A 108900-nucleotide genomic window follows, 5' to 3' on the forward strand; every position below is an offset into this window, starting at 1 on the left:
CCTCCCGGGATCGACGGACCGCGTCCTCCTCCTCCATGTCGTACTCGAGGAACTCGTTGTAATCCACCTTCGTGGTGACGCCGGGCGTGTCGACGATGTCGATCGAGACGCTCCGCCCGTTGCGCTTGATCTCGACGTTCTCCTTCCGGCGGGCACGGCGGGTCTCGTGTGGTACGTGACTCTCCGGGCCGATCGCGTCACCGGTCCAGTCACGGGCGATCCTGTTGGCGAGCGTCGTCTTGCCGGCGTTCGGAGGGCCGTAGATACCGATCCGCTTCTGGGTATCGGTGGCGAAGAGCCGATCTGCCGCGCGTGAGATACTATCTTTGATATCTGTGAACAGTCCCATCCTGTCCTCCCGCGCCAGACGGCGCGTCCATGCGCGTAGACCAATGGTCAGGGGTACTTAAGCCTGCGTCAGACATCCGTACGATATCTTATGCTAGATGGATTTCGACGCCGCCCGCCGGCGACGAGATAACACCACGAGAACGAGGTGAATCGAAATCGACGGGGATAGGAGGCGCGGGATACGGCGAGTCGCCTCGGGAGGCCCCGGTTCCGATCCGGATTGGGTCGCTCGGGACCGTCGCCGTGACCCCCACCCCTTCGTTTCGACTGGAGACCGTCGAACCGCCGGGAGGGTTCCGCCGCCAGAGCGGACTCCATCAAGATTCCACTATAGAAAGGTCTCTAGACAATAACAAAGCCCCTCTCAATAATTGCTGCTACTGCAGTGCGGGTATGGTTGTCTCTACTATGACTTAGTCGTTCCCCTTCTAGAGTCGTCCTTCGGGGGGGTGTCCCGGCGAGCCGTTCCACCTGAAACGAAGGGGTGGGGGGGTTGGAGAAAACATCGTAATAACTATGTATTCTTTCCCGGCGGGGAGGGGACGCGGAAAGACAGTTTTAAGACCCTCCCTTACCTTGGGTTCGCCTGCATCGACGGACGGCCGACGAGTAGCCGTATTTCGAGAGAACCGACGTTTCGGACCCTCTCTGTAACGATTCCACGATACGCGTCCCGGGTTCCACCTGAAACGAAGGGGTTCGCCGATCGTGCTCGCCCATCCATGACAGGGAACGACTCCCCACCCCAGGACCGCTCTCCGGCCGAGACCGGGGACCGTTCGTTCGCGGTCGACGTCGAGGAGGTCCTCGACGACGCCGACGGGGAGGGCTCACAGGGACTGTTCGACGACCTCCTCTCGGGGGAACCGATCTTCGAGAACAAGGAGGTGCTCCGTCCCTCCTACACGCCGGACGAACTCCCCCACCGATCGGACCAGATCAACAAGATGGCGACGATCCTCGTCGCCGCGCTGCGGGGCGAGACGCCCTCGAACATCCTCATCTACGGGAAGACGGGAACCGGAAAGACCGCGAGCGCGAAGTTCGTCAGCCAGGAGCTAGAACAGACCTCCAAGAAGTACGACGTCCCCTGCGAGGTCGAGTACATCAACTGCGAGGTGACCGACACCCAGTACCGGGTGCTCGCCCAGCTCGCGAACAAGTTCATCGAGCAGAACGAGACGTACGTCGAGTGCCGCCTCTCGGATCTGGCGGACCTCCGCGAGGCGATCGAGGAGGGGGCGACCGCACTCGAAGCGACCCCCTTCGAGAGCATCGACGGGATCGCCTCGCGGATCGACGAACTCGAGGACGAACTCGACGGGATGGAGCCGGTGCCGATGACGGGGTGGCCGACCGACCGGGTGTACAAGGAGTTCTTCAACGCGGTCGACTACCGCGAGCGCGTGGTCGTGATCATGCTCGACGAGATCGACAAGCTTGTCGAGAAGAGCGGCGACGACACCCTCTACAACCTCTCGCGGATGAACTCCGAGCTCGACAACTCGCGGGTGTCGATCATGGGCATCTCGAACGACCTGAAGTTCACCGACTTCCTCGACCCACGAGTGAAGTCGAGCCTCGGCGAGGAGGAGATCGTCTTCCCGCCCTACGACGCGAACCAGTTGCGCGACATCCTCCAGCACCGCGCGGACATCGCCTTCGAGGAGCGCGCGTTGACCGACGACGTGATTCCCCTCTGCGCTGCGTTCGCCGCCCAGGAACACGGCGACGCCCGCCGGGCGCTCGACCTCCTCAGGACGGCGGGCGAACTCGCCGAACGCAGCCAGGCCGAGCGCGTCGACGAGAGCCACGTCCGAAAGGCCCAGGACAAGATCGAACTCGACCGGGTGGTCGAGGTCGTCCGCACGCTCCCCACGCAGTCGAAGCTCGTCCTGTTCTCGATCATCCTGCTCGAGAAGAACGGCGTCCACAACATCAACACCGGCGAGGTCTACAACATCTACAAGCGCCTCTGCGAGGAGATCGACGCCGACGTGCTGACCCAGCGGCGGGTGACCGACCTGATCAGCGAACTCGACATGCTGGGCATCGTCAACGCGATCGTCGTCTCGAAGGGGCGCTACGGCAGGACGAAGGAGATCAGCCTCTCCGTCCCGACGGAGGAGACCGAGGCCGTTCTCCTGGCCGATTCGCGCCTCTCGGAGATCGAGGAGATCCAGCCGTTCGTGCAGGCGCGCTTCGACAACTGACGAGCGCGATCACGCGAGCGGGCGTCCGTACCGTCGTCGTCAGGGCCGAGAGCCGTTCGACCCACCAGGCTTCGACGACCGCGTCGGCAGCGAACGCGCTTTCTGTACTGCCCTTGCGGAACAGTAACGTGGTTGGGCGGCGTACGTTCACGGTCGAGGAACCATGGAGCCGATCGTATCGACGGCCGAAACGACCGCGCCCGATCGCCGGGGACGCGTGCCACCGCTCGAGCCCGTTCGGGATGGGACGGCAGACCGCACTCGGGGCGACCCGGGACACCTCTCGTCCGAGGGGACGACGGCGCTCACCCGCGAAGGGGGGCGGGGGTGACGAGATGTCCGACCTGCTGGTGTACGTCGATCGGTCGACGGTGCGCGAGGGGAAGCTGGACGAACTCGAGGCGGGAATGAGCGACCTGGTTGAGTTCGTCGAGGCCAACGAGCCGGAGATCCTGGCGTACGACGTCTACTTCAGCGAGGACGGCGGTCGGATGACCGTCGTCCACATGCACTCCGACCCGGCGACCCTGGCGCACCACATGGAGGTCGCGGGGCCCGAGTTCCCCACGGTCGGGCCGTTCATCGATCTCGAGTCGATCGACGTCTACGGGACTCCGAGCGAGGACGTCGTCGAACGGCTGCGAGAGAAGGCCTCGACTCTCGGACGCGGACGCGTGACCGTCCACGATCTCCACGACGGCTTCGATCGAATCTCGGGCGGCTGAATCCGAATCGACCGAACCGCGCCGGTCGGTGAGCGTGGCGGGGTATCGCAGACATCCCGATCGGGCCGTCCGGGCGCGGCCGCCGTCAGACTGCCATCGGCGCGTCGACGGTCGTCGTCCCGTCGTCCCACGGGATCGGACCACCCGCGGGAGCGAGCGTCACCTGCGGCGTCCCCCCGGCGGCGAGTTCCGCGAGTTGAAGCCGGACCCACCCCAGCCACGGCACGCGGATCTCTGCGGTGCCGATCACCCACTCCTCCTGGACGGGGCCGCTCAGCCCGCGGGCCTGATCGTAGCGCTGGTTCGTCACCTGGTTGTCGCCCTTGGTGATGAAGCCGTCGTTGGGGGCCGGGCAGTTCCGCAGTTCCGCACAGCTGTCGGCGTTGCCGACGTGGTCGGGGTCCGCCCGGTCGTACCAGTTCTCCCCCTCCTCGACCCAGAAGTGCGCCCGGTGGATGATCGGGACCTGCCGGTCGTTGCCGTTGGGTTCGAAGACGATCACGTCGCCGTAGTCGCCGAACTTCTGGTAGCCCGTCTCCCGACCCGCCTCGTAGGTCACGACGCCGGTGTCGCCGTGGGCGGCGTCCTCCACGAACCGGTCGTTGTCGGTGATGAACACGAGGTCGTTCGGCTGCATGTTCGGCTCCATGCTGCCGCTCTCGATGGCGACCATCGGCGGCCAGACGCCCGAAAGCGAGAACAGGAGCAGCCCCACCAGGAGGACCGCGCCGACGCTGACGAGGAACTCGCGGACGACCATCGCGCCGCCGCGGTCGACCGTCCAGAACCAGCGGAGCCATCCCTGGACCGTCCGGGGACGTTCGTCGGCTCCGCCCGCTCGCACCGACTCGTCGTCCGCGGGCGACCGGCCGTCGCCGGGTGAACTCATTACCCTTCCTACCGGGGGTCCGGGTTTCAACCTTCTGGGTTTTCGGCACGCTTTTGACGTCGCTCCGAGTAGGCAGGGGTCGTGCCGGGAGAGACGGACAGACGGATCATCACCGACCTCGCCGCCCGCGGCTACAACGCCGACCGCGAGGCCGTGACCCTGCTCGCGGGTGCGTCCGACCCCGCCGCCGCGATCGAACGGGCGGTCGAGGCCGCGCCCGACGACGCCTTCAAGATCACCGGCGAACACGTCCGCGAGTTGCTCTCCGGCGAGGACCGCGACCCCCCGCGCGGCCCGGATCGATCCCCCCCGTCCGAGAACCCGGACCCCTCCGTTTCTCCTGCAGAACCCGGGGCGGATACGGCGGATACCGGGGATATCGCTCCAGTCGAAACGGGGGATCATCCTCCCGAGACGGGGGGACGGGTCCCGGCCGACCCCGAGAGACGGATCGTCGAGATCGTCGGCGACATCACCGGGCGGAGCACCGGGACCGGCGAGTACGCCGACTTCGTGACCGTCTTTCGGGACCGCTACGAGCGCCTCGCCGGCAAACTCCGAGGGAGGGTCAACCACCGCCCCGCCGAGGCGATCCAGCGGATGCCCGGCGGTGGCGACGCCGAGATGATCGGGATGGTCAACGACATCCGCTCGACCGCGGGCGGCCACTGGCTGATCGAACTCGAGGACACCACCGGCGTGTTCCCGTGTCTGGTGATGAAGGACCGCGAGATCGCGGATCTGGTGGGGGAGATCGTCTACGACGAGGTCATCGCCGTCAGGGGAACGCTCGCCGACGACGCGGGGATCCTCTTCACCGACGAGATATTCTTCCCCGACGTCCCCCACACCCACGAACCGAGGACCGCCGATCGCCACGTCCAGGCCGCGCTGATCTCCGACATCCACGTCGGCAGCCAGGAGTTCGCCGCCGACGCGTGGAGCCGCTTCGCCGACTGGCTCCACACGGCGGAGGCCCAGTCCGTCGAGTACCTGCTGATCGCGGGCGACATGGTCGAGGGCGTCGGCGTCTACCCGAACCAGGACGAGGAGCTCTCGATCGTCGACATCTACGAGCAGTACGAGGCGTTCGCGGAGTACCTAAAGGAGGTCCCCGGCGACCTCGAGATCGTCATGATCCCGGGCAACCACGACGCCGTCAGGCTCGCCGAACCCCAGCCCGCCTTCGACGAGGAACTGCGGGGGATCATGAGCGCCCACGACGCCCGGATCACCGGCAACCCCTCGACGGTGACGATCGAGGGCGTCTCGGTGCTGATGTACCACGGGATGAGCCTCGACGAGGTGATCGCGGACCTCCCCGAGGGGAAGGCGAGCTACGACAACCCCGAAAGAGCGATGTACCACCTCCTGAAGAAGCGCCACGTCGCGCCCAAGTACGGGGGCAAGATGCGCATCGCCCCCGAGGAGCGCGACTACCTTGTGATCGACGACGTACCCGAGATCTTCCACACCGGCCACGTCCACAAGCTCGGCTTCGGGACGTATCACAACGTGACCGCGATCAACAGCGGCTGCTGGCAGGCCCAAACCGCGTTCCAGAAGAGCGTCAACATCGACCCCGACGTGGGCTACGCGCCGATCGTCGACCTCGATACGCTGGACGTCACGGCCCGGAAGTTCACCTGAGTGCCGTTTATACCCGTCTCCGTCGTAACGAGCGCATGGAGTACGTGCGGTTCGGGGAAGCGAACGAGGAGCGACCGGCGGACGGGTGGCGACGGGCCGGATTGGTGAGCAAAGAGGCGGTCTCCGTCGACTGGTTCGAAAAGCCGCCGGGCCACGTCTCCGACCGCCACAGCCACGAGAACGAACAGGTGTTCGTCGTGCTCGATGGGGAGTTCGTCCTGTACACGGACGGGGAGTCGGTGACGCTCGGACGGTACGATACGGCGTGGGTCGACGCCGGAGAGCCCCACTGGAGCGAGAACCCGGGGACCGAGCCGACGGTCGGACTGAACGTCTTCGCACCGGGCCGGCGGTTTCCGTACTGGTCGCGCTGACACCGGACGGCCCTGCCCGAGATGAGTAGGGTTATCTGCCCGCTGGGGCTATCACGGGTATGACCATGGCACACACGGTGGGAGGCGCATGCGAGTCGTAGCGAAGTTCGGCGGCACCAGTCTGGGTAGCGGCGACCGGATCAACCGCGCGGCCGACTCGATCGCGAGCGCGGTCGAAGGGGGCCACGAGATCGCGGTCGTCGCGAGCGCGATGGGATCGACCACCGACGACCTCCTCGACGACATCACCTTCGAGACCGATGAGGCCGATCGCGCGGAGATCGTCAGCATGGGCGAGCGCACCTCCGTACGGATGCTGAAGGCGGCGCTGGCCTCGCGCGGCGTGAACGCGGTCTTCGTCGAACCCGGCAAGGACGAGTGGCCGATCATCACCGACGAGTACGGCGAGGTCGACGTTGAGGAGACCCGCCGGCGCGCGCGCGACCTCGCCGCCGACCTCGACGGGGTCGTCCCCGTCGTCACGGGCTTTCTCGCCGAGACCCACGACGGCAGCGTCACCACCCTCGGGCGCGGGGGCAGCGACACCACCGCCGTCATGCTGGGCAAGTACATGGACGCCGACGAGGTCGTGATCGTCACCGACGTCGAGGGCGTCATGACCGGCGATCCCTCCGTGGTCGAGGGCGCGCGCAACGTCGGCGAGATAAGCGTCGACGAACTCCGAAACCTCTCGTTCCGGGGCGCGGAGGTCGTCGCGCCCTCGGCGCTCTCGTACAAGGACGACCGGATGGGCGTGCGCGTCGTCCACTACCAGCACGGCGATCTCTTAACTGGTGGAACGAGCATCGAGGGCGAGTTCGAGAACCTCGTCGACATGCGCGAGGAACCCCTCGCCTGCGTGACCATCGCCGGGCGCGCGATCCGGAATCGCCCGGGGATCCTCTCGGATCTCTCGACACCGCTGGCCGAGCAGGGGATCAACCTCGACGCCGTCGCCAGCGGGATGGACTCGGTGACGTTCTACGTCGACGTCGGGGCCGCCGAGGAGACCGAGGCGATCCTCCACGAGGCCGTCATCGAGGACGACTCCCTGTCGAGCGTCACGCTCGAGGGCGACTTCGCGGTCATTCGTGTGACGGGCGGCGAACTCCCCAACCAGTCGGGGATCATCCAGGAGGTGATCGCGCCGGTCGCCGAGCAGAACATCGCGATCCACGACGTGATCACCAGCGCGACGAGCGTCGCGGTCTTCGTCCCGTGGGCCGACCGCGAGCGCACCCTCGAGACGATCCAGGAGACCTTCTAGCGGCCCTCCCGGAGGCGACTGCCGATCCGCTCGGGGAGCCCCGCCTCCGAGACCGCCTCGATCACCCGCTCGACGTCGTACTCCACGCGGCGCTCCTCGACCGTTCGCTCGTCGAGATCCACGATCGCGTAGGCCGCACGCGGATCTCCGTCGCGGGGCTGGCCGACGCTGCCGGGGTTGCAGACGATCCCCTCGTCGTAGACCGCGTGGCCCTGGACGTGGGTGTGGCCCATCACGAGTAGCTCCTCGTCTCCCAAGAGCGCGGGCGAGAACTCCTCGGGATAGGTGTAGTGATCCGGGTTCTCGGGGTGGCCGTGGACGAGTTTCACCCGTCCCTCCAACTCCGTGCGCTCCTCGGGGAGCGCCGCAAGCCACTGCAACCCCTCCTCCGAGAGCTCCCGGCGGGCGTGCTCCACTCCGGCTTTCGCCATCGCGTTGAACCGGAATGCGGTGTCGCTGGCGACCGCGCGGTCGTGGTTGCCCATCACCGTCGGAACCGACCGCTCGCGGACGACGTCGAGACACTCGGCGGGCCAGGGGTTGTAGCCGACGACGTCGCCCGCACAGAGCAGGCGATCGACCGCGGGCATGTCCTCGAGGACTGTCGAGAGGGCGACCCGATTCGCGTGGATATCGGAGATAAGACCGACGCGCATACCCCCTGTATGGGAGTGGAGGCCTTCAGTCCTGCCCGTTCTCGATCGCCCACGCGAAGCCGTCGCCCTCGCGGACGACCCCGGCGGCACAGACCGCGTGCTCGAACTCGTGGTCGTAGGCGGTTCGAGCGGCCTCCGCGGCGCTTTCGGGGGCGAACTCGACGGGTTCGGGCGCGTCCTTCTCGTAGGTCGCCACCAGCGTCGGTTCGGTGACGCGCTCGACCAGCAGGGCGTCCCTCCGGACGATCCCTATCAGTGCGTCCTCCCCGTCTAGCACGCCCGCGATTCTGGGAGTGTCGTAGTCGTCCTTCTCGTAGTCGAGCGCGAGCAGCCCCGTCGCGAGCGCGTCGCGCGCCGGGTAGCCCAGTCCGACCTTCTCGGCGATCGGGTCGACGTGCGAGCCGTTGCCGAGTACTACTCCTTCGCCCATCGAACGCACGCAGTTGTACGAGACGTAGGGGTTCTCGGTCTCCTCGGCGTCGGCGGTCGGGCCGACGGTGAGGCGGTCCCCCCGCTCTACGATCCGGCGGTTCGGGAACGAGCGCGAGGAGACGCGGTAGGCCCCGCGGTCGGGGCCGACGATCAGGAAGCGGCCGACGTACATACACGACCGTGCTCACCTCGCGGCCAAGTAGGTGTCGATGTATGCACCGACGGGGTGTGTGATCCGGTGGCGTGGATGGCCGGAACGCGCAACGCTTACATTGTAGCGACGGGTACGGACGGGTGCGAGCGCAGTCCCATGGGGTAGTGGCCAATCCTGAAGCCTTCTGGGGGCTTCGACACAGGTTCGAATCCTGTTGGGACTACTCGAACTCCTCCGTCCTTCTTCCGGACCACAGCTATCGCTCCGAGAGTTCCCCCGTCCTCGTGGTCGAAGTGCTCGGGCGGACGCGGTCAGCGGCGGTCGTCCCGTCGAGGGTGAAGCCCGTAGGTTTAATACGACTTATTGTATTTTAAGTTATAATCTATTCATGGTTTCCCTGGACACCGTTTTCGATCTCTTCAGCAAGGAACGGCGGCGCTACGCGCTGTACTATCTCGACCAGCAGGAGGGGAGAGTGTCGATCGAGGAGGTCGCCGAACGGGTAGCGAAGTGGGAGGCCGACTGCGAGGACGACCTCACGCCCGAGGAGTACGACCGGATCGTACTGTCGTTACATCACACCCACCTTCCGAAGACGGCGAGCGCGGAGTTCATCGAGTACGACGCCGAGAAGGGCGAGGTCAACGTCCACGGGACGCCCGCCGAGTTCGAGGCGGTCCTGACGGTCGCGAAAGTGCTCGAGAACGAGGACGAAGCGATCGACGCGTGACGCCGGTGCTCGGTCGTTCTCCTCACTCGTCCCTCCCCGGCCGTGTGAGTGGCAGACACGACGGATCGGATCACGGAAGCCTTATCCGTGGAGGGGGCCTCGGTTCGAGTGCAATGGCGAAAGGCGAAGTTGACTTCTTCAACGACACTGGCGGCTACGGTTTCATCTCGACGGACGACGCGGACGACGACGTGTTCTTCCACATGGAAGACGTTGGCGGCCCGGACCTCGAAGAGGGACAGGAGATCGAGTTCGATATCGAACAGGCCCCCAAGGGCCCCCGAGCGACCAACGTCACCCGCCTGTAAGGCGGACCACGACGTCTCAGCGGCTGTTACCTACCGTTTTTCACGACCCTCTAGATCCCCGTATCGCGTCCCGAACACGCACCGACGAGGACTCCTCATCGATCGAACCGCCCGGTTTCGCCGGTTTCGGGGATACGGGTGGGCTTCCTCCTGCCGGCATCGGCCTTATTCTCCTCACGATCCAACCGACACCCATGGAAACGCCCCGAGAACTCCGATCCGTCGACCAGCGCGACGTCCTCGTCAGCCGGATCGAATACGACGACGGCACCGTCATCGCGGCCGACTTCGGGGGCGACGAGGTCACGCTCGACGTCGTCGGCGAGACGGCGATCGTCGTCGCCGGCGACCGGCAGGTGGAGTTCGACCTCCCCGAGGGAGCGAGCGACGTCGCCGTGAACAACGGCACGCTCACGATCGAGGAGTGATACTGTCGGTCATAACTCAGTCCATCGCCGGTGGCAAAGACGGGTAGTAGCTGCGCTGTTAGTGATGGATCGTGCCACAGACGTTCATATTCCCATGACCGACAGTATGAGCCCCGTCGCAGCACCAACCGTTTAGCGTCCAGGGGCCCTACCCGCTCCCGATGGCAGACGACTGGACCACCGACGACGTACAGGACCTCTCGGGGAGCACGATCGTCGTCACCGGCGCGAACAGCGGGCTCGGCTACGAGGCCACCAGGGCGTTCGCACGCAAGGGCGGCCACGTGGTCATGGCCTGCCGGAGCGTCGAGCGAGGTCGGGAGGCCGCCGGGGAGATTCGCGATGAGCTCCCCGCCGCCTCGCTGTCGGTCCACGAGTGCGACCTCGCGGACCTCGACTCGGTGCGCGCGTTCGCCGAGGAGTTCGAGGCGACCTACCCGTCGCTTCACGTCCTGTGTAACAACGCGGGCGTGATGGCGATCCCCCGGGCCGAGACCGAGCAGGGCTTCGAGCGGCAGTTCGGCGTCAACCACCTCGGGCACTTCGCGCTGACGGGGCTGCTGTTGGATCGGCTGATCGGGACCGGCGGCGAGACGCGGGTCGTGACCCACAGCAGCAACGTCCACGAACGCGGCGAGATCGACTTCGATGATCTCAACTCCGTCGAACGGTACGACCCGTGGGACGCCTACGCCCAGTCGAAGCTCGCGAACCTGCTGTTCGCCTACGAACTCGACCGCCGCCTCCGGGACGCGGGTCTCGACGTGAAGAGCGTCGCCTGCCACCCGGGCTACGCCGACACCGACCTCCAGCGGCGCGGCCCAGAGATGCGCGGATCGAAGCCCCGGCTGTTCGCGATGAAGGCGTCGAATGCGCTGTTCGCCCAGAGCGCCGCGGTCGGCGCGCTCCCCCTCCTCTACGCCGCGACCCACCCCGGAATCGAGGGTGGGCAGTACGTCGGCCCCGGCGGGTTCAGGAACCTGCGCGGCACCCCCGAGGTCCAGCGTTCGAGCGAGCGATCCTACGACCGCGAGGACGCCCGGCGGCTCTGGGCGGTCTCCGAGGAACTCACCGGCGTACGCTACGGGTTCGATCGCTCGCTTCCCGGACGGGTCGGACGTCTCGCGGGCAGAGTGACCGACGGCCGGCCGGGGTAGGTGCCCTCGTCGCTCGCTCTCGCGGGCGTCTCGGAACCGATCAGAGCCCCTCTCGGGTCACGCGCCGGTGGGTGCCGACGACGAGTTCCCGGACCACGGGCATCCCGTCGTAGACCCACAACAGGAACGCACAGCCGATCAGACCCAACTGGAAGGTCAACTCCGGCGACGGGTCGAGCGTGATCAGTTGAGAGGCGAAGGGGACGAACAGGTCGAAAAACCCGCTGATCAGCCCCTGTCCGTGCTCCCCTTCGGCCTGTTCGAGCGGCCAGAGGACCCGCTCGACGGGATATCGCCCGTAGCGGGGGTAATCGGGGATCACGTCGCTCGGCAGGTGCAGCAGGTAGCCCGTACCGAACGCGAGGCCGACCCGCGTTCGCCCGTAGCGGTGGGCGAGCGCGCCGACGAGGATCGAGACCGGCACCGCGACGAACACCGAGTGGGCGAGCGCGTACCCGCCGGGGAAGACGCCGAACTGCCAGGAGAGCGTCTTGTCGACGAGATCCGGCAGCAGCGACGCGAACACGACGGCCACCGTCGCCGCCCCGTTCGGGCCCTCGCGGTAGACGAGGTGGCTGAACAGCGAGTAGGCGACGTAGCCGACGATGACGTGTTCCCAGGGCCACATGTTCCGTTCCAGTGATAGTTACACGCGCCCCGTTAATACCTTTCTGACTCTCTTTGTTAACTCACCGCACGAGATTCGGTCGTCCCGCCGTTCGGCACGATTACCGTTCCCACGCGCCGGGCGCGACCCCGAGTCGCCGAACGACGAAGGGGTAGACCGCCGCGATCGCGATCGCGACCGCGAACGACGCCCAGAAGCCGAGATCGCCGTAGAGCTCCTGGATCACGAGCAGGACGCCGAAGATCAGCGCGATCATCAGCAGGTAGTGTGGGAGGAGTTCGATCAGCCGCGAACGGAGCGAGGCCATTTGCGTTCCCGTACGCGAGCGGGACGCCTATAGCTACGGGTTCGCGACACCCCCTTGTCGCTGGGGGCGCTACGGGTCGGCATGGACTCACGCTGGCTCACCGCCCTCGGCGGCCTGCTGGCGAGCCTCGCGATCAGCGTCCTCGCCTGGGTTTACTTCGATACCCTTCTGGTGTTCCTGTTGATTCCGTTCGTCCCGTTCCTGTTCCGGCGGTCGCCGCCGACGAAGCGGTGTCCACGCTGTGGGTTCGAGACGACGAGCGAGGGGTTCGAGTACTGCCCGCGCGACGGCACCCGCCTCCCGTGATCACCACACGACCAGCAGGAAACCGACCAACAGGACGCCCGTGAGGACGACCTGCATCGCCGTCGAGGCGAGCATCCCGAGCGTGGTGTAGATCGCGGTCCGGACGCTCCCCTCGAGGTCGCCCGAGCGCTCGAACTCGAGGGCGAAGGTGGCGATCACCACGCCCGCGATCGTGCCGACCGGCCCCGCGAGAAACAGGAGGACGAAGCCGACGGCCCCGGCGACCGCCGCCGTCTTCAGCGAGGCGCCGCCGGCCGCGGAGGAGATCACGCTCGAGAGGAGGTCGAACGCGAGCGTCACGATCGCGAGCAGGGTCGCCCCCGCGACGAAGAGGGTGCCGGGGTCGGAAAAGCCGCTCTGCCACCAGTAGTAGTAGATCCCCGCGATCGAGAGAAGCGCGCCCGGAACGAGCGGGACGAAACTCGCGAGGACGCCACAGACGAGCAACGCCACGGCGACCGCCAGCGCGATCTCGACCATCAGCGCTCGTAGGCCCCCCGTCGAGCCAGTCTCCCGCGCTCCGCGAGCACGCTCGGGGTCCGACAGACCCCCCGCGCGCCCGCGGCCTGCGGGACGGTACAGTTGTTGCAGTTCTCGCAGACGACCCGCGCGCCCCCGTCCGAGAGGATCCGGGCGGGCAGGCGCGGCTCGGCGTAGAAGGGCCGCCCCATCCCGACGGCGTCGGCCGCCGACCCGAGCACGCGATCGAGTTCGGGCCCGCGGACGCCCCCCTCACAGAGGACGGGAATCGAGACGCGCTCGCGTGCCCGCTCGCACAGGTCGGCGTTCCACGCCGGTTCGAAGCCGAAGCCAGTGGCATGGATCCGGTTGGCGAGCGCCACCACCCGCCAGCGGGGGCCGAACGCCGCCTCGTAGCCCGACTCGAAGCGGTCGTCGGCCCACGCCCTTCGAGGAAACTCCCCTCGGATGAGGCTCATGTCCCAGAACACGGAGCCCCGAACGGGGACCACCGCGTCGTAGCCAATCGTCTCGCAGGCCCGACAGATCTCGACGGCGTCGCGCTCCGAGAGGTGCCGGCGGACGACTGCGGGGCTATCGGCCTCGGCGGGCACCTTCGTCACCAGCGGGACGTCGCCCGCGCGCTCGCGGATCTCGTCGTGGATCAGGGAGAGGAATCTGACACGGTTCGTGAGGGAGCCCCCGAACTCGTCGTCCCGGCGGTTGTAGAAGGGCGAGAGGAACTGCTGGACGATCCCCATGTTCGCGCCCGCGACGTGGATCCCGTCGTAGCCCGCCTCGACGGCGTACTCCGCCGCTCGGCCGAAATCGGCGACCAGTTCGTAGACCTCCTCGGTCGAGAGGACGTGCGGGTCGTAGTCGAGGAGGCCGAGCCGATCCGCCAACCGAAGCGCTCGCGGCGGTCGTGAGACCGCGAGCTGTTTTAGATCAGGATGCTCGGCGCGGTAGCCGGCGTGCCACGTCTCCATGCTGCGCAACCCGCCGTGTTCGAGTTGGAGGAAGATCCGCGAGCCCCGGTCGTGGATCGCGTCGGTCAGTCGCTCCAGTTCGGCGACGAACCCCGGATCGTGGACGCGGGTCATCCCGGGGGCGGCACAGCCGCCCTCCCCGCGGACGATCGTCGCGCCCTGGAATATCAGGCCCACGCCGGCCTCGGCGGCGGGTCCGAGTTCGCGGATCAGCGCGTCGACCGTGTCGGGGCCGTTGCCCGCACACTCCAGTAAGGGCGCGCGATACAGGCGGTTGGGTATCGAGAGCCCGCCGATGGCGAGTGGGTCGGTGATCCGCGGGGCCATTGCCGTCTTCTCCTACGGGCCTCGCGAGGTAAGCCGTTCGGCCTACAGGGGGCCGTCGGGCTGGTCCTGCTCGCCCTCGGATACGCTTTCGTCGACTTCTCCGAGGTCGCGCTCGTCGTTGTACTCCTCGGGGCCGCCCTCGCTCCCCGTCAACTCGTTGTACAGCGCCTCCTCTGCCTCCTCGGCGGTCTCGAAGCGCTCGCCCTCCAGTCGGTCGAAGACGCTGCCGATCGACTCGGTCTCGTTGGGCAGGTCGATGGGTTCCTGCCCGTAGTCCGCGGCGAGTTCCTCGCTGGTCGCGGGGTACTTGTGCTCGGAAAGCATCCCGCCGAACTCGTCGGCCGCCGCCGACTCTGCCGTCTCCGCCCGTTCGCGCTGGCGCTCGCGTGCGCTCTCCTGTGGGTCTCGGTCTCCCATACTTCCGGCTTCGACCGCCCGCGGCATAACGGTTGGACCTGCATTCGCTACCGCTCGACGACCAGCAGCGCGACCCGCTCGCGGACCAGTTCCTCGAGGCTCGCGTCGGTCGCTGCCCGCTCGTCGTCGGTGATCGCGTAGAACTCCGTGATCCGCTCCTCGTCCGCCCGGTCGCCCGGTCCCCAGTCGGCGGGTTCGACCACTGCCGAGAGCGCCTCGATCGCCCCGCTCTCGTCCTCGCCATCCACGACGATCACGACCTCCTGCTCGCCCTCTTCGATTCCGATCTCGAACGCGCGGTTGATCTGCCGGCGGCCCGCGGCGTACAGCAGGATCTCGACGCTTCGCTTGCGGGCGATCGCCTCGCCGCGCCCCGTCGCCCGGTTCGCCAGTGTTACGGCGCGTTCGAGGTGGGCGGGGCCGGCGACGTAGCGCGCGTCGAACGCCTGGACCGCACAGGCGTACTCGCTTCCGATATGATCCAGTTCCCCCAGAAACGAATCGAGGTCGTCGATCGCCGCCGTCCCGGTCAGAAGCCTCATTCAGAAGTCACCGAGGTTGGCCTGTCCCTCGCCGTCGGACTCGACCTCGACCGCCGCCGATTCGTCGGCCTCGATCCCCTCGATCGAGGGGTTCGGGTGGCCGGCGTTTCTGAGGATCGTCTCCGTGGTTTTCTCCCGTCCGCGCAGTGCGCCCAACACGACCGACTTCTCGGCGGTCCTGAGATCTTCGCGCGTCTCGATCCCGGCCTCGTAGAGCCACCGGGCGCGCTTTCGTCCGACGTTGCCGACGCCCGTGAGCCCGAGCAGCTCCTCGCCCACGCCGTGTTCGACGCGCTGGCGCGCGGCGCTGATCGACGCGACGACCTCGGGTCCCAGATCGAGTTCGACCGCGAGGCGCTCGGCGGCGTTGAGAAGCCACTGGGCGGTCTCGACCTTTCCCCGCAGGTCGCCCGGCCCGATCGCGTAGCGCTCGGTGATCCTGTCTTCCTCGACCTCGCTGGCCCAGTCCTCCAGTAAGGAAGCGGTCTTGAGCGCCGAGAGCCAGTCCTCGAAGCGTTCGGCCTCGAACTCCGTGGGCATGTCGCCGAGGAACTCGCGCTCGCGCTCGTAGGCGATCTCGGTGTACCTCTCGCGGTCGCCCGACCGGAGGTAGAGCCCCCACATGTCGGGAGTGCGCGCGACGAGGTGATACAGGCCGAGCGCGCTCGCCTCCTCCGACCCTCGGAGGCCGTCGATTATCTCGGCGGCGCTCATCGGATCGAGGTAGAGTCTCGAAACGGTGTGGCCGATCCCGGTCGCTGTGATGTCGTCGCCATCGAGTTCCTCGCGGCTCGCTTCGCCCTCCGCTCGGTTTTCCGAGGCGCGTTGCGCCTCGCGTTCGAGAAACCCGTTTCGCTCCAGATAGTCGAGCATCCTGTCCGTCACCGATTCGAGCCGACCGGGGTCGGTCGACTGGGTGGCGTACAGTGTGCGTTCGAGGAACTCCAGTAACCCTTCGCGGGAGTTCGCGAACCCCGAGGCGACCGTCGCGAGGATATGCGTGCGGAGCGCGGGTTCGGTCGCCAGTTTCGAGCGGACGGGTTCGGGATCAGCCCAGACGTACCGTTCGAAGAGTTCGTCGAGTTCGTCGTGGTTCTTCGCGAGCAGGAGGGCCTCGCCGTAGGGGTCGAGGCCGGGCCGGCCCGCCCGGCCCATCATCTGGTGGACCTCCAGCGTTGCGAGGGGTTTCATCCCGCCGGCGTCGCCGTCGTAGCGCTGCCAGTCGCGGACGATCACCCGCCTGCTCGGGGTGTTGACGCCCGCCGCGAGGGTCGGCGTCGCGCTGATCGCCTTGATCAGCCGGTCGCGGAAGGCGTCCTCGACCAGCGTGCGGTGCTCGCGCGCGAGGCCCGCGTGGTGGAAGGCCGCCCCCATCTCGATGGCGTCAGCCAGATCGTCGCTGGTCTCGGAATCGCTCACTCCCCTGACTTCCTCAGCGAGATCGACGAGATCGGCTCGCTCCTCGCCCGTGAGATGGGGGTCGACGGCGCCTCCCAAGCGGCGGGCGGCGGCCTCGGCGTTCCGCCGAGAATTGACGAACACGAGCGAGGATCCCCCATCCGAGAGCGCATCGCTCACGAGCGCCGTGGTCGGGTTCTCGCCCGACTCGACGGCGAACTCCTCCTGGGAGCCGTCGTCGAAGTGCAGCGCGCTGCCGTAATGCACTCCGGTACGAAGGTCGATGGGGCGCCACTCCGAGTGGACGAGTTCGGCGTCGAGCCACTCGGCGATCTCGCCCGCGTTTCCGACGGTCGCCGAGAGCGCGACCGTCTGGAGCGCGGGATTCAACTGCCGGAGCTTCGCCAGCGTGACCTCCAGCGTGGGTCCGCGGTTCGCGTCGTCCACGAGGTGGATCTCGTCGGCGACGACACACGAGAGTTCCTCGATCCACGAAGCGCCGTTTCGAACGAGCGAGTCGACCTTTTCCGATGTCGCGACGACGATGTCCCGATTGGAGAGCCACTCCTCGTCCGAGTCGTAGTTGCCGGTCGAAACGCCTACCGAGACGCCGAAGGACTCGAAGCGTTCGAACTCGCGTTTCTTCTCGCTGGCGAGCGCCCGGAGCGGGACGATGTACAGCGCCTTGCCGCCCCGCTCAACCGAAGTCAGCATCGCGAGTTCGGCGATCAGGGTCTTGCCGCTCGCGGTCGGCACGCTCGCGACGACGCTCTCGCCCTCGGTGACGCCGGCTTTCACTGCTTCGGCCTGCGGGGGATAGAGTTCCTCGATGCCCTCCTCGCGGAGGTGCTCGCTCACCCCCGCGGGAAGGCCCGAAAGCTCCGCGGTTTGCATTACGCGTGTTTCGCCCGTCATCCGGTTTAAACTGTCGCCCGAGGGCCGTGCTCCGCCACGGTTTTAGGCCTCTCGGCGCAACCTCGGGTATGCGCATCGAATACAATAGAGATACCTGCATCGGGATCTACCAGTGCGTCGACGAGTGGGAGAAGTTCGAGAAGGACATGGACGCCGGGAAGGCCGAACTCGTCGGCGCGGAGGAGGAAGACGGCGTCTTCGTCCTCGAGGTCCCCGAGGGCGAGGAGTTCGACGCCGAGATGGCCGCCCGGGTCTGCCCCGTCGACGCCATCACGCTCTACGACGACGACGGCGAGCAGATGGTTCCCTGACGGCTCTCAGTGCAGGTCCCAGTACTCGCGGGCGTCCTCGCGCTCGAAAAAGCCCTCGACGGTGCGCTCCTCGCGCCCCCCGGGCGGCGACCCGGCGAACACGCCGATCGCCCCCGCGTCGGGGTAGACGGTGACGTCGGGTTCCCGCATCGTCGAAACGACGAGGTATCGTAGCGGTTCCTCGGAGTCGTTGACGACGCGGTGAGCGCCGGCCTCGCCGGTCGGGAGCGCGACGTACTCCCCTGCTCGAAGGTCGTGGTCGCCTTCGTCGTGTCTGAGAACGCCGGTCCCCGAGAGGACGTAGATCGCTTCCTCGTTTCCCGTGTGGTAGTGATACGGCCACGACCGACTTTCGGCGGGTAGTTCGTAGAGGCTACAGCCGATCCGCTCGCCGCCCGCGGCCTCCGCCAACTGCTTGCGGCGAAAGCGTGTGTCGCCGCGGTCGGTCTCGGTCCACTCGAGGTCGGATTCGTTGACGCGGTCCATATCGTCGGCTCGACGCGAACCCCGATAGTCGTTGGGTCCCGAACCGGCGGTTCAGGCGATCTCGTCGTACTGCTCCGCGAGTTTGTCGGCGGCCGCGCCCAACTGCTCGCGCTCGAACTCGTCTAAGTCCCACTCCACCACTTCCTCGACGCCCTCGCTGCCGAGTTTCGCGGGCACGCCGAGGCCGACGCCCGAGTGGCCGAACTCGCCGTCGAGCGGGATCGAGGCGGGGAACACCTCGCCCGTGTCGCGCAGGACGGCCTCGGTCATGTGGCCGACGCCCGTCGCGGGCCCCCACTCGGTCGCGCCCTTGCGCTCGATGACGTTCATCGCGCTGGTCTGGAGTTCGTCGAGGATCTCCTCCTTCTCCCCGTCGGTGAACTCGGGGTCCCGGCCGTCGACGCGGACCTTCGAGAACACCGGGACCTGGTCGTCGCCGTGTTCGCCCAGAATGGTCGCCTCGACGTTTCGCACCTGTGTGTCGAAGCGCTGTGCGAGGACGTAGCGAAAGCGCGCCGAATCGAGTCGCCCGCCGAAGCCGATCACCTTCGTCCGATCGCGGTCGCCGACCTCGTAGAGGTGGCGGTTCAGCAGGTCGACCGGGTTCGAGGTGGTGATCGTCACGTAGTCGTCGTTGTGCTCGTCGAGCGAGGAGCCGATGTCCTCCATGATCGGGGCGTTGTCGCCCGCCAGATCCAGCCGGCTCTGACCGGGCGAGCGGGGAATCCCGGCGGTGATGACGACGACGTCCGAACCTGCCGTGGCCTCGTAGTCGCCCTGCCGGACCGTGGTGTTGGCGTCGTAGGCCACCCCGTGGTTGGCGTCGGCGGCCTGCCCGACCGTGTCGTCCTCCTTCTCGGGGATGTCCACGAGGACGAGTTCGTCAGCGATGTCCCGTAGCGCGATGTTGTAGGCCGCGGCGGCACCCACCGTACCGGCCGCGCCGACGACGCTCACTTTCGTCATATCACGTAACACGGCCACGCCGAGGCCGTTAAACGTATCGGAACGGGGGGTTTCTCGCGTCGTCCCGCGTAGGTTGATTCGACGGATGACGAACCCGTAGTCCTTTTCGGCGTCACGACCCTCCTTCGGGTATGAGCGAGTTCGACAAAGAGGCCGAACGCGAGAAACTCCGGGAGAAGTACGCGAACGAGCAGAAGGACAGGGAATCCACCCAGCGCATGAGCGACCTCCTCCTCCAGGGCGCGACGATGACCAACAAACACTGCGATCGGTGTGGCGACCCGATCTTCCGCTACGAGGGCCAGGAGTTCTGCGCCTCGTGTCAGGCCGCGGGACAGGCGGCCGACGGAGCGGCCGATACCGGCGGACGGCCCGATCAGGGGTCGTCCGACCCCGCCGAGACGACCCCCGAAAGCGAGGCCGCCGCCCGCGCGGTCGCGGACGAGGAACGATCGGATCCCGTCGACACCGGCTCCCAGCCCTCCGAGGTCCGCGAGACCGAACCCGAGGAACCGTCCCCCACCGAATCCCGTGAGCTACCCACCGAAACCCGGTCGGTCTCGACGGGAGGCGACCTCTCGGGGGCGCGCGAGGAACTCGGGCGGACGATCGCCACGCTCGCCCGGCGGGCCGCCGACGCGGAGGACCCCCGACGCGCCCGCGAGTTCCTCGAAGCCGCGGACGAGGCCGCAGAAACCCTCGCCACGCTGAACGGGCGCTAGTCGAGGACCGCGAGGTATTCTGGAGGTACTCGATCGGTCGTGTAGATCCCCTTCCCGCGCCGGACGATCCGGTGACCCCCGTCCTTCATCCCTTCTGTGTCCACGACGAACACCGCCGGCTCGTTCGCGTGTCGTCGGCCGACCTCACGGGCCTCGTCGACGGTCGCCGAGAGGTGGACCTGCTGGCGATCCATCGGCTTCAACCCCTGCTCGCGGATCGCCGGAACGTTCTCGGGGGCGGTCCCGTGATACAGTTCGTCGGGGACGGGCGTCTGGACGGGTTCGAGATCGACGTCGATGGAGTGGCCGTAGGCGGCGCGCACCCGCTCGCCCGAGCGCTCGAAGCGTCCCTTTGGGTCGGTCGCGATCACGCCCGCGACGTCCCCCGGTTCGGCCCAGTCGTACTTTCGGAGGACTGCCTCCACGAGGTCGTCGTAAGCCGTCCAACCGCGTTCGTCGAGCGCGAGGCCGGCGTCCTCGGGGAAGTGCCTGAGCGCGCCGCTGGCGAACGTCGAGAGGCGTTTTCGTCGATTCTTGCCCAAGAGTCGATCGCCCGGCTCACCGCAGACTGGACACGTCTCGCCCTCGAAGTGGCCGTGGTCGGGACAGCGACGGATCTCGCTCACACTTCCCCTCGGAACCGCCACCGGAAAAGCGCCGTTCACCACGGTAATTTATGATCGACTCGGCCACACTCACGAGTGATGTCCACGCACAACATGGCGGACTACGACGAACTGTGCGAGCGTTTCGAGTGGGACGATATCTACGCCGAGGCCGACTGGGACGCTCCCGATGAACTCAACGTCGCCCACGAGGTCTGCGACCGCCATCCACCCGATCGAACCGCGCTGGAGTACGCCGGAAGCGAGGGCGAGCGCGAGACGCTCACCTTCGGCGACCTGACCGAGCGCTCGAACCGCTTTGCCAGCGTCCTTTCGGGCCTCGTCGACCGCGGCGACCGCGTCTTCTCGTATCTGCCCCGCGTCCCCGAACACTACGTCGCGCTCGTGGGAACCCTCAAGGCCGGCGCCGTCTTCGGCGGGGTCAACGAACGGTTCGGCCCGGAGGGGATCGCCTACCGCCTCGACGACTGTGAGGCGAAGGCGATCGTCACGACCGCCGCGAACCGCGAGACGGTCGCCGACGCCCTCGAAGACGCCCCGTCGGTCGAACACGTCATCGTCGTCGGGAACGGTCGGGAGGGAGATCTCGACTTCCACGCCGAGTGCGGGGCGGCGAGCCCCGAGTTCGAGGCCGTCCGAACCAGTGGCGAGGACGACGCCCTGCTCTACTACACCAGCGGTACTACTGGCAGGGCGAAGGGCGTGCTCCACAAACACCGCTGGGTCGCGGGCGTCGCGGCCACCCAGCGCTTCGCGGTCGACCTCCAGGACGGGGACCTCTACTGGTCGACCGGGGATCTGGGCTGGCTCACCGGCCCGATCAACACCCTCGGAGCCTGGTTCTGGGGGACGAGCCAGTTCACCTACGAGGGCGAGTTCGACCCCGAGGCGTGGGCGGAACTGCTCGACGAGTATCCCATTACCGTCCTTTTCAGCGTTCCCACCGCCTACCGGATGCTGCGCGAGAAGGAGTCGGTCCTCGACGAGGTGGACTTGGACCTGCGTCACGCCCTCTCGATCGGCGAACCCCTCTCCGCTGGCGTCGTCGACTGGGGCGAGGACGTTCTGGGGGTGACGATCCACGACACCTACGGCCAGACCGAGACGGGCAACATGATTATCAACAACTACCCGACGATGGAGATCCGGCCCGGTAGCATGGGCAAACCCCTCCCCGGAATCGAGGCGACCGTCGTGGATCCCGAGACGGGCGAACCCCTTCCGCCGGGCGAGACTGGCGAGATCGCCCAGCGCGGAAACTACCCCTGCTTTTTCGCCGAATACTGGGAGCAGCCCGAGAAGACCGCCGAGTGTTTCGTAAACGATTGGTACCTCTCGGGTGATCTGGGTTACCTCGACGAGGATGGGTACTTCTGGTTCGAGGGACGGGCCGACGACGTGATCATCTCCTCGGGCTACCGGATCGGTCCCTTCGAGGTCGAGAGCTCGCTCGGCGAACATCCCGCCGTCGCGGAGGCCGCCGTCGTCCCCAAATCCGACCCCGAGCGGGGCAACATCGTCAAGGCATACGTCGTCCTCAGCGAGGGGACCGACCCCTCCGAGGGACTCGTCGGCGACATCCAGAACCACGTCAAGGACGAACTCGCGGCCCACGAGTACCCGCGAGAGATCGAGTTCGTCGAGGAACTACCCAAGACCGTGACCGGGAAGATCCGCCGGACCGAACTCCGAGACGAGACCGCCTAGTCGCTCACCGACAGCGGCCCCACCGGTCGTTTCGGTCCGGCCCCTTCGCGCACTCCTTCGAACTCTCCCCGGTACTCGACCTCGGGGACGAACTCGATCGGTTCGGGTTCCACCCGGTCCGATTCGCCGTAGCACTCGAACTCCCACGCGTTCCCCGCCGTCGCCTCGTGCTGTGGCTCGCCGTACCGCGACTCCGGATCTACGTCGCCCGACTCGGATCTCCTGCTGAACATTGATTCGTACTCGAGTAAACTACCACCAGGACAATAACTCTATCCCACAAACAACTAGTGGTGTATAATGACCCCAGGTGGAACCGTATATCCCTACGACTCGTATTTGCTGGCGACGACCTCGCGGATCCGGCCCGCCGTCACCTCGCCGACGCCCGCCGCCTCCTGGAGGTCCTCCTCGCTCGCGGTCAGCACCGCCTCGACGCTCCCGAACTCCGAGAGCAGGGAGCGGGCAGTCACGGGTCCGATGTCGGCGATCGACCCGACGACGTACTCCTGTTGTTCAGCGAGCGTCTTCGAGGACTTCCTGCCGTGGACGCTGACCTCGCGCTTTTCGACCTCCTGTTCGCGCCCCGCGATGACGGCCAGCAGGTCGGCGGTGTCGGCCTCGTCCTCGGTTCGCAACACGGAGGCCCCGAAGTCGATCGCGAGACTCGCGAGCGCTCCTCGAATGGCGTTCGGGTGGACGTTTCGCTCCTCGTAGAGCCCCTCGCCCTCGATGATCACGACGGGCCGCGAGTAGTGCCGGGCCATGTCCCCGACCTGCTCGAACACCGAGCGGTCGCCGCCGACGAGGGTGTCGAGGAAGTCCGTCACGGATTTGCGCTCTACTGCGACCCGGTCCGAGAGGACGTAGTCGCCGACCTCCAATGTCTCGAGGCGCGTGCTGATCCCCTCGCGCGTCGAGAGGTCCCGGGCGATCGTCGCGTCGAGTTCGCGCTGGTCGGCGACGATCTCGATCCCGTCCTCGGCGTCGGGAACCACGCGGTCGGCGGGATCGACGTCCCCGCCGTCTTCCCCGTCTCCACCCTCGCTTCCTTCCGTCTCCGGTTCGTAGGATTCCAGCCCGTGTCGGAGGTCGCCCCCGGTGTCCCCCTCACCGTCGCTTCCCGCACCGTCGGCGTCGAAGTCGGCGAGTCGGCGCTGGCTCGGGTCGAGTTGTTCCTCCACCTCCTCCGCCACCCCCTTCAGCTTCCGGAGTTCCGACTCCATCTCCTTCTCGCGCCGCCGGGAGATCCAGAAGTACGCCTCGTCGCGGGTGTCCTCCGCCAGGAGGACGACCACGCGGCCCTCGTCCTGTCTTCCCGTCCTCCCTTTGCGCTGGATCGCCCGAATCGCCGTCGGGACGGGTTCGTAAAAGAGCACGAGGTCCACCTCGGGCACGTCCAGGCCCTCCTCCGCGACCGAGGTCGAGACCAGCACCTCGAACTCGCCCGCCCGGAAGGCATCGAGCACCTCCTTCTGTTGTTTCTGGGTCATCCCCGAACTCCCCTCCTTGTCGCCCTGCCCGACGAATCGCCGGGCGTCGACGTGCTCCGAGAGGAACTCGGTGAGGGTCTCGGCGGTGTCGCGGTACTCGGTGAAGACGATCACCCGCTGTCCCCCGTCGACCAGCGTCTCGATGGCGAGGCGCCGCGTCTCCGAGAGCTTCGGGTGGAGGTCGTCGTACGCGTCGGCTCGCCGCATCGCCTCCCGGACTTTGGGCTCGCTGACGAGTCGCTGGCTCGCCTTCGACGCGCCCGACGAGCGCGCCTCGTTTCGCAGGCGCTCGAAGTAGGCTTCGAGGGACTCGACGCCCTGGGACTCGACCACCTCGACGGCGTGTTTCAGCTTCATCACCTCGGCGTGGACCGACATCCCCTGATAGCCCTCCGACTGGTCGTTCCCAATCAGCTTCTGGAGTTCGCTTCGCACGCCGAACAGTTCCTTCCGGGAGACGTCGACCCGCGCCGAGCCGATCACGCCGAGTTCCTTCAGCCTCTCCAGGCGGTCCTTGATCACCTCGTTGAGCGCGTCGCGGATCTCGACGATCTCCTCGGGGACCTCGATACGTTTCCACTCGACTTCCGTCTCGTAGGTGTACTCCGCGACGTCCGAGTCGTCCTCGGTCATCACCTCGACCTCGGTGATCCCGAGGTTCTCACACACCTCCAGAATCGCCTCCTCGCCACCTCCGGGGGAAGCGCTCATCCCCGTTACTAGTGGGTTTTCGGCGTCCGCGTGGTAGCGTTCGGCGATATATACATATGAATAGTCGCCGGTCGCGCGGTGACACTCGTCGAAGGTGAGGTGGACGACCTCCGAAAGGGAGATCCGCCCGCCGACGAGGTCGTTCTCGACGACCTGCGGGGTGGCGATGACTATTCGAGAATCGTCCCACAGCGCCGCCCGGTCGTCGGGGCGGACCTCCCCCGTGAAGACGACGATCTCCTCGTCGGGAATCTCGAGGGCCTCGCGATAGAACTCGGCGTGTTGCTCGACGAGGGGTTTCGTCGGCGCGAGAAAGAGCGATTTGCCGCCGAGGTCGTTGAGCCGTTCGGCGGTGACGAGCAGGCTCACCGTCGTCTTGCCGAGTCCGGTGGGAAGGCACACGAGCGTGTGGGCGGCCTTCGCCGTGCCGGCGAGTTGGATCTGGTAGAGCCGGCGTTCGATGAACCCCGGCGTGAGGAGGGGATGATCCACCCGGGGGATCTGCTCGTCCGTGGCGGCCATTGGCTCGTTTTGTTCGTTCTCGGGGTTAAGGGTTCGTGTAGCGGGGTGGAAGTGGAGAACCGGCCTCAGACGGCCGCGACGCCGATCCACATCGCGATTGCCGCCCCGATCGGGATCGTCAGGTTGTCGTCGACGATGTACCCGCGGATCGAAACCAGATAGCCGTCGGCGGCGGTCGCCGCGAGCGCGCCGAACAGGGCCGCCACGAGCGGGACGAACGCCAGCGCGAACAGCAGGCAGACCGAGAAGACCGCCCCGAGCGCGAGCGGTGACTTCGTCTCCCGGCCCTTTCCGAGATACCCGCCGACGGGGTCGCCGACCGCGAGCATGAACATCGCGGGCACGCCGATCGAGGGGGGGAACAAGAGCGCCACGACGGCCATCCCGACCGTGTACAGCGCGTAGCCCGCGACCTTCTCGCGTTCGTACTCGCGGGTGAGGTTCTCGTAGATCCACCAGTCGAGCCCCGAGCGGAGCCGCACGAGTTCGAGGCCCATCGCGACCCCCACGCCGAGTGCGAGGGCCCAGCCCAACTGCTCCCACGTGAGGACGCCGAGCAGGTAGCTCGCGGGCGCCAACGCGCCGCTGGCGTGTACCAGCCGTCGGCCGATCTCTGCCACTACTCCGGCGCGTTCTCGGCCCCGGCCGATAGTTCTTCGTATTCGTCGCCGAGCGCGCCGAACGTCCGGTCGCCCTCGCGCAGGCCGGCGAGAACGCCCGCCAGATCCGCGATCGGCACCCGAACTTGGGAGGTCGAGTCCCGGTCACGAAGCGTCACCGTTCCGTCCCCCTCGGTCTCGTAGTCGACGGTCACGCAGAAGGGCGTCCCGACCTCGTCCTGTCTCCTGTACCGGCGGCCGATGTTGCCCGAGTCGTCGTAGGCGACCTCCAGGCCCGCCTCCCGGAGGTCGTTTGCGATCTCGCGGGCGCGCTCGCCGAGGCCGTCCCGATCCATCAGCGGGAACACCCCGACGGTCGTCGGTGCCATCTCCGGGGCGAGCGAGAGGTAGCTCCGCTGCTCGCCGTCGACCTCGTCCTCGCGGTAGGCGTGCGCGACGAGGGTGTACAGGGTCCGGCCGACCCCGAAGGAGGGCTCGACCACGTGGGGCGTGACGTGCTCGCCCGATTCCGTGACCTCCTCGACGGCGAACCCGGTCTTTTCCATCGGTATCTCGTGGGTCTCGCCGTCCACCTCGACCGCGACCGTCTCGCCGTCTCGCGGCTCGTCGCCGCTCGAACGGTCCGCGGAACTCCGTTCCGCGCGCTCGAACGCGGCCCGATCACGCTCGGCCAGCCGTTCGAGCGCGTCGGCGATCTCCCCGGCCGCCCCGCCGAATTCGGGACCCAAGTAGCTCATGTCGGGGTCGACCGTGGCGCGCTCGGTCGTGATGGGCTCGTCGTACTGCTCGAACACCGAAAAGTCCTCGCCGGAGTGCTCGGCGTGTTTCGAGAGGTCGTAGTCGCCCCGGTAGGCGAAGCCGGCGATCTCGACCCAGTCCCCGCCGAGTTCGGCCTCGGCGTCCCAGCAATCGGAGGCGTAGTGGGCCCGTTCACCAGGTAGGTGCTGGCGGAACCTGAACCGGTCCACGTCGACGCCGACCCGCTCGTACCACTCCTGGGCGATCCCGAGGTAGTAGGCGACCCACTCGTTCGCGATGATCCCTTCCCCGACCGCGTCCCCGATCGTCGTCCGAACGTACTCGGTTCCGTCCTCGCGCTGGTTCTCGATCGGATACAGCGTCACCTTGACGTCCGCGACCCGCGAGAGGTCGGGTTTGTCGCGTTCGGGGTCGACGAACTGCTCCAACTCGGCCTGCGTGAACTCGCGGACCCGGATCACGCCCTTCCGGGGGCTGATCTCGTTGCGGTAGGCGGGCCCGATCTGGGTGACGCCGAAGGGGAGTTGATTCCTCGCGTACTCGGCGAGCTGGGGGAACTCGACGAAGATCCCCTGGGCCGTCTCGGGGCGCATGTAGCCCTGCTGACCGGAGCCGGGCCCGATGGTGGTCTCGAACATCAGGTTGAACTCCTCGATGGGCTCGCCGGCGAGGGCGGCCCCACACGAGGGACAGACGAGGTCGTGCTCGCGGATCAGCTCCTCGACCTCGGGGATCGGGATCGCCTCGGCGTCCTCGATCCCCGTGGTGTCCTCGATCAGGTGGTCGGCGCGGTGGCTCTCGCCGCACTCCGCACACTCGACGAGCATGTCGTCGAACCCGTCGAGGTGGCCCGACGCCTCGAAGACCGCCTCGGGCATGATCGTCGGGGCCTCGATCTCCTGGTTGCCCTCTTTTACGGTGAAGCGGTCGCGCCAGGCGTCCTCGAGGTGGCGCTTGAGCGCCGCGCCCTCGGGGCCGTAGGTGTAGAAGCCGGCGACGCCGCCGTAGACGCCGTTCGAGGGGAAGAAGAAGCCACGGCGTTTGGCGAGCTCCGCGACGTCGCGCCCCTCACGCCCGCTCATCGAGCGCCTCCAGGAGGTGGGTGTCCTGTAGGATCCCGATCAGCTCGTTGCCGCTGGTCATCGGGATCTGCTCGATGTCGTGGCGGATCATGAGCTGGGCGGCCTCCCTGGCCGTGCGCCGTTTCGTCACCGTCACCACGTCCTCGGTCATGAACTCCCGCACCGGCGCGTCCGGGATCTCGACGTTGCGGGTCGGGAGATACCGGTTCCCGACGGCCTTGATGCTCTCCCACTTCCAGTCGTCGTCGTCGCCGGCCATGCTGTCGCCGGTTCGTTCCTCGCCCTCGACGACCTCGGCGACCTCGATGATGTCGACCTCGGTGAGGATCCCGCAGGGCTCGCCCTCGTCGTCGAGCACCACCGCGTACGGCTCGTCGGCGTAGTAGAGTTCGCGCTCGGCGACGGGCAGGGGCGTCTCGGCGTGGATGCAGTTGACGTGTCGGGCGGCGAGCCCGCCGACCTCGACGTCGCCCTCGACGTCGCCGTTGGCGATCGCGTGGATCACGTCCGTGATCGTCACGATCCCCTCTAGCTGCCCGTCGACGACGGGGACGCGACGGGCGCCCTCCCGGAGCATCAGGCCCGCGAGCTCCTCGATCGAGGTCTCCTCGGTCGTCGTCGGGACCTCCTCCAACAGCAGCGCGAGCTGATCCTCGTCGGGCTGCTCGATCAGCCCCTCGCGCGAGACCAGCCCGCGGAACTCCTCGGTGCCGTTCTCGTTCTTGACGACGGGCACCGAGGAGAACTCGCGCTCCTGGAGGTATTCGAGCGCGTCGTCACGCGAGCCCGGGAGCTCGACGGTGACGAGCGCCGAGCGTGGCGTCATCGCGTCTGCGACCTTCATGCTCGCCGGATATGACCTCGGACGCCTTGTACCCCCCGGTCTCGGGCAGGAAACCGGACGAGCGGACACCGCCCCGGAACGCGAGCAGGCAGGCGCGTGGCGTTGAGTAGCGGGTGGATAAAACCGGGCTGTCACTCCGGGAAGTTTATAACTCACGCGAACGAGTGTCACATCATGTCCACGAAAGCGACCCCCGCGTCCGCTGTGGATGTCGAGAGCGAGGTCATGACCTCGATAGACGACGCCGACGACGAGGAGCGCGTCGTTATCGCCGACATCAGCGTCGACGAAGCCTGGCTCTCCATGCCGCTTCGCGACGCGGTGTCGCTTCCGGACTGCCGATAGAGAGGATACGTTTTTCCCGACCCCGTTCGTTGCCCCCGTGCATGCACTACCGCGAGGTCGAGACGAAACGGGAGTTCGTTGCCCGACTGGAGCCCGGCGCCGACTGGCGCGAGGAGATCGAGACCCTCGCCGACGAGGAGGAGGTCGATGCGGGCTTTTTCTACGCGCTCGGCGCGGTCCAGGACGCCGAACTCTGGTTCTACGACCAGCGCGAGAAGGAGTACGAAGCCGTCACCTTCGAGGAACCCCTCGAGGTCGCCGCCTGCGTCGGCAACGTCGCGTGGCTGGATGCGGAGCGCTTCGCCCACACCCACGCCGTCCTCTCCCGACCCAGCGGGCAGGCGATCGCGGGACACCTCCACGCCGGCACCGTCTTCGCCGGCGAGTGTTACCTGCGCGAGTTCGAGGGCGAACTCGTCCGCGAGATCGACGGGACGACCGGACTCGACCTCTGGCTGTAGATGCGCGGAGAGGACGAACGCTACTTCGAGCGGATCGAGTCCCGCCTCGAGGAGGCGTTCGACCGGGCCGAGACGGCCCGACTGGAGAGCGGCGACCCCCGCCCCGAGGTCGAGATCCCCGTCGCCAAGGACATGGCCGACCGGGTCGAGAACATCCTCGGCATCCCCGGCGTGGCCGAGCGGGTCCGGGAACTCGAAGCGGAGATGAGCCGCGAGGAGGCGGCGCTGGCGCTCGCGGAGGACTTCGCCGAGGGCCGCGTGGGGGAGTACGAGACGCGTGACGGGAAGATCGAGGGGGCGGTCAGGACCGCGGTCGCGCTGCTGACGGAGGGCGTGGTCGCCGCGCCCATCGAGGGGATCGACCGGGTCGAGTTGCTGGAGAACGACGACGGCACCGAGTGCGTTCGGGTCTACTACGCCGGCCCCATCAGATCTGCAGGCGGGACCGCACAGGCGCTGTCGGTGCTCGTCGCCGACTACACCCGCGCGCTGCTGGGCGTCTCGGAGTATCAGGCCCGCGACGACGAGATCGAGCGCTACGCCGAGGAGGTGGGGCTGTACGACAAGACCACGGGACTGCAGTACTCGCCCAAAGACGAGGAGACGAAGTTCATCGCCCGGCACTGCCCGATCATGCTCGACGGGGAGGCGACGGGTGACGCCGAGGTTTCGGGCTTTCGGGACCTGGAGCGAGTGGGGACGAACAACCCACGGGGCGGGATGTGTCTCGTCCTCGCGGAGGGGATCGCGCTCAAGGCCCCGAAGATCCAGCGCTACACCCGCGAACTCGACGAGATCGACTGGCCGTGGCTCCAGGACCTGATCGACGGGACGATCGGCGAGGGCGAGGGAAGCGACGACGAGGACGACGAGTCGACGGACGGAGACGAGACGGAGGACACGGAACCCGACGAACCCGCCGGCCCGCCGCGGGTCGAACCCGCCACGAAGTTCCTCCGGGACCTGATCGCCGGGCGACCGGTCTTCTCGCATCCCTCCCGGCCGGGCGGCTTTCGCCTGCGCTACGGCCGGGCGCGAAATCACGGTTTTGCCACTGGAGGAATCCACCCCGCGACGATGCACGTCGTCGACGACTTCCTCGCGACGGGTACCCAGATCAAGACCGAACGCCCCGGCAAAGCGCACGGCATCATCCCCGTCGACACCATCGAGGGGCCCACCGTCCGACTGGCCAACGGCGAGGTGCGGCGGATCGACGACGCCGCAGAGGCCCTCGAAGTCCGCAACGGCGTCGAGAGGATCATCGACGCCGGGGAGTACCTCGTCAATTTTGGAGAATTTGTCGAGAACAACCACCCGCTGGCGCCCGCTTCGTACACGTTCGAGTGGTGGATCCAGGAGTTCGAAAACAGCGCGGCGGACGTCCAGGCGCTCGCCGACTCCCCGCACGTCGACCTCGAATCGCCGAGCGTCGAGGAGGCGCTCGACTGGGCCACCGAGTACGACGCCCCGCTGCATCCCGCGTACACCTACCTCTGGCACGATCTTTCTACTACCCAGTTCGAGGCGCTCGCCGATGCCGTCGAGGAGGGGACGGTCAAAGTGGGCGAACTCGAACTGACCCGAACGCAGACGGTCCGGGAGGCCCTCGAGACCCTGCTGGTCGAACACCGACAGACCGCAGAGACCCTTTCTGTCCCCGAGTGGCGCGCGCTCGTCGCGACGATGGGCTTCTCGGAGGACCTGACCCGCGAGTGGGACTCGCTTTCCGAGGACGCCCGTGCGTGGGACGGCGGGCAAAACGCGATGAAGGCGGTCGAGGAGGTCGCCCCATTCACGGTTCGGGAACGGGCCCCGACCCGGATCGGCAACCGGATGGGACGCCCCGAGAAATCCGAGAAACGCGAACTCTCGCCCGCAGTCCACACGCTGTTTCCGATCGGGGAGGCCGGCGGCGCCCAGCGCGACGTCGCCAAGGCCGCCCGCTACGCCCCCGGGATGCGCGACACGCCCGGCGAGGTCGAAGTGAGCGTCGGACGGCGCGAGTGCGCAGAGTGCGGTACCCACACCTTCCGCGGGGACTGTCCCGACTGCGGGGCCAATACCTTCCCACACTACGAGTGTCCCGACTGCGGGACCGAACTCGAACCCGACGAGGCCGGCCGCGTCGAGTGCGCCCGCTGTGAGGTCGAGGGAACGAGCGTCGAGCGCCGGACGCTGGACCTCGACGGGATCTACCACGACGCCCTCTCGGCGCTCGGCGAGCGCGAGGGCTCCTTCGAGACGCTGAAAGGCGTGAAGGGCCTCACGTCGTCGCACAAGACGCCCGAGCCGATGGAGAAGGGGATCCTGCGGGCGAAACACGGCGTCTCGGCCTTCAAGGACGGCACCATCCGCTACGACATGACCGACCTTCCCGTCACGTCCGTCCGCCCCGAGGAACTCGACGTCTCCGTCGAGGAGTTTCGCCGACTGGGTTATCACGATGACGTCGAGGGAGCCCCCCTCGAACACGACGACCAGTTGGTCGAGTTGAAGGTGCAGGACATCGTCCTCTCCGATGGCGCGGCCGAACACCTCCTGAAGACCGCCGATTTCGTCGACGAACTGCTGGAGGATTACTACGGCCTCGATCCCTTCTACGAGATGACCGAGCGCGAGGAACTCGTCGGCGAACTCGTCTTCGGGATGGCGCCCCACACCAGCGCCGCCGTGGTGGGTCGCGTGATCGGGTTTACGAGCGCCGCAGTGGGATATGCTCATCCGTATTTCCATGCATCGAAGCGCAGGAACTGCTTCCATCCCGAAATGAAGGTGTGGGTTCGTGAGACGAACGATAACTGGCGTTACAACTCGATCGAGGACCTCGTGGAGGGATGTCTGGACGACCCACGAACCGACGACTTCGGAACGCTCGTCGAGGAGCTCGACGGGGAGCTATTCGTCCCGTCGATCGAGGACGACGGCTCGGTGACGACACGCCCGATCGAAGCGGTCTCGAAACACCCCGCTCCCGATCACTTGCTCGAGATCGAGACGCGAAGCGGCCGGCGGCTTCGGGTCACGCCGGATCACTCGATGCGCCGGTGGAACGACGGGGTCGAACGGATCACGGCGAGCGAACTCGAACCGGGAGATACGGTACCCAGTCCGAAACACCTCTCGATGAACGGTCAGGAACGCGAGATCGATCTCCTCGCCGAACTGCTTGCGTGTGACGCGATCTCGAACGAGGATCTGATGATTCGAGGGCTGGGCCCCGACCGAATCCGCGGCCTGTTCGACGACGCCACCTCCGGCGACACCTATCTCGACCGCGTCGCGGATCGCCTCGACGTCGCCGGCTCGACCGTCTACAACTGGGTCGGACGCGACAGCGTTCCGGCGGCGGTTCTCGTCGCCCTCTTCGACGAGGAGACGGTCGTCGAACGCCTTCCCGACGACGTCGAACTCGGCGTTCGACGCGATTCCGTCTCGGTCGACCGTGTCCTCCGAATCGACGAGAACGTGGGAACGCTGCTCGGATACTACACAGCCGAAGGGTTCACTCGACAGGAGGACGGCCAGTTCTACCAGACGACGATCTGTACACCGGACGAACCCGTCCGAGAGCAGATCGTCGATACCTTCGAGACGGCCCTTGGCGTCACGGCGTACGAGGAAAACGAGTGGAAAGTCACCGTTTCCGGTCGGTTGATCGCCGCCCTGTTCGCCGACGTGCTCGATACCGGACCGGTCGCGGCGGACAAGCGGATCCCCGACGTGGTTCTTGGCGGGACCGATAGCGTTCTCTCCGCGTACCTCGCCGCGTACTTTAGCGGCGACGGAAGCGTCTCGAACGACCGGCTCGATATCCGGGCACACACGATCAGCGACGAGCTGAAAGAGGACCTGATCGCCGCACTGAAGCGGTTCGGGATCACGTCCAAGACCTACACCGAGACGCGTCGGATAGAAACCGGTCCCGTCTCCGAGTTCTACGAGGAGTCCCCGGAGTTCGAGTCGTGGGTGCTCAAGATCACCTCCGAGAACGCCGTCAGGTTCGCCGAACTGATCGGGTTCGACCTCGATCGGAAATCGGCCACCCTCTCGGAGGTCGTCGATTCGATCGACGCCCGTCCACAACGGCTGTTCGGCGACGGCGGCGAGGTCTGGCTCGACGAGGTCGTTGACGTTTCGATCGTGGAATCGGACGCCGATCACACGTATTCAGTGACTGTCGAGGACACGCATACGCTGGTCGCGAACGACCTCTTCACCGGCCAGTGCGACGGCGACGAGGACTGCGTGATGCTTCTAATGGATGGGTTGTTGAATTTCTCGAAGGAGTATCTCCCCGACAAGCGCGGCGGGCAGATGGACGCTCCCCTCGTGATGTCCTCGCGGATCGACCCCGCCGAGATCGACGACGAGGCCCACAACATGGACGTCGTCGAGCGCTACCCTCTCGAGTTCTACGAGGCGACCCGCGAGATGGCCGACCCCGGCGAGGTCGACATCAGGCTCGCGGAGGAATCCGTTGGGACTGACGACCAGTACCGTGGCTTTGCCCACACCCACGACACCTCGAACATCGCGCTCGGGCCGGACCTCTCGGCGTACAAGACCCTCGGGTCGATGATGGAGAAGATGGACGCCCAGTTGGAACTGGCAAGAAAGCTCCGAGCAGTAGATGAAACCGACGTTGCGGAGCGCGTCATCGAGTACCACTTCCTGCCCGACCTGATCGGGAATTTGAGAGCGTTCTCCAGCCAGGAGACGCGCTGTCTCTCCTGCGGGAAGAAATACAGGAGAATGCCGCTGTCGGGCGACTGCCGGGACTGCGGCGGGAACGTGAACCTCACCGTGCATCAGGGGTCGGTCAACAAGTACATGGACACCGCCATCCGCGTCGCCGAGGAGTACGGCTGCCGGGAGTACACCAAACAGCGCCTGAAGATCCTCGATCGCTCGCTCGAGAGCGTCTTCGAGAACGACAAGAACAAACAGAGCGGGATCGCGGACTTCATGTGAGAACAAGGGGCTATCTAGGAGACACCCATCTTCGAGGAATCAACCCCGGGGTAGGGTACGAAGATCCCCTTCCACCAACTCAAAACAACTCATTCATTCGCCGCTTGATTCTTCTACGAAGACTAGGTTTAGTAGACTCAATTATTACCGTATCTCCGTCCCGCTTCAATTCGATAGTACCCTCTCTCGGCTCATGGGAACGACAGGCAACGGCATACGTGATTGTTGCTGAGTCATCCGTGAATTCCCCTATCCTCGTTGTGAACTGAAGGCCTATTTTAGAATAAATGATATCGTTTATCTGGAACATAATCCAATTTATATGGGATACGTCTTCTTCATCTACTGTAAGACCGTTTTCTTCATCAAAAGAAAATACTTCAGTCTTTGGATGTATAATCTGATTATACTCAGCAAATGTTCCAAACATTTTCTCAGTAAGCAATTGGCTACTAGTATCTGTATCATTAACGTGGAGAATATTCATTCCTTCGAATTCCAATTCTATAAAAACATCTTCTGCGTATTTTCGACCATCATTAACCACGTTGAAAAGTATTGGCGTTTGTTCTGCCTGATCTGGTTCTCCTAGAACATCAACATCTACGAATATATACGGCCTCTTCAAATAATACTTGTAGATAACAATAGCACCACTGAGAAGCCCTATAATCCATCCACCCCATTGTACAATTTCACTAATATCTACCATACACTATCTGTCTTGTTACTTAATCCGATAGAATCTGTCTTAGAGTATTTGAATTCGACAAGAACAAACAGAGCGGGATCGCAGACTTCTTGTAGCCGTTCCCGCCGCAGAAGGTTGATGTGTGTCTCGATCCTACTGACAGTATGAGTTCCGCAGAGCCGCGGGGGCTGCAGGCGTTCCCCGAGGCGCTCTCGTCGCGCGAGGCGTGGCTCGAACCGTTCGGGTGGTACCGGGAGATGCGCGAGGACGCGCCGGTTCGGTACGATCCCGAGCGCGACTCGTGGGACGTCTTCCGCTACGCCGACGTCAAGCGGATCCTGAACGACGACGCGACCTTCTCGGTCGACCCCGAGAAGGCGAGCGACTTCGTCGAACCCGAGGGCGAGGGCGCGGGGCTGATCCTCGATACGATGCTCTTCGAGGACCCGCCGCGCCACGACGACCTCCGCAGTGTTGTCGAGGACTCGTTTCGCCCGCGGGCGATTCGCGAACTTGAACCCCGGATTCGGGAGTTGACCCGCGAGATCCTCGACAGCATCCTTGAAGACGAGGGCGAGATGGATCTCGTCTCCGAGTTCGCCTACCCATTGCCGGTCGCGGTGATCGCCGAACTGCTGGGCGTGCCCGTCGAGGACCGCGACCGGTTCAAGGAGTGGTCCGACGCCATCGTCTCCTCGGCTGACGAGCGCGAGAGCGGCGCGGAGTTCGCACGGCGCCAGCAGGAGGTCCAGCGCGAGATGGGCTTTTACTTCCTCCAGCTCATCGAGGAACGCCGCGAAGATCCACGAGAGGACCTGATCTCGACCATCGCGACCGCCGAGGTGGGCGGCGAGCCCCTACCCCGCGAGGAGGTTCTGGGGACCTGCATGCTGTTGCTCGTCGCGGGCAACATCACGACGACGAACCTGATCACGAACGCCGTCCGGTGTTTCGGCGAGCCTGATGTCGACCTCCTCGGGACCTACACGGAGGCGGGCGCGGTTCCCACGATGGCCATCGAGGAGGCGCTTCGCTACCGCGCGCCCGTCCAGGCGATGACCCGCATCGCGACCGAGGAGGTGACGATGAGCGGCGAGACCATCGGCGCGGGCGACCGGGTCATCGTCTGGCTCGGCTCGGCAAACCGCGACGAGCGACAGTTCCCCGACGGCGATTCGTTCGTTCCCGACCGCTCGCCAAACCAGCATCTCGGGTTCGGTCACGGCACCCACTACTGTCTGGGCGCGCCACTCGCTCGATTGGAGGCCGAAGTCGCCCTCTCGGAACTGTTCGACCGGCTCGCGGACCTCGAACCCGTCGAAACCGACCTCCAGCCGACCCGCAGTTCGTTCATCTACGGCGTCGAGTCGCTGCCCCTGCACTACGCTACCGTCTGAGGGTGGATCTTTATGGCGTCCTGCGTCGAACCGTCACGTATGAACGACGGCGAGACACCCGACGACGTCAGCGAGGAGGAGATCGACCGGATCGACTTCGGGCAGCCGGTCTTCGACGGGGAGGGCAATCGCCTCGGCAAGGTCCGCGGGTTCGACAACGCCGGATTCTACGTCACGATGCGCGAGGGCTACGAGTCCATGAGCGTCGAGCACGCCCGTTCCGGCGGCCAGTTCGGCGAGGCCGAACTCATGTGGCGCTGCACGGAGTGTGGCGAGATGGGCCGGATCGACGAGGGCCTCCCCGAGGAGTGTCCGAACTGTGGCGAACCCCGGGAATCGCTGATGTACTGGACCGAAGACTAGCGGTGAGGATCGTCGTCTTCGGCGCGGGCAGTCTCGGGAGCCTCCTCGGGGGCCTGCTCGCGCGCGAACACCGCGTCACGCTGGTCGGGCGCGATCCCCACGTTTCTACCATTCGGGAGGACGGCCTGCGGATCTCGGGTGCTATCGAGGCGCACGTCTTCCCCGACGCGACGACCGACGCCGACCTCGCGGCGGATCTCGTACTCGTTACGGTCAAGAGCTACGACACCGCTCGGGCCGCCCGGACCCTTTCGACCGGCGAGTTCGGGGCCGTACTCTCGCTCCAGAACGGGATCGGCAACGAGGACCGCCTCGCACGCGACCTCGACTCCCCGGTGCTCGCCGGAACGGCCAGTTACGGCGCGGCCCTCGAGAGGCCGGGCGAGGTCGCCTGCACGGGGGTCGGGCGAGTGGTCCTCGGATCGTCCGAGGGCGGCGAGAGCGCGCTCGCAGCGCGCGTCGGAGAGGCGTTCGCCGACGCCGGAATCGAGGCGACCGTCGCCGCCGACATGCCCCGACGGCTCTGGGAGAAGTGTGCGGTCAACGCGGGGATCAACCCCGTGACGGCGCTCGCAGGGATCGAAAACGGTGCGATACTGGCCGATCCGGCGTGGCCGATCGCCCGCGAGGCGGCCCGCGAGACCGCTCGCGTCGCCCGCGAGAACGGGGTCGAACTGGCCGAGGAAACGGCCGTCGGCGCGCTCCGGCGGGTCGCGAGCGCCACCCGTGAAAACACGTCTTCGATGGCGCAGGACCTCGAGAAGGGACGGCGAACCGAGATCGATGCGATCAACGGCGCCGTCGTCGAGCACGCCCGGAGCGAGGTCCCGACGAACGCGCTGCTCGCGGGACTGGTGAAAACGTGGGAAACCTCGAAAGGACTGCGTTAGAACGGCGCCTGCGGGCCTTCGTCGCTCGACTCGTCGTCGGTGGTCTCGCCGGGGAACGAGGGGCTCATGCCGCCGCCCATTCCGCCGTCGCCGCCCATGCCGGTCTCGGCGTGAACCTGCGTGATCTCGGGGATCTCCTTGACCATCCGGCTCTTGATCGCCTGGATCGTCATCGGGGAGATGCCACAGCCGCTGCAGGCCCCGCCCAGTTGGATCGTCACCTCGCCGCTCTCGCGGTCGAGGTTCTGGATGGCGGCGCTGCCGCCGTGCATCTGGATCTGCGGGAAGTTGCGCCGCAGGAAGTTCATCACGCGCTCGTCGAGGTCGTCCGCTTCCTGCGTGTCGGTGCTCATGTTCCCGGGTAGGGAGCCAGCGTTGATAGACCTTTGGACTGCCTCATACTGTCGGCTGTACGGACGTACCCATCGCCGGGAACGGTCGGATCATCGGAGTTCCAATTAACGGGTTACAGCCGCCAGTATCAGCGCTCGACGCCGAACACCCGGTGGAGTTCGGTCTCGATCCGTTCGACGTAGGTTTCGAGTATTCCCTCGAAGCGCTCCCGTTCGACGATCACGCCCTGTAGCCGGTCGTAGGGGTTCTCGGGGAGGTCGACCGAGAACTCCCCATCCTCGTACTGGGGCTCGCTCTCGTTCAACACCTGTTGGTCGATCGCGTGAACCAACTCGGAGTCGTAGCGGTCGTTCATGTGCTCGAAGGCGTTCTTGTAGGCCCGCTGCAGCTCGTTGAAGTAGTGGACGTACTTGTCCTCGAACTTCGAGGGATCGAATTCGGCCATACCCGTCCCTTGAACGGCCCGGGTAAAAACGGGGCGGTGTCCCTATCCCGACGTTCTCTATCGCCACTACTGGTTTATCCACCGTGGCGCCGTGTGGTACGTACCATCTGCGGGACCGGCAACGAGCGGGTAACGTGGATCTCCGCGGCCGGATGTCGCGTTCGGTATCGACAGCCACGATGCCGGTCCGATACTGGGGCCACCGATCCATACACACGATCGGTTATCACAGCCCCGTCGGTCGTGCTCCACGACCGGATCCGAGGAGCGACCGACGGCCATAAACCGGATACGGCGATACGAAACCCACCTCATTCCGAGCCGATGCGGGTTTCACGGGGTGTATTACCCTCGCGGGTGTACGCTGGCGTATGAGCGCTACGATAGCAGAGATCGAACTCCCGACCGAGGAGTTCGCCCTCTCGGAAACGCTCTCGGAGATCGAGGACCTCGAATTCGAGGTCGAACGGTTCGTCGCCCACGACGCCGACCACGTCATGCCGTTCGTCTGGGTCAGCGGCGACGACGGCGACCGGATCGGGGAGACGCTCGAACGCGACGGCTCGGTGGAGGACCTCCAACTCCTCTCGGAACTCGACGGCGAGTGGCTCTACCGCATGGAGTGGATCGACCAGATCGAGACGTTGGTCCGGATCCTCGTCGAGGAGGACGGCTCGATCCTCGCCGCGTTCGGCGACGAGTCGGGCTGGCAGCTCCGCGTGCTCTTTCCCGAACGGGACGCGCTCTCGCGCACCTACGACTACTGCCGGGACGCCGGGCTCACGATGGACATTCGGAGCATCTACCGGCTCGACGACGGCCGCGAGGGCCGGTTCGGCCTCACCGACGAGCAGCAGGACACGCTCGTCGCCGCCTACGAGCGCGGCTACTTCGACGTTCCACGGGAGATCACCCTCACCGACCTCGCCGACGAGATCGGGATCTCCCACCAGGCGCTCTCCGAACGCCTGCGTCGCGGGGAGAAGAGCGTCCTCGAGAACACCGTCATCGTCGGCTCCGAGGGCGAGTAGCTCACCGCTCGCGGAGGTACCGCCGACGAGCAGCACGACGAGGACCGATCGTGCGAGTCCGTCGACGGCGTCGAGCACGTCGAGCGTCCCGAGCGTAGATCCGACGATCACGTACCAGAGGACGATCTGCCCCGCCGTAAACGGGATTCCGACCGCGTAGAGCAGCGGCCGGCGGTAGTCCACGAGTACGGGGGCGATCCCGCCGAAGAAGCCCGGTCCCGCGAGGCGGAAACCCGTCCGAAGCACGAAATCGGACGACCGCCGCGAACCCCGGCCTCACGCCAGTTGCTCGCCGACGAGTCGATCCGCGCGGGCGATGAACGCCGCTCGCTCGCCCTCGGGAACCGTCGCGCCGGCGGCGACGTCGTGGCCGCCGCCGTCGCCGCCGACGGCGCGGGCGGCGGTCCCGACCACCGCCGAGAGGTCGAGCCCCCGGCGGACGAGGGCGTGGGTTCCCCGGGCCGACACCTTCGCGCTCCCGTCGTCCTTCTCGGCGAAGGCGACGATCGGTTTCCCCGGGTCGGCGCCGTCGGACCCGAGCGCCATCCCCGCGACGATGCCGACGATCGTCTCGGGGATCCGGTCCTCGGCGTCGAACCACTGGAGGTTCGTCTCGCGGGTGATCCCCATCGATCTCACCAGACGCAACCCCGCCGAGAGGTTGCGCCGGTGGTTCTTCAACAACTCGCGGGCCGCATCGAGCGCGCCCTCGCGGTCGCCCAGACAGACCGCGAGCCCCACGTCGGCGCGTTCGTAGCGCGCGGTGGCGTTGAGCAGCGTCGAAAACTCGCTCGCGTCCCGGAGTTCGGTCCCCGGTTGCTCGCGCGCGAGGGTGTGGGTCGTCCCGATCAACCCGTCGATCCGCTCGCTCGGAACGCCGCTCGCGACCGCCCGCCGGACGAGCGCGCTCGCGACCGTTCGCTTCTCGTCGTCCGCCAGATCGGCCCAACAGCGCCACTCGCCCCCTTCACGGAGGTCGATGTCGAGGTCGTCGAGGAACCTGAGGGTGCCGTTCGCGTCGCCCGAGATCCCCGGGATCCCGACGTCGCTCGTGTACTCCAGAAGCTTCGGGAGGGGGCGCGTCTGGGTGCCGTACAGCGCGAGGTCCGTGGCGGTATCCAGCACGCCCGCTTCGACGCCCTCTCTCACGACCGCCGCGTTCGCACCGACGAGTTCGCCGTCGCTCGACTGCATGTCGCCGACCGCCCCGACGACCGCCAGCGCCGCGAGGTCCCGGTTCGCGGGACCACCCAACGCGCGCGCGAGGAGGTACGCCGTCCCCGCACCCGAGAGCTCAGTCGCTCCGTTCAGCCCCTCCAGAAGCGGGTTGCAGTGGAACTCGGTCTCTGCGTCCGCGGGCTGGTGGTGATCGCAGATCACGGGCGTGAACGCGCCGCGGTCCTCGTGCTCGGCGATCAGGTCGAGTTGGCCGCTGCCGAAGTCGGTGAAGAGGACGGTCCCGAACCCGCTCTCGGCGATCTCCTCCAACGCCTCGGCGTCGAGCTGGTTGGCGAACGTCGCCTCGAACGGAATCCCCGCGCGTTCGAGCGCGCTCGCCGCGATCCCCGCGCTCGCCAGTCCGTCGGCATCGATGTGCGAGGCCAGCAGCACCCCCTCGGCCCGGGCTATCCGCTCCGCACAGGCGCTCGCGCGCGCGTCGAGTTCGGGGACCGGTCCGACCATCTACGCTCCGTTGGCCCGTCACCGAGTATAAACTTCCGGAGTGGAGCGGTGGCGGTTTACCTCCCGGCCGGCCTACCCTTCCGTATGCCCTCGAACTCGCTCGTCTCGGTCCTCGTGAAACTGCTGGTCGTGGGGCTGCTGGCGATCACGCTCGTCTCGACGTACCTCACGAGCCGGCAGTCCGGCCCCGTCGCGGCGCTCCCGAGCCTGATCGGCGTCTACGTCACGCTCGTCCTCGCGGTCGGCGTCTTCGCCACGAGCCTGCTCGACCCCCGCTTTCAGGTCGCGTTCGCGCTCGGCATCGCCGCCCTCGGCGTCTCGCTGTACGTCACCGGGAGCGCCCTCGTCGGCGCCCTGCTGGCGGCCGTTGGCCTGTTCGCGCTGGGGACGAAGGGCCGCGAACTCGCCCGATAGCGAAACCGGGAAACGCCGGCCCGCCGTCGCGCCGGTATGGACGCCGCCTACCCGCCGCCGGTCGAACGGGGCGACACGGTCGCGGTGATCGCCCCCTCGCACGCCGCCCCCCGGGGCGCGCTCTCCCGGGGGATCGGACGCCTCCGCTCGTTCGACCTCGACGTGGAGGTCTTCGACACCGCGACCCGCACGACCGACTGGCTCCGCGCCAATCCCGGGGCGCGCGCCGAGGATGTCCACCGGGCGTTCGAGCGCGAGGATATCCGAGGAATTATCGCCGCGTTCGGCGGCAACGACCAGCTCCGGATGCTCCCCCATCTCGATCCCGAGCGCGTTCGTGAGAACCCCACGCGCTTTTTCGGCGCGAGCGACAACACCCACCTGCACCTGTTTCTCGACGACCTGGGGATCGTCTCGTTTTACGGCGCTCAGCTGTTTCCCGATCTGGTCGCCGACCCGCGGATGCGCCCCTCCACCCGCGGGTGGGTCGAGCGCGCCCTGTTCGAGACGCCCTTCGGCCCGCTCTCGCCCGCCGAGGGGTGGACCGACGAGTACTACGACATCGAGAGCGACATGCCCCGGACGTGGTTCGACGGCGAGGGGTGGCACTGGCACAACGCCGATGAACGGACGTTCACCGCGCCCGTGATCGGCGGCTGTCTCGCCATGCTCGAATCCCAACTGCTGACCGACACGCCCTACTTCACCCGCCAGACCTGCGAGGGGCGGATCCTCGCGGTCGAGACCTCCGGGGAGACCCCCGAGGCCGCGGTGGTTGAGCGGTTCCTGATGGCGCTCGGCGAGCGGGGCATCCTCGATGCCTGCGAGGCGCTCGTCGTCGGCAAGCCCGAGACACCCGGGGCTGGAGAACGCGAGGAGTACCGCCGCCGCCAGCGCCGGACCGTCGCCGCGACGGTCGACGAGTACGAACCCGACCTCCCGGTCGTCTTCGATCTGGACTTCGGCCACGCCGCGCCGGACCTCCCCCTGCCGCTGGGCGCGCCCATGACGGTCGATACGGGCGCGCGCGAGATCCGATTCACCCGGTCGTGACCTCGGCGGGATCTCGTAGCCACCCGGCTATGTCGCCTCCCGAGAGCCGACGCCGTGGTTCGATCCCCGGGCGGGAACTCTCCTGACTGCTACGAGAATCTCTCTCACTCCCGATAGCTCGGCGCCGCCCGCTCTACCACGCCACAGGCCAGTTCCTCGAAGTCCGCGTTCTCGGGGACGGCGTCGACCGCGATCCCCTCGCGTTCGGCGGTCGCGCGGGTCGGCTCGCCGATCGCGCCGACGACGGCGGTGGAGAGGCCCGCGATCGCCTCCTCGCGCAGGTCGCGCTCGTCGGTGGCCGCGAGAAAGTGCTCGACCGTCAGCGAGGAGGTAAACAGCGCCCCCTCCAGTTCGCCCGCGGCGGCCCGCTCGACGGAGACGCCCGACTCGGGCGGGCGAACCAGCCTGTAGAGGACCGTCTCGTGGACGAACGCGCCCGCGTCGTTCAGCCCCTCGGTGAGGACCGGACTGCCGTGGTCCGAGCGGGCGACCTCGACGCGCGCGCCCGCGACCTCCCCGTCCAGCGCGCGGACGAGGCCGACTGAGGAGAACTCCTCGGGGATCAGATCCACGTCGTAGCCCGCCTCCCGGAGCGCTCTGGCTGTTCTATCGCCGATCGCACAGACCGTCCCCGACGGGGTCCACCCCTCCGCCCGTGCCAACTCGACGCCGGTCTTGCTCGTCAGGATCGTATAGTCGCCGTCCGCCCGTGGACTCGCTCCCGTCGGCTCGACCGCGAGCATCGGATCGGCTATCGGATCCGCGCCGAGCGCCTCCAAAAGCTCGACCGCCTCCGCGAGCCGTTCGTCGTCGGGTCGAAAGACCGCGATCCGGGTCTCCTGGGTCATTTCTCGCCCTCCCCATAGAGCCCCGCGACCCCGCCGATCACCGTCACCGCGGGCGGTTCGATCCCCTCGTCGTCGCGCACCGAGACGATCGTTTCGAGCGTTCCGACCACTGCCCGCCCGTCGGGCCAGGTGCCGCGTTCGACCAGCGCGACGGGCGTCTCGGGGTCCATCCCCGCCTCGCGAAGCGCCCGGGTGTACTCGGGGAGCTTACCGACGCCCATCAGCACGACGATCGTTCCCCCCGTCGCCGCGAGCGCCCCCCAGTCGACCGCCGACTCCCCCTTCGTGGGGTCCTCGTGGCCGGTGACGAACGACACACTCGAAGCGTGATCGCGGTGGGTGACGGGAATCCCGAAGACGGCGGGCGCCGCGATCGCGGAGGTGATCCCGGGGACCACTTCCACGGGGATCCCGCGCTCGCGGAGGTACCGTCGCTCCTCGCCGCCGCGCCCGAAGACGAACGGATCGCCGCCCTTCAGCCGGACCACCCGCTGGCCCTCGCGGGCGAGTTCGGCAAGGCGCTCGTTGATCTCTGCCTGGCCCGTTCGCTCCCCGCCCGCACGCTTGCCGACGTCCTCGCGCTTTCCCTCGGGGATCGATTCGATGATCTCGGGACCCGGAAGCTTGTCGTGGAGAACCACGTCGGCCTCCTCGATCAGGCGTTTTGCCTTCACCGTCAGGAGTTCGGGGTCGCCGGGGCCGCTTCCCACCAGGTAGACGGTTCCGGTCATCCCTCGTCCTCGCCCTCCGTCCGCTCCGTGTCGGTCTCCCCCTCGCCGGCCTCGCGTTTGGCCTCCTCGATCAGGTCGCGCGCGCCCCGGTCGGCGAGTTCCTCCGCGAGGTCGCGGGCGGTCTCGGCGTGGCGTTCGACGGGCAAGTCCCGCGTCACCGAGACGGTCGGCTCGCCCCCTCTGGCGAGCACCTGTACGCGCGTGCGGACGTGTTCGCCCTGGATCACCGCGTGGATCCCGATCGGCGCGACACAGCCCCCGCCGAGACTCGCCAGGACGGAGCGCTCGACGGTCGTCTCGACGCGGGTCCGGGGGTGGTCGATCGCGCCGTTGACCTCGCGGGCGAGGTCGTCGTCCTCCATCGTCACCGCGAGCGCCCCCTGTCCGGCGGCGGGGACGAACGTTTCTACGGGGAGCTCCCTCGTCGGGACCTCCCGATCCAGCCCCGAACGTTCCAGCCCGGCCGCGGCGAGCACGATCGCGTCGAACGACTCCTCGCGCCCGAACGCGCGGCGCTCGCGCTCGGAGAGCCCCTCGACCCACTCCTCCGGTCGGGAGTCGAACTCGGGTTCGGCGTCCGGGTCGGCCTTTCGCTCCTCGTCGGCGGCCACCCGCCGGTCGTACTCCTCGTTGAGCGACTTCGAGAGCAGCTTCTCGACGCGGGTGTCGACGTTTCCTCGGAGGGGCTCGACGGTCAGGTCGGGCCGCTGTGCGAGCAGCTGTGCCCCCCGCCGGAGGCTGCCGGTGCCGACGGTCGCGCCCTCGGGGAGCTCTTCGAGGGTCGCCCCCTCGGGGGTCACGAGCCGGTCGCCCGCCGCCGCCCGTTGGGGGATGGCGGCGACGACCAGTCGGGAGTCCTCCGTGGGCATGTCCTTCATCGAGTGGATCGCGCCGTCGACCTCCCCTTTCAGGACCTCCTCGTCGAGGCTGCGGACGAACGCCCCGGTCTTGCCGAGCCGGTGGATGAGTTCGTCGCGGATCCGGTCGCCGGTCGTCTCGACCGTGACGAGTTCGACCTCCCGGCGACGCCCCGAGAGCGCCCGCTTGACCGTCTCGGCCTGGGCGAGCGCGAGGTCCGACCCGCGCGTCGCCAGCCGAATCGGGTCCGATCGCGTGGTCATGTCCGGGTTTCGGCTCCCGACGCACATATACTGCCTGTTGTCTCCTCCGTCCCGGAGAAGTGTTGCCAGATGTTCATTTACGCACCCTTATCCCGTCAGCAGTTTTGGACAACGCATGGGAACGATCGCTGAACTCACGATACCGGCCGCGGAGTTCGCGCTGCGGGACACCCTAGCCGACGTCCCCAGCGTGGAGTTCGAGATCGAGCGCGTCGCGGCCCACGGCGAGGGGCGTCTCATCCCCTTCGTCTGGGTCCGCACCGCGGAGTTCGAGACCTTCGAGGAGGCGCTGGCCGAGGATCCGACCGTCGACGGGGTCGAGTGTCTCTCCGAACTCGACGCCGAACGGCTCTATCGCATGGACTGGGTCGACTCGATCCACCCGGTCGGCGCCATCCTCGAGGCCGACTCGACGATCCTCTCGGCGACCGGCACCGACGGCCAGTGGCGGCTTCGCATCCTCTTTCCCGACCGGGGGGCGCTCTCGGAGACGTACGATCGCTGTCGACGCGCCGGCATCGACTTCGACGTCAGCAGCATCTACGATCTCGAAGGGAACCGCCGCGGCCAGTACAGCCTCACGAAGGAGCAACACGACACGCTCGTCGAGGGCGTCGAACGCGGCTACTACAACGTCCCCCGCGACCTCACCCTCGGCGAGTTCGCCGAGAGCCTCGACGTCTCACACCAGGCGCTCTCGGAGCGACTGCGCCGGGGTCACCGCAACCTCATCGAGTCCGCGCTGATCACCGGGCCGACCGAAGAATAACGAAAACCGCGTGTCGATGGCCTACCGACGGGTGTCGTCGTCGTCCAGCAGTCCGTCGTCGTCGTCATCCAGCAGTCCATCGTCGTCCGTGGTGCCCGTCCCGCCCGTCGGCGTGTTGGCACCCGAGCCGGCCGTGCTGCCGGTACCGGTGGTTCCGGTTCCGGCCGTGGTGGCCGATCCGAGTCGAACCGCGTCGTCGTCGACCGACGCGACGGACTCCGACTGCAACGGGTAGGTGTCCTCGTCGCGGTCCTCCCAACCGAGTTTCGACTTGATCTTGTCCGTCAACCCGGGGTCCGGGTCGACGTAGGCGGTCCCGTGTTCGACGTCCGCGATGATGCCGACCTCATCGCCCTGGTCGTTGACGACGGTCTTGCCCTCGTCGTCCTCGGTGAAGTTGTGTGCCATCGCATCACCCGCTACTCCCGGATTCGGCTTGCTGGTCGTGCTTGCATCCGCAGCCCGTTTATCCGCGATCTAGCCGTACGGGCAGGGCGGCCTGCCGACGATAGAGGTAGTACGCCGCCACCGGCGGCTGGAGCACGGTCAGGAGGAGGCTCGCGAACGCCAGCGCGAGGTACAGCGCGGGGTTGGGCCGCCAGTCGGCACCGGAGTTGCGGAGGTAGACCGCGTCCCGGTAGATCCCGACCGGGAACGCCGCGAGGGTGAGTCCGCCCGCGAGCGCCGGAACGGCGACGACGAGCGGCGGCAACGCGAGGACGTACGCGAGCAGGGCGATCGGGACCCCCGTGAGCGCCCCGCCGAGCGAGGCGGCGACGAGGACCCACCAGCCGTCCCACCCCGGCGCGACGGGTACCCGGTCGTGGCGGCGATAGAGGTACAGCAGGCCGAAGACGGGCGCGGAGAGCACCAGCGCGCCGAGCGCGTACGCGTTCCCCCACGGTCGCCACAGCCGTTGCCGACGGAGCCGTCTCGCGTCCATGAGGACACAGACCGGCACGCCGACCCGGATCAGGACGCCGGCGGCGCTCGCGAGGGCGAGCAGCAGCCGGCCCACGCGCGTGTCGGGGTGCTCGGCCAGCAGGCCGACGATTCCGACGCCGATCACCGCCGGGAGCGAGAGCAACAGGCCCTCCAGTAGCCTGTACCACGTCCCGTCGGTCGGGGACTCGCGGGCGGGCCCGCCGGCGCGAGTCGACGGCGTCCGAACGGCCACGGCCGGCGGTAGCGGCCCGCGGGCCATCTACAGGGCGTGTTTGTACGCCTCAAGGGTCTCCTCGACGTCCTCCTCCGTGTGGGCGTCGCTCACGAACTGGGCCTCGAACCCGTTCTGGCTGAGGAAGACGCCCTGATCGAACATCGCGGGCCAGAGCAGACGGTTCCAGCGCTCGATCTCGGTGTTTCCGACATCCGCGCCCGTCTTCGGACAGTGCGTGTAGCGCGCACAGTCGGTGCGCTGCTCACAGCCCGACTCGCAGTGGCTCTCGCTCTCGACGGGCGCCTCACGAGTAAAGAGCACCTTGAAGACGCTGTCGGTTCCCGCCACCGTGTACTCGGGGGCCTGATCCGCACAGATGTCGGTCAGCCCCGACCGCAACTGCTCACCCAGGTCGTTGACGTGGTCGTAGACGCCGTTCTCGGCGGCGTATTTCAGCGTTTCCAACCCGGCGGCCATCGTCACCGGATGCCCCGAGAACGTCCCCGCCTGGAAGACGTCGCCCGAGGGGGTAAAGGACTCGACGACCTCCGCGCGCCCGCCGATCGCGCCGACCGGGAATCCACCCCCGACGATCTTCCCGAAGGTCGTCAGATCGGGCGTGACGTCGAACCGCCCCTGTGCGCAGGCCAGGCCGCCGACCCGGAAGCCGGTGATGACCTCGTCGAAAACGAGCAGGGAACCGTGTTCGCGGGTCAGTTTCCGGAGCGTCTCGTGGTAGCCATCGACGGGGGAGACGATCCCCTTGTTCGCCAGGATCGGCTCGACGAGCACGCCCGCGATCTCCCCGCCGCGCTCCTCGAAGACTCGCTCTACGGTTTCGGTGTCGTTGAACGGCACCGGGATGGTGTGCTCGGCAAAGGAGTCGGGGACGCCCTTCGAACTCGGCGCGGGACTCTCGGGGTCGCCCTCGACCAGCGTCGACTCCTGGGCGCCGTGATACCCGCCCTGCATGACGACGATCTTCTCCCTCCCCGTGTAGCCCCGCGCGAGGCGCACCGCCGAAACGGTCGCCTCGGTACCCGAGTTCACGAACCGGATCTTCTCGACCGAGGGGACGTGGCGGGCGACGAACTCCGCGAGTTCGACCTCGATCTCGGTGGGTGCGCCGTACATCGGCCCGGCGCTGGCCTGCTTTTGAACTGCTGACTGGACGGGTTGGGGAAGGTCGTGGCCCAGAAGCAGGGGCCCGAGGCCCATCACCCAGTCGATATACCGGTTTCCGTCGGCGTCGATGACGTGGCCTCCGTCGCCGCGCTCGACGAAGAAGGGGTACGGCTGGATCGCTGCGCGAACCGGGGAGTTCACCCCGCCCGGCAGGACGGAGAGCGCCCGGTCGTAGAGGTCGCGCGAGTCCTCGAGGGTCATACCCGCGCTTGGTCGCCGAGGTTCATTAATCGGGGTGGGTCGGCGTCGCGCGCGTCGCCGTCGCCTTGAACGAGGCGACGACCGCCCGGCCGGGTTCGAGGCCCAGTCGGTCGACGCTCGTCCGCGTCACGAGCGCGGTCAACGACGTCCCCGAGCCGACGTCGAGACGGACGCGCGCGACCGTCTCGCCGTGTTCGACGCGCTCGACCGTCCCGGAAAACCGGTTGCGAGCGCTCGTCCCGTCGGGTGCCGGCGTCTCCTCGGGCGGCGTGAGCGTGATCGCGTCCGACCGGACCGCCACCGCGACCGCCTCGCCCTCGGGCGGGACGAGCGCACGAAGCCGACCCGGCGCGCAGTCGACGGTCCCGAGTTCGCCCTCGCGCTCGATCACGGTCCCCGAGAGCACCGTCTCCTCGACGGCCGTCAGCCCCTCGGCGGCGGTTTCGAGGCGCTCGAACCGTTCGAGCAACGCGCGCGCCTCGTCGGTGAGCGAACTCCCGCCGCCGCCGGATCCCCCACGCTGGCGCTCGACCAGCGGGCCGAGCGCCTCCTCCAGTTCGACGACCCGCCGCTGGGCGTGGGCGTAGGAGCGTTCGAGCGCCCCCGCAGCGGCGTGGATCGAGCCGTGCTCGTCGATCGCCGCGAGGAGTTCGACGTCCCGGTCGGTGACGCTCTCGTCGCCGACGGCCAACCGCGTCTCGACCGCGCCGCGGACGCTATCGTCGTCCATAGCGATACCCTGTTCGAGTACGGACGGGGAGATCAATCCAGCGGTGGGTCAGTAGAGCAGTTCGCCGTCGACGAACTTTCGCGCGCGCTCGTCGCGCGGGTCCTCGAAGACCCGTTTCGTGGGGCCGACCTCGATGATCCCCCTGCCGAGCAACACCGCGACCCGGTCGGCGATCCGTTCGGCCTGGTGCATGTCGTGGGTCGCGATCACGACGCCGATCCCTCTCTCCTTCGCCTTCCCGATCGCCCCCTCCAGCAGGGCGGTGTTTCGCGGGTCGAGGTCCGAGGTGGGCTCGTCGAGCAACAGCACGTCGGGGTCGTACGCGAGCGCGCGGGCGAACGCGACCCGCTGGGCCTCGCCACCGGAGAGCGAGCGGGCGTTCCGTCCTTCCTTGCCGTCGAGGCCGACCACGTCGAGCGCCGAAAGCGCCGCGTCGTGCGTTCCGTTCGTCCTGCCGACGAGTTCGGCCGCGTTTCGCTTCACCCGTTCGGGCCACGACTGGCGCACCCGGAGGCCGTACTCGGCGTTCTTCAGTACCGGGGCGTCGAACAGGCTCGGCTCCTGGAACACCATGCCGACGTTCCGGCGCAGCGCGAGCCGCCGGTTCTCCGGGACCCGCCAGACGTCGGTCCCCTCGTAGCTGATCGTCCCCGCGTCGGGGCGCTCGAACAGCGCGAGCAGTCTGAGAAGCGTGGACTTCCCGACCCCGGAGGGTCCGATGATCGCCAGTACCTCGCCGCGCTCGACGGTCAGCGAGACGTCCGCGAACACGGGTTCGTCGTAGGCGTGGTCGAGGCCCGAAACGTCGAGGATCGCCGTCATCGCCGTCCACCCCCGCCGAGTCGGCCGACGAGCCAGTTGACCAGCAGGACGAGCGCGACGAGGATCGCCCCCAGGAACATCGCGGTCCCGTAGCGACCCTGTCTGGCCTCCAGTTGGATGGCGGTCGTGAGGTTGCGGGTGTAGGAGGTGCCGTCGGCGTAGGCGATGTTCCCCCCGACGATCAGTACGGAACCGACCTCGCTGATCGCCCGGCCGAACCCCGCCAGTATCGCGGTCGCGATTCCGAAACGGGCCTCCTTGATCACGACGAGCGCGACGTCGAGTCGGGTGCCGCCCATGGCGTAGGCCGCGTCCCGAACCGATCCCTCGACGCCCGTGACCGCCGCGAGGCTCACCCCCGTGATGACCGGCGTGGCGAGCACGAACTGCGACATGACCATCGCCTGTGGGGTGAACACGAGGTCGAGAAAGCCCAGCGGCCCCTGATTCGACACCAGGAACAGGACGACGAGGCCGACGACGACGCTCGGGAACCCCATCCCGGTGTTGATCACGGCGGTCACGAGACCCTTGCCGGGGAACTCCTTGAAGCCGACGACGAGGGCGACCGGCAGGCTCACCAGCGTCGAGAGCGCGACGGCGGTGAGGCTCACGTACAGCGAGACGCGGACGATGCTCCGGATGTAGTTGCTCTCGAAGGGCAACTCGACGATCGGCGGGAGCGCCTCGACGATCATCACTCCCCGTCCGTCCCGCCTTCCTCGCCCTCGGGCCGCCAGCCCTCCGGGACGTACTGCCCGAAGTTCGGGTCCTCCGAGAGCGCCTGCGGGAAGAACAACTGCTCGCCGTCGAGTTCGTAGTTCTCGATGACGTCCTGTCCCTCGGGACTGGTGAGAAAGCCGATGTAGGACATCGCCAACTGGTAGTTGACGTCCCCGTGGACCGCGGGGTTGATCGCGAGCACCCCGTAGGGGTTCGCCAGGATCTCGGGACCGCCCTCGACGGGCCCCTGAACGAGGATCTCCAGTTCGATCTCCTCGCGCTGGGAGATGAACGTCCCCCGGTCCGAGAGGGTGTACGCGCCCTGCTGGCTGGCCTGATTGAGCGTGTCGCCCATCCCCTGGCCCGTCTCGAGATACCACTCGCCGCCGGGATCGACGCCCGCGGCCTCCCAGATCCGACGCTCGGCCGTGTGGGTCCCCGAGTCGTCCCCGCGCGAGGCGAACAGAGACCCGCTCTCGGCGATCGCCTGGAACGCCGCGAGCGCGTCCCCGCTGCCGCCGATTCCGGCGGGGTCGTCGCCCGGCCCGACGATCACGAAGTCGTTGAACATCAGGTCCCGGCGGTTGATCCCGTGGCCGTTTCGCATGAACTCGTCCTCCTGGCTCCGGGCGTGGACCATCACGACGTCGCAGTCGCCCGAGCGTGCGGTTTCGAGGGCCGCGCCCGTTCCCTGGGAGATCGCCTGGACCGGCGTGCCGAAGTTCTCCTCGAAGGCGGCGTTGACCTCGTCCAAGAGACCGGTGTCGTAGGTGCTGGTCGTTGTCGCGAGCACCAGTTCCTGACCGGCGATAGAGCCGCCACTGCTCCCGCTCTCGTTGTTCCCACTGTCGCCCTCGCCGCCCGAGAGCACCCCGGTACAGCCGGCCAGTCCGGCCGCCACTCCCCCGCCAGCCAGTGCCAGAAAATCGCGTCGTTGTATCGCCATGGGAACAACGCTCGCGCGGAGCCACTTAGCGTTTGCTCATGGGGGTAACGACGACCGGTTACGAAACGGGGCGGAGGAACCGTCTCGATCGAGCGCGAAACCGCGGTCGGTTACTCAGACCGCCTCGGGACCGCGCTTGCCGGTGCGGACCTGCAGCGCGTCCGTTACCGGGATGACGAAGACCTTGCCGTCCCCGGGTTCGCCGGTGTTCGCAGCCTCGCGGATCGCGCCGACCACGTCCTCGACCGGGATGTCCGCGACGACGCACTCGATCTTGACCTTCTGGTGGAGGTCGACGGTGTACTCCTCGCCGCGCCACTGGCCCTTCTTCGCGGGCTGGCTCCCTCTCCCCGAGACGTTCGTCACAGTAAGGGAAGGGGCGCCGACGTTCGCGAGTTCGCGTTTGACCGCCCCTAACCTATCCGGCCGGACGATCGCGGTCACGAGGTTGATCTCGGATTTGGAGACGCCGCCGTCGGATCTGAAATCCGACGAGGATCGCGTCGCGTCGACGCGCTCACCGCCGTCGGTCCGAACGAGTTCGGGGCTCCCGTCGGTGGCGATGTCGGGACCGCCGAACTCGGGGTAGGTGTCGACGCCGTGTTCGCTGACGTCGAGGCCGTCGCGCTCGTGGTCGGGGGTCACTCTCGCCTGCCCGACGGCCCTGAACGCGCCCCAGACGAGCGCGGTCGCGCCGACCGTCCAGGCCGCGATCACGACGACGCCCGCGACCTGCGCGAACACCGTCGGGCCCTCGCCGGGGACGGCGACGAACGGGATCGCCAGCGCGCCGATGACCCCGGCCGAGCCGTGGACGGGGAAGACCGCACAGACGTCGTCGATCTTGAGGGTGCGCTCGACGAAGCGGAACACGAGGGGGAGCTGTGCGCCGGCGACGAAGGCGACCAGCACCGCGCCCCACCAGGTGACGACGTCGGCGATGCCGGTCACGGCGACCAACCCGGCTAGAAGGCCGTTGGCGACGTAGAGCGTGTCGACCTTCCGCGTGAGAGCCAGGGAAACGACGCTCGCGCCGATCGCGCCCAAGGCCATTCCGAGGGTCGTCGCGAGCGCGACCCGGCCGACGTAGGCGAAGTCACCCAGCAGGAGTTCGCCGCCCTCGGCGACGAAGACGGTCGCGGCGGTGCCGACGTTGAAGCCGTACCAGCCGAAGGCGAGCACGAGGGTGCCGAGCACCGCGAAGGTCATCGAGTGGCCGGGGATCACGTTCACCGAGCCGTCGGCGTTGTAGCGGTCCATCCGCGGGCCGAGTATCCAGGCCGCCGTGAGCCCGGCGATGCCGCCGACCGCGTGGACGATCATGCCGCCCGCGAAGTCGTGGAAACCGAGCACGTCGAGGAAGCCACCGGCCCACGTCAGGCCGGTGACGACGGGGTAGATCACGGCCGCCAGCAGGACGGTGTAGCCGACGTACGCGCGGAGTTTCGCGCGGCCGGCGACGGCCCCGGAGACGATCGTCGCGGCGGTCATCGCGAAGACCGCGCCGAAGAGCCAGTCGACCCACGCGCCCGAGTCGCCGCCGAGCGTCGAGGCGAACGCGTCGGTGAGCGTATAGGAGCCGCCGCCGGTGACCGCGCCGACGATCGTGCTGATCGCCGCGCCGACGAAGAAGAACATCACGACGCCGACCGCCCAGGTCAGCAGGTTCTTCGTGAGCTGGTTCGCGACGTTCTTCGAGCGCACCTGCCCCGCTTCGAGCATCGCGAAGCCGGCGTGCATGAAGAAGATGAGGAACGTCACCACGAGCACCCACATCATGTTGACGCCCTCCGCGAGCACGGTCGGATCTACCTGCATCCGATCACCTCTTCTGGACGTTCGTTACTGTTCGAACCGGTTTCGACTATGGATGTCTTGCGAATCACGGTTGAAGGGATGGAAGTAGAGGTATATAGGTGTTGGTGTTGCGATACAAAAGTTTCCAACGGATGCAGTAGACGAACGTGGGATACACAATGGGATAATAGCGATATAAGGTCGTTCTTCGTCACGAGGCCGGACAAATACTGCCGCGAAACCGGACGGGCGTCGATCTGCACGGGCTGGATCGGGCGGCGGCGATTGGGCACGGTCGCGCGAGCGACGGCCGGTCAGTCGCCGCGATAGGGGGTTTCCGTCTCCCGGTCGCCGGTGACGTACGAGCGTCCGACGAGGCTCCCGAGGAGCCACTCGCGGGGGGTCAGCCGGGAGACGTCGGTCTCGATGCCGAGATCCAGCCGGTGCTCGCTCGTCTGGGCGTAGTTCACGGCCGTCACCAGCACGACGCCGCCGACGGTGTTGCCGAGCAGGACGGGAAGCACGAACTCGATCAGGCCGGGCACCACGCGCAACTGTCCCTCGAAGACGAGGAAGAACAGGTCCGCGATGGAGACGACGCTGTGATAGAGGCCGGCCGCCGGGATGGCCAAAAAGGCGAGATACACCAGTACGAGCCGCGAGATGGTGTCGCGCGCCGCGTAGTCGATCCAGACGACGCCGGCGACGATGAACCCGGCGAACACCCCCTTGTGAAAGAGCGTCCACCACCCCGTTTCGATCCCCTCCGTCCCGAACGTGGCCGCGACCTCGACGGCTTCGGGGGTGAGAACGCCGGTGTTCGCGAGCACGAGCGCGCCGACGATGGCGCCGACCGCGTTCGCGAACAGGACGAGCCCCCAGATGCGGAACAGCGCGGGCAGGCTCGCCAGCCGTTCGAGGACGAGCGCCACCGGGGGGAGCGTGTTCTCGGTGTAGAGCTGGTAGTTGCCGAGGATGATGTAGACGAACCCCAGCGGGTAGAGGACGACGCCGATCAGCCCCGACCCGTCGCCGGCCTGGGCGGTCATCGAGGCGTGGAGCATGAACGTGAGCGTGATCGCCAAGCCGGCGGCCAGCCCGCTGAAGAAGAGTTCGCGCGTGCTCGCCGAGACCTCCTCGTGGGCGGCGACGACGACCCGCTGGAATATCTCGTCGGCCGAGAACCGATCCCGGACCACCTTCCCCGCCGCGGGCGCGCCGCTGCGCGAGCGCTCGACCGCCTCTCGGACCGACTCCTCGGTGGCAGCCTCGGCCTCGTCGTCCTCGTTCATTCGTGAGGGGAGAACGGCGAGGCGGATAACGCCTCCGTGCCACCGAGCCACGCGTCGGACCGCTCGAGTCCCTCGACCCGCCCGACTCCCTTCGACGATCGGTCTACAGCGTCTCGGCGACCTGCTCGGCGAAATCGCCGGACTACGTCCGGCTGTCAGCCGAAAGTGCCTCCGCGGCACTTTCGGCGAAATACGTCAGGATCAGGTCCGCGCCCGCGCGCTTGATCGAGAGCAGGGACTCCAGTGCCACCGCCTCCAGGTCCAGCCAGCCCCGCTCCGCGGCGGCCCGTACCATCGCGTACTCGCCGGAGACGTTGTAGGCGGCGACGGGCAGGTCGGTACCCTCGCGGACGTCGCGGACGATATCGAGGTAGGGGAGGGCTGGTTTCACCATCAGCGCGTCCGCGCCCTGCTCGGCGTCCAGTCGGGCCTCGCGGATCGCCTCCCGACGGTTGGCGGGGTCCATCTGGTAGTGGCGGCGGTCCCCGAAGGCGGGCGCACCGTCGGCGGCATCTCTGAAGGGGCCGTAGAACGCCGACTCGTACTTCACGGCGTAGCTCATGATCGGTATCTGGGTGAAGCCCTCGCGATCCAGCGCGTCGCGAACGACGCCGACCATCCCGTCCATCATCCCGCTGGGCGCGATCATGTCCGCGCCCGCCGCCGCCTGCGAGACCGCCGTGCGCTCGATGAGTTCGAGCGTCGCGTCATTGTCGACGGTCATGTGGGGGTCCTCTCTCGCTCCCTCCTCGAGACTATTGGAAGAGCTTCGCTCTTCCCAGCTTTCCCTCGCGTCGTCTTCTCGCGGGCTTTGCCCGCTCGAACGGTTCGCGAAGCGTCGCTTCGCGTTACTCGTGAGAATCCCACAGTGGCCATGAGAGGTGTACTCGCAGAAACAGAGGTCGGCGATGGCGTAGGCGTCGGTTTCCGCGGAAATTCGCCGAAGCGCCCGCTGGACGACGCCCTCCTCCGCCCACGCGCGAGTGCCCCGCTCGTCCTTCTCCTCGGGGACTCCGAAAAGCATCACCGCCTCGACGCCGGTCTCCCTGACCTCTTGGACCCGCTCCGTGATCCCCTCGACGGGCACGCGCTCGTGGCCGGGCATCGACTCGATCGGCACGCGTTCCTCGGCGGTGGCGTCGACGAACACGGGCGCGATCAGATCGCTCGGGGAGAGCGAGGTCTCGCTGACCAGCGGGCGCACGCCGTCGCTCCGGAGGCGGCGCGGGCGCTTGGTGATGTCCATGGTCGATCTGGGCGCGTCACCGTCAAAGGCGTGTCGGGAGGTCTTTGGCCGTGCCCGCCGATCCTCCGGTATGCGAGTCAGCGTCATCGGGGGCGGACGGATCGGCGACGAGGACACCGCGGCCGCCCACCGGGTGGGCGAACTGCTCGGCGAACGGGGCCACACGCTGGTCTGTGGCGGGCGAACCGGCGTCATGGAGGCGGCCTGTCGCGGCGCAACGGAGGCCGGAGGGGACACTATTGGAATCCTGCCGAGCACCGACCCCAACGAGGCCAACGACTACGTCGACGTGCCGATCGCCACCGGGATCGGCAACGCCCGCAACGTCCTCGTCGCGCTGAACGGCGAAGGCGTGATCGCGATCGACGGAAAATATGGAACGCTCTCGGAGATCGCCCACGCGCTCGATTTCGGCCGGCCGGTCGCCGGGATCGCGAGTCACGACGTGGCGGGCGTCGAGGCCGTCGAGACCCCCGAGGAAGCCGTCGAGTACGTCGAACGGGCGACCGACGGGTAGTCGAGCGCGGCGTCAACGCCTTGCCGGTCGATCGCCAACGGGTGGTATGACGGTCGTCGCCGTCGTCGACCGGATCGGCGGGGATCGGGTCGTCAGCGAGGCCGCCCGAATCGCGGACGACCTCGACTGCGACCTCCACGTCGTCTACGTGCTCGGACTGAGCCGGTTCGGCGCCCTCGAGATCTCGCTCGCCGAATGGGTCGGCATCCCCGTCGCCACGGACGTCCTTCGTGGCGTGTGTGCGCGTATCGCCGACCGGATCGCCGACCCGATCGTCGACGAGTACGAGGCCGTCGGGCTGGTCGGCCGACCGAGCGAGGAGATCCTCGCGTACGCCCGTCGGGTGGGGGCACGGCGCATCGTCGTCGACGGCGACCGCCTCGGGTGGGGGGACGCCCCCTTCCAGAACACCCGACGCGAACTCGAAAAAGGCGACGTTCCGGTTCATCCCGTGTCCTGATCACGCCATCCCGACGACGCGACGGGATCGCGGGACGGCCCGATTCGACCGCTAGTCCGCCGCGACTCCTTTGGATTCGACGGCCTCGATCAGCAGTTCGGCCACGTCGACGACCTCGATGTCGTCCTCGAAGCCGCCCGTCTTTCTGCCATCTTCGTACATCGTCATGCACATCGGGCAGGCCACCACGAACTTCTCCACGTCGGCTCCGGCCTCGGTGTCCTCCAAAGCCTCCCGGAGGCGTTCCTCGCTGGGTTTGGGCTCCTCGTCGAACTCCATCCAGAGCCCGCCCCCGCCGCCGCCACAGCAAAAGGAGTCCGCGCGATTGCGCGGCATCTCGTAGAGGTCCGCGCCCGTCGCCCGCACGAGGTCGCGCGGGGCCTCGTACTCGTCGTTGTACCGGCCCAGGTGACAGGGGTCGTGGTAGGTCACGGTGTAGTCGAGTTCATTCCCTGAGAGACCGAGTCGTCCCTCCCGGACGAGGTCTTCCACCGCTTGGGTCCAGTGGAGCACCTCGATATCGCCGTTCGAATTCCACCGCTCGTCGTACTCGAAGGGCATCATCGGGTCGTCGGCGAACTCCGAGAAGTCCACCTCGGGGTACTCGTTTTTCATCGTGTTGTACGAGTGGGGATCCGTACAGACGATCCGCTCGAACTCACAGTCCTCGAAGGTCTCCACCATGTGTCCGGCGAGTTCCAGATACAGGAACTCCTCGCCGACCCGCCGGACGTCGTTGCCGTCGTAGCGCTCGTCGTCGAAGAGGATGCCGAACGAGACGTCGGCCTGCTCGAACAGCCTCGCGAGCGAGCGCGCCACCTTCTTGTTTCGGTCGTCGAAGCTGGGGTAGTCGCCGACGTACCAGAGGTATTCTACCTGCTCCTCGCGGGCGTCGGTGAGGTCGAACGCCAGTTCGTCGGCCCAGTCGGCGCGTTTGCGCTGGGGATTTCCGAAGGTATTGCCCTTCTGCATCACGTTCTGGAAGACGTCCTGGACGTTCGAATCGACGTCGCCCTGGTCGGTGAGCTGGCGGTTCATTCTGGTAAAACTGTTTAGATGCTCGATCTCGACGGGGCAGGCGTCCATGCAGGCCATGCAGGCCATACACGACTCCATCGTCTCGGCGTCGATCACGCTCGCCCCGCCGTCGGCGATGATCGGTTCCTCCTCGCCTCCGGCGTCGAGTTCCTCTCGATACCCCTTCAGGTCGAGGATCACGTCCCGCGGGTCGAGCGGTCTATCACTGGCCTTCGCGGGACAGACCGCGGAACACCGCCCGCACTTGGTGCAGGCGTCCTGATCGAGCAGTTCCTTCCAGGTGAAATCGTCGATCGACTCGGCGTTGGTGGCGTCGAGGTCGGCGGGGACGTTCGGCAACACCTTTCCGGCCTTCTCGGTTCGGGCCACGACGTTCGCGAACGAGGAGAGCATGTGGAACGGCTTGGCGTAGGGGATCCACGCGACGAAGACGAGCGCGAGGATCGAGTGGTGCCACCAGACCCACGGATAGACGGCGGCCGCACCCTCGGGGGTCAGGCCGCCGGCCTCCAGTAGCGCGGCGGTGAAGACGCCGACGAAGCTCACGGTCTCTTCGGCGCGGATCTCCTGGCCGACCATGCCGACGCCCTGGACGAGGAAGCCCCCGGCGCCGAGGAGGAAGAGCGCCCAGACGAACGCGTCGTCCTCAAGGCTGGTGTGTTTTCCCCACAGGCGCTCGTTGCGCACGACGTATCTCCTGTACATCGCCATTCCGAGGCCGACAACAAAGAGGAGACCGAAGGCGTCGAGCACGAGCGAGTAGGCCAAATAGAAGTCGCCGACCCAGAACGAGTCGCCGGTGAGCGGCCGGTAGAAGTCCATGTCGACGAACAGGATCGTGGTACCGATCAGGAGGACGAGAAAGCCCCACATGATAAAGGCGTGCATCAGCCCGCCGTAGAGGTCGCGGTTGAACTGCTTCTCGTTCGAGCCGACGATCCGCGCCGCCGCGACGACCCGCGAGGCGAGGCCGTCGAGTCGGTCGGTCCACTCCTCGTCGCCCCGCGCGTAGCGCGCGAAGCGCTCGTAGACGCCGTAGACGAACACGAGGAGGGCGACGACCGAGAGGAAGTAGAACATCCCCTTGCCGACGGGACCGATCCCCCAAAACGTCTCGCGGGTGATCTCCCCGCCGGTCTGGGCGACGACGTGCATAATCGTTCACCGGCGTAGCGGGCGCTTAAGTCTTACCACCGCATATCCGACTTCCCCCGATCGTTACCCGATACTACTCAGCTCGGGTGCCTATAAACCATCGTTAGAAACGATACGCTATATAAATACCACTGTCAGCAAAATACCGTCGAACGCGACCGCTGGCAGTCCCTGCGTCTTCGACGGACGACACGCTAGTAGACCACCGAGAGGAGAAGGCCAATCGCCAGTGCGATCGCGGGCAGATCCGTTCGCGAGAGGGCTAGTCGGGGAAGCGTCGGATTCCACGCGAAACACCGCGCTCGCAAGGCGAGCGAGAAGCTATCGGCGCGCGCGAGCGCGCGCTCGACGCCCATAACGGTCAGGAGCGCCATCCGCTCGTGGACCGTCCGCTCGCTTCCCAACCGGGCGTTCATCGCCTCGCGGGCGCGTTTCAGGTCCGCGACCAGCAGGGGGAGCAGGCGAAAGACGAAGGCGGTGCCCATGCCGAGGAAGGCACCCGCTTTCCCCGGTACGGCCCATTGGATCGCCGCGCGCGACTCCCTGACCGGCGTCGAGCGGACGTAGGCGGCCGAGACCAGCAGGACCAACAGCACCCGATAGCTCGCGAGGCCGGTTGCGAACGCTCTCGCGGGATCGAACCCGCCGAGGGTGAGCCCCTCGATCAACGGACCGACGAGGAGGAAGGGGAGGGCGAAGCGGTAGGCGTAGAGCGCCGAGACCGGCGAGAGGCGCGCACTCGTGAGGACCACGACCGCGAGGAGGGTCAGGACGGCCAGTCCCGCGGTCGTGGTGTGGGCGAACGCCGCGACGACGAAGGCGATCTGGACGGCGAGTTTCGTCCGCGGGTCGAGCCGGTGGGCGAGCGAGTCCCCGGGGTGGTAGCTCAGCATGGGGCGCGGACGCCGAGCCCCGAGAGGTCGACCGATTCGGGGTCCCCATCGCGGACCATCCGTCCCGCCGAGAGCACGACCAACCTGTCGGCGAGGGCGAGGACGTCCCGCAGGTCGTGGGTGACGACGATCACGCCCGTCCCCGTTGCCGAGAGCGCTTCGAGGCGGTCGAGTACCGCTTCCCTCGCGGGTTCGTCGAGGCCGGTAAACGGCTCGTCGAGCACCAGATGCGCGGGCGCCATCGCGAGCGCGCCCGCGATGGCCAGTCGCTCCTGTTCGCCCCCCGAGAGCGACTCGATTCGCTCCTCGTCCCGCCCGTCGAGGTTCACCGCTCTCAGCGCGTCCGCGACCCGGCGGTCGATCTCCTCGTGAGCCAGCCCGAGGTTCTCGGGGCCGAACGCCACGTCCGCACCGACGGTCGCGGCGACGAAGCCGTCCCGCGGGTTCTGAAACACCATTCCGACCTTCGTCCGGGCGGCCACGAGGTCCTCGCCCACGCGTCGGCCGTCGATCAGCACCTCCCCGGAATCGGGTTCCAACAGCCCGTTCCAGTGGCGGATCAGCGTGCTCTTGCCCGAGCCGTTGGGTCCCGCCAGCACCAGGAACTCGCCGTCGGGTATCGAGAGCGAGACGTCGTCGAGCGCCCGCGTTCCCTCGTACTCGTGTCGCAGGTCTCGGACCTCGATCATGCGGCGGTCAGCCGATCGCTGCGGACGATCCCGACGGCGGCGGCCATCTTCAGCGCCTCCGCGGGCAGGAAGACGACCGCGCCCGTCAGGACCGCGTTCGAAAGCGAGAGCCCCAGCACGGCCATCAGCCCCGCGACGCCCACGGCGTAGATCACGCACACCCCGACGGCCATCGCCCCGACCAACCGCGGGAGGCCGACCGTTCCGAGGGGGCCGACCGACCGGCCGTGAACGAGCGCGCCGACGGCGGCGGCGGCCAGCGGGTACGACCAGAGGTAGCCCGCCGTCGGGCCGACGAGCGATCCCAGCCCCGCCTCCCCGCCCGCGAAGACGGGCGCGCCGACCGCGCCCGCGACGAGGTACAGCGCCATCGCCGCCCCGCCCCAGACCGGGCCCAAGAGGATGCCGGCGAGGAACACCCCCAGTACCTGCAGGGTCACCGGCGCGGGCGACAGCGGATAGGGGAACGAGACGTAGGCGAACGCGCCGGTCAACGCGGCCAACAGCGCCGCCCGAGCGACGTTCTTCACCGTCGCGTCGTCGACGAGGTCGACCGACTCGGTTTCCGTGCTCATGATCGGATCACACCCGGCACTCTCCGTCAACCTAGTTCAATCTTCGGTTGACGAGCCTGCGCCTGCCGCCGACAGGCTTTATACCCTGCCCAGTCGAGAGAGGGGTCACGATGGACGAAAAGACCGAGGAACTGCGTGATCTCTTCCTCGACGTCGCCGACGACGGGACCGTCACCGAGACCCAGGAGGAGACCCCCGGTTCGCTGACGGACGAACGCCCCGAGGACGAGCGTCTCGACGACGTCATCGGGCGGATGGAGGAGCGCTACGCGTTCGACACCGACTGGGATTCGGAGCGGTACCGTCGCCTCGTGCGGGGCTTCTTCGACGAGGAGTCCGACGCCGATCTGGCCGCGGAACTCGAGGTTGACGAGGAGTCGATCGTCCGCGCGCGGATGGACCTCCACCTGCTTCGCGAGAGCGACGCCGAGTTCTCCTTCGAGCTGCGGGAACTGCGCCGACTGCGAACCGACGAGGCGAACGTCGACCCGATCGAGGAACTCGAGGTCGACGAGGCGACCCTCGAACGAGCGACCCGCGTGATCGAGACGCAGGACGAGGCCCGCACCGCCAACGACCGCTTTCGCGACGAGTTCGAGGAGATCGTTACCGACGGCGACCTCTCCTCGCAGTTGGCCCGCGACGCCCGCGAGGACGGCCTCAAGGAAGCGACGGAAGGAATGGAGAACGACCTCTCGATGTGAAGGGTTCTTATCGGATGAGGGTGCCAGCGGCCCCGTGCACGCCGCAAGCGATCTCTCCGTCGCCGCCTACTGTCCGCGCCAACTCTACTACCGACGCGACGACGACCGGGAGGTCCCGCCCTCGGTCGCCGCCCGGCGCGAACTGGCCTTCGAGTACGAGCGGCTTCTCGCCGCGGACGACGCCTCGCTCTCGGCCCGTCCGATCGACCGCCCGCCCGAGGAGTACCGGGCGAACCTCCGGCGCACTCGGGAGCGCCTCGAGTGCTGGGACGCGCTCGTCGACCCGCCCCATCGGGACCGCCTCCTCTCGGGCAGGGAGTGTCGAGGGATCGCGGGGAAGGTTCTCGACGACCCGCTCGCCCCCTCGTACGTCTCGCCCGGAGCACCGCCCGAACAGGGCGTCTGGAAACCCCACTCCGTGCGGGCGGTCGCGCTCGCGAAGGCCCTCTCGTGGGAGCACGAGGAGGCGGTCGAGACGGCGTTCGTGGAGTACCCCGCACACGGGATCGTGCGGGAGATCGCCCTCACGACCCGCCGGAAGGCCGCCTACCGCGACGCCGTCCGGGCCGTCGAGACGATGGATGGCCCGCCGCCGCGACTGACCTACGGCGCCAAGTGTGACGCCTGCGAGTACCGCGGGCGCTGTGGGACGGTTACCCGGTCGCTTCGCTCGCTACTCGGCCTCTAGCCACGCCTCGATCTCGTCCGCGAGCGCGCCGCGGCGGTGGACCTCGCCGCGCTCGACGTCGACGACGGTGCTCTCGGTGCCGCCCGTCTCGCCCCCGTCCAGCACGCAGGCGACGGCCCCCCGGATCGCCGGATCGAGGTCGTCGACCCGCCGGACGCTCGGGTTTCCGCTGACGTTCGCGCTCGTGGCGGTGATCGGGGCGACGTCCTCCAGAAGCGACAGCGCGAGGTCGTGATCGGGGATCCTGATCCCCACCCGGTCGCGCCCGGCGGTGAGTTCCTTGGGGATCTCGGGGCCGGCCTCGACGATCACGGTCACGGGTCCCGGCAGGAACTCCCGTACGAACGCCCGCTCGCGGTCGGTGAGGTACGTGTGGCGCGCGGCGGTCTCGACGTCGGGGACGGCCATCGACAGCGGGTTCGAGCGCGCTCTGGTTTTGGCCTCGTAGACCCGCTCGACGGCGCCCGAGTCCAAGGCGTCCGCGCCCAGTCCGTAGACCGTTTCGGTGGGATAGACGACGAGGTCGCCCTCCCTGATCGCCCGTGCTGCTCGGTCCAGTTCCATACGTGGCCCTCGGGTCGCGGGCTCCTATAGCGATTCGATCGCGTCCTCGATCGCGTCGTAGTCCGGGAACTCCGGCCACTCCTCGGCGACCCAGGCGTACTCGACGACCCGCTCGGTATCGAGCAGGAAGACCGCGGGCCGGGGCTCGCTGATCCCGGTCATCCCGTCGAGCGCGTGGTCGATGCCGTACTCGCGGGCGACGCCGTTGCCGGGGTCGCTGAACAGTCCGTAGTCGATCCCCCGCTCCTCGAGCAGGTCCTTGTGTTCGTAGGGCGTCGAGATCGAGAGGCCCACCACCGTCACCGACTCCGCCCACCCCCGGTCGCGGATCTCGTTCCAGACGTAGGTCGCCGGGAACGCCCCGTCCATCGGGGTGAACACGAGCAGGACGGGGCCCCCGTCCGCCAGGTCCGACAGCGCGGCGTCCTCCCAGTACTCGCGGGTGACGAGCGGGCGGGTGAAATCGGGCGCGGTCTCTCCCATCCCGGGGTGTTCGGCGGGGCCGAGGTCGACGACGTCGAACTCGACCATCAGGCCTCGGCCTCCCCGCCCGCGTCCGTGCTCGATTCCTCGCCGTCGCCGTAGGTGTTCTCGAGGTACTCGACGATGTTCGCGCTCTCGGACATCGTCACCCCGGTGTTCTCGTCGACGATCGCGGGGACGGTTCGTTTCCCGCTGATGCGCTTTACGACGTTCCGTTCCGAATGCATCGGCTCGACGAACCGCGAGCGATACTCGAGGCCGTACTCTCCGAGTTTGCGGGTGACGCGCTCGCAGTACGGACACGCCTGCAGTCGGTAGAAGGTGATCTGTGGCTCGCTCACGTGCGCGGCTACGTGCCCGAGGGGCCTAAATCCCGCGGGGGCGGAAACGTTTAATCCCGCCGCCTTTGAAGTGGAGGTACTGAATGGAGTTCTCGCTTCTCGTCCAGGCCGACGTCCTCGGGGTCGAACTCACCACCGGGACGGTGACGATCCTCGGGATCGCCACGATCGTCGTACTGATCGGTCTCTCGGCGTTCTTCTCCTCCTCGGAGATCGCGATGTTCTCGCTGGCCCAACACCGGGTCGAGGCGATGGTCGAGGAGGACCTCTCGGGCGCGGGAATGGTGCAGGTGCTCAAGGAGGACCCCCACCGCCTGCTGGTGACGATCCTCGTCGGCAACAACATCGTCAACATCGCCATGTCGGCGATCGCGACCGGCCTCCTGGGGATCTACTTCGGCGGCGCGGTGGCGGTCGCCGCCTCGACGTTCGGCATCACCGCCCTCGTCCTGTTGTTCGGTGAGAGCGCGCCCAAGTCCTACGCGGTCGAGCACACCGAGACGTGGGCCCGCCGGGTCGCCCGCCCGCTGAAACTCGCGGAGTACCTGATGTACCCCCTCGTGGTCGTCTTCGACTACCTCACCCGCCAGATCAACCGCATGACCGGGAGCGCCGGCGGCGCGATCGAGGCACCCTACGTCACCCGCGACGAGATCCAGGACATGCTCGAGACCGGCGAGCGCGAGGGCGTTCTCGAGGAGGACGAACACGAGATGCTCCAGCGCATCTTCCGGTTCACCGACACCATCGCCAAGGAGGTGATGACCCCGCGTCTGGACATGACCGCCGTTCCCGCCGAGACGTCGATCGACGAGGCGATCGAGACGTGCGTCCAGAGCGGCCACGAACGGCTGCCGGTCTACGAGGGCAACCTCGACAACGTCATCGGGATCGTCACCATCCGCGACCTGGTCCGCCAGTCGCAGTACGGCGAACGCGAGGTCGCGCTCGCCGATCTGACGACGCCGACGCTGCACGTCCCCGAGTCGAAGAACGTCGACGAACTGCTCGCCGAGATGCGCGAGGACCGACTCAACATGGTGATCGTCATCGACGAGTTCGGGACCACGGAAGGATTGGTCACGATGGAGGACCTCGTCGAGGAGGTCGTCGGCGAGATCCTCGAGGGCGGCGAAGCGGAGCCGATCGAACACGTCGACGAGACGACCGTCGTCGTCCGCGGCGAGGTCAACATCGACGAGGTAAACGAGGCCCTCGAGATCGAACTCCCCGAGGGCGAGGAGTTCGAGACCATCGCGGGCTTCATCTTCAACCGTGCGGGCCGGCTCGTCGAGGAGGGCGAGACGATCTCCTACGAGGGCGTCGAGATCACCGTCGAGAGCGTCGAGAACACCCGGATCATGACGGCTCGTGTCGACAAACGCGGGATCGAGGCGTTCGACGCCGCCGAGATCGATCAGGAGGCCGAGTGATCACAGCAGCGCGAACGCGAGCGTGAGGATCCCGTAGCCCAGCACGATCGAGAGCGCGAGCGAGCCGATCCACGCCAGCACCGTATAGCCCATCTTGGCCTTGCTCACTCCGCCGCCGCCCGCCGCGTAGCCCGCGCCGACGACCGCGCTGACGATGATCTCGTTGAACGAGACGGGGATGCCGAAGAGGACGGCGGCCTGTGCGATCGCGAACGAGGGGATGAGCGCGGCGATCGAGCGCCGTGGCCCCAGCGAGGAGTAGTCCTGTGCGATCGCCTTGATCATGCGTGGCGCGCCGGTCCACGACCCCGCGAGCAGCCCGATCCCGCCGCCGACGAGGATCGCCGTCAGCGAGAGGGCGAACGGATCCAAAAGTGGGAGCAGCGGCCCGATCGCCAGGCCCACCTGACTGCCGCCGGCGGAGAAGGCGACCAGGCCGCCGAGCGCGAGCAGGAATCGCCGCTGTGCGCCGGCGGCGTCCCGGGCCATGTCCCGGCCGACCACGAGGACGGCCGCGAGCGCGAACGCCGTCGTGGTCCCGGCCGTCCCGAGGTCGATCCCGCCGCCCGACGGCGCCCCCATCGCGATCGAGGCGGTCTCGGCGATCGACCGGCCGACGTCGGGCGGGCCGAGGAGTGCGAACTCGATGTTCGCGAGCAACACGCCGATCACGCCGGCGAGCATCGGGACGGTGTAGCGTTCGGGAACCCCCTCCGACCGGAGCAGGCGGGCCGTAGCGTAGGCGATGCCGCCGCCGACGAAGGGGGTGAGCACCCAGAGGGCGGCGATCTCGGCGTACTTCGCCCACGCGGGATCGCCCCCGAGCGCGAGGCCGACCCCGACGATCGCCCCCGTGACGGTGAAGGCGGTGGCGATGGGGTAGCCGGTGAAGACGCCGATCGCGACGAGCGTGGCGGCGGTAAGCAGGCCGACCGCGGCCGCCTCGCCGGAGAGGACGACCCCCGAGATGAGTTCGCGCCCGACGGCCTCGGAGACGTTCGCGCCCTGGAGGACGGCCCCCGCGAACCCGAGGAGGCCGACCAGGAAGCCGGCGCGCATCACCGAGATGGCGTTCGCGCCGACCGCGGGGGCGAAGGGCGTCGACCCGCTGGAGCCCGCGCCGATCGCCCACGCCATGAACAGACTGGCGAACGCGGCGACCAGAACGGTCAGGAGCGTAGCGGCGTCGACCATTAGCGGTCAGTCGAGGGCTCCGGCATTAAGGGCTACCGTTCGTCGTCCTCGGCGACGGAGGTCGCCGTCTCGCGTTCGGTCTCGGTCGTCTCGACCCCCTCGACGAGTTCGGCCGACTCGATGTGCTCGATCAGTTCGTCGGCGGGGCTCTTCGCGTCCTCGGGGATCGCGGTCGAGGCCTCGAGTTCGGCGTCGGTCGGCTCGACGCCCTCGGCGGCCTCGGCGGTCTCGACGTCCTTCTCGCTCTCGACGTGCCAGCGGTCGATCACCTCGTCGTACTCCGAGAGGCGCCCGGAGACCTCCTCTTTCAGCCGGTCGTCGTTGATGTTGACCTCGAAGACGAACTCCGGCACCTCCCCCCTGGTCGTGCGCTGGAGGTTCGCGCTCACGAGTTCGTTGTCGAAGTAGTAGGGCGCCAGCTGGGTCATCACCTTCCGGTAGACGGTGTCCTCGACCGCCCGAAGCGCCTTCCGACTCGCGGAATCGGCCGCGCGAGCGACGTAGCCGACCGACTCCTCCCACTTGTCGATCGCGCCCTCGGTGTCGTCCTCCTCGAGGCTCTCGTAGGACTCGGTGAGTCGCTCGCCGGCGGTCCGCAGGTCCTCGTCGGGCTCCTTGCCCTCGCGTTCGCCCTCGCCCTCGCCGACGCTCGCCTGTGCGGCCGTCTTCTCGCTCACGTCCGTGTCGATTCGTTCGTGGGACTTCGGACGCCACTCGTTCCACTCCTCGAACGCCGGGCCCGACGCGCCGCTCTCGCGCAGCGCACGGGTGATCCGCTCGCCGTGCTCGACGACGTCGGCCCACCGCCCGCGTCGTTTGAAGCCAGCGATGGTCTCTTCCATTAGTGTTTCATCATCCCGGTGAACGCATAGCTCTTGGCCTTGCGCCCGTTAGCGCCCGTAGATCAGCCGTTCGCCGAGCGAGTCGAACCACCCCTTCGCACGGCTCGCGGCGACGTGGTGGGCCGACGCCCGCCGCATCTCGCCTTCCTCGACCTCGATGCGCTCCTCGCCGAGGACGTCCCGGTCGCTTCCGGTCGCGTCGACCACGGTCGTGATGCTACACCGGCCGCAGGCCTCGGTCTTCTTCTCGCTCATCCTACCGCCAGTAGGCGATCCAGCGGGTTATAAGCTTGCCGCGTTGGCCAACGTATTTGATCGCCGCCCGCCACCCGACGGTATGGGCTATCAGGTGATCGATCCCGAGGCGATCGACCCGACGCCGGACAGACCGTGTACTCACCGGGCGATCGGTTCGGCTGCCGACCTCTCGGAACTCGCGATGAACGTCTACGAGGCCGACCCCGGCGAACAGCTCCCGCTCGCGTACCACTACCACGACGACCAGGAGGAGGCGTTCTACGTCCTCTCGGGAACGCTGACCGTCGAGACGCCCGACGGCGAGTACACGGCCGACGCCGGGGAGGTCTTCGTCGCCGACCCCGAGAGCCCACACAGGGCGTACAACGCCGGCACGGAGGGGTCGCTCAGCGTCCTCGCGATCGGCGCGCCGCCGGTCGACGACGCCCACCCCTACGAGTCCGACCGATGAGCGCGGAGGGCGAGGTTCCCGAGTGGGACGACGCCTTCCTCGATCGGGTCGCCGATCGGCTCGCGCCCAACTACGACCTCGAGAAGGAGTTCCGAATCCGGGGCGAACGCTTCGACCTCTACGGCGAACTGACGATCCACAGCCAGAAACACTTCCTCCACCCGTCGATCTCGTTCGCCCACCACGACTCGACGGAGCACCTGTTCGCCCGCCGGGTCGAAACGGTTCGTCAGGAGGACCTCGATCGGCTGGTCGAACTGGGCCACGCCCTCGCCGAGGAGTGGATCGCCCCCTCCGAGGAACACTACAGCACCGACTTCACGTTCGCGCTCGTGGCGGACGATCTCGAGGAGGGCGTCCGCGAGTACGTTTCGGGTTTCTCGGATCGCACCCTGCTGAAGTTCGGCTACCACGGCCACTACGAGGTCAACCTGCTGGTCGTCGCCCCCGACGAGGAGGCACTGGTCGCGAGCGAGAACGCCGACGTGGCGGCGGCGTTCTCGCCCTGGGAGCCGATCGAACGGGAGAAACCGGGACTGCTCGGACGGATCGTGCGGCGGTTCGGTTAGTCGCTCTCGCCGCTTTCCGACGTTCGCGGTCCTTCGGACCGCTCACCACCGTTGGATCGAAGATCCAACGAGGATCGCGCTCGTTTACTCGCGCTCACCGCCGTCGGCCGCGACCGCCTCGCCCCGCCCACGGATCGTTTGGATGTTCTCGTAGCCGAGCTTGATCAACGAGAGGGCGAGTCCGATGAGGACGAGGATGATGAGGACCTGTGCGACCGCCGAGATCTGTCCCAACAGCGTTGTCTCGGCTTCGGCGGTGATCCCCAGCAGCCGCCCGCCGATGATCTGGTAGCCGCCGACCCACGCGAGGCCCGCGACCGTGATGGTCGCCATCACCGCCATCGGGACGCCGGTGCTGAACAGCTGTTTCGACTCGTCCCAGTTGGCGAGCCAGACCGTCCCGGTCAGGAGCGCGAGCGACGCGAGCAGCTGGTTCGCACCGCCGAAGAGCGTCCAGAGGTCCTCCCACCGTCCGCTCCCGAGCAAGAAGAAGGCCACGAGCGCGATGACGCTCGTGTTGACGTACTTGTTCGCGGCGTAGCTCTCGACCGCCGTCTCGGGGGTGCCGACGATCTCCTCCATCATGTACCGCCCCAGCCTGACGGCGGTGTCCATGCTCGTCAGCAGGAAGCTCGCGAGGACGAGCGCCATGAACACCTCGCCGATCACCAGCGGCACGCCGAGCGCGGTCAGGATGATGCCCCCGCCCTCCGCGAAGTTCGGCAGCGCGAGGCCGATCCCGCCGGACCCGGCCGGGATGGCGATCAGCGCGACCGCACACAGCGCGACCGCGGCGAGCAGGCCCTCCGCGAGCATTCCCCCGTACCCGATCAGCCGGGCGTCGCTCTCCTTGTTGAGCTGTTTTGCCGTCGTGCCCGAGGAGACCAGCGAGTGAAAGCCGCTGATCGTTCCGCAGGCGATGGTGATGAACAACAGGGGAAACAGCGGCATCATCGCCGGGAGGAACTCCGCGAGCGGGCCGCCCTGTCCGAGGAAGCCGTACCACGCGCCGATCTGGATCTCCAGTGGCTGGGTGGTCGTCGTGAGGAACGTCCCGGCGATCACCGCGAGCAACGACCCGCCGACGCCCGTATACAGCAGGAACGACGAGAGGTAGTCACGGGGCTGGAGCAGCATCCACACCGGGAGGATGCTCGCCGCGCCGCCGTAGACCAGCATCGTGACGACCCACGCGGCGATGTTCGGACTGTCGAGCAGGGCGAATGGGAAGCCGCCGAACAGGACGATCGTTCCCGCGGGGTAGTCGCCCGGGACGAGCGCGATCGGGTACTGGATGCCGGCCCAGACGGAGGCGAACACGCCGGCGACGAAGATCACCGTCCCGACGACGAACGGGAGGCCCAGTTGGTAGAGCCAGACGCCGAAGACGACCGCCAGCCCGATGTAGATGACGCTCGCGGTCGCCGCCTGCGGGTAGGCGTTGAAGACGACGCCGATGACCAGCGCGAACACCGCCACCACGAGAATGATGAGCAGGAAGGCGAACCACAGCAGCATGTCCTTGCCGCGCTCGCCGACGTACTCGCCGATGATGTAGCCGATCGACTTGCCCTCGTGACGGAGGCTCGCCGACAGCGAGGTGAAGTCGTGGACCGCGCCCATCAGCGGGTTGCCGATGGCGACCCAGAGGACGGCGGGCAGCCACCCCCAGATCAGCGCCGCCGTGATCGGGCCGACGATCGGTGCCCCGCCCGCGATGCTCGAGTAGTGATGCCCCAACAGGACGGGTTTCGTCGCCGGGACGTACTCCTGCCCGTCCTGATACCGGTGTGCGGGCGTCTCGCGCGTGTCGTCGAGGCCGACGAACTGCGAGAGGTACCGCCCGTAGCCGATGTACGCGACCGTGAACGTCGTCAGTACGATCGCGACGATCCAGATAACTCCTGCCATGCGTAGCTCTACCGCCGAATCGTTCAGGAATGATATAAACATAACTCATAGTTTCACCGAGATGTCGGTCGGTTGCTCGGACCACGCGTCCGAAATATAGGACCTACCGAACCTGTTATGATGTCCGGATGAACTGACGGTCAGAGGGAGTATCGTAGCCACTCGTCCATCTCGGACGGGGGAGCGAGTCCAGTCAGTCGGTTCCCCCGGACGGAGTCCATGAACTCCTCCGAGAACCCCCATCAGACGTCGACGGCGAGGTCCGCAGCGACCTCCTCCAGCAGGTCGCCCTTGATCTCCCGGACGCGGGTCTCGATCTCCCCCACGATCGGCGCGTCGAAGGCCTCGTACATCTCGTCGATCCGCTCGCGTTCGGTCGCGACCTTCTCGCGGAGGAACCGCGCGCCCCGGCCCTCCTCGTCATCTTCGGGTGCCGGGGTTCGCTTGTTGATCACGACCCCCGCGACCGAGAGGTCGTACTCGCGGTGGGTCGAAAGCGAGCGTTCGGTCTCGCGCACGGAGAGTTCGTCGGGGGTACAGACGAGGTAGAAGGAGGCCTCTCGTAGCGCCTCCCCCGCGAACGCGAAGCGCTCCTTCCGACGCTCGAGCCGCGCGAGAATCGGGTCGCCCTCGCGGATCCGCCGAGGCTCCTGCTTGCCGACGGCGGCCATCTCGAAGTAGTCGATGCTCTTCTCGCGTTTGTAGACGAGCCGATCGATCCACTTCTCCAGCAGGTCGGGAAGCGAGAGCAACCGAAGGGTCGAGCCGGTGGGCGAGGTGTCGAAGACCACACGATCGCAGTCGGCCTCGCGCATCACGTCGATGAACCGATCGAGCAGGGCGGCCTCGTAGGCGCCGGGCGTGCGGTGGGCCATCTCGATCTGGAGGTCGATCTCGCCGACCATCGAGGGGCTGAGCTGGTCGCCCAGCGCGCGTTTGGTCTCCTGGAGGTGTTCCTGTACCTCGGTCTCGGGGTCGATCTCCATCGCCCGCAGGTTCTCGATCCCCTCGACGGGCCGGGGGTCGTCCCCGAACTCCTGATCGAAGACGTCCGAGGTGCTGTGGGCCGGGTCCGTCGAGACGACGAGCGTATCGAGGCCCGCCCGCGCACACTTGAGCGCGTAGGCGCTGGCGACCGTCGTTTTTCCCACTCCCCCTTTACCGCCGAAGAAGACGTACTCCGCCATCAGAAGTGGTACTGCTGGCCCTTGCGTTCGACGAGCGAGCCGCGATCCCACATCCGGCGTTGCCAGGCCTCGTACTCGTCGGTGAGGTGCGGCAGGAGTTCGGCGGTGTAGTACGAGACCGGCGAGGGGATGCCGAAGGCGTCGGGGAAACACGCGAGCATGAACTCGTCCTCGAGGTCCTCGGCCTCCTTCTCGATCGTCTCGTAGGCCGGGTGGCCGATCATCCCGTGATAGAGCCCCCGAGCCCACTCCTCTACGGTGCGTCGGAAGCGCGCGATCCGCGCGGCGAGGTCCATGGTAGTCCGTGCCGTTCGGTCGCCCAAAACGGTGTCGCTCGGGCCACGGTTATATCTCGTGGGGGCCTATCCCGTCCATGACGACACCGGACTCCCTCCCGGCGGCGACCCGCGTCGGCCGGGTCGCGCTTCGCGTGAACGACCTCGGTCGGCTCGTCGAGTTCTACCGCGACGCGGTCGGGCTCGCCGTCTTGGACCGCGACGAGGGCCGGGCGACGCTCGGCGCGGGCGGGACGGGGCTGCTCGAACTGCTCGCGGACCCCGACGCACCCCCGAGAGGACCCGACGAGACGGGGCTGTTTCACACGGCGTTCCTGGTTCCCTCGCGGGCCGCCCTCGGCGACGCCCTCGCGCGGGTCCGCGAGCGCTGGCGCCTCGACGGCGCCTCCGACCACCGCGTGAGCGAGGCGCTCTACCTCTCGGACCCGGAGGGAAACGGGATCGAGATCTATCGCGACCGCCCGCGCGACGAGTGGCCCACGAAGGGGGGACGCGTCGAGATGGACACCCTCCCGCTCGATATCGACGCCCTCGAGGACCAGCGCCGCGGCGAGGCCGGGGTTCCCGACGAAACGACCGTCGGGCACGTCCACCTCGAGGTCTCCTCGCTCGCGCGTGCCCGCGGGTTCTACGTCGAGGGGCTCGGACTGGGGGTCCGCCAGGAGTGGAGCGACGCGGCGCTGTTTCTCGCCGCCGGCGACTACCACCACCACGTCGGGCTGAACACGTGGAACGGGCGGACGGCCCCCGCGAACGGGCGCGGTCTCGACTGGTTCGAACTGCTCGTTCCCGAACGGGCGCTGCCCCCGCTCCGGGAGCGACTCGCGAAGGAAGGAATCGAGGGCGAAGACGACGGCCAGCGGGTCGTCCTCTCGGACCCGGACGGGATCGAACTCCGTCTACGGGCCGACGCCGGGTCGCGTCGCTAGACGCCGATCCGGAGGACTACGCCACGGCGTCCCGGGGCCGGTGGTAGATCCGCGCGAACAGGCCCGTATACCACAGCAGGCCGAACCCGAACAGCGCCCCGCTCGTCCCGCCGACGAAGGCGAAGGTGAGCAGCCACGCGAACACGCCCAGCGGCAGCCAGAGCTCCGCGACCGACCACAGCACGCCGGCGATCCCCCGTCCCGACTCCTCGCCGAAGCGGGCGGCCAGCGCGACGCCGACGACCACCGTCGGCGGCACCAGCGCCATCGCGTGGGGGCCCAGTACGCTCTCCATACTTCTTAATAAATAACAGAATAAATATACTTTCCGGTCGGCGGGTGCGGTGCGTTGAAGGCTCGTCCGTTCCCATCCCGGGTATGGCAGACGCGATTCCCGTGACGATCCTCTCGGGAGCCCTTGGAGCCGGGAAGACGACCCTGTTGAACCACCTTCTCGAGAGCGTCGACGAACGGATCGCAGTGCTCGTCAACGACATGGGCGAGTTGAACGTCGACGCCGAACTGATAGCGGAGGGCGGCTCCGCCGAGGGGGTCGCCGAACTCTCGAACGGGTGTATCTGCTGTGAGCTACGGGACGACCTGGAGACGGCGGTGATGCGACTGGCGCGCTCGCGGGAGTTCGACGGCCTCGTCGTCGAGTCCTCGGGGATCTCCGAACCCGCGCCGGTCGCGCGACTCTTCACCACGCGGTCGAAGGCCGCCGCGGTCTACGACGTCGACACGCTCGTCACCGTGGTCGACGCCGCCGGGTTTCACGACCTCTTCTCGGGCGGGACATCGACCGATCGCGCGGAGGTGAGCGAGGGCGGGACGCGCCCGCTCTCGGACCTCCTGATCGAGCAGGTCGAGTGCTGTGACGTGCTCGTCGTGAACAAGTGCGACCTGCTCTCACCCACTGAAATCGACGAGGTCGAGGCGGTCCTGGAGCGCCTCGCGCCCGGCGCCCGGATCGTCCGCACGGAGTTCGGGGCGGTCGAGCCCGGCGAGATCCTCCACACCGGGCTGTTCGACGCCGAGGCGGGGGCACGGAACGCGCTCGACAGTACGGACGGCGATCGCGCCGGTCACGACCACCGCCACCCCGACGAGGAGTACGGCGTCACCTCCTTTACCTACCGGCGCCGTCGCCCGTTCGATCCCGACCGGTTCGCGTCGCTCCTCTCGGACCTCCCCGCCGAACTGATCCGCGCGAAGGGGTCGTTCTGGGTCGCCGGGCGGGACGCGAGGCTCCGCCTTGGCTATGCGGGACAGATCGCGCGAGTGACGGCGGGCGAGCCCTGGATCGCCGCCCGTCCCGCGGTCGAACGGGAACTCTACCGCGAGAACCACCCGGATCTGGAGTGGGACGACGAGTGGGGCGACCGCGAGCAGGCGCTCGTGTTCATCGGACGCGAGTTCGACGAGGAGGCGCTGATCGACCGTCTCGACGGCTGTCTCACCGACGACGCGGCCGGCGACGGCGGGCCGTTTCCCGACGAGGGGGCCGTCGAGTTCGGCCGCTAACAGGCACAGCCGCCCGCGTCGGGCGAGCGCTCGAAGCGCATCTCCTCGCCGCAGGTCGGACAGTCCGGTGGCTCCGCGTCGGCTTCGAGGTCGAGGATCCGCTCGTCGCAGTCGTCACACCAGTACGCGCCCTTCGATCGGGATTTCGTCGGCTCCGGCCCGTCGAACAGCTCCCGTACCGTGTCAATCACTCCCATAACCCGTGGTTCGGACTCGACGACTAAAACCGTTCGACGCTCGTGCGTAACTACCGCACGAGCGTCCGACCCGGTCCCGGTCGCCTCGCCACCCGGGCGGTCCCCGCGTCGGCGACGTCAGGCCAGCGCCGCCTCGATGGCGTCGAGCGCCCGTTCGAGTTCGGCCTCGCGCTTCCACGCCGCGACGCGGTCGGTAAGCGGGCGGGGGAAGAGGTCGAGCGTCACCGACGAGCGCATCCGGATCCTGGTCCCCTCGTTCTCGGGCTCGTAGGTGATCGTCGTCTCCATGCGCTCGAACGGGCCCGCCTCTCCCTCCTGCTCGTAGCGATAGCCGTTTTCGAGGTCCTCGAAGAGCAGCCCCATCTCGAGGCCGCTCGCGCCGGCGATCACCCGGGTTCGGTCCTCCAGTTCGACCGTCTCGTGGGGTTCGAAACTGCCCTCGTACTCGACGAGCGCCGCGGGCGAGAGGACCCGCTCGACCCCCCTCGTCGTCGCCCGGACGAACCGTGAGACGCTGACCTCGCGCATACCGGGGATTCGGGGATCGGTACATTAAGGCACTCGGCCCGCTCTCGATCGGACATGACGATCGAAGACCGGGACACCGCGTCCGTCATCACCCACGCGCTGGCGCGGGACACCCTCTCGCGGCTTCGCGACGTCGAGACCGAGCAGGTCGCCTTCCGAAAGGGGCTGGTGAAACTCGGACGGGTCTGTGGCTACGAGATCATCGACGGGAGCATGGAGACCGAGTACGTCGAGATCCAGACGCCCCTCGAGACCACGATGGGCGAGCGCGTCAAGGGGCTGGACGACGTCGTGATCGTGAACGTGCTCCGGGCGGCGACGCCGTTCGTCGAGGGACTCTTGAAGGCGTTTCCCCGCGCCAAGCAGGGCGTCATCTCGGCGGGCCGCGACGAGGAGGCCGGCATGGACGAGGACGGCTTTCCCATCTCCATCGACTACGTCAAACTCCCCGAGATCCGCGAACGCGACACCGTGATCGTCGCCGACCCGATGCTCGCGACCGGCAGCACGATGTGTGCGGTGCTCGATCGCGTCCTCGAGAACGCCCCCGAGCCCGAACACCTGTTCGTCCTCTCGGCGGTGAGCGCCCCCGACGGCCTGATCCGCGTCGGCGAGCGGTTCCCCGAGGCCGAACTCCTCACCGTGAGCATCGACGACCGCCTCGACGAGAACGGCTACATCGTCCCCGGACTCGGCGACGCGGGCGACCGGGCGTTCCGGACGACCTGATACGGGTGATTGTAACCGTTTACCGGTGATCGCTGACCGCACGGGCGATCACCGGCAAAGGACCACAACCGTCCGTATGAACGTCGGTGCCAACCCCTTCCCTTCGGGTCGAAACCGATAGACACGGGCGTGGTACTCGCCCGCTTGCTTGAGGTGAAACGGACCCCCCGAGCGCTATATACCTCACCACCCCGGTTCCAGGCGCTCCCCCGCCCGGCAGGTGTCGACTCCCGCCAGCGCGTTCACCGGACATCGCTGGACCGCCGCAGTGAGGAGGAGGACGGCCCCCGCGAGCAGCGCGGCCACCCGTCCGAACCCCCTCGCTCTGAGGGCGGAGCCCAGCAGCACGATTCCGCCGAGTATTCGAAGGTGTCTGTCCGCCCCGCCGACGTTCCTGTCCATGGACGGGGACACGTGCCGACGGGAGTTATACTGTCGGCCGTAGGTCGGTCGCGACCCCCACCGTGGCGGTGGAGCGGGAAGCGTCACACCGCTACGATAGCTCCCCCGACGGTTCCTCGCCCGCCGACAGCCCCTCGTCGCCGCGATCCAGCGCCCGCGGGGCGTCGTGGTGCTCGGAGTAGCCGTCGAACCAGCGGGCGATCCGTTCGATCCGGTCGACGACGTGGCCCGGTTCGCCCGAGCGCGAGAGTTCGTGCCCCTCGCGAGGATACCTCACCAATCGCGTCTCGACGCCGTTCTTCTTCAAGAAGAGGTAGAACATTTCCCCATTATTTACGGGCACCCGGAAGTCGTCGTCGGCGTGGATCACGAGCGTCGGGGTCTCGACCTCGCCCGCGTAGGCGACCGGCGAGCGTTCCCAGAGGAACTCGGGGTCGTCCCACGGCAGCGCGTCGAAGTCCCACTCGATCAGTTTGAACGCGTCCGTCGAGCCGTAGAAACTCGAGAGGTCGTAGACGCCCCGCTGGGCGACCGCGCCCGAAAAGCGGTCGGTGTGACCGACGAGCCAGCCGGTCATGTACCCTCCAAAGGAGCCGCCGGTGACGAACTGTTGGGTCTCGTCGACGTAGTCGCGCTCGCAGACCGCGTCCGTACCCGCGAGCACGTCCCTCGTGGTCACCGCGCCCCAGTCGCGTTCGATGGCGCTCATGAACGCCTCGCCGTAGCCCGTCGAACCCCGGGGGTTGCACCAGAAGACGACGTACCCCCGCGCGGCCAGGGTCTGGAACTCGTGCCACATCGTGCCCGCCGTCGACCACATCGCGTGGGGGCCGCCGTGGATCTCGACGACCAGCGGATAGGACTCGCCCGCCTCCATATCGGGCGGCGTCAGCACCCAGCCCTGTACCTCCTCGCCCTCGCCCTCGAACCGTACCTCCTCGGGCTGGGGGACCGCCCGATCGTTCAGGTACGCCCTGTTCACGCTGGTCAGCCGGTTCGTCTCCGCGCCGGCGGGCGTCGAGACGAACACGTCGCCCGGGTGGTCCCACTCGCTTTTCGTGATCGCCACGGCGTCGCGTCCGGGGTCGAACCCATCGATATGGCCGTCCCGGACGACGGTTTCGATGTCCTTCCCGCCCGCGCGTCGAAGCGCCACGTTCCCCTCGTCGGGCGTGAGGAAGTAGAGGTGCTCGCCGTCGGGGTCCCACTTCGGGGTTCCCTCGACGGTGCGGTCGAGCGATTCCGTGACGGTGGTCTCCTCTCCCGAGCGCCGATCGAACACCCGGATCTCGGTCTGCCGGAGCGTCGACCCCTCCTCGGGCGTGTAGTGGTAGGCGACGCGGCCGTCGGCGGTCGCCGCGAGTTCGACGGCCCAGCCGGTCGTTTGCACGACCGTCTCCGCCTCGTCACTCCGAAGATCGTGGGCGATCACGTCGTGGACGGCGTTGTCGTCGGGGTCGTCGGTGCGCTTTGCGGCGTAGTAGAGAGTGGCAGAATCGCCCCACTCGGGCGCGACGTAGTCGTAGTCGCCGTCGGTCAGCCGGGTGACCCCGCCGTCCAGATCGGCGAGATACACGTGGCTCCGCCCGCCGTCGAAGTAGCGTTCGCCCGCCCGGTAGATCAGCCGGTCGATCACCCGCGGGTCGGGCGCTTCGCGGTCGTACTCCTCCTCGAGTTCGAGGTCCCGCCCCGCCTCGCGCTCGGCGGCGGTGCTCGACTGGACGAAGGCGATCCGCTCGCCGTCGGGGCGCCAGGCGATGGAGGCGACGCCGCCGACCACGTCGGTTACCCGTTCAGCCTCGCCGCCCGCCGTCGGGAGGACCCAGAGTTGTGGGCGGTCGTCCTCCCCCCGGGTGCTCACGAACGCGAGTCGGTCGCCCGAGGGGCTCCACCGGGGCTCGCTGTCGACGCCCTCCTCGAGGGTGAACCGCCGGGGTTCGTCGCCGCCCAGCGAGACGGCGTAGATCGTCGCCTCGTTTTCGGACTCGTCCCTCGGAGCCGTCCGGACGAACGCCACCTCCTCGCCCGAGGGCGAGAGTCGGGGGTCGCCCACGCGCACGAGGTCATGGTAGTCGCCGGCACCGACCGTGTTCATACTCGGGCCTCGAAAGCCGGGGCGAATAGGGTTTCGATTCGAAACGGATCATAGGGAGTATCGGAGGAGTTCAGCGGTTTCCTCTCCGAGAATCGAACACCGGACCCGGTCGAGACGCGCCCCGTCTCCGGCCCGTTACGATACTCCCTATCACTCGATCCCGACGCGGCCGCTCGTCGCGCCCCTGAGCCTGTCGCGCAGTTCCTCCGCCTCCTGGATCGGGACGCGCGCGTCGAACCGCACCTGCTCGCCGTAGTCGGCGTCGAACTCGGCCCCCGAACTCTCGATGATCCCCCGAACGGTACCGGAATCGTCGTACTCCGTCGTGATCGAGAGGCGCGCGTGCGGGCGTTCCTCGACGATCCCCGCCGCGTCGAGCGCCTCGCTCACCGCCCGCGAGTACGCCCGAACCAATCCCCCGTACCCCAGATTCGTCCCGCCGTAGTAGCGCGTGACGACGCAGGCGACGTTCTCGACTTCCTCGCCCTGTAGCACGTTCAGCGCGGGTTTTCCGGCCGATCCCGAGGGCTCGCCGTCGTCGCTCGAGTACTCGCGGAACGGGTCGGCCCGAACCCGGTAGGCGGGGACGTTGTGGGTCGCGTCGGCGTGCTCCGATTCGATCTCGGCGACGAACGACTCGGCCGCCTCGACCGACTCCGCCGGCGAGACGTGGCCGACGAACTCCGAGCCGCGAACCTCGAAGGCCCGGCTGGCTCGACCCGCAACGGTCCGGTAGGTGTCGGTCACTACCCGACGGTCGGGTTCCGGGGGGATATAGCCCGCCGGTCCGTGGGATCGATTTATCCTCGCCCGCGTCGATCACTCCCCATGACACGACGCGTCCTCGTCCCGATCGACGGCTCGCCGCACGCCGACCGCGCTCTCGAGTACGCCTGCGAGAACCACGCGGACAGCGAGATCACCGCCCTGTTCGTGCTCGACCCCTTCGGCTACTACGAGGAGGAGCGGGGCTTTCCCGACCGCCTCGACGACTGGTACGCGAACCTCGAAGAGCGCGCCGACCGGCTGTTCGAGGAGGCCGGACGACGGGCGGCCGATCACGGCGTCGGGATCGAGACGGCGACCGAACGGGGCCGCCCGGACCGGGCGATCGTCGCCTACGCCGTCACCGGCGACTTCGACGCCATCGTCATGGGCGCACACGGCCGCACGGACCTCACGGGCGTCCTTCTCGGGAGCACAGCGGAGAAGGTGGCGCGGCGTGCGCCCTGCCCGGTGACGGTCGTGCGCTGAGAGCGGCGTTTATACGCCTCGACCGGCTACGGGCGACGATGGCAGCGTCCGACACCGCCCCGCCGCGGCTCCTGCTGGTCGGCGACGACGGGTGGCTCTCGACGGCTCGCGAGGCGATCGACACCCCCCGAACGTCGGTCGCCTCGGGCGCGGGCGAGGCGCTCGACCGCCTCCGAAACGCGCCGATCGACGGCGTGATCAGCGCGCTCTCGCTCCCCGATGGGAGCGCGCTCGACGTGCTCCGAGCGATCCGCGAGGACCGCCCACACCTCCCGGTCGTCGTCTACGCGCGGGCCGGCGACGAGGAACGCGCGAGCGCGGCGATCGGGGCGGGCGCCACCGACTATCTCCCTGCGGACTCGACGCCGCCCGCCGAACTGCGCGACCGGGTGGCCCGAGCGATCGAGAGCGCACGCACCCGCGAGGAGCGCGATCGGTGCGCCCGGCAGTTCGAGGCGCTGTTCGCCGGGTCGCTCTCGGCGACGTGGATCCTCGACTCGGCGGGCCGAATCGAGCGGGCGAACGACGCCGCCCGGGCGTTCGCGCCCGACGCGGACGCGATCGGCGACCCGCTCTGGGAGCGCCCGTGGCTGGCGGCCGGGGCCCGCACCCGGCTTCGCGAGGCCGTCGAACGCGCCGCGAGCGGCGACCCCCGGTCGTTGGTCCTCGAGTGTGCGGACGACGAGCGCACGCCCGCCACCGTCGAGCTATCCGTGGAGCCGGTCCCCGAGACCGATTCGCTGGTGGTGACGGCCGTCGACGTCAGCGAGCGGGTCGAACTCGCCGACGAACTCCGGCGCTCGGAGCAACTCCACCGCGTGACGCTCAACAACATGACCGACACGGTGCTGGTCACCGACGACGAGGGCTCTTTCACCTACATCTGCCCGAACGTCCACTTCATCTTCGGCTACACGGTCGCGGAGATCCGCGAGATGGGGACCATCGACGAACTGCTCGGCCCGGACCTCTTCGACCCCGCCGAACTCCGCGAGAAGGGCGTGCTGACGAACATCGAGCGTACGGCGACCGACCGCGCCGGCGAGGAACACACGCTGTTGGTCAACGCCAAACGCGTCTCGATCCAGGGCGGCACCACCCTGTATAGCTGTCGGGACGTCACCACCCGAAAACAGCGCGAGCGAGCGCTCTCGACGCTACACGGCACCGCCCGCGAACTGCTGTACGCCGAGGGTCGCGGGGAGGTCGCCGGGATCGTCGCCACCGACGCGACGGACGTGCTCGACGCCCCCGGAATCGGCTGTTACCTCTTCGACGCCGAGGAGAACTCCCTCGAACCGGCGGCGACGACCGACGCCCTCGCCGCGGGGCGCGCGCGCGAACCGATACGACCCGGCGAGGGCCCCGTCGGCCGGGCGTTCATCGAGGGGACGCTCGTCGCGAGCGGCGACCGCCTCGCGGTCCCGCTGGGCGATCACGGCGTGTTGGTGGCCGCCTTCGAGGACGGGTTCGACGCGCTCGCCGAGGAGCTCGCGGACCTGCTCGCGGCGACCGCCGAGGCGGCGCTCGATCGCATCGAGCGCGAGGCCGCCCTCCGCGAGCGCGACCGGGAGCTGCGCGAGCGAAACAGCGACCTCTCGCGGCTCAACCGGATCAACGACGTGATCCGTGGGATCGACGCGGCGCTGGTCGGGGCCGAGTCCCGCGAGGAGATCGAACGGGCGGTCTGTGACCGGCTCACGACCGACGACCGCTACCGCTTCGCGTGGATCGGCCGGCCGGAGGCGGGAACGCTCTCGCCCGGCGCGTGGGCCGGCGAGGGTGGCGAGTACCTCGACCGCGTCGACCTCGGGGGCGACGAGCCGTCGGCTCGGGCGGCGGCGACGGGTGAGGCCGTCGCGGTCGACAACGTCGCGGAGGGCTTCCGAGAGGCCCCGTGGCGGACGGCGGCGCTCGAATACGGCTACCAGTCGGCCCTCAGCGTCCCGCTCGCCCACGAGGGCCTCTCGTACGGGGTGCTGTCGGTCTACGCCGACCGGCCCAACGCCTTCGACGAGATGGCCCGGACGGTGTTCATCGAACTCGCCGAGACCATCGCCGCGGCGCTCACGGCGGTCAAGCAGCGAAACGCCCTGCTGCGCGAGACGGTCACCGAACTGGTCTACGAGATCCGATCGGACTCCTGTCCGCTGCTTGCGCTCGCGCTCGCGGCCGACTGCGAGGTCGCCCTCGAGGGTGGCATCAGGCGCGTCGAGGGCGGCGTCCTCGCGTTCGTGGCCGTCGAGGGCGCGCCGCTCGACCGGGTCCGTGAGGCCGCGGACGAGGTCGCCGCCGTCGAGGAGGCCCACACGATCGCCGAACGCGAGGACGGCGGCGTGCTCCGCCTTCGCCTCCCGTCCCCGTTCGTCGCCACCCGACTTGCCGACCGTGGCGCGACCCTCCGAAGTCTGCGGGCGAGCGCCGACGCCGAGAGCGCCCGGCTGGTCGTCGACGTCTCGAACCCGACGGACGTTCGGGCGGTCGACGACGCGGTCACGGACCGGTACCCCGACGCGACGCTGCTGTCCCAGCGCGAGCGGCCCCGTTCGGGACCGGACGACCGATCCACTCCCCTCGACCGGCTCACCGACCGGCAGCGGGAGGCCGTCCGGACGGCGTACCACAGCGGCTTCTTCGAGTCGCCCCGGAACTGCTCGGGCGAGGCGGTCGCCGACGCGCTCGGGATCTCCCCCTCGGCGTTCTACCAGCTCAACCGAGCCGCCCAGCGGGCGCTCTTCGGGGCCCTGTTCGACGGAAGCTTCACTATTGAAGCGTGACCGTCAGTCACACTCTTCTCTATTGAACCCACACGCACATGGCCGAGTGGCAAATATTGCGCACCGATGACAGCGAACGGCACCTCGACGACCTGGGACGTGGCGTCCGACGCCGGAACCGAATCGACTTACGAGTGCCTCGAGTGTGGTACCCGCGTGACCGCCACGTCGCACCCGGGGAACTGTCCCGAGTGCGAGGCATCGCTTCGAAACTGCGCGACCTCGATCGAGTGAGCATGAGTGTTCCCGTTGGCGAGGAGCGTGTCGAGGAGCCGGAGACGGCGCTCGCGACGGCACGCCGACAGCTCGATCGGGCGGCGGCCCACGTGGAGATCGATCCGGCGATCGTCGAGCGGCTGAAACACCCCGCGCGCGTCCAGCGCGTCTCGCTGCCGGTCGAGCGCGACGACGGCTCCCTCAAGGTGTTCACAGGCTATCGCGCCCAGCACGACAGCGTTCGGGGCCCGTTCAAGGGCGGGATGCGCTATCACCCCGGCGTCACCGAGGAGGAGTGCATCGGCCTCTCGATGTGGATGACGTGGAAGACCGCGGTGATGGACCTGCCCTTCGGCGGCGCGAAGGGCGGCGTCGTGGTCGATCCGAAGGAGCTGAGCGCCGCGGAGACCGAACGGCTGACCCGGCGGTTCGCACAGGAGCTGCGCGATACCGTTGGCCCGATGCACGACATTCCGGCGCCGGACATGGGCACGGACGCCGAGACGATGGGCTGGTTCATGGACGCCTACAGCGTGTTGCAGGGCGAGACCACGCCCGGCGTCGTAACCGGCAAGCCACCGGTGATCGGCGGGAGCCACGGCCGCGAGGAGGCCCCCGGCCGGAGCGTGGCGATCGTCGCCCGCGAGGCCTGCGACTATCACGACATTCCAGTAGAAGAGGCGACGGTCGCGGTCCAGGGCTACGGAAGCGTCGGCGCGAACGCCGCTCGGCTGCTCGACTCGTGGGGCGCGACGGTCGTCGCCGTCAGCGACGTCAACGGCGCGGCCTACGACCCTGAGGGGCTCGACACCGCGTCGATCCCCTCACACGAGGAGGAACCCGAGGCGGTCACGCGGGTCGCCGATCAGGTGATCGACAACGAGGAACTGCTGGAACTCGACGTCGACGTGCTGATTCCGGCCGCCGTCGGCAACGTCATCACCGCCGATAACGCCGACGCGATCGATGCGGACCTCGTCGTCGAGGGGGCGAACGGCCCGACCACCGCCACCGCCGACTCCATCCTGCGCGAGCGCGGGATCCCCGTGATTCCCGACATCCTCGCGAACGCCGGCGGCGTGACCGTGAGCTACTTCGAGTGGCTCCAGGACATCAACCGGCGGGCGTGGAGCCACGAGCGCGTCAACGAGGAGTTGGAGACGGAGATGCTCCGCGCGTGGAGCGCGGTCGCGGAACGCGTCGACGAGCGGGGGCTGGCGTGGCGCGACGCCGCCTACGCGCTCGCGCTCGAACGCTTGGGCGCCGCCCACGAGGCCCGCGGGCTGTGGCCCTGACTACTGGAGTTCGAGCTTCCGGACGAACGGCAACTCGCGCAGTTCGTTGAGCACGTCGCCCGGGATCGGCTCGTCGGTGACGATGTAGAGGCGGGGCTCGTCGGTGAACTCCGGGTCCTCGCTCACCGTCTGGCGGATCGAGATGCCGTTTTCTGCAAGCAAACCAGTAACGGAGGCGACGATTCCCTTCTGACCCGCGTCTCGCACCGCGATCGTCAGCGTCGAGAGGTCGATGACGGGTGCGAGGTCCATCAGGCTGGGGATCTGGGAGATGTTCTGGAAGACGAGTCTGAGTTCCTCGTCCGCGAGGATCGCGCTCGTCGTCGAGTCGACGACCCGACGGTCCACGCCGATCTCGCGGGCGACCTGCGTGTTGGGGATCTCGATGGTCCCAGAAACGACCCGGCCCTCGTCGTTGACCGAGAAGCCCCGTTCGAGCAGCAGTCGTATTACTGCTTGCTGGCTTGGCGAGCCCTCGAACTTGGCCATGATCTCGTCGAACATTGATTGGCCGTTGATACGCGGCGACGGATTTAGTGGTGTGGGTTCCGCCGAAGAGTTCACCAGCCGCCGGTTCATCCGGGGTCGCATGCAGCGAGAGATCATCTGGGAACGGGCCGACGGCGTCGGAACCGAACACCTACGAGTCGCGTTCGAGGACGGCGTCCGCGCTGCGGGGGTCGCAGTCGGAGTCGACGACGCCCCGTTCTCGGTCTCGTACCGTATTCGATGCGACGAATCCGAGCGCGTGCGGTCGATCCGCGTCGAACGGTGCGACGGCACCGATTCCCTCGAACTCGAACACGACGGCGACGGAACGTGGACCGACGGGGACGGCGACCCGATCCCCGAACTGGCGAGGTGTCTCGACCTTGACGTCGCGGTCACGCCGTTCACCAACACGATTCCGATCCGTCGGCTCGGACTCCCCGGCGGCGAGTCCCGGGACCTACGAGTCGCCTACGTCGACGCGTCCCGGATGAGCGTCCGGGCAGCCGACCAGCGCTACACCTGTCTGAGCGAACTGGATGCCGACGGTGGGCGGTTCCGGTACGAGAACACGGCGAGCGGCTTTACTGCAGAGATTCCGGTCGACGCCGACGGCGTCGTCCGCGACTATCCAGGGCTGTTCCGTCGGGCGTTCCCGTAGCTACAGCCGGCCCTTCGTGCTCGGGGTCCCGCCCCGTCGCTCGTCGATCCGGGTCGCGTCGTCGAGCGCGCGGGCGAGGCACTTGAACAGCGCCTCGATCTCGTGGTGGGCGTTCTCGCCCTCGACTTCCAGGTGGAGCGTCAAACCGGCGTTCATCGCGAGCGATTCCGCGAAGTGTCGGGCCATGTCGCTCGTGAACTCGCCGACCGAGTCCTGGGAGAACTCCCCGTCGAAGTAAAAGCGGGGCCGCCCGCTGATGTCTACTACTACGGAGGCGACGGCCTCATCCAGCGGCACCCGGCGGTCGGCGTAGCGGACCATCCCGGCCTTGTCGCCGACGGCCTCGCCGAGGGTTTCGCCGAGGACGATCGCCACGTCCTCGACGGTGTGGTGGTCGTCGATCTCGAGATCGCCGTCGCACTGGAGGGTGAGGTCGAAGAGGCCGTGGGTCGCGAAGGCCGTGAGCATGTGGTCGAAGAAGCCGATCCCCGTCTCTACCTCCGCGTCGCCGCTGCCGTCGAGATCCAGCGCACACTCGATCTCGGTCTCGGCGGTCTCTCTCGTGATCTCCGCCGTCCGGTCGGTCATGGCCGACCGAACACGCCGGGGACACATGGCGATTGCGCTTACCCGGTGAGTCCGGCCTCACACAGCGCCTGGTAGGTCACGCGGATCGTCGGCGGGCTCACGTCCGCGACGTCAGCGGTCTGCTTCTGTGTGATTCCCGCGTCGCGTTCCTTCGCGGCGGCGTACAGGCAGGCCGCGGCGACGCCCGCCGGGTTGTGCCCGCCGATCAACGCCCGCTCGACGGCCGCATCGAGCAGCTCTCCGGCCCGTCTCCGGATCGGTCTCGGAAGGTCGAGCGCGCTCGCAAACCGCGGGAGATAGTCCGCCGGCACGGTCGGCCCGATCGGCAGGCCGAGTTCCCGAACGAGCGCCTTGTACGCGCGCTTCAACTCGGCCCGCGTGGCCCGCGAGACCGACAGGATCTCGGCGCGCGTCTGCGTGATTCCGAGCGCTCGACAGGCCGCGTACACCGTCGCGGCGGTGAACCCCTCCAGCGAGCGTCCGCGAACGATGTCCTCGTTCTGGGCGGCGCGAAAGAGCGAACACGCCTGTTTTTCGGCCGATTCGGGCAGCCCCAACGCGCCGACGATTCGGCGGATCTGCATGAACACGTCGCGCTGGTTGGTCTCGGCCTTGGTTCGACACTGCATCCGCTTGTGCTGGGTACGGAGCCGCGCGTACAGCCGTCGTTTCCGACCCGTCAACCGGTTTGCGTCCCCCGTAGCCGATCTCCGTCGAGAGCCCGTAGTCGTGACGCGATCGCGAGAGCGGCGCGCCCGTCCGGCGTCGATCCGTTTCGCCGTCCTCGAACGAGCGCCACTCGGGGCCGGGGTCGATTCGGTCCTCCCTGACGACCAACCCGCACTCGGTGCAGGTCGTCTCTATGTCGTGCGTCGTGAGGGGGCCGCTACATTCGGGACAGATGGTGGGTGTTTCTGCAGCCATCATCGTGTAATATAGTTAACTCATATTTAAAACTATACTTTACTGATAGTTTAAAACCCGGGCGGCCGCGAGTGCTCGTGGCGTCCCGTCGGGAACTTCCACGGGATTCGGCGTATTCGTGATGTAGCCGGACTACGGCGGTCGTTCGCGGAACGAATTTCGACGATATAATCCGGCTACGCCTGATTGTTCGCCGAGATTCTCTCGGCAATATCGTCCAGTTCGTCGTCAGCGAGGTCGGGTGGCGAACCCGCAATGGCGTGGATCGGGTTGCCGCCGTCGTCCTCGAACCGGGGGATGATGTGGCCGTGGACGTGCGGGACCTCCTGGCCCGCGGCCTCGCCGTTGTTGAACGCGACGTTCGAGGCGGGGGCATCGACCGCGTCCTCGACGGCGGGGATCAGTCGGTGGAGCGTATCGTAGAGGTCGCTCGCGAGGCCCTCGGGCAGGTCGTTCAGGCGCTCGTACTCCTCTTTGGGGATCACGAGGGTGTGGCCCGGCGCGAGCGGGTTGGCGTCGAGAAACGCCATCGTCGTCTCGTCCTCGTAGACGGTGCGGGCCGGGATCTCACCCTCGACGATCCGGCTGAAGATGCTTGCCATGGTTCGGTGTGCGGTGGCTCGGAGTAAGAAAGTTACCCGCCCGCACACAGCGCGTCGAGTTCCCGCTTCAGTTCCTCCCGGTACTCCTCGGGCTCGTAGCCAAGGCGCGCGATCCAGATGTTCTGATAGGACGGGTGAAGCACGGGAAGCAGGGGCGTCGCGAGCGCCTCGCAGTCGATCGGCGTCAGGACGTGGTCGGTAAAGCCCTCCAAACTACGGTCGTCGAGCGCGAGCAGCGTCTCGGTGGCGTGCTTTCCGGTGGGGACGATCGCGCTCGGTTGGATCTGCTCGACCTCGGTCACGAGGTGGGTCCGGCAGTTCGTCAGTTCCTCGTCCGTTGGCTCCCGGTTGGAACCCTCGCCACCGTCGGAGTCCGGCTCCGACGAGCTCCCACTCGCTTCGCTCGCGGGAACATCCGGAGGAAAGCACTTCACCGCGTTCGTGTAGTAGGCGTCGTGGTAGCCGACGGATTCCATCAGGTCGCGGATCACCCGCCCAGAGTGGCGGGCGGTGTAGGCCATCCCGGTCCAGTTGCCGCCTTTCCACCGGTCGGCCTCGGGCGTCCCCGCGCCGGGGGCCTCGCCGACGACGATCACCGAGGAATCGAGCGGGCCGGTCCCCCACGAGATGCACTCGCGGCTCTCGGCGAGGTGGGGACACCGGGTGCAGTTCGGTTCGAGGACGTTCCGGGTTTCGGGGTACTCGGGCACGGTAGATCCGAGGGATTCGGCGGCCAAAGCCGTGTCGAGACGGACCGAGGTGCGATGGCCAGCGCGAGTGTGGCTGCCACTTTCGGCAGCCACGCGAGCGGGACGGGGAAAGGCAGGCGTCCTGAGCGAGCAGTTCGGATTCGAACTGCTCGCAAGCGGGCCTGGCGGTCCTCGGAAATCTCCGATTTCCGGGACCCAGAAAGGCCGCTTTGCGGCCTTTCTTAGGGACATGAAAAGGGCGAGCAGCAGACGCCAGTCTGCTGCGAGGGCTTTCGACCGAACGCTCTTTACCGCGCCGCCGGATTCCTACTGGTATGAGCAGGTCCGATATCGACGAGGAGGACCGACCCTCGGAGGGCGCGCGGTTCGGGGAGGTCCCCGACCAGTACGACCCCGAGGCGGTCGAGAAGCGGGTGTTCGAGTATTGGGACGAGGTCGACGCCTACGAGAAAACGAAAGAAGCGTTCGCCGACGAGGAGCCCTTCTTCTTCGTCGACGGCCCGCCGTATACGTCGGGAGCGGCCCACATGGGCACGACGTGGAACAAGAGCCTCAAGGACGCCTACATCCGCCACATCCGGATGCGGGGTCACGACGTGACCGACCGCCCGGGCTACGACATGCACGGCCTGCCCATCGAGACCAAGGTCGAAGAACGCCTCGGATTCGAGAACAAGAAGGACATCGAGGAGTTCGGCATGGAGAACTTCATCGCCGAGTGCAAGTCCTTCGCGGACGAGCAACTGGAGGGCCTGCAGGACGACTTCAAGTCCTTCGGCGTCTGGATGGACTGGGAGAACCCGTACAAGACCGTGACGCCCGAGTACATGGAGGCGGCGTGGTGGGGCTTCTCGCAGGTCGCGGATCGCGGGCTGGTCGATCAGGGGAAACGATCCATCTCGCAGTGTCCGCGCTGCGAGACCGCCATCGCGAACAACGAGGTCGAGTACGAGGACCGCGAGGACCCGACGGTGTACGTCGAGTTTCCGCTCCGCGAGGACGAGCGCAGCGAGTCCTCGGACCGAGCGAGCGGGGACGACGGACCCGCGAGCCACGGGCGCGAGGGAAGCCTCGTCATCTACACGACCACCCCGTGGACCATCCCGGCAAACGAGTTCGTCGCGGTCGGCGAGGATCTGGTCTATCAGAAAGTTCGTGCCCGGCGGGACAGCGAGGAGGACGTCCTCTACATCGCCGCCGAGTGCGTCGAGAACGTCCTCTCGAAGGGCCGCTACGACGAGTACGAGGTCGAGGAGGAGCTTCAGGGTGCGGAGATGCTCGGCTGGGAGTACGACCTCCCGCTCTCCGAGGAGGTCCCCGCCAACCCCGACGGGGAGGGAACCCACACCGTCTATCACGCCGACTACGTCGAGGCCGAGGACACCGGACTGGTGCACTCCGCACCGGGCCACGGTGAGGTGGACTTCGAGCGCGGCACCGAACTGGGTCTACCGGTGTTCTGTCCGGTCGGCGGCGACGGCGTTTATACCTCCGAGGGCGGCAAGTACGAGGGCCAGTTCGTCAAGGACGCCGACGAGGAGATCACGGCCGACTTGGAGGAGAAGGGCCTGCTCGTCGCCTCGGGCACACTCACCCACTCGTACGGCCACTGCTGGCGGTGCGATACCCCCATTCTCCAGATGGCGACCGACCAGTGGTTCATCACGATCACCGACGTCAAAGACGAGTTGCTCGAGAACATCGAGGACAGCGAGTGGCACCCCCAGTGGGCACGGGACAATAGATTTAGAGATTTCGTCGAGAACGCCCCCGACTGGAACGTCTCCCGACAGCGCTACTGGGGGATCCCGATCCCGATCTGGGTTCCCGAAGACTGGAGCGGGGAGATGGACGAGGTGATCGTGATCGGCTCCCGCGAGGAACTCGCCGAGCGTGTGGATCAGGCGGTCGACCCCGAGGAGGTCGACCTCCACCGCCCGACCGTCGACGACCTGACGATTACCGAGGAGGGCACCACCTACGAGCGCGTGCCCGACGTCTTCGACGTCTGGCTCGACTCCTCGGTGGCGTCGTGGGGCACCCTCGACTACCCGGGCGAGCAGGAGGCGTTCGAGGAGCTGTGGCCCGCCGACCTCATCATGGAGGCCCACGACCAGACCCGCGGGTGGTTCTGGTCGCAGTTAGGAATGGGAACGGCCGCGCTCGGGGAGATCCCCTACGACGAGGTGCTGATGCACGGCTTCGCCAACGACAGCGAGGGCAAGAAGATGTCCAAGTCGGTGGGCAACGTCGTCCAGCCCCACGAGGCCATTCAGAGGCATGGCTCGGACGCCATGCGCCTGTTCCTGCTCTCGGTCAACCCGCAGGGCGAGGACATGCGCTTCTCGTGGGACGAGATGGCGACGATGGAGCGGAACCTCAACATCCTCTGGAACGTCTTCCGGTTTCCCCTCCCCTACATGCGCATGGACGGGTTCGACCCCGACGAGACGGACCTCGAAGCGGTCGACGCCGATTTGGAACTCGTCGACGAGTGGGTCCTCGCCCGGCTCCAGACCGTCACCCGCGAGATGACCGAGGCGTGGGACGACTTCCGACAGGACCAGGCGCTCTCGGCGCTGATGGAGTTCGTCGTCGAGGACGTTTCTCGATTTTACATCCAGGTCGTGCGAGAGCGCATGTGGGACGAGGAGGACAGCCCCTCGAAGAACGCCGCCTACGCCACGCTGTATCACGTTCTTCGGGAGGTCTGTGCGCTGCTCGCACCCTACGCGCCGTTCGTCACCGAGGAGATCTACGGCGCGCTGACCGGCGAGCGGGGCCACGACACCGTCCACATGCTCGAATGGCCCGAGAGCGAGGAGTACTGGACCGACGAACGACTCGAAACCGACATCGAACTCGTTCGCGCGGTCGAGGAGGCGGGATCGAACGCCCGCCAGCGGGCCGAACGCAAGCTGCGCTGGCCCGTCTCCCGCGTGGTCGTCGCGGCCGGCGACGACCGCCTCGCAGAGGCCGTCGGTTGCCAGCAGGAACTCCTCGAGGAGCGGCTCAACGCCCGCGAGGTCCGTGTGATCGCGCCCGACGAGCGCTTCGAGGAACTCGCCTACAGCGCACGGGCCGACATGAGCCTCCTCGGACCCGAGTTCGGCGACCGGGCTGGCGAGGTCATGGGAGCGCTCAACGACGCCCGCGTCGAAGAGCCGTCGCTCGAAGCGCTTTCGGCCGCCCTTTCGAAGAAACTCGGCGAGGAGGTCGAGCTCCGCGAGGAGATGATCGAGTTCACCGAGGAGACCCCCGAGGAGCTCTCGGGCTCGCGGATCACGATCGAGGGCAATGGGTTAGGAGTCGTCTACGTCGATACCGAGTTGACTGAAGGGATCGAGAGCGAGGGCTACGCCCGCGAGGTCATTCGGCGGGTTCAGGAGATGCGAAAGGACCTCGACCTGCCCATCGACGCGCGGATCCGCCTCGATCTGGAGATCGCCGACGAGCGCGTCACGAATCTCGTCCGCGAGCACGAGGGCCTGATCGCCGAGGAGGTTCGTGCGGCGCAACTGGGTGGCGTCGAGGACGGCCATCGCCGCGAGTGGGTAGTGGAAGACGTCGAGATGGAGATCGCGATCGAGCCCCTAGAGTGAGCGGAGCGCCTCGGCGAGCGGCCGGGCGACGCTGACCTCGCTTTCGGCGCGCTCGATCGTGTCGGTGCCGTAGACCTGCTCGACGCCCGCACGGGCGAGTTTCGTTCTGGCGTTGGCGGCGAGCATCGGGTGGACGCAGGTCACGAACACTCTCTGGGGGTCTTCGAGCGTGGCGATCGCCCCGCTCATCGTCGAGCCCGTCGCGATGATGTCGTCTACGATCACCACGTCCCGATCCTCGACGACCACGTCGCTGGGCGTGATCTCGACCTCGCTGCCCGATCGTCGTGTTTTCTCGAAGTAGTCGACCTCGCCCTCGCCGTAGCTCTCTCGGACGGTCTCGGCGAGGTCGATCGCCCCCGCGTCGGGCGAGAGGAAGACCGGATCCGAGAGGTCGGGGAGGGGATCGGCGAGCACGCCAGCCCCGTCAATCGCGCGTGCGGGTACCGAGAAGTGCTCGAGGGCCGATTCCTCGTGGGGCGAGACCGTCAGCACGCGATCCGTACCCGTGCTCACCGCGCGGGCGACCGCGCGCACGGAGACGGGCTGGCCCGGCTCGAAGGCGCTGTCCTGGCGGGCGTAGCCCATGTAGGGAAGCACGGTCGTGACCTCCGAGACGCCCGATTCTCGGAGGGCGTCCTGGAGTTGGAGCAGTTCGAGGTGGGCGTCACTGGTGATCGTCGAGGCGACGATCACCGCGGAATCGGTCTCGACCTCGGGGGCCGCCGCGAGCAGTTCGCCGTCGGGAAAGCGCTCGAACTCGACGGGCGCGAGCGCCCGGTCGAGTTCGTCGGCGAGAGCCGCGGCGAGCGACTGTGAAGCGGAACCGGGAACGATCATACCCGAGGGATCGCCGCATGGAGTAAACCCGTTTTCGGTCTCAGCGGACGAGCATCGCCCGCACGCCCGAGACGCCGAGCGCCCCCGAGCGCCAGCCGTCGCCCGCGTCGACGTACAGCGTTCCATCGCCGGTTGCGCCGTAGACCGCCTCGCCGACCGCCACCGCCGCCAAGGGTTCGGGCGTCTCGCGCTCGCGCCACTCGCCGTCGTAGACGTACAGGGACTCGCCGGCGAGCGCGGCCCCCGAAGGGAGTTCGCCGGGCGGGCCGTCGCCCGCGACCCGGTCGAACCCCCCGTCGAGATCGCGCATCCAGCCGTTGCCGAGGCGATAGAGCCCCGCAGCGGTCGCCGCGAGCGGGATACCGGGGGTGGAGACGTCGTTCGCGTCGGCGAGGCCAACGTGGTCGAGACCGCCGCTCGCGCGGTAGATCCCGCCGCCGGTCGCGAGCAGGTCGCCGTCGGCCGCCCGCACGTCGTCGAGGCTCCCGAGGTCGGTCCACTCGCTCCCCTCGAAACGGGCGACCCGGCCCTCCGGGGAGACGGCGACCGGTTCCTCGACCCCGCCGACGACGAGAGCGGGGCCGAACCCCGTGGGGTCGCCGTCCAGCAGGACGTCCTCGGCGGTGGCGACCGCGAGCCCGTCGACCCACGCGAGATCGCGCGCCCGACAGCGGTGTTCGATGCCGAACTCCCCGATCATGTCCCCGGAGACCGAGGCGCGGACGACGCCGAGGTCGCTCGCGAGATAGACGCTTCTCTCCCCGGTTTTCCCGGCGTAGACGCGCTTCTCCTCGATGCTGCTCATACGGAGCGTTCGCGGTCGAGCGCCAAATGGCTGTTCCGGAATCCATTTGCCCCGTCGCTTCCGAGAGTCGGGTGATGGACGTGTTCGGGTCGAGCGGGACGCGCGGGGTCGCGAACGAAGAGATCACGCCGGCGTTCGTCCTGCAGGTCGTCGCGGCCGCCGGAACGGTCTGGGGGGCAGACCGTGTAGCAGTCGCGCGTGACACCCGCCACACCGGACGCATGCTCGAGAACGCCGCCGTTTCCGGCCTCCAGAGCGTCGGCTGCGACGTCGACCGGCTGGGCGTCCTGCCGACGCCGGGCGTCCAGGCCTACGCGGGCCGCGAGGGCGTCCCGGCGGTGATGATCACCGCCTCGCACAACCCGCCCGAGTACAACGGCGTCAAACTCATCGGGCCCGGCGGGATCGAGCTCTCGGTCTCGGAACTCGAAACCGTCGAGGAGGTGTTCCTCTCGGAGGTCGACGGCGCGCGCTCGTGGGCGCACACCGGCGACGAGTTCGTCGTCGAGGACGCCGTCCGGCGGTATATCGACGGCGTCCGCGAGGCGGTCGACCGGGAGAAGATCGCCGCCGCCGACCTGACCGTCGCGATCGACCCCGGCCACGGCGCGGCCTCGCTGACCAGTCCCCGCCTGTTCCGGGAACTGGGCTGTCGTGTGGTGACGGTCAACGCCCAGCCCGACGGCCGGTTCCCGGGCCGGAACCCCGAACCCGTCGAGAAGAACCTCGGGGACCTGGGACGGCTGGTCCGTGCGAGCGACGCCGACGTCGGGATCGCCCACGACGGCGACGGCGACCGGGCGATCTTCTACGACGAATCCGGCGAGTACATCGAGGGCGACGCGGCGCTCGCGGCGCTCGCGGACGCCGAACTCACGAGCGACGACGCGACCGTCGCCGCGGTCAACGTCTCCCAACGATTGGTCGACGTCTGCGAGCGGACCGGCGCGGCCCTCGAACTCACTCCCATTGGAAGCACCTACATCACCAGCCGGATCCAGCAGCTACGGGCCGAGGGGATCTCGGTGCCGGTCGCGGGCGAGGGCAACGGCGGGATCTACTTCCCCGAGTACAGCCTCGCGCGCGACGGCGCGTACATCGGCGCGCGCTTCCTCGAACTCGTCGCCGAAAAGCCCGCGAGCGAGGTGATCGGGCCGTTCAGCGGTTATCACAACGTCCGGCTGAAGCTCGCGTACGAGGAGCGTGCCGAACGCGAGGCGATGCTCTCGGCCGTCGAGGACGTCGCGGCCGACGCCGACGCCGAGGCGAACACCACCGACGGCGTCCGGCTGGACTACGGCGACGGCTGGGTGCTCGCGCGACCCAGCGGCACCGAACCCGTCATCCGGGTGTACGCCGAGGCCCGCGACGAGGCGCGCGCCGAGGACCTCGCCGCGCGGCTCTACGACGCCGCGAGCGCGGCGCGCCGGTCGGTATAGCCGGGCCGAACGGGTTCGGGACAGGAGGTTTACGCCCCCGCCGTGAACACGCGAACGTATGCCAGAGCAAACGCTCTACGAGCGCCTCGGTGGCGAGGAGTCGATCGAAGCCGTCGTCGACCGGTTTTACGGACACGTGATGGCCGACGATCTGGTCAACGGCTACTTCGAGGACGTCGACATGCAGCGCCAGATCGCCCACCAGACCCAGTTCATCAGCGCCGTCACCGGCGGGCCGGTCGAGTACTCGGGCGAGGACATGCGGGCGGCCCACGAGGGCATGGGCATCAACGAGGAGGAGTTCAATGCGATCGCCCGCCACCTCAATACCGCCCTCAAGGAGTTCGAGGTCCCCGAGGCCGAGCGCGAGGACGTGCTCGACGAGATCGCGAGCTATCAGGGCGCGATCGTCGAGGCGTAGCGCTCGAGCGCGTCCCGTAGCCGCTCGATCCTTTCGCTCGCCCGCTTCCTGTCGGCCGCGAGCGCCCCGCTTTCGAGGCGTTCGCGTTCGTGTGCGCCGAGGCGCTCGCGGGCCTCGGCGGCGCGACGGAGCCGTTCGTAATCGGGATCGCGCGTCAACGTCCGGACCTCCCTGAGGCGGGCGACCGTCTCCTCGGGGGCGAACCGGGGAACCACCGCCCGGAGTTCTCTGAGTTGGTACCGGAGTTCGTCGGCGGGGCGGGGCGGCCAAGCCAGTCGAAAGGGAGTCGCGTCGATCCGCTCGAGCGCCGTGCGCTGGGTGGCGACCGCCCGCTTGAGCGCGTCGGCGTCCTCGACGTAGTGGTCCAGTTTCGAGCGCGAGTAGTCGGCGTACTCGAGCAGTTTCGGGACCGACTCGGTCCCCGCGTCGGCGCGCGCGATGTACGCCCGGAGATCGGCCGGGAGGTCGGGCGTCTCGACCAGCGGGAACCACTCGGTCCGGTCGAGGAACGCGACGACCTCGCGGGTGCTCGCACGCGAGAGGTAGCCCGAGAAGGCCGCCTCGACCGCCTCGTTGTACCCCTCGATCGGGACCCGAAGGTCGGCGACGGGCGCGTCGAGGTCGACCTCGTTCAGCGCGAGCAGGCGGTCGTACTCGGCGATCTCCTCGTCGAGCGCCGCGATCCGCGACTCGACCGCCCGGCGCGCCTCGCGCAGGTCCTCGCGGGCGGCCGCGCGCTCGGTGAGGCGCTCGACGTCGTCGTCGACCGGGCCGAGCAGTTCGCGCGCGCGCTCGAAGTCCGCCTCGTTCAGTCGGCGCTTGTCGAAGCCGTCCTCGACGGCCTCGAAGACCTCGCGGTGGGGGAGGTCCTCGGGGAGCGAGGAGACGAGGTCGTCGAGCGCGCTCTGGAACTCGATGAATCCCTTGAAGTCGCCCGTCCCCGTCGCGCGCCCCTCGTAGCGCGAGAAGAGCTCCGCGAGGTCCTCGCGAGCGCGTTCGAGCCGCCGGAGGTCGCCCTCGCCGACGGCCTCGACGGCCTCGCACGCGGCCTCGTATCGCTCGTGGGCGTCGGCGAGACGCCGTTCGGGGTCGGGCTCACTCATACACGTCGTCGGGGTCGAAGACGCGCTCGCCGACGTCCTCGCCCTCGACGGTGCGGTAGAAACACGAGCGGTGGCCGGTGTGACAGGCCCCGCCCTCCTGCTCGACGAGATAGAGCAGGGTGTCGCCGTCGCAGTCGACGCGGATCTCCCGCACCGCCTGGGTGTGGCCGCTGGTCGCGCCCTTCTCCCAGAGTTCCTCGCGGCTGCGCGAGTAGTAGTGCGCCCGGTCGGTCTCGTGGGTTCGCTCGATGGCCTCGCGGTTCGCGTACGCGAGCATCAGCACCTCGTGGGTCTCTGCGTCCTGGGCGATCACGGGGAGCAGTCCGCGGTCGTCGAACTCGAGGTCAGGAGCGTCGGCGCTCATGGATCGAGTGAGTCCCCCGCGGCGAATAGGTCTTCTGTCCTTCCGGTCGCGCCCGCACGCCGGACCCGCGGGTATCGATTGACGGTCGAAGCAGGAGTGGGTGGATCGGCCGGTGCACGACCACGAGCGCAGGGTGCATGGGTCATCCGGGTGCGTCTGTCAGGGGCACCGCCGATCCGGGGCACGCCGGTCGACCCATGTCTTCCGCGAGGGCCAGGAGGAACCTATAGCTACCTCCCGACACATGTGGCACGCCGTAGGACACCTACCCCGAGAACGCCGCGTCGATCTCGTGGGCGGCCTCCCGGTGGCGCTCGTAGGCGACGAGCGCCTCCTCCCTGACGTCGGGATCACCCCACTCGAAGCAGGCGACGAACTGCCCCGCCTCGTAGGCGCCGAGGAAGACCCGATCGCCGATGATCGAGAGGCCGAACGAGAACGAGCCGGGGTGGGCGTACAGCACCAGCCCCTCGGTCTCGACGGCGGCGTCGAACTCCGTCCCGTAGTAATCCTTCGAGGCCGAGAGCGCCGCCGAATCCAGCACGAGTTCGCCCTCCGTCCCCTCCTCGAGCAGCGACCGGTGGGCCTCGTTGAACAGCGGGCTGACGACCGGAACGATCCCGAAGAACCGCGACGGGTTCAGCTCGCGGACCCGCTCGGTGTAGTAGCGAAGCGGGGCGTGGGGGTCGTTCTCCGTCGCCGTGATGACGGTCGCGCTCTCGAGGACGGGCGGCGACAGCGACATGCCGGACTCGGCGAGCGGTTCGAGGCTCCCGCCGTACTCCTCGACGAGGCTGACGGTGGCGATCAGTTCGCTGTAGGCCGCGAGCACGAGTCGGCCGCCGACCGTGCAGGTGTACCCTCCATCGACCCGGCGGGCCCACCCCAGGTCCGTCAGTTCGCGGAGGTTGCGCTGGGTCGCGGAGCGCGACAGTTCGAGTCGGTCGACGAGTTCGGCGGGCTGCAACGGGCCGTCTTCGAGGGTATCGAGCAGAGAGACGCGGTTCGAGGAGGTCGCGAGAAAGCGAACGCGATCGTCCGGCGATGGCATCGTCCGAGTGCTTCGAGCCGACCGTTATAGTGTTTCCGTCACGCTACATCGCGCCGACGACCCGAAGGGCGCTCGTCAGCAGGTCGCCGTAGACCAGCGCGACCAGCAGGCCGACGAGGATCGACACGAGGAACGGGATCCCCGGCGACACCCAGACCACCTCCCGTGTGGTGAGCACGTCCAGCCCATCGCGCAACCCCTCGGGGGTGGTGCCGTAGGCCGACCCGACGTCGGCGAGGAAGGCTTCCGCGCCCCAGTCGTCCTCGACGACTCCTCCATCGGTCACTGCGCCATCACCGGCGGGCGACGGCTCCGCGGGCAGCGAGACGGGGTCCCGGAAGCGTTCGGGGTCCTCGCGCAGCGCCGCGAGCGTCGTCCCGCGCCACCGGAGGTACATCCGCAGGGCGTCGAGGTCGAGCCCCGATCGGGTGAACCCCTCCCCGTCCTCGAGCAGCCGACCGTGGGTTCGCTCGGCGTCCGACCAGTGGACGGGCCAGCCGACGACCATCAGCGGGGTGAACCGTCCCGAAAGCGCGTTCCTGATCGCGAGGACGACGGGGTAGCACGTCCCGACGAGCACGGTGTTGGTGAGGATCGTGAGCGCGAACGCGCCCGTGGGCGTCCCGACCAGCGGGACCACGAGCGAGCCGAGCCGGTAGGACGGGTAGGTCGGAAAGAGCAGTGCAAGAACGATCAGCGCCTTCGCGTCCGCACCGCCGAACGCGCCGAAGCGCCAGAAACCGTACGACGCGGGGATCACCAGCAGCAGGCTGATCCCCGCGCCGACGAGGAAGTACGACCACGTCAGCCCGCCCGCGAGAAACGAGGCGATCCCGTCCCAGAGCAAGAGGACGACCGCGAGCGCGAACAGCGGGGTCCACGTCCGGCTCGGAACCCGCCGGGTCTTCACGTCGCGATACGCGGCCCAGACGAGAACGGGTATCGCGAGCAAGCGCAGGAGGTCGGGGACCGAGGCGAGCACGACCCTACGGGTGGGGTCGCCCGACGAATATTTTGTGGTTCGAGACGACGAAACGAACGAAGCGCGGGAAAACTGACGCCGTTCAGATGACGCGGTTCTGGAGGTAGTCCAGGTGCTTCGCGTTGTAGACGATCTGGATCTCGTCGGCGGCGGGCGAACCGATGCAGGTCAGCCGAACGTTCTTGTCGTCGACCTCCTCGTCCGAGAGGATCTGCTGCATGTCCATCTCGATCTCGCCCTCCTTGAGGATCGCCGCGCAGTTCGCACACGCGCCGGCGCGACACGAGAAGGGCCAGTCGTAGCCCTGCGCCTCCGCGGCCTCGAGGATGTACTCGCCCTCGTTGACGTCGAGCGTGCCGTAGTCCTCGTCGTCGAGGCCGGCGTCGGCAGCCTGACCGAAGAGGTCGTCGTCGTCGATGTCCCAGCCCTGATCGTCCAGCACTTCGTAGTTGAGGTATTCTACGGTTGGCATCACTTCCCCCTTCAACGTCATACCTGTTAGACCTTGCTGTTCATTTCCAGATCGGCTAATCCAGGAATTACCGGCATCTCGGAGGGTATCGGGCCTACATACGAGGATAATTCGACCGTAAATTTGGCCGACCAAAACCCGCGTGACGGCCTGAAAACCGGGATCGGGATCCCACACGTGGACCGGTGCGTTTAGACCCGCGCCGGCCGTGGTCGTGACCATGTTCGATGAGTACGAGGTGATCCCCGCCGTGGACATGCAAGAGGGCGAGGTGGTCCAGTTGGTGCAGGGAGAGCGCGGGACCGAGAAACGCTACGGCGACCCCGCCGAGGCCGCCCGCCGGTGGGTCGAAGCAGGCGCGCGAACCCTCCATCTCGTCGATCTCGACGGCGCCTTCGAGGGCGAGCGAAAGAACGCCCCCGCCGTCGAGGCGGTCCTCGAAACCGTCGACGGGGAGGCGACGGTCCAACTGGGCGGCGGGATCCGGACCGCCGAGGACGCGATCGGACTACTAGACCGTGGCGTCGACCGGGTGATCCTCGGGACGGCGGCGGTCGAGAACCCGGAGATCGTTCGGGAGGTCAGCGACGAGTACGCAAACAGCGTGATGGTGAGCCTCGACGCCAAGGGCGGCGAGGTGGTCGTCTCGGGGTGGACCGAGGGTACTGGACTAGACCCAGCCGAGGCCGCCGCCCGCTACGAGGAGCTGGGTGCGGGCGCGATCCTCTTTACGAACGTCGACGTCGAGGGACAACTGGAGGGCGTGAAGACGGGTCCCGTCGAGCGGATCGCGGACGCGGTGGGAATCCCGGTCGTCGCAAGCGGTGGCGTCGCGAGTCTCGATGACGTGCGGGCGCTGAAAGCGGCGGGCGCGAGCGCCGTCGTCGTCGGGACCGCACTCTATGAGGGGTCCTTCACGCTCGAAGCGGTGATCGACGCCGTAGCCTAAGCCGTCTCAGACTAGCCTGAGGTAGTCCTGATTGGGCGAGTAAAGCTCACCCTTGTTACGGAGCTTCTGGATCTCGTGTTCGGCCTTGCTGTCCTCGATCCCCGCCTCCGCGGCGCGCTCGATGACCTTCTCTTGGGGCGCGCCGGGTTCGCCGTCGTACTCCTCCTGAAGCTCCCGGATGATCTCCTTGATCCCCTTCACCCGGTCGCGCTGGGTCTTCGAGCGCCCCGTCTCGATCACGTCGACGTCGTACTCGCCGGTTTCGGGGTCGACGCCGATGTCCTGCAGACAGGAGCGAACGATCTCGATGACGCGTTCGGCGTCCTCGCGCTCGACGGTATCGGAGAGCCGGACGCGGGCGCTCGCCTCCCCGAGCCTGACGAGCGCCTCGAGCTTCCGGGCCGTCACGGGAACGGGCGCGTCCTCGTCGGCGCCCTTCGAGCGCAGGTCGACGTAGAACTCCTGGATCGCCTCGCGGGCGTCGTCGGTCATCCGGGGGAAACAGCTCTGCTGGGCGTAGGCGATGTACTTTCGCAACAACTCGGCGTCGATGTCGGGGGCGACCTCCTCGGTGACGGCGTCGACCTCCTCGCGGGTGACGTCCGGCGAGGGGAGGTTCGTGCGCTGGGTGTTGAGCTCCCCCGCGTAGTTCGTCTGGAGGATGTGCTGGGCGAGCTTGCGGTCCTCGTCTGGGTCGGGCTTATCAGTCACAGTAAAGATCAGATCGAACCGCGAGATGAGGGCGGGTTCGAGGTCGATCTGCTCGCCGATGGGCTCGTACTGGTCGAATCTCCCATATTTCGGGTTCGCCGCGCCGAGCAGCGAACACCGCGACTTGAGGGTGGCGTTGATCCCGGCCTTCGAGATCGAGATCGACTGCTGTTCGAGCGCCTCGTGCATCGCGGAGCGGTCCTCGGGGCGCATCTTGTCGAGTTCGTCGACCGCGGCGATCCCCCGGTCGGCGAGGACGAGCGCGCCGGCTTCGAGCGTCCATTGCTGGCCCTCGCCGAAGTCGTCGCGAACCGCCGCGGCCGTGTTGTGTGTTACGATGCCGTTTCCGATGAAGTTGTGTGTCTTCGGAACCGTGAGATCGAACACTTCTTTGTAGCCGGTATCGGCGGCCGCAACGACTTCGTCCCAGACGAGATCGGCGTCGGCTACTTCCTCAACGATCGGAGCGGCCGCTCCGAGATTTAACTCCGAGAGTATCTCTCGCGCGCGTTCCCGACTTGGATTATCGCCTCGGGTGACGTTCTGATAGTACGCCCCGCCCCCACCGTCGGCTCTGACAAGCGTTCGGCCGACCGGAAGACGTTCGCCGCGACGCTGTGCATCCGATACGACAGTCGTTAGAGTAGTGGCCTTCTCGATCGAACGGAATCCGATTTCGCTGGCGAACGCGTCGAGATCCTTGCCGTACATCGTGAGATGTGTCTGCACCGCCTTCGATACGATCTCCTGTCCACTCGCCAGCGTATACGTCCCTCGACGGTCCCGCTCTCGAATCCGTGAACGGATACCGTACGTTTCGAGCATCAACTGAACCTGGCGGGCCAGTCTCGGACAGACCGTTGAGAACTGAACGCTGGATCCGCCGTCCGTCCGCGGACAGACGGATCCATCGGCGTCGAACAATCCTTGGAGGAACGCGTCGGCGTTTTCGGCAGTCGTGAGCGACGGGGCGAGCGCGATATCGTCTTTCGGTGACTCGACGCCGAGGTTACTGAAGAAGCGCGCGACCGTCGTGCTATGGAGTCGTATGCACGGCACCCGTTCTTCCTGATATTCGATCGAGACGGACTTACCGAACGTCGATTCGATGATCTCCGCGGCGGTTTCGAGCAACCCCTCATCGGAGTTCGATATTCGGACGTATCCGCGATTCCCCCCTCGCCGAGACACCGTCACATCGCCGTCGCCGAACACGAATCCGACGAGATACATCAGGTCCTCGTCGAACGCGTTCGGGATCTCGATACCGCTGCCGTGTCTCACCATCGCGCGGTCGATTTCGATATCGCCCCGGTCGGTATCGATCGCCTCGAGGATTCGATCGAGCCGATCGAGTGGAAGATGACGGTTCGATAGCGAGTCGTAGATGAAGTCTTCCGGCAGGTCGAGAGCGCCGGCCGCCGCCCGCAGCGTTCCGAACTCCTCGCGGAGCCGTTGTCGCATAAACGCCACCGATTTAGCGGTCGGCTTTAGCTTCTCCTCGGTGAATTCGAAGAACTCGCGGGGCGACGGGGAGGATCGTTCGATGGTCGTGTGTTTGGGTACGCCGACGTAGTCACCGGCCTCGATCTCGGAGATCTCGCGCCACTCTACACCGTCGGTGTCACAGACGAGTACTGGCGTGTTGACGGAGGCTTCCAGTCGTTTTCCGTGAGCCGTTTCGATGCGTCGACACGGCTTTTCTGGCATGCGCCAGACGTGCGAACTCTCGGTGATGTTGACCGTGCCGGCGGTGCGGTCGTAGGTGTATAGCTCGTGTTCCGCTGCTGCTGGCGTGTCCGTCGTCACTGGTTTCGGATGGTGCTTCTCGGCGAGGTCGCGAATCGGAACGAGCCCATCCGTCGTTTGGACCATCGTGTCACCGGTGACACACAGCCCCGCCGAACTGCTACCCTTCCCGGAGGTGTAGACCGAGCGGGGCGCGATGTTGCGGATGTACTGCAGTAGCGCCGATTTCCCGGTCCCGGGGTCCCCGATCAGGAGCATGTGCATGTCCCCGCGGGTGCGCGAACCGTCCGGCAGGTGTTTCGTAACCCCTGAAAACAGCTGGAGGGTCATCGCCAGCTTGGCCTGCCGGTGGCCGTAGATCGAGGGCGCGAGGCTGTCGACCATCCGCTCGTAGATGTCGGGATCCGAGGAGAGCTCGACGATGGCCTGCTTGTCCTCGTCGGTGATCTCCATGTCCTCGAACTGTTCCTCCTCGACCTCGACCGCGTGGCCCTCCATGTGGATGTCGAACATGGTCGACTTCTCCTGGTTCGACCCCTGCTGTTCGAGGTGGAGCACGCCCGTCACGCGGACGTGGTCGCCCGCGGTCACCTCGCCCGTGATGTCGTCCTCGATATGCACGTCCAAACTCTGGGGGGTCTCGCCGCCGCGAAGTCCTTCAGGACTCTCCTGCACGCGGATCTTCTGGGCGTCGATGAACTCCGACTGGTCGAAGTTGATTCTAAAGGGGCCCTGGCGTTCACAGCCCGAACACTGGTGGGGCTCCTGGAAGTCGCCGCCGGTCTGGGGGATCCGCGTGAGGGTGCCACAGCGCTGGCACTCGAAGGCCGCCTGCTGGATCTTCGGGCGGACGTCCGTCGCCTTGCGGACGATTCCACGCACTTCGACGAGCGTGTTGACGTTCTTCGAGCGAATGTCTCGAATATCGGTCGCGCCGGGGAGGTTTCGCACCCGGACGTGGGCCTGCCCGAGGCTCACGTCGACGGGGAGGTCGTAGAGTCTGAGCGCCTCCTCGGCGTACGGCTGCATCTGCTCGGGCTGGTTTCGGAAGTCGTCGGCGACGTCGGGATCGAAGCGGTTCAGGTCGGCCCAGTCGAGGTACAGGGAGCGCTGTTCGTTCGGGTAGTGCTGTGCCAGCGTGCCGATCTCGTCGTGGTAGTAGGTCCGGTAGAACTCCTCGAAACGGCCGACGAGCTCCTGGTTCTCCGCACTGGCCATACTACTTTCTGTAGCCGCCGACCGGGTATGAACCTTCGGCTCCCAGCTTTTGCCGTCGTCCGAAAGGCTTCGCCTTTCGAGATGACGAGACGGCTCCGCCGTCTCGAACCACGCTCGCTTCGCTCGCTGGTAAAAGCTGGATCAAAAGCCGTCGTCACCCCCGCCGGGGGTTCCGCGGCCCGCTCACTCGCCGTGTTCGTTCGCGGTAGATCCACAGTGTTCGCCTGCCCTTCCCCGCCCCGCTCGTGCGGTCGCCGACATGGCGACCGCCCTCGCGCTGGCCACCTCATCCATTCCATATTTAAATGAGCATCTGTCACGACAGTCCTCACTTGAAGAACCCTGATAGCACACCACATGAATTGGCGCGATATGCCGAGAAACAGGCATTTCAACCTTCCAGTCGCCCCTCACGAGATCGACGCTGCTCGCCATGATCGGCATTTTTATATAGAACCACAAACAACGATTCGGGTGACTATGAGTCAGCGAATGCAGCAGGGTCAGCCCATGATCATCATGGGCGAGGACGCACAGCGCGTACAGGACCGCAACGCGCAGGACTACAACATCTCGGCTGCGCGGGCGGTCGCCGAGTCGGTCCGTTCGACGCTCGGCCCCAAGGGGATGGACAAGATGCTCGTCGACTCGATGGGTTCGGTCACCATCACCAACGACGGCGTGACCATCCTCAAAGAGATGGACATCGACAACCCGACCGCGGAGATGATCATCGAGGTCGCGGAAACTCAGGAGGACGAGGCGGGCGACGGGACCACGACCGCGGTCGCCATCGCGGGCGAACTCCTGAAGAACGCGGAGGACCTCCTCGAACAGGACATCCACCCGACGGCGATCATCAAGGGCTTCCACATGGCCGCGGAGCAGGCCCGGGAGGAGGTCGACAACGTCGCCGAGCGCGTCGACGCGAGCGACGAGGACCTCCTGAAGAAAGTAGCGGAAACCTCGATGACCGGCAAGGGCGCCGAGCTCAACAAGGAGCACCTCGCCCAGCTGATCGTCGACGCCGTGGGCAAGGTCACCGTCGAGACCGACGAGGGCGACAGCGTCGTCGACCTCGAGTTCCTCGAGATCGAGACCCAGACCGGCCGCTCGGCCGGCGACAGCGAACTCCTCGAGGGGGCCATCGTCGACAAGGACCCGGTCCACGACGACATGCCGACCGAGGTCGAAGAGGCGAAGGTGCTCCTGCTGAACGAGCCAATCGAGGTCGAGGAGGCCGACGTCGACACCAACGTCAGCATCGACAGCCCCGACCAGCTCCAGCAGTTCCTCGATCAGGAGGAGGCCCAGCTCAAGAAGAAGGTCGAGCAGATCGTGGAGACCGGCGCGGACGTCGTCTTCTGTCAGAAGGGCATCGACGACCTCGCCCAGCACTACCTCGCGAAGGAGGGCATCCTGGCAGTGCGCCGCGCGAAGAAGAGCGATCTGGAGTTCCTGAAGGAGGTGCTGGACGCCTCGATCGTCTCCGATCTGGACAGCGCCACGAGCGAGGACCTCGGCGAGGGCAGCGTCGTCCGCGACGAGACCGACGAGATGTTCTACGTCACCGGTGAGGACTCCCACGGCGCCACCCTTCTCCTCCGAGGGTCGACCGAGCACGTCGTCGACGAACTCGAACGCGGCATCTCCGACGCCCTCGAGGTCGTCGCCCAGACCGTCTCCGACGGGCGCGTGCTCTCGGGCGGCGGGGCGATCGAGGTCGAACTGGCCTCGCGCCTGCGCGACTACGCCGACTCCGTGAGCGGTCGCGAACAGCTCGCGGTCGAGGCGTTCGCCGACGCGCTCGAACTCGTCCCCCGCGTGCTCGCCGAGAACGCCGGCCTCGATTCGATCGACACGCTCGTCGACCTGCGTGCGGCCCACGAGTCGGGCGAGTCGCGCGCCGGCCTGAACGTGTTCTCGGGAGACGTCGAGGACACCTTCGAGGCGGGCATCGTCGAGCCGGCCCACGCCAAGGAGCAGGCGCTGACGAGCGCCACCGAGGCGGCGAACCTCGTGCTCAAGATCGACGACATCATCTCCGCCGGCGACCTCTCGACCGACAAGGGCGACGACGAGGAGGGCGGCGCACCCGGCGGCATGGGTGGCATGGGCGGAATGGGCGGCATGGGCGGCGCGATGTGAGATAGGCGCGTCGATCACCGCTTCACCCCCGACCGTCGTCGTATCGGCTGCCGTTTTCGGAGAACCGACCTCGATTTCTTTCGTGCATCCACGACCGCTAGCGATGCCCGTACTGGCGAACGGATTCGCCGATGTCTCGGTCGGGTTCGTGGCGTCCGTTCAGATGGAACTAAGAGGCTTCCGCAATATTCGCCGCCCATGCAGACGCTGCTTTTGAACAGCGACGACGTGGCCGAGAACGCGCGTCTCTCCGAGTTGATCCCCGCGATCGAGGACGCCTTCGCCGCCTACGAGCGCGGCGACGCTCAGATGCCGCCGAAATCCTACATCGACCTGCCCCAGTACAACGGCGACTTCCGCTCGATGCCCGCCTACCTCGATGCAGGGGAGTGGGACGCCGCCGGGATCAAGTGGGTGAACGTCCACCCCGACAACCCCGCCGACCACGACCTTCCCACGGTTCTGGGGACGATGATCTACTCGGACCCCGAGACCGCAGTACCATTAGCGATCATGGACGGAACCGAACTCACTATGCAGCGCACCGGCGCGGCCGCGGCGGTCGCCACCGACCACCTCGCCGTCGCCGAGGCGAGTTCGATGGGGATCGTCGGCGCGGGCGCACAGGCGTACACCCAACTGGCGGCGATCGCCGAGATCCGTCCCATCCGGAAGGTGATAATCAGCGACCTCGACGACGAGCGCGTCGAGCGCTTCGTCTCCCATTTCTCCGACCGCTTCGACGTCTCCGGGGGATCGATCCAGGAGGCCGCCTCGTGTGACGTCCTTTCTACTGTTACCCCCGTCGAGGATCCGATCGTCCCCCGCGAGGCCGTCGGCGAACACACCCACGTCAACGCGATGGGCGCGGACGCCGAAGGAAAACACGAGATCGCCGACGAGGTCCTGCTCGACGCCAAACTCGTCATCGACGACCACGCCCAGACCACCCACTCCGGCGAGATCAACGTGCCCTATAACGAGGGCGTGCTGACGGACGGGGACATCCACGCCGCGATCGGCGAGATCGTCGTCGGAAACCGGGAGGGTCGGACGCCCGAGGACGGGATCACCGTGTTCGACTCGACGGGGCTCGCCATTCAAGACGTGGCCGCCGCTCACGTGGTCTACGAACACGCCGCCGAGAACGACAACGGCTACCCGTTCGACCTGCTCGGACTCAACTAGCCCGCTGGTCGATCGCGTCGAAGACCTTCGTCAGCGCCCAGACGATGACGATGAACGGGAGCAGTGGAACGAGCAACACCAACAGGACGAGGAAGTAGGTGACCCCGATCAGGTTCATCTCCTCGTCCGGCCGTCCCCGGTAGTACGGCGTCACCGTCCGCAGGGTCTTTTTCACCGTGGAATCCTCCGAATCGCTCATACTTCGAATAGAACGCCTGACAGGATAACCCTTTTCGCGCCGACTTCAGGGGACCGGCGATCAGTCCTCGATGTGGATCGCCGGCCGGCCCGGTTCGGCCTTTCGGACGACGTCGTCGGCCGCGTCGGCGGCGCGGATCACCCCGACGGGGGCCTCGAACTCGCGTTCGAGCAGCCACGCGGCGGCTTCGAGCGCCGCGTGTTCCCCCTCGGGCGGGAGCGTCATCGACAGCGCCTCGCGCTCGGCCTGCAGGTCCTGGCCGTAGTCGGCCGCGGCGTCACCCTGCTCGCGGATGTGATCGTGGCCCATGAGTTCGCCGATCAGGTTCTCGGCGTCGCTCTCGACCGCGATCTCGAGGGCGTCGTACTTCCAGTCGGGGGCGACGACGACGTCGATTCGCTTCGGATCCTCGATCCCGGCCACCTCGACGATGTCGCGGACGTCCTTGCGGGTGTTCTCGACCAGCCGACGGCGCTTTTCGACGTACTCCCGGTCGATCTCTGCGCTCGGCCAGTCGGCGTCGACGACGAATCCCTCCGATCCTAGCCTCGCCCACAGCGACTCGGCGAGGTGGGGCGCGACCGGCGCGAGCAGCCGAACCACCGCCGACAGCCCGCGCTCGTACGTCGCGGCGTGGGGTTCGGTGTACGCGGCGTACTGCCGGAGCGTCCGAACCAGCTCCTGGGTCTCCCGCAGCGCCTCGTTGAACGTCAGGTCGTCGAACGCGTCGGTTGCGATGGCGACCGTCGCGTCGATCTCGCTCCCGACGTAGCTCGCGACGGCGTCGTCCGCGCCGGCGGGCGCGTCCTCGACGTGGCTTTCGACCATCCCCTTCAGCCGGCCGAGGAAGGCGTACGTCGAGCGCACGCCCTCCTCGCTCCAGTCGAAGTCGCGCTCGGGCTGGGCCGCCTGCATCATGAACAGGCGGGCGGTGTCCGCGCCGTACTCCTCGACGATGCGCTGGGGCGAGACGACGTTCCCCTTCGATTTGGACATCTTCTCGCCCTCCAACTGGACCATCCCCTGGGCGAGCAAGTTGGTGAACGGCTCGCGGTGTTCGAGGCCCTCGTGGTCGGCCAGCACCTTCGTGAAGAAGCGCGCGTACAGCAGGTGCATCACGGCGTGCTCGATGCCGCCGACGTACTGGTCGACGGGCATCCAGTCGCTCGCGCGCTCGCGGTCGAACGGCGCCTCGTCGAGATCGGGCGAGACATACCTGAGAAAGTACCACGAGGAGTCGACGAAGGTGTCCATCGTGTCGGTCTCGCGTTCGGCGTCCGCACCGCAGTCGGGACAGGTCGTCTCCTTCCACTCCTCGGCGGCGTCGAGCGGGTTGCCGGTGGTGTTGA

At 67.5% G+C, this 108900-nt stretch carries 112 protein-coding genes, 1 tRNA gene and 3 pseudogenes (2 of these 116 running past the window's edge); 46 read left to right on the forward strand and 70 right to left on the reverse strand.

Annotated elements, in window-relative coordinates; all coding sequences use genetic code 11:
• Positions 1-349, reverse strand: the 5' portion of a protein-coding gene (locus QRT08_RS13125) for an Era-like GTP-binding protein (protein ID WP_286046417.1). It extends 293 nt beyond the left edge of the window; only the first 349 of its 642 coding nucleotides appear in the window; the start codon lies at positions 347-349; the stop codon falls past the left edge of the window.
• Positions 350-1073: 724 nt separating this feature from the next.
• On the opposite strand from QRT08_RS13125, the gene QRT08_RS13130 reads away from it, so the two are divergent.
• The 3 genes from QRT08_RS13130 to QRT08_RS13140 all read left to right on the forward strand — a co-directional run bounded on the left by QRT08_RS13130 (position 1074) and on the right by QRT08_RS13140 (position 3289).
• Entirely contained in the window at positions 1074-2564 is a 1491-nt protein-coding gene (locus QRT08_RS13130; protein ID WP_286046418.1) for a Cdc6/Cdc18 family protein, read from the forward strand.
• A gap of 163 nt (positions 2565-2727) precedes the next feature.
• The gene (locus tag QRT08_RS13135) at positions 2728-2895 is read left to right on the forward strand and encodes a hypothetical protein (RefSeq protein WP_286046419.1); all 168 of its coding nucleotides are present in this window, start codon (positions 2728-2730) and stop codon (positions 2893-2895) included.
• Positions 2896-2899: 4 nt separating this feature from the next.
• Complete coding sequence (locus QRT08_RS13140) at positions 2900-3289, forward strand: putative quinol monooxygenase (RefSeq protein ID WP_286046420.1); 390 nt, start codon at positions 2900-2902, stop codon at positions 3287-3289.
• Positions 3290-3374: 85 nt separating this feature from the next.
• On the opposite strand, the gene QRT08_RS13145 is transcribed toward QRT08_RS13140, so the two are convergent.
• On the reverse strand, positions 3375-4178 hold the full coding sequence (locus tag QRT08_RS13145; protein ID WP_369684843.1) for a S26 family signal peptidase: 804 nt from the start codon (positions 4176-4178) through the stop codon (positions 3375-3377).
• 81 nt (positions 4179-4259) lie between these two features.
• Here QRT08_RS13145 and QRT08_RS13150 point away from each other — a divergent pair, with 81 nt between their 5' ends.
• The 3 genes from QRT08_RS13150 (at position 4260) to QRT08_RS13160 (ending at position 7469) form a co-directional block, all read left to right on the forward strand.
• The gene (locus tag QRT08_RS13150) at positions 4260-5828 is read left to right on the forward strand and encodes a DNA-directed DNA polymerase II small subunit (protein WP_286046421.1); all 1569 of its coding nucleotides are present in this window, start codon (positions 4260-4262) and stop codon (positions 5826-5828) included.
• Positions 5829-5863: 35 nt separating this feature from the next.
• Positions 5864-6202, forward strand: coding sequence for a cupin domain-containing protein (locus QRT08_RS13155; protein WP_286046422.1), 339 nt, complete (start codon positions 5864-5866; stop codon positions 6200-6202).
• Between the two features lie 88 nt (positions 6203-6290).
• Complete coding sequence (locus QRT08_RS13160; protein ID WP_286046423.1) at positions 6291-7469, forward strand: aspartate kinase; 1179 nt, start codon at positions 6291-6293, stop codon at positions 7467-7469.
• Here the strand turns inward: QRT08_RS13160 and QRT08_RS13165 are convergent.
• Positions 7466-8125 carry a metallophosphoesterase family protein gene (locus QRT08_RS13165; RefSeq protein ID WP_286046424.1) on the reverse strand — a complete coding sequence of 220 codons (660 nt, stop codon included), beginning with the start codon at positions 8123-8125 and terminating at the stop codon, positions 7466-7468. The two genes, QRT08_RS13160 and QRT08_RS13165, sit on opposite strands and share 4 nt — an antisense overlap.
• 25 nt (positions 8126-8150) lie before the next feature.
• Positions 8151-8729, reverse strand: coding sequence for an IMP cyclohydrolase (locus QRT08_RS13170; RefSeq protein WP_286046425.1), 579 nt, complete (start codon positions 8727-8729; stop codon positions 8151-8153).
• A 132-nt stretch (positions 8730-8861) separates the two neighbouring features.
• Between QRT08_RS13170 and QRT08_RS13175 the strand changes: the two genes are divergently transcribed.
• The 5 genes from QRT08_RS13175 to QRT08_RS13195 all read left to right on the forward strand — a co-directional run bounded on the left by QRT08_RS13175 (position 8862) and on the right by QRT08_RS13195 (position 11334).
• Positions 8862-8934: transfer RNA gene (locus QRT08_RS13175), tRNA-Gln, on the forward strand.
• Between the two features lie 165 nt (positions 8935-9099).
• A complete protein-coding gene (locus QRT08_RS13180) occupies positions 9100-9441 on the forward strand; it encodes a DUF7344 domain-containing protein (protein WP_286046426.1) in 342 nt (113 codons plus the stop codon).
• A 113-nt stretch (positions 9442-9554) separates the two neighbouring features.
• Complete coding sequence (locus QRT08_RS13185) at positions 9555-9749, forward strand: cold-shock protein (protein WP_008418979.1); 195 nt, start codon at positions 9555-9557, stop codon at positions 9747-9749.
• Between the two features lie 194 nt (positions 9750-9943).
• Complete coding sequence (locus QRT08_RS13190) at positions 9944-10177, forward strand: DUF7127 family protein (protein ID WP_286046427.1); 234 nt, start codon at positions 9944-9946, stop codon at positions 10175-10177.
• A 161-nt stretch (positions 10178-10338) separates the two neighbouring features.
• Positions 10339-11334, forward strand: a complete 996-nt coding sequence (locus QRT08_RS13195; protein WP_286046428.1) for an oxidoreductase — start codon at positions 10339-10341, stop codon at positions 11332-11334.
• Positions 11335-11374: 40 nt separating this feature from the next.
• On the opposite strand, the gene QRT08_RS13200 is transcribed toward QRT08_RS13195, so the two are convergent.
• Positions 11375-11962 (reverse strand): metal-dependent hydrolase, encoded by a 588-nt coding sequence (locus QRT08_RS13200; protein WP_286046429.1) that lies wholly within the window; start codon positions 11960-11962, stop codon positions 11375-11377.
• Between the two features lie 100 nt (positions 11963-12062).
• The gene (locus tag QRT08_RS13205; RefSeq protein ID WP_286046430.1) at positions 12063-12269 is read right to left on the reverse strand and encodes a hypothetical protein; all 207 of its coding nucleotides are present in this window, start codon (positions 12267-12269) and stop codon (positions 12063-12065) included.
• An 81-nt stretch (positions 12270-12350) separates the two neighbouring features.
• Here QRT08_RS13205 and QRT08_RS13210 point away from each other — a divergent pair, with 81 nt between their 5' ends.
• On the forward strand, positions 12351-12575 hold the full coding sequence (locus QRT08_RS13210; RefSeq protein WP_286046431.1) for a hypothetical protein: 225 nt from the start codon (positions 12351-12353) through the stop codon (positions 12573-12575).
• Here QRT08_RS13210 and QRT08_RS13215 read toward each other — a convergent pair whose 3' ends face one another.
• The 5 genes from QRT08_RS13215 to QRT08_RS13235 are packed head-to-tail and all read right to left on the reverse strand — an operon-like array spanning position 12576 to position 17601.
• Positions 12576-13055, reverse strand: a complete 480-nt coding sequence (locus QRT08_RS13215; protein WP_286046432.1) for a DUF456 domain-containing protein — start codon at positions 13053-13055, stop codon at positions 12576-12578. It abuts the gene before it with no gap.
• The gene (locus QRT08_RS13220; protein ID WP_286046433.1) at positions 13055-14350 is read right to left on the reverse strand and encodes an oxidoreductase; all 1296 of its coding nucleotides are present in this window, start codon (positions 14348-14350) and stop codon (positions 13055-13057) included. The genes QRT08_RS13215 and QRT08_RS13220 overlap by 1 nt, the downstream gene beginning before the upstream one ends.
• Positions 14351-14392: 42 nt before the next feature.
• Entirely contained in the window at positions 14393-14767 is a 375-nt protein-coding gene (locus QRT08_RS13225; protein WP_286046434.1) for a DUF5789 family protein, read from the reverse strand.
• Between the two features lie 47 nt (positions 14768-14814).
• A complete protein-coding gene (cgi121, locus tag QRT08_RS13230) occupies positions 14815-15309 on the reverse strand; it encodes a KEOPS complex subunit Cgi121 (protein ID WP_286046435.1) in 495 nt (164 codons plus the stop codon).
• Complete coding sequence (locus QRT08_RS13235) at positions 15310-17601, reverse strand: ATP-dependent DNA helicase (RefSeq protein ID WP_286046436.1); 2292 nt, start codon at positions 17599-17601, stop codon at positions 15310-15312.
• 89 nt (positions 17602-17690) lie between these two features.
• On the opposite strand from QRT08_RS13235, the gene QRT08_RS13240 reads away from it, so the two are divergent.
• Positions 17691-17933 (forward strand): ferredoxin, encoded by a 243-nt coding sequence (locus QRT08_RS13240; RefSeq protein WP_286046437.1) that lies wholly within the window; start codon positions 17691-17693, stop codon positions 17931-17933.
• A 6-nt stretch (positions 17934-17939) separates the two neighbouring features.
• On the opposite strand, the gene QRT08_RS13245 is transcribed toward QRT08_RS13240, so the two are convergent.
• Both QRT08_RS13245 and mdh read right to left on the reverse strand, forming a co-directional pair.
• The gene (locus QRT08_RS13245; protein ID WP_286046438.1) at positions 17940-18419 is read right to left on the reverse strand and encodes a cupin domain-containing protein; all 480 of its coding nucleotides are present in this window, start codon (positions 18417-18419) and stop codon (positions 17940-17942) included.
• A 51-nt stretch (positions 18420-18470) separates the two neighbouring features.
• Complete coding sequence (gene mdh / locus QRT08_RS13250) at positions 18471-19385, reverse strand: malate dehydrogenase (protein ID WP_286046439.1); 915 nt, start codon at positions 19383-19385, stop codon at positions 18471-18473.
• A 131-nt stretch (positions 19386-19516) separates the two neighbouring features.
• Between mdh and QRT08_RS13255 the strand changes: the two genes are divergently transcribed.
• Positions 19517-20107 (forward strand): Sjogren's syndrome/scleroderma autoantigen 1 family protein, encoded by a 591-nt coding sequence (locus QRT08_RS13255; RefSeq protein WP_286046440.1) that lies wholly within the window; start codon positions 19517-19519, stop codon positions 20105-20107.
• Here QRT08_RS13255 and QRT08_RS13260 read toward each other — a convergent pair.
• Positions 20104-20733 (reverse strand): RNA 2'-phosphotransferase, encoded by a 630-nt coding sequence (locus QRT08_RS13260; RefSeq protein WP_286046441.1) that lies wholly within the window; start codon positions 20731-20733, stop codon positions 20104-20106. The two genes, QRT08_RS13255 and QRT08_RS13260, sit on opposite strands and share 4 nt — an antisense overlap.
• Before the next feature lie 78 nt (positions 20734-20811).
• On the opposite strand from QRT08_RS13260, the gene QRT08_RS13265 reads away from it, so the two are divergent.
• Positions 20812-22440 carry an acetate--CoA ligase gene (locus QRT08_RS13265; RefSeq protein ID WP_286046442.1) on the forward strand — a complete coding sequence of 543 codons (1629 nt, stop codon included), beginning with the start codon at positions 20812-20814 and terminating at the stop codon, positions 22438-22440.
• On the opposite strand, the gene QRT08_RS13270 is transcribed toward QRT08_RS13265, so the two are convergent.
• From QRT08_RS13270 to QRT08_RS13290, 5 genes are all read right to left on the reverse strand, one after another.
• Positions 22437-22673 carry a hypothetical protein gene (locus tag QRT08_RS13270; RefSeq protein ID WP_286046443.1) on the reverse strand — a complete coding sequence of 79 codons (237 nt, stop codon included), beginning with the start codon at positions 22671-22673 and terminating at the stop codon, positions 22437-22439. The two genes, QRT08_RS13265 and QRT08_RS13270, sit on opposite strands and share 4 nt — an antisense overlap.
• Positions 22674-22766: 93 nt before the next feature.
• On the reverse strand, positions 22767-25166 hold the full coding sequence (locus QRT08_RS13275) for a DEAD/DEAH box helicase (RefSeq protein ID WP_286046444.1): 2400 nt from the start codon (positions 25164-25166) through the stop codon (positions 22767-22769).
• Between the two features lie 65 nt (positions 25167-25231).
• Positions 25232-25786, reverse strand: a complete 555-nt coding sequence (locus QRT08_RS13280) for a diacylglycerol/polyprenol kinase family protein (protein ID WP_286046445.1) — start codon at positions 25784-25786, stop codon at positions 25232-25234.
• Positions 25786-27627, reverse strand: a complete 1842-nt coding sequence (glyS, locus tag QRT08_RS13285) for a glycine--tRNA ligase (protein ID WP_286046446.1) — start codon at positions 27625-27627, stop codon at positions 25786-25788. The genes QRT08_RS13280 and glyS overlap by 1 nt, the downstream gene beginning before the upstream one ends.
• Entirely contained in the window at positions 27614-28471 is an 858-nt protein-coding gene (locus QRT08_RS13290) for a CBS domain-containing protein (protein WP_286046447.1), read from the reverse strand. Before QRT08_RS13290 ends, glyS begins: the two co-directional genes overlap by 14 nt.
• 174 nt (positions 28472-28645) lie before the next feature.
• Between QRT08_RS13290 and QRT08_RS13295 the strand changes: the two genes are divergently transcribed.
• From QRT08_RS13295 to QRT08_RS13305, 3 genes are read left to right on the forward strand one after another with little or no spacing between them, the layout of a single operon-like run.
• Positions 28646-28816: a DUF7556 family protein gene (locus QRT08_RS13295; RefSeq protein WP_286046448.1), complete on the forward strand. Its 171-nt coding sequence runs from the start codon at positions 28646-28648 to the stop codon at positions 28814-28816.
• Between the two features lie 41 nt (positions 28817-28857).
• A complete protein-coding gene (locus QRT08_RS13300) occupies positions 28858-29277 on the forward strand; it encodes a PPC domain-containing DNA-binding protein (protein WP_286046449.1) in 420 nt (139 codons plus the stop codon).
• Complete coding sequence (locus QRT08_RS13305; RefSeq protein WP_286046450.1) at positions 29278-34251, forward strand: DNA polymerase II large subunit; 4974 nt, start codon at positions 29278-29280, stop codon at positions 34249-34251.
• Positions 34252-34330: 79 nt separating this feature from the next.
• On the opposite strand, the gene QRT08_RS13310 is transcribed toward QRT08_RS13305, so the two are convergent.
• The gene (locus QRT08_RS13310) at positions 34331-34963 is read right to left on the reverse strand and encodes a hypothetical protein (protein ID WP_286046451.1); all 633 of its coding nucleotides are present in this window, start codon (positions 34961-34963) and stop codon (positions 34331-34333) included.
• 143 nt (positions 34964-35106) lie between these two features.
• Between QRT08_RS13310 and QRT08_RS13315 the strand changes: the two genes are divergently transcribed.
• From QRT08_RS13315 to QRT08_RS13325, 3 genes are read left to right on the forward strand one after another with little or no spacing between them, the layout of a single operon-like run.
• A complete protein-coding gene (locus QRT08_RS13315) occupies positions 35107-36339 on the forward strand; it encodes a cytochrome P450 (protein WP_286046452.1) in 1233 nt (410 codons plus the stop codon).
• Between the two features lie 39 nt (positions 36340-36378).
• Positions 36379-36702, forward strand: coding sequence for a TFIIB-type zinc ribbon-containing protein (locus QRT08_RS13320; protein WP_286046453.1), 324 nt, complete (start codon positions 36379-36381; stop codon positions 36700-36702).
• Between the two features lie 2 nt (positions 36703-36704).
• Complete coding sequence (locus QRT08_RS13325) at positions 36705-37592, forward strand: ketopantoate reductase family protein (protein ID WP_286046454.1); 888 nt, start codon at positions 36705-36707, stop codon at positions 37590-37592.
• Here QRT08_RS13325 and QRT08_RS13330 read toward each other — a convergent pair.
• Positions 37589-37945: a NifU family protein gene (locus QRT08_RS13330; protein ID WP_286046455.1), complete on the reverse strand. Its 357-nt coding sequence runs from the start codon at positions 37943-37945 to the stop codon at positions 37589-37591. The genes QRT08_RS13325 and QRT08_RS13330 overlap by 4 nt on opposite strands.
• A gap of 128 nt (positions 37946-38073) precedes the next feature.
• Entirely contained in the window at positions 38074-38391 is a 318-nt protein-coding gene (locus QRT08_RS13335) for a DUF5783 family protein (RefSeq protein WP_286046456.1), read from the reverse strand.
• Positions 38392-38762: 371 nt separating this feature from the next.
• Between QRT08_RS13335 and QRT08_RS13340 the strand changes: the two genes are divergently transcribed.
• On the forward strand, positions 38763-39422 hold the full coding sequence (locus QRT08_RS13340) for a helix-turn-helix domain-containing protein (RefSeq protein WP_286046457.1): 660 nt from the start codon (positions 38763-38765) through the stop codon (positions 39420-39422).
• A 276-nt stretch (positions 39423-39698) separates the two neighbouring features.
• On the opposite strand, the gene recJ is transcribed toward QRT08_RS13340, so the two are convergent.
• Positions 39699-41105 carry a RecJ family nuclease gene (recJ, locus tag QRT08_RS13345; RefSeq protein ID WP_286046458.1) on the reverse strand — a complete coding sequence of 469 codons (1407 nt, stop codon included), beginning with the start codon at positions 41103-41105 and terminating at the stop codon, positions 39699-39701.
• A gap of 84 nt (positions 41106-41189) precedes the next feature.
• Between recJ and QRT08_RS13350 the strand changes: the two genes are divergently transcribed.
• Entirely contained in the window at positions 41190-41519 is a 330-nt protein-coding gene (locus QRT08_RS13350) for a hypothetical protein (RefSeq protein WP_286046459.1), read from the forward strand.
• A 36-nt stretch (positions 41520-41555) separates the two neighbouring features.
• Positions 41556-42572 carry a S66 peptidase family protein gene (locus tag QRT08_RS13355; protein WP_286046460.1) on the forward strand — a complete coding sequence of 339 codons (1017 nt, stop codon included), beginning with the start codon at positions 41556-41558 and terminating at the stop codon, positions 42570-42572.
• Between the two features lie 104 nt (positions 42573-42676).
• Here the strand turns inward: QRT08_RS13355 and QRT08_RS13360 are convergent, their stop codons facing one another.
• The 3 genes from QRT08_RS13360 to hemC are packed head-to-tail and all read right to left on the reverse strand — an operon-like array spanning position 42677 to position 45272.
• Positions 42677-43420 carry a uroporphyrinogen-III synthase gene (locus QRT08_RS13360; RefSeq protein WP_286046461.1) on the reverse strand — a complete coding sequence of 248 codons (744 nt, stop codon included), beginning with the start codon at positions 43418-43420 and terminating at the stop codon, positions 42677-42679.
• A complete protein-coding gene (gene cobA, locus QRT08_RS13365; RefSeq protein ID WP_286046462.1) occupies positions 43417-44151 on the reverse strand; it encodes a uroporphyrinogen-III C-methyltransferase in 735 nt (244 codons plus the stop codon). The genes QRT08_RS13360 and cobA overlap by 4 nt, the downstream gene beginning before the upstream one ends.
• Positions 44148-45272, reverse strand: coding sequence for a hydroxymethylbilane synthase (gene hemC, locus QRT08_RS13370; RefSeq protein WP_286046463.1), 1125 nt, complete (start codon positions 45270-45272; stop codon positions 44148-44150). The genes cobA and hemC overlap by 4 nt, the downstream gene beginning before the upstream one ends.
• Positions 45273-45387: 115 nt before the next feature.
• On the opposite strand from hemC, the gene QRT08_RS13375 reads away from it, so the two are divergent.
• Positions 45388-46041, forward strand: a complete 654-nt coding sequence (locus QRT08_RS13375; protein ID WP_286046464.1) for a helix-turn-helix domain-containing protein — start codon at positions 45388-45390, stop codon at positions 46039-46041.
• Between the two features lie 21 nt (positions 46042-46062).
• Here the strand turns inward: QRT08_RS13375 and QRT08_RS18850 are convergent, their stop codons facing one another.
• From QRT08_RS18850 to hemB, 10 genes and pseudogenes are all read right to left on the reverse strand, one after another.
• The gene (locus QRT08_RS18850; protein ID WP_369684844.1) at positions 46063-46449 is read right to left on the reverse strand and encodes a hypothetical protein; all 387 of its coding nucleotides are present in this window, start codon (positions 46447-46449) and stop codon (positions 46063-46065) included.
• Between the two features lie 58 nt (positions 46450-46507).
• Positions 46508-47245 (reverse strand): hypothetical protein, encoded by a 738-nt coding sequence (locus QRT08_RS13385; RefSeq protein ID WP_286046465.1) that lies wholly within the window; start codon positions 47243-47245, stop codon positions 46508-46510.
• Entirely contained in the window at positions 47246-48586 is a 1341-nt protein-coding gene (hemL, locus tag QRT08_RS13390; protein ID WP_286046466.1) for a glutamate-1-semialdehyde 2,1-aminomutase, read from the reverse strand.
• Between the two features lie 25 nt (positions 48587-48611).
• Positions 48612-49316, reverse strand: coding sequence for a TOBE domain-containing protein (locus QRT08_RS13395; RefSeq protein ID WP_286046467.1), 705 nt, complete (start codon positions 49314-49316; stop codon positions 48612-48614).
• Positions 49317-49364: 48 nt separating this feature from the next.
• Positions 49365-50138, reverse strand: coding sequence for an amino acid ABC transporter ATP-binding protein (locus QRT08_RS13400; protein ID WP_286046468.1), 774 nt, complete (start codon positions 50136-50138; stop codon positions 49365-49367).
• A complete protein-coding gene (locus tag QRT08_RS13405) occupies positions 50135-50836 on the reverse strand; it encodes an ABC transporter permease (protein WP_286046469.1) in 702 nt (233 codons plus the stop codon). The genes QRT08_RS13400 and QRT08_RS13405 overlap by 4 nt, the downstream gene beginning before the upstream one ends.
• Complete coding sequence (locus QRT08_RS13410; RefSeq protein ID WP_286046470.1) at positions 50836-51807, reverse strand: ABC transporter substrate-binding protein; 972 nt, start codon at positions 51805-51807, stop codon at positions 50836-50838. Before QRT08_RS13410 ends, QRT08_RS13405 begins: the two co-directional genes overlap by 1 nt.
• Positions 51808-51921: 114 nt before the next feature.
• A complete protein-coding gene (locus tag QRT08_RS13415) occupies positions 51922-53625 on the reverse strand; it encodes an ammonium transporter (protein WP_286046471.1) in 1704 nt (567 codons plus the stop codon).
• A 335-nt stretch (positions 53626-53960) separates the two neighbouring features.
• Positions 53961-54896 (reverse strand): annotated as a pseudogene (locus QRT08_RS13420) (formate/nitrite transporter family protein); the annotation flags it as partial.
• Between the two features lie 142 nt (positions 54897-55038).
• A complete protein-coding gene (gene hemB, locus QRT08_RS13425; RefSeq protein ID WP_286046473.1) occupies positions 55039-56142 on the reverse strand; it encodes a porphobilinogen synthase in 1104 nt (367 codons plus the stop codon).
• 70 nt (positions 56143-56212) lie between these two features.
• Between hemB and QRT08_RS13430 the strand changes: the two genes are divergently transcribed.
• Together QRT08_RS13430 and QRT08_RS13435 are read left to right on the forward strand one after the other, a co-directional pair.
• The gene (locus QRT08_RS13430; protein WP_286046474.1) at positions 56213-56659 is read left to right on the forward strand and encodes a TIGR00725 family protein; all 447 of its coding nucleotides are present in this window, start codon (positions 56213-56215) and stop codon (positions 56657-56659) included.
• A 46-nt stretch (positions 56660-56705) separates the two neighbouring features.
• Positions 56706-57119, forward strand: a complete 414-nt coding sequence (locus tag QRT08_RS13435) for a universal stress protein (RefSeq protein WP_286046475.1) — start codon at positions 56706-56708, stop codon at positions 57117-57119.
• 51 nt (positions 57120-57170) lie between these two features.
• Here the strand turns inward: QRT08_RS13435 and QRT08_RS13440 are convergent, their stop codons facing one another.
• The 4 genes from QRT08_RS13440 to QRT08_RS13455 all read right to left on the reverse strand — a co-directional run bounded on the left by QRT08_RS13440 (position 57171) and on the right by QRT08_RS13455 (position 61469).
• Positions 57171-59312, reverse strand: coding sequence for a heterodisulfide reductase-related iron-sulfur binding cluster (locus tag QRT08_RS13440; RefSeq protein WP_286046476.1), 2142 nt, complete (start codon positions 59310-59312; stop codon positions 57171-57173).
• A gap of 194 nt (positions 59313-59506) precedes the next feature.
• Positions 59507-60205, reverse strand: a complete 699-nt coding sequence (locus QRT08_RS13445; RefSeq protein WP_286046477.1) for an energy-coupling factor transporter transmembrane component T family protein — start codon at positions 60203-60205, stop codon at positions 59507-59509.
• Positions 60199-60894, reverse strand: coding sequence for an energy-coupling factor ABC transporter ATP-binding protein (locus tag QRT08_RS13450; RefSeq protein WP_286046478.1), 696 nt, complete (start codon positions 60892-60894; stop codon positions 60199-60201). The genes QRT08_RS13445 and QRT08_RS13450 overlap by 7 nt, the downstream gene beginning before the upstream one ends.
• The gene (locus tag QRT08_RS13455) at positions 60891-61469 is read right to left on the reverse strand and encodes a biotin transporter BioY (protein ID WP_286046479.1); all 579 of its coding nucleotides are present in this window, start codon (positions 61467-61469) and stop codon (positions 60891-60893) included. Before QRT08_RS13455 ends, QRT08_RS13450 begins: the two co-directional genes overlap by 4 nt.
• A 110-nt stretch (positions 61470-61579) precedes the next feature.
• Between QRT08_RS13455 and QRT08_RS13460 the strand changes: the two genes are divergently transcribed.
• Positions 61580-62173: a hypothetical protein gene (locus QRT08_RS13460; protein ID WP_286046480.1), complete on the forward strand. Its 594-nt coding sequence runs from the start codon at positions 61580-61582 to the stop codon at positions 62171-62173.
• Positions 62174-62207: 34 nt separating this feature from the next.
• Entirely contained in the window at positions 62208-62861 is a 654-nt protein-coding gene (locus QRT08_RS13465) for a CRISPR-associated protein Cas4 (RefSeq protein ID WP_286046481.1), read from the forward strand.
• Here the strand turns inward: QRT08_RS13465 and QRT08_RS13470 are convergent.
• Genes QRT08_RS13470 through QRT08_RS13480 form a run of 3 tightly spaced genes read right to left on the reverse strand, consistent with a single transcriptional unit; the run spans position 62847 to position 64249 of the window.
• The gene (locus QRT08_RS13470) at positions 62847-63425 is read right to left on the reverse strand and encodes an L-threonylcarbamoyladenylate synthase (protein WP_286046482.1); all 579 of its coding nucleotides are present in this window, start codon (positions 63423-63425) and stop codon (positions 62847-62849) included. The two genes, QRT08_RS13465 and QRT08_RS13470, sit on opposite strands and share 15 nt — an antisense overlap.
• 24 nt (positions 63426-63449) lie before the next feature.
• On the reverse strand, positions 63450-63956 hold the full coding sequence (locus QRT08_RS13475) for a redoxin domain-containing protein (RefSeq protein ID WP_286046483.1): 507 nt from the start codon (positions 63954-63956) through the stop codon (positions 63450-63452).
• Positions 63956-64249, reverse strand: coding sequence for a glutaredoxin family protein (locus tag QRT08_RS13480; protein ID WP_286046484.1), 294 nt, complete (start codon positions 64247-64249; stop codon positions 63956-63958). The genes QRT08_RS13475 and QRT08_RS13480 overlap by 1 nt, the downstream gene beginning before the upstream one ends.
• A gap of 83 nt (positions 64250-64332) precedes the next feature.
• On the opposite strand from QRT08_RS13480, the gene QRT08_RS13485 reads away from it, so the two are divergent.
• Positions 64333-65682: a hemolysin family protein gene (locus tag QRT08_RS13485; RefSeq protein WP_286046485.1), complete on the forward strand. Its 1350-nt coding sequence runs from the start codon at positions 64333-64335 to the stop codon at positions 65680-65682.
• On the opposite strand, the gene QRT08_RS13490 is transcribed toward QRT08_RS13485, so the two are convergent.
• The 3 genes and pseudogenes from QRT08_RS13490 to QRT08_RS13500 all read right to left on the reverse strand — a co-directional run bounded on the left by QRT08_RS13490 (position 65683) and on the right by QRT08_RS13500 (position 67973).
• On the reverse strand, positions 65683-66876 hold the full coding sequence (locus QRT08_RS13490; RefSeq protein WP_286046486.1) for an inorganic phosphate transporter: 1194 nt from the start codon (positions 66874-66876) through the stop codon (positions 65683-65685). It abuts the gene before it with no gap.
• Positions 66877-67061: 185 nt separating this feature from the next.
• Positions 67062-67718, reverse strand: a pseudogene (locus QRT08_RS13495) (DUF5828 family protein); the annotation flags it as partial.
• Between the two features lie 48 nt (positions 67719-67766).
• A complete protein-coding gene (locus QRT08_RS13500; protein WP_286046487.1) occupies positions 67767-67973 on the reverse strand; it encodes a DUF8007 family protein in 207 nt (68 codons plus the stop codon).
• A gap of 82 nt (positions 67974-68055) precedes the next feature.
• Between QRT08_RS13500 and QRT08_RS13505 the strand changes: the two genes are divergently transcribed.
• Both QRT08_RS13505 and QRT08_RS13510 read left to right on the forward strand, forming a co-directional pair.
• Complete coding sequence (locus QRT08_RS13505) at positions 68056-68427, forward strand: cupin domain-containing protein (protein ID WP_286046488.1); 372 nt, start codon at positions 68056-68058, stop codon at positions 68425-68427.
• Positions 68424-68996, forward strand: a complete 573-nt coding sequence (locus QRT08_RS13510) for a DUF8052 family protein (protein ID WP_286046489.1) — start codon at positions 68424-68426, stop codon at positions 68994-68996. Before QRT08_RS13505 ends, QRT08_RS13510 begins: the two co-directional genes overlap by 4 nt.
• Before the next feature lie 84 nt (positions 68997-69080).
• Here QRT08_RS13510 and QRT08_RS13515 read toward each other — a convergent pair whose 3' ends face one another.
• From QRT08_RS13515 to QRT08_RS13525, 3 genes are all read right to left on the reverse strand, one after another.
• Positions 69081-70907 carry a carbon starvation CstA family protein gene (locus QRT08_RS13515; RefSeq protein WP_286046490.1) on the reverse strand — a complete coding sequence of 609 codons (1827 nt, stop codon included), beginning with the start codon at positions 70905-70907 and terminating at the stop codon, positions 69081-69083.
• Positions 70908-71149: 242 nt separating this feature from the next.
• Entirely contained in the window at positions 71150-72094 is a 945-nt protein-coding gene (locus tag QRT08_RS13520; RefSeq protein ID WP_286046491.1) for an ArsA family ATPase, read from the reverse strand.
• Positions 72094-72390, reverse strand: a complete 297-nt coding sequence (locus tag QRT08_RS13525; protein ID WP_286046492.1) for a DUF7990 family protein — start codon at positions 72388-72390, stop codon at positions 72094-72096. Before QRT08_RS13525 ends, QRT08_RS13520 begins: the two co-directional genes overlap by 1 nt.
• A gap of 77 nt (positions 72391-72467) precedes the next feature.
• Here QRT08_RS13525 and QRT08_RS13530 point away from each other — a divergent pair, with 77 nt between their 5' ends.
• Positions 72468-73319 carry a VOC family protein gene (locus QRT08_RS13530; RefSeq protein ID WP_286046493.1) on the forward strand — a complete coding sequence of 284 codons (852 nt, stop codon included), beginning with the start codon at positions 72468-72470 and terminating at the stop codon, positions 73317-73319.
• A 16-nt stretch (positions 73320-73335) separates the two neighbouring features.
• Here the strand turns inward: QRT08_RS13530 and QRT08_RS13535 are convergent, their stop codons facing one another.
• Positions 73336-73614 carry a hypothetical protein gene (locus QRT08_RS13535; protein WP_286046494.1) on the reverse strand — a complete coding sequence of 93 codons (279 nt, stop codon included), beginning with the start codon at positions 73612-73614 and terminating at the stop codon, positions 73336-73338.
• Positions 73615-73697: 83 nt separating this feature from the next.
• On the opposite strand from QRT08_RS13535, the gene QRT08_RS13540 reads away from it, so the two are divergent.
• Positions 73698-74843, forward strand: a complete 1146-nt coding sequence (locus tag QRT08_RS13540) for a CobW family GTP-binding protein (protein WP_286046495.1) — start codon at positions 73698-73700, stop codon at positions 74841-74843.
• Here the strand turns inward: QRT08_RS13540 and QRT08_RS13545 are convergent.
• Positions 74840-75040, reverse strand: coding sequence for a hypothetical protein (locus tag QRT08_RS13545; protein WP_286046496.1), 201 nt, complete (start codon positions 75038-75040; stop codon positions 74840-74842). The genes QRT08_RS13540 and QRT08_RS13545 overlap by 4 nt on opposite strands.
• Positions 75041-75157: 117 nt before the next feature.
• Complete coding sequence (locus tag QRT08_RS13550; RefSeq protein ID WP_286046497.1) at positions 75158-75568, reverse strand: SRPBCC family protein; 411 nt, start codon at positions 75566-75568, stop codon at positions 75158-75160.
• A gap of 54 nt (positions 75569-75622) precedes the next feature.
• On the opposite strand from QRT08_RS13550, the gene upp reads away from it, so the two are divergent.
• Positions 75623-76297 (forward strand): uracil phosphoribosyltransferase, encoded by a 675-nt coding sequence (gene upp / locus QRT08_RS13555; RefSeq protein ID WP_286046498.1) that lies wholly within the window; start codon positions 75623-75625, stop codon positions 76295-76297.
• Between the two features lie 183 nt (positions 76298-76480).
• Here upp and QRT08_RS13560 read toward each other — a convergent pair whose 3' ends face one another.
• The 3 genes from QRT08_RS13560 to QRT08_RS13570 form a co-directional block, all read right to left on the reverse strand.
• A complete protein-coding gene (locus QRT08_RS13560) occupies positions 76481-76699 on the reverse strand; it encodes a YgaP family membrane protein (protein WP_286046499.1) in 219 nt (72 codons plus the stop codon).
• Between the two features lie 91 nt (positions 76700-76790).
• Positions 76791-78794: a S9 family peptidase gene (locus QRT08_RS13565; protein WP_286046500.1), complete on the reverse strand. Its 2004-nt coding sequence runs from the start codon at positions 78792-78794 to the stop codon at positions 76791-76793.
• 150 nt (positions 78795-78944) lie between these two features.
• Complete coding sequence (locus QRT08_RS13570; protein ID WP_286046501.1) at positions 78945-79541, reverse strand: IMPACT family protein; 597 nt, start codon at positions 79539-79541, stop codon at positions 78945-78947.
• Between the two features lie 81 nt (positions 79542-79622).
• On the opposite strand from QRT08_RS13570, the gene QRT08_RS13575 reads away from it, so the two are divergent.
• The 4 genes from QRT08_RS13575 to gdhB all read left to right on the forward strand — a co-directional run bounded on the left by QRT08_RS13575 (position 79623) and on the right by gdhB (position 84336).
• Complete coding sequence (locus tag QRT08_RS13575) at positions 79623-80048, forward strand: universal stress protein (RefSeq protein WP_286046502.1); 426 nt, start codon at positions 79623-79625, stop codon at positions 80046-80048.
• 38 nt (positions 80049-80086) lie between these two features.
• On the forward strand, positions 80087-82825 hold the full coding sequence (locus QRT08_RS13580; RefSeq protein ID WP_286046503.1) for a bacterio-opsin activator domain-containing protein: 2739 nt from the start codon (positions 80087-80089) through the stop codon (positions 82823-82825).
• Positions 82826-82891: 66 nt separating this feature from the next.
• On the forward strand, positions 82892-83059 hold the full coding sequence (locus QRT08_RS13585; RefSeq protein ID WP_286046504.1) for a rubrerythrin-like domain-containing protein: 168 nt from the start codon (positions 82892-82894) through the stop codon (positions 83057-83059).
• 2 nt (positions 83060-83061) lie between these two features.
• The gene (gene gdhB / locus QRT08_RS13590; RefSeq protein ID WP_286046505.1) at positions 83062-84336 is read left to right on the forward strand and encodes a glutamate dehydrogenase GdhB; all 1275 of its coding nucleotides are present in this window, start codon (positions 83062-83064) and stop codon (positions 84334-84336) included.
• On the opposite strand, the gene trpY is transcribed toward gdhB, so the two are convergent.
• Positions 84337-84840 (reverse strand): TrpY family transcription regulator, encoded by a 504-nt coding sequence (trpY, locus tag QRT08_RS13595; RefSeq protein WP_286046506.1) that lies wholly within the window; start codon positions 84838-84840, stop codon positions 84337-84339. It lies immediately after the preceding gene.
• 85 nt (positions 84841-84925) lie between these two features.
• On the opposite strand from trpY, the gene QRT08_RS13600 reads away from it, so the two are divergent.
• The gene (locus QRT08_RS13600; RefSeq protein WP_286046507.1) at positions 84926-85486 is read left to right on the forward strand and encodes a putative glycolipid-binding domain-containing protein; all 561 of its coding nucleotides are present in this window, start codon (positions 84926-84928) and stop codon (positions 85484-85486) included.
• Here the strand turns inward: QRT08_RS13600 and hisB are convergent, their stop codons facing one another.
• From hisB to QRT08_RS13620, 4 genes and pseudogenes are all read right to left on the reverse strand, one after another.
• Positions 85487-86074, reverse strand: coding sequence for an imidazoleglycerol-phosphate dehydratase HisB (hisB, locus tag QRT08_RS13605; protein ID WP_286046508.1), 588 nt, complete (start codon positions 86072-86074; stop codon positions 85487-85489).
• 38 nt (positions 86075-86112) lie between these two features.
• Positions 86113-87001: pseudogene (locus QRT08_RS13610) on the reverse strand (transcription initiation factor IIB).
• A 173-nt stretch (positions 87002-87174) separates the two neighbouring features.
• A complete protein-coding gene (locus QRT08_RS13615) occupies positions 87175-87600 on the reverse strand; it encodes an HIT family protein (RefSeq protein ID WP_286046509.1) in 426 nt (141 codons plus the stop codon).
• A 32-nt stretch (positions 87601-87632) separates the two neighbouring features.
• Positions 87633-88337: a uracil-DNA glycosylase gene (locus tag QRT08_RS13620; RefSeq protein WP_369684845.1), complete on the reverse strand. Its 705-nt coding sequence runs from the start codon at positions 88335-88337 to the stop codon at positions 87633-87635.
• 287 nt (positions 88338-88624) lie between these two features.
• Here QRT08_RS13620 and ileS point away from each other — a divergent pair, with 287 nt between their 5' ends.
• The gene (gene ileS, locus QRT08_RS13625) at positions 88625-91912 is read left to right on the forward strand and encodes an isoleucine--tRNA ligase (protein ID WP_286046511.1); all 3288 of its coding nucleotides are present in this window, start codon (positions 88625-88627) and stop codon (positions 91910-91912) included.
• Here the strand turns inward: ileS and prs are convergent.
• Both prs and QRT08_RS13635 read right to left on the reverse strand, forming a co-directional pair.
• Positions 91904-92752 (reverse strand): ribose-phosphate diphosphokinase, encoded by an 849-nt coding sequence (prs, locus tag QRT08_RS13630; protein ID WP_286046512.1) that lies wholly within the window; start codon positions 92750-92752, stop codon positions 91904-91906. The genes ileS and prs overlap by 9 nt on opposite strands.
• A gap of 40 nt (positions 92753-92792) precedes the next feature.
• Positions 92793-93557, reverse strand: a complete 765-nt coding sequence (locus tag QRT08_RS13635) for an HVO_0234 family beta-propeller protein (protein ID WP_286046513.1) — start codon at positions 93555-93557, stop codon at positions 92793-92795.
• Between the two features lie 74 nt (positions 93558-93631).
• Between QRT08_RS13635 and glmM the strand changes: the two genes are divergently transcribed.
• Both glmM and QRT08_RS13645 read left to right on the forward strand, forming a co-directional pair.
• On the forward strand, positions 93632-94996 hold the full coding sequence (glmM, locus tag QRT08_RS13640; RefSeq protein ID WP_286046514.1) for a phosphoglucosamine mutase: 1365 nt from the start codon (positions 93632-93634) through the stop codon (positions 94994-94996).
• A gap of 58 nt (positions 94997-95054) precedes the next feature.
• Positions 95055-95417: a group I truncated hemoglobin gene (locus QRT08_RS13645; protein ID WP_286046515.1), complete on the forward strand. Its 363-nt coding sequence runs from the start codon at positions 95055-95057 to the stop codon at positions 95415-95417.
• Here QRT08_RS13645 and QRT08_RS13650 read toward each other — a convergent pair.
• From QRT08_RS13650 to fer, 5 genes are all read right to left on the reverse strand, one after another.
• Complete coding sequence (locus tag QRT08_RS13650; RefSeq protein ID WP_286046516.1) at positions 95393-96520, reverse strand: DUF7118 family protein; 1128 nt, start codon at positions 96518-96520, stop codon at positions 95393-95395. The two genes, QRT08_RS13645 and QRT08_RS13650, sit on opposite strands and share 25 nt — an antisense overlap.
• Positions 96513-96884 (reverse strand): phosphoribosyl-AMP cyclohydrolase, encoded by a 372-nt coding sequence (gene hisI / locus QRT08_RS13655; RefSeq protein WP_286046517.1) that lies wholly within the window; start codon positions 96882-96884, stop codon positions 96513-96515. Before hisI ends, QRT08_RS13650 begins: the two co-directional genes overlap by 8 nt.
• Before the next feature lie 265 nt (positions 96885-97149).
• Positions 97150-97935: a helix-turn-helix transcriptional regulator gene (locus QRT08_RS13660; RefSeq protein WP_286046518.1), complete on the reverse strand. Its 786-nt coding sequence runs from the start codon at positions 97933-97935 to the stop codon at positions 97150-97152.
• 43 nt (positions 97936-97978) lie between these two features.
• A complete protein-coding gene (locus tag QRT08_RS13665) occupies positions 97979-98917 on the reverse strand; it encodes an A24 family peptidase (protein WP_286046519.1) in 939 nt (312 codons plus the stop codon).
• Between the two features lie 82 nt (positions 98918-98999).
• On the reverse strand, positions 99000-99389 hold the full coding sequence (gene fer, locus QRT08_RS13670; RefSeq protein WP_286046520.1) for a ferredoxin Fer: 390 nt from the start codon (positions 99387-99389) through the stop codon (positions 99000-99002).
• Between the two features lie 220 nt (positions 99390-99609).
• Here fer and hisA point away from each other — a divergent pair, with 220 nt between their 5' ends.
• Positions 99610-100338 (forward strand): 1-(5-phosphoribosyl)-5-[(5-phosphoribosylamino)methylideneamino]imidazole-4-carboxamide isomerase, encoded by a 729-nt coding sequence (hisA, locus tag QRT08_RS13675; RefSeq protein WP_286046521.1) that lies wholly within the window; start codon positions 99610-99612, stop codon positions 100336-100338.
• Between the two features lie 6 nt (positions 100339-100344).
• Here hisA and QRT08_RS13680 read toward each other — a convergent pair whose 3' ends face one another.
• Positions 100345-104016 (reverse strand): LAGLIDADG family homing endonuclease, encoded by a 3672-nt coding sequence (locus tag QRT08_RS13680; RefSeq protein ID WP_286046522.1) that lies wholly within the window; start codon positions 104014-104016, stop codon positions 100345-100347.
• Between the two features lie 480 nt (positions 104017-104496).
• On the opposite strand from QRT08_RS13680, the gene thsB reads away from it, so the two are divergent.
• Both thsB and QRT08_RS13690 read left to right on the forward strand, forming a co-directional pair.
• Entirely contained in the window at positions 104497-106164 is a 1668-nt protein-coding gene (thsB, locus tag QRT08_RS13685) for a thermosome subunit beta (RefSeq protein WP_369684846.1), read from the forward strand.
• A 198-nt stretch (positions 106165-106362) separates the two neighbouring features.
• Positions 106363-107352 carry an ornithine cyclodeaminase family protein gene (locus QRT08_RS13690; RefSeq protein ID WP_286046524.1) on the forward strand — a complete coding sequence of 330 codons (990 nt, stop codon included), beginning with the start codon at positions 106363-106365 and terminating at the stop codon, positions 107350-107352.
• Here the strand turns inward: QRT08_RS13690 and QRT08_RS13695 are convergent.
• Positions 107345-107551, reverse strand: a complete 207-nt coding sequence (locus tag QRT08_RS13695; RefSeq protein WP_286046525.1) for a DUF7535 family protein — start codon at positions 107549-107551, stop codon at positions 107345-107347. The two genes, QRT08_RS13690 and QRT08_RS13695, sit on opposite strands and share 8 nt — an antisense overlap.
• 60 nt (positions 107552-107611) lie before the next feature.
• Positions 107612-108900 carry the 3' portion of a leucine--tRNA ligase gene (leuS, locus tag QRT08_RS13700; protein WP_286046526.1) on the reverse strand. 1369 nt of this gene lie beyond the right edge of the window, so only the last 1289 of its 2658 coding nucleotides appear in the window; the start codon falls outside the window, past its right edge; it ends in the stop codon at positions 107612-107614.

The organism is Halalkalicoccus sp. NIPERK01 (assembly GCF_030287405.1).
GTDB lineage: Archaea > Halobacteriota > Halobacteria > Halobacteriales > Halalkalicoccaceae > Halalkalicoccus.

What these genes read in the sequence shown, in the direction of transcription:
- QRT08_RS13195 (WP_286046428.1), top strand. Translation starts at nt 10,339, where the DNA reads ATGGCAGACGACTGGACCACCGACGACGTACAGGACCTCTCGGGGAGC.
- QRT08_RS13565 (WP_286046500.1), bottom strand. Translation starts at nt 78,794, where the DNA reads ATGAACACGGTCGGTGCCGGCGACTACCATGACCTCGTGCGCGTGGGC.
- hisA (WP_286046521.1), top strand. Translation starts at nt 99,610, where the DNA reads ATGTTCGATGAGTACGAGGTGATCCCCGCCGTGGACATGCAAGAGGGC.
- QRT08_RS13170 (WP_286046425.1), bottom strand. Translation starts at nt 8,729, where the DNA reads ATGTACGTCGGCCGCTTCCTGATCGTCGGCCCCGACCGCGGGGCCTAC.
- QRT08_RS13395 (WP_286046467.1), bottom strand. Translation starts at nt 49,316, where the DNA reads ATGGACGACGATAGCGTCCGCGGCGCGGTCGAGACGCGGTTGGCCGTC.
- QRT08_RS13190 (WP_286046427.1), top strand. Translation starts at nt 9,944, where the DNA reads ATGGAAACGCCCCGAGAACTCCGATCCGTCGACCAGCGCGACGTCCTC.
- QRT08_RS13575 (WP_286046502.1), top strand. Translation starts at nt 79,623, where the DNA reads ATGACACGACGCGTCCTCGTCCCGATCGACGGCTCGCCGCACGCCGAC.
- QRT08_RS13350 (WP_286046459.1), top strand. Translation starts at nt 41,190, where the DNA reads ATGCCCTCGAACTCGCTCGTCTCGGTCCTCGTGAAACTGCTGGTCGTG.
- QRT08_RS13385 (WP_286046465.1), bottom strand. Translation starts at nt 47,245, where the DNA reads ATGGCCCGCGGGCCGCTACCGCCGGCCGTGGCCGTTCGGACGCCGTCG.
- QRT08_RS13485 (WP_286046485.1), top strand. Translation starts at nt 64,333, where the DNA reads ATGGAGTTCTCGCTTCTCGTCCAGGCCGACGTCCTCGGGGTCGAACTC.
- QRT08_RS13490 (WP_286046486.1), bottom strand. Translation starts at nt 66,876, where the DNA reads ATGGTCGACGCCGCTACGCTCCTGACCGTTCTGGTCGCCGCGTTCGCC.
- QRT08_RS13545 (WP_286046496.1), bottom strand. Translation starts at nt 75,040, where the DNA reads ATGGGAGTGATTGACACGGTACGGGAGCTGTTCGACGGGCCGGAGCCG.
- QRT08_RS13400 (WP_286046468.1), bottom strand. Translation starts at nt 50,138, where the DNA reads ATGACGGCGATCCTCGACGTTTCGGGCCTCGACCACGCCTACGACGAA.
- QRT08_RS13355 (WP_286046460.1), top strand. Translation starts at nt 41,556, where the DNA reads ATGGACGCCGCCTACCCGCCGCCGGTCGAACGGGGCGACACGGTCGCG.
- QRT08_RS13470 (WP_286046482.1), bottom strand. Translation starts at nt 63,425, where the DNA reads ATGGAACTGGACCGAGCAGCACGGGCGATCAGGGAGGGCGACCTCGTC.
- QRT08_RS13525 (WP_286046492.1), bottom strand. Translation starts at nt 72,390, where the DNA reads ATGGACCTCGCCGCGCGGATCGCGCGCTTCCGACGCACCGTAGAGGAG.
- hisB (WP_286046508.1), bottom strand. Translation starts at nt 86,074, where the DNA reads ATGACCGACCGGACGGCGGAGATCACGAGAGAGACCGCCGAGACCGAG.
- prs (WP_286046512.1), bottom strand. Translation starts at nt 92,752, where the DNA reads ATGATCGTTCCCGGTTCCGCTTCACAGTCGCTCGCCGCGGCTCTCGCC.
- QRT08_RS13155 (WP_286046422.1), top strand. Translation starts at nt 5,864, where the DNA reads ATGGAGTACGTGCGGTTCGGGGAAGCGAACGAGGAGCGACCGGCGGAC.
- QRT08_RS13245 (WP_286046438.1), bottom strand. Translation starts at nt 18,419, where the DNA reads ATGGACCGCGTCAACGAATCCGACCTCGAGTGGACCGAGACCGACCGC.
- glmM (WP_286046514.1), top strand. Translation starts at nt 93,632, where the DNA reads ATGGACGTGTTCGGGTCGAGCGGGACGCGCGGGGTCGCGAACGAAGAG.
- QRT08_RS13430 (WP_286046474.1), top strand. Translation starts at nt 56,213, where the DNA reads ATGCGAGTCAGCGTCATCGGGGGCGGACGGATCGGCGACGAGGACACC.
- QRT08_RS13440 (WP_286046476.1), bottom strand. Translation starts at nt 59,312, where the DNA reads ATGCACGTCGTCGCCCAGACCGGCGGGGAGATCACCCGCGAGACGTTT.
- QRT08_RS13550 (WP_286046497.1), bottom strand. Translation starts at nt 75,568, where the DNA reads ATGCGCGAGGTCAGCGTCTCACGGTTCGTCCGGGCGACGACGAGGGGG.
- cgi121 (WP_286046435.1), bottom strand. Translation starts at nt 15,309, where the DNA reads ATGAGGCTTCTGACCGGGACGGCGGCGATCGACGACCTCGATTCGTTT.
- QRT08_RS13265 (WP_286046442.1), top strand. Translation starts at nt 20,812, where the DNA reads ATGTCCACGCACAACATGGCGGACTACGACGAACTGTGCGAGCGTTTC.
- QRT08_RS13300 (WP_286046449.1), top strand. Translation starts at nt 28,858, where the DNA reads ATGCACTACCGCGAGGTCGAGACGAAACGGGAGTTCGTTGCCCGACTG.
- QRT08_RS13360 (WP_286046461.1), bottom strand. Translation starts at nt 43,420, where the DNA reads ATGACCCAGGAGACCCGGATCGCGGTCTTTCGACCCGACGACGAACGG.
- QRT08_RS13450 (WP_286046478.1), bottom strand. Translation starts at nt 60,894, where the DNA reads ATGATCGAGGTCCGAGACCTGCGACACGAGTACGAGGGAACGCGGGCG.
- QRT08_RS13140 (WP_286046420.1), top strand. Translation starts at nt 2,900, where the DNA reads ATGTCCGACCTGCTGGTGTACGTCGATCGGTCGACGGTGCGCGAGGGG.
- QRT08_RS13320 (WP_286046453.1), top strand. Translation starts at nt 36,379, where the DNA reads ATGAACGACGGCGAGACACCCGACGACGTCAGCGAGGAGGAGATCGAC.
- QRT08_RS13130 (WP_286046418.1), top strand. Translation starts at nt 1,074, where the DNA reads ATGACAGGGAACGACTCCCCACCCCAGGACCGCTCTCCGGCCGAGACC.
- QRT08_RS13305 (WP_286046450.1), top strand. Translation starts at nt 29,278, where the DNA reads ATGCGCGGAGAGGACGAACGCTACTTCGAGCGGATCGAGTCCCGCCTC.
- QRT08_RS13695 (WP_286046525.1), bottom strand. Translation starts at nt 107,551, where the DNA reads ATGAGCGATTCGGAGGATTCCACGGTGAAAAAGACCCTGCGGACGGTG.
- QRT08_RS13165 (WP_286046424.1), bottom strand. Translation starts at nt 8,125, where the DNA reads ATGCGCGTCGGTCTTATCTCCGATATCCACGCGAATCGGGTCGCCCTC.
- trpY (WP_286046506.1), bottom strand. Translation starts at nt 84,840, where the DNA reads ATGTTCGACGAGATCATGGCCAAGTTCGAGGGCTCGCCAAGCCAGCAA.
- QRT08_RS13415 (WP_286046471.1), bottom strand. Translation starts at nt 53,625, where the DNA reads ATGCAGGTAGATCCGACCGTGCTCGCGGAGGGCGTCAACATGATGTGG.
- QRT08_RS13160 (WP_286046423.1), top strand. Translation starts at nt 6,291, where the DNA reads ATGCGAGTCGTAGCGAAGTTCGGCGGCACCAGTCTGGGTAGCGGCGAC.
- QRT08_RS13295 (WP_286046448.1), top strand. Translation starts at nt 28,646, where the DNA reads ATGTCCACGAAAGCGACCCCCGCGTCCGCTGTGGATGTCGAGAGCGAG.
- QRT08_RS13645 (WP_286046515.1), top strand. Translation starts at nt 95,055, where the DNA reads ATGCCAGAGCAAACGCTCTACGAGCGCCTCGGTGGCGAGGAGTCGATC.
- QRT08_RS13290 (WP_286046447.1), bottom strand. Translation starts at nt 28,471, where the DNA reads ATGAAGGTCGCAGACGCGATGACGCCACGCTCGGCGCTCGTCACCGTC.
- QRT08_RS13635 (WP_286046513.1), bottom strand. Translation starts at nt 93,557, where the DNA reads ATGAGCAGCATCGAGGAGAAGCGCGTCTACGCCGGGAAAACCGGGGAG.
- QRT08_RS13500 (WP_286046487.1), bottom strand. Translation starts at nt 67,973, where the DNA reads ATGAGCGAGAAGAAGACCGAGGCCTGCGGCCGGTGTAGCATCACGACC.
- QRT08_RS13580 (WP_286046503.1), top strand. Translation starts at nt 80,087, where the DNA reads ATGGCAGCGTCCGACACCGCCCCGCCGCGGCTCCTGCTGGTCGGCGAC.
- QRT08_RS13410 (WP_286046470.1), bottom strand. Translation starts at nt 51,807, where the DNA reads ATGGCGATACAACGACGCGATTTTCTGGCACTGGCTGGCGGGGGAGTG.
- QRT08_RS13270 (WP_286046443.1), bottom strand. Translation starts at nt 22,673, where the DNA reads ATGTTCAGCAGGAGATCCGAGTCGGGCGACGTAGATCCGGAGTCGCGG.
- QRT08_RS13255 (WP_286046440.1), top strand. Translation starts at nt 19,517, where the DNA reads ATGAGCGAGTTCGACAAAGAGGCCGAACGCGAGAAACTCCGGGAGAAG.
- QRT08_RS13375 (WP_286046464.1), top strand. Translation starts at nt 45,388, where the DNA reads ATGGGAACGATCGCTGAACTCACGATACCGGCCGCGGAGTTCGCGCTG.
- QRT08_RS13585 (WP_286046504.1), top strand. Translation starts at nt 82,892, where the DNA reads ATGACAGCGAACGGCACCTCGACGACCTGGGACGTGGCGTCCGACGCC.
- QRT08_RS13460 (WP_286046480.1), top strand. Translation starts at nt 61,580, where the DNA reads ATGGACGAAAAGACCGAGGAACTGCGTGATCTCTTCCTCGACGTCGCC.
- cobA (WP_286046462.1), bottom strand. Translation starts at nt 44,151, where the DNA reads ATGACCGGAACCGTCTACCTGGTGGGAAGCGGCCCCGGCGACCCCGAA.
- recJ (WP_286046458.1), bottom strand. Translation starts at nt 41,105, where the DNA reads ATGGTCGGACCGGTCCCCGAACTCGACGCGCGCGCGAGCGCCTGTGCG.
- ileS (WP_286046511.1), top strand. Translation starts at nt 88,625, where the DNA reads ATGAGCAGGTCCGATATCGACGAGGAGGACCGACCCTCGGAGGGCGCG.
- mdh (WP_286046439.1), bottom strand. Translation starts at nt 19,385, where the DNA reads ATGACGAAAGTGAGCGTCGTCGGCGCGGCCGGTACGGTGGGTGCCGCC.
- hemB (WP_286046473.1), bottom strand. Translation starts at nt 56,142, where the DNA reads ATGGACATCACCAAGCGCCCGCGCCGCCTCCGGAGCGACGGCGTGCGC.
- QRT08_RS13330 (WP_286046455.1), bottom strand. Translation starts at nt 37,945, where the DNA reads ATGAGCACCGACACGCAGGAAGCGGACGACCTCGACGAGCGCGTGATG.
- QRT08_RS13615 (WP_286046509.1), bottom strand. Translation starts at nt 87,600, where the DNA reads ATGGCAAGCATCTTCAGCCGGATCGTCGAGGGTGAGATCCCGGCCCGC.
- QRT08_RS13185 (WP_008418979.1), top strand. Translation starts at nt 9,555, where the DNA reads ATGGCGAAAGGCGAAGTTGACTTCTTCAACGACACTGGCGGCTACGGT.
- hemC (WP_286046463.1), bottom strand. Translation starts at nt 45,272, where the DNA reads ATGACCACGCGATCGGACCCGATTCGGCTGGCGACGCGCGGGTCGGAC.
- QRT08_RS13315 (WP_286046452.1), top strand. Translation starts at nt 35,107, where the DNA reads ATGAGTTCCGCAGAGCCGCGGGGGCTGCAGGCGTTCCCCGAGGCGCTC.
- QRT08_RS13660 (WP_286046518.1), bottom strand. Translation starts at nt 97,935, where the DNA reads ATGCCATCGCCGGACGATCGCGTTCGCTTTCTCGCGACCTCCTCGAAC.
- QRT08_RS13455 (WP_286046479.1), bottom strand. Translation starts at nt 61,469, where the DNA reads ATGAGCACGGAAACCGAGTCGGTCGACCTCGTCGACGACGCGACGGTG.
- QRT08_RS13310 (WP_286046451.1), bottom strand. Translation starts at nt 34,963, where the DNA reads ATGGTAGATATTAGTGAAATTGTACAATGGGGTGGATGGATTATAGGG.
- QRT08_RS13530 (WP_286046493.1), top strand. Translation starts at nt 72,468, where the DNA reads ATGACGACACCGGACTCCCTCCCGGCGGCGACCCGCGTCGGCCGGGTC.
- QRT08_RS13560 (WP_286046499.1), bottom strand. Translation starts at nt 76,699, where the DNA reads ATGGACAGGAACGTCGGCGGGGCGGACAGACACCTTCGAATACTCGGC.
- QRT08_RS18850 (WP_369684844.1), bottom strand. Translation starts at nt 46,449, where the DNA reads ATGGCACACAACTTCACCGAGGACGACGAGGGCAAGACCGTCGTCAAC.
- QRT08_RS13475 (WP_286046483.1), bottom strand. Translation starts at nt 63,956, where the DNA reads ATGGTCGAGTTCGACGTCGTCGACCTCGGCCCCGCCGAACACCCCGGG.
- QRT08_RS13235 (WP_286046436.1), bottom strand. Translation starts at nt 17,601, where the DNA reads ATGCAAACCGCGGAGCTTTCGGGCCTTCCCGCGGGGGTGAGCGAGCAC.
- QRT08_RS13240 (WP_286046437.1), top strand. Translation starts at nt 17,691, where the DNA reads ATGCGCATCGAATACAATAGAGATACCTGCATCGGGATCTACCAGTGC.
- fer (WP_286046520.1), bottom strand. Translation starts at nt 99,389, where the DNA reads ATGCCAACCGTAGAATACCTCAACTACGAAGTGCTGGACGATCAGGGC.
- gdhB (WP_286046505.1), top strand. Translation starts at nt 83,062, where the DNA reads ATGAGTGTTCCCGTTGGCGAGGAGCGTGTCGAGGAGCCGGAGACGGCG.
- QRT08_RS13210 (WP_286046431.1), top strand. Translation starts at nt 12,351, where the DNA reads ATGGACTCACGCTGGCTCACCGCCCTCGGCGGCCTGCTGGCGAGCCTC.
- upp (WP_286046498.1), top strand. Translation starts at nt 75,623, where the DNA reads ATGACGATCGAAGACCGGGACACCGCGTCCGTCATCACCCACGCGCTG.
- QRT08_RS13510 (WP_286046489.1), top strand. Translation starts at nt 68,424, where the DNA reads ATGAGCGCGGAGGGCGAGGTTCCCGAGTGGGACGACGCCTTCCTCGAT.
- QRT08_RS13220 (WP_286046433.1), bottom strand. Translation starts at nt 14,350, where the DNA reads ATGGCCCCGCGGATCACCGACCCACTCGCCATCGGCGGGCTCTCGATA.
- glyS (WP_286046446.1), bottom strand. Translation starts at nt 27,627, where the DNA reads ATGAGCGGGCGTGAGGGGCGCGACGTCGCGGAGCTCGCCAAACGCCGT.
- hemL (WP_286046466.1), bottom strand. Translation starts at nt 48,586, where the DNA reads ATGACCCTCGAGGACTCGCGCGACCTCTACGACCGGGCGCTCTCCGTC.
- QRT08_RS13205 (WP_286046430.1), bottom strand. Translation starts at nt 12,269, where the DNA reads ATGGCCTCGCTCCGTTCGCGGCTGATCGAACTCCTCCCACACTACCTG.
- thsB (WP_369684846.1), top strand. Translation starts at nt 104,497, where the DNA reads ATGAGTCAGCGAATGCAGCAGGGTCAGCCCATGATCATCATGGGCGAG.
- QRT08_RS13215 (WP_286046432.1), bottom strand. Translation starts at nt 13,055, where the DNA reads ATGGTCGAGATCGCGCTGGCGGTCGCCGTGGCGTTGCTCGTCTGTGGC.
- QRT08_RS13435 (WP_286046475.1), top strand. Translation starts at nt 56,706, where the DNA reads ATGACGGTCGTCGCCGTCGTCGACCGGATCGGCGGGGATCGGGTCGTC.
- QRT08_RS13690 (WP_286046524.1), top strand. Translation starts at nt 106,363, where the DNA reads ATGCAGACGCTGCTTTTGAACAGCGACGACGTGGCCGAGAACGCGCGT.
- QRT08_RS13505 (WP_286046488.1), top strand. Translation starts at nt 68,056, where the DNA reads ATGGGCTATCAGGTGATCGATCCCGAGGCGATCGACCCGACGCCGGAC.
- QRT08_RS13680 (WP_286046522.1), bottom strand. Translation starts at nt 104,016, where the DNA reads ATGGCCAGTGCGGAGAACCAGGAGCTCGTCGGCCGTTTCGAGGAGTTC.
- QRT08_RS13535 (WP_286046494.1), bottom strand. Translation starts at nt 73,614, where the DNA reads ATGGAGAGCGTACTGGGCCCCCACGCGATGGCGCTGGTGCCGCCGACG.
- hisI (WP_286046517.1), bottom strand. Translation starts at nt 96,884, where the DNA reads ATGAGCGCCGACGCTCCTGACCTCGAGTTCGACGACCGCGGACTGCTC.
- QRT08_RS13135 (WP_286046419.1), top strand. Translation starts at nt 2,728, where the DNA reads ATGGAGCCGATCGTATCGACGGCCGAAACGACCGCGCCCGATCGCCGG.
- QRT08_RS13650 (WP_286046516.1), bottom strand. Translation starts at nt 96,520, where the DNA reads ATGAGTGAGCCCGACCCCGAACGGCGTCTCGCCGACGCCCACGAGCGA.
- QRT08_RS13540 (WP_286046495.1), top strand. Translation starts at nt 73,698, where the DNA reads ATGGCAGACGCGATTCCCGTGACGATCCTCTCGGGAGCCCTTGGAGCC.
- QRT08_RS13520 (WP_286046491.1), bottom strand. Translation starts at nt 72,094, where the DNA reads ATGGCGGAGTACGTCTTCTTCGGCGGTAAAGGGGGAGTGGGAAAAACG.
- QRT08_RS13200 (WP_286046429.1), bottom strand. Translation starts at nt 11,962, where the DNA reads ATGTGGCCCTGGGAACACGTCATCGTCGGCTACGTCGCCTACTCGCTG.
- QRT08_RS13335 (WP_286046456.1), bottom strand. Translation starts at nt 38,391, where the DNA reads ATGGCCGAATTCGATCCCTCGAAGTTCGAGGACAAGTACGTCCACTAC.
- QRT08_RS13445 (WP_286046477.1), bottom strand. Translation starts at nt 60,205, where the DNA reads ATGCTGAGCTACCACCCCGGGGACTCGCTCGCCCACCGGCTCGACCCG.
- QRT08_RS13180 (WP_286046426.1), top strand. Translation starts at nt 9,100, where the DNA reads ATGGTTTCCCTGGACACCGTTTTCGATCTCTTCAGCAAGGAACGGCGG.
- QRT08_RS13405 (WP_286046469.1), bottom strand. Translation starts at nt 50,836, where the DNA reads ATGATCGTCGAGGCGCTCCCGCCGATCGTCGAGTTGCCCTTCGAGAGC.
- QRT08_RS13145 (WP_369684843.1), bottom strand. Translation starts at nt 4,178, where the DNA reads ATGAGTTCACCCGGCGACGGCCGGTCGCCCGCGGACGACGAGTCGGTG.
- QRT08_RS13225 (WP_286046434.1), bottom strand. Translation starts at nt 14,767, where the DNA reads ATGGGAGACCGAGACCCACAGGAGAGCGCACGCGAGCGCCAGCGCGAA.
- QRT08_RS13275 (WP_286046444.1), bottom strand. Translation starts at nt 25,166, where the DNA reads ATGGCCGCCACGGACGAGCAGATCCCCCGGGTGGATCATCCCCTCCTC.
- QRT08_RS13600 (WP_286046507.1), top strand. Translation starts at nt 84,926, where the DNA reads ATGCAGCGAGAGATCATCTGGGAACGGGCCGACGGCGTCGGAACCGAA.
- QRT08_RS13340 (WP_286046457.1), top strand. Translation starts at nt 38,763, where the DNA reads ATGAGCGCTACGATAGCAGAGATCGAACTCCCGACCGAGGAGTTCGCC.
- QRT08_RS13515 (WP_286046490.1), bottom strand. Translation starts at nt 70,907, where the DNA reads ATGGCAGGAGTTATCTGGATCGTCGCGATCGTACTGACGACGTTCACG.